We start from the raw sequence: 115,343 nt of genomic DNA on the forward strand, positions 1-115,343 counted from the left end.
AGGCCCCATTAATCCCAATTCTGGGGATCAAGAAAATATCCAAAACCACGGTTACCACTCCGGATACAAGTGACGAGTAGATATTTTTCTCAACCAGGCCAACCCCGGCGAGATAGTTCGCTAAAATATTCGAAACGGAAAAAATACTAATCCCTGGGAGCAACCAGATTAAAGCATTGGCTGCTGTTGCAAACTCCGAACCAAACCAAATGATAACCAAGGGTTTCGAGAGGAGTGCCAGCACAAATGAGAAGCTGATAATTAGTGTCAGGCTAACCCGGGTAATCTGATTTGTAAACCGCGTCATTTCCTTTTTATCTGTTGAAGCGGAAGCTATGGGAAACATAATCGTAGCGATGCTTCCGGATACCCCCCAAAGAGTCTCCCCTAAAGCAACCGCGATACCATAAATTCCGACCTGTTCGATTGGCAGGTAGTAGTTCACGATGAAGACGTCCAACCGGTAATTGAGTTTTTGCACAATATTCCCGAATTGAGCCTTCATCCCGTAGCCAAACATAGCCTTCATTAAGGAACGATCGAGATGCGGGGCCTGTTTACGCTTAATAATCAGGAGGTAAGCTTGGACTATACAAATAATAAGGGTTCCGACTAAACCAGAAACAATGGCCGCGGTTGGATTCACCGCAATCAGTAGAAATAGAATTAAAAGGCCTAAGCTAAGAATACGGTCTAGAATATTGATTCGATTATATTCAACAATATCCTGCAATCCAAGCAGGACATTAATCATTGCCGCTTTGAAGTTAACCAGCGGAACTGTAATCAGGACCGCGATCATTTGGAGGTTTGTTACGCCTTCTAAAAATTTAAAATGATAATGCTGCTGTAAAATATAAAAGGGAACTAAAAAAATAACACTGAGCAATGCCACAAGAATATTATTGCCAATAACCGCGTTGAGCTTATCCTTTTTCTTCCCTAGAAAATATACATTAGAGGCCGCAAAGCCCATACCTAAAATAAGCGTCGCAAAACTCAAAAAGTTATTTGCGACATCAACGACCCCTTTGCCCTCAGGACCAAGAACCCGGGAAAGAATCGTTGTATTGATAATTGAAAGAAAGAACAAAAGCATGTTACTAAGAAACGTGATCGTCACAGACTTTGTAAAACCCATTCGCTTGAATTCTCCCTTTCTCTTCTCTTTAACGTATTTCTTCTTTAACGTATCTCTTCATAAATCTCGATCAGCATTCTCGCTACAGCCTCTGGACTATAGTGATTCAGGGCGTAGTTACGAATTTTCACTTCATCAAAATCCTGAAGGGAAGCTAGCATATCTTGCATGCCTTTGGCCAACGCTTCTGTGCTTTCCGGTGGAACTAAAAGGCCCGTTTTTTCCTTAATAATATCCTGAGGTCCACCACAGGCTGTCGCTAATACCGGTTTGCCACTCGCCATCGCCTCAATAAGCACACAACCAAAAGTCTCTTTCACCGAGGAAAGCACCAGTAGATCCGCTTTCTGGTAAAATCCAGGCATCTCGCCGGGATTGACCCGTCCATGAAACGTAACAGAGTCTGTTATCCCTAATTTTTGGGCTAACGCTTCATAGTCTTTGCGCTTGGCCCCATCTCCGACTAAATCTAAATGCAGGGGTTGATCTTTACGCTGATTCCTTAGGACTTGGGCAAAAGCAGGTAAAAGATACTGGAGACCCTTCACCTCAGTCGCTTCCATATTTCCTGCAAAGAGAAGATGCACCCCCTCTTTGGAAGCATTCCTATCCAGCTGGAAACGTTCCGTATCAACAACATTGGGAACTACTTTTGTTTTTACGTTCCAGCCCCAAGAGGTAAACTGTTTTTGCAAAGCAGTACTCACAGGGAGAACCCTTTGTGCGTGCTCAAACGTCCTCTTTAAAAGGATACGATGCTGCCATTTAGCGACGTAATCCTGTAAATAAGACATATGCTCCGTAATCAGATAAGGAATCGAGTGGTTGCGCGTAAATAGATAGGCGATAATCCCCGCTGGGTATCCAACATGAACATGCAGAAGATCCGGTTGAACGTCGTTTGTGATCCTTTCTAACATTCGGATCGATCTGAAATAGCTTGCAAATCTTCCCACGAAACGGTTACCCTCGCCTACCGTATTTGCGCGATAGACCTGCAGCCCCTCTTCCCGAGCTTCTTTCATTTCTCCCGACTTTAGCTCTTCGTCAAAAGGATAAAAGACCGCCACCGGAAGGCCCGCTTTATGTAAAGCTAAGGCCTGTTCCCGGATAAACGTCCCTTTCATGGGATTGCTATGATTGGGGTACCATCCCGCTAAAATCAAAACTTTCACAGTGTCACCCATTCTTTACGTTTTCGAGAAACGTTTTGCGACGAATAATGATCGTGGCCGCAAGACCAAATAAGAGCCACATCTGTGGAAAACTAATCACCGAACTCGGGGCAAAGGCGGTTAAAATAAACCCGCCCAAGGCTGCAATCAAGCTTAAGGTTGTATACGAAGTTATTCCAGAGGGGGCAGATTTCAGGCTTTCTCGATAAACCTTCAAAAGATCCCACAGAAGGTTTAGGTAAATAAAGATAAAGTAGAGGAAAATCCCGATTCCAAAATCCCCGAGGACTTCGAACCAAAGACTGTGCGGATTGACAATCCCATGCGTGTTACCCAGTTTCTTGAGGTAACCGCCGGTATTATTGACCCCAAATCCTTGAGGATGCCCCTCCAGAACTACGCCTTTGGTAATATCGATCATCGTCGTCATGCGCTCACTGGTTGAGCCTTCTCCCCCAAATTCAGCAATCGGCTGAATTTTTTTGTTCTTATTTAAACTCAGCATATTGATGATCGGCGTATCATTAAACTTTCCATAATAAACATCAAGTTCTGGCGTGATCGATAAGCCATAAAAGAGAATGATTGTTAACAGTCCCACAGCTAAGGCTTTCCGGAATTTCCGCCATTCCCTTGTCAAAAGGAAGAGTACCATAAACCCACCCAAGGTTACGAGCATGGCAATATAGGCTGTCCGTGAGGTACAAAAGATCAGATTCATGAGTGCTCCTAATTGCAGGAGCCAAAACAAGGCTGTCGTCTTTTTATTGCGGTTATACACAATAAAAGAAACGATAAAGCACATCGCCATAATCAGATAAACCCCATAGTTATTGGGATTATAAAAGAAAACTTCAGGAATCGTTTTAAGATAATCAATTCCTTTATCATACCAGCCCGTATCCGAGAAAATGTTGCGAACAGGCATGATCCGATTTCCTGTCATTTCAATCGTCCCTATAACCAGGACGGATCCGAGGGTATAAGCCAAAACCTTGAGCGTTTCTCTCAGCTTTTCTTGATTCGGATTGAAAATAAAAACAACAAGCATGAAGCAGATCATAATCCCATAATTGATCATTTGCTTGACGGCTGCTCCCTTAGCTTCTGACCAAACAAGAGAAATAACCATATAAACGATAAAAATGGAGAGAAAAAGAAGATATCGATTCTGGGTAAGCTGCTTGGGACTGAGATTCGGTCTCTTTTTTAAGAAAGAAACCATCAGCCAAACGACTAAGACAAATAAGGCAATATGCAGATAATAAATGTTAAAGCGACCCAGCAAGGGGAGATTGAAGGTAAAGTCCATCACGGAAAACAACAAAACAAAGTGATAGAGCAGTTCCTGTCCGCCTTCCCAGCGAATATGGTTGATAATGATCAGCCCTATCCCTAAAGCATACGCATCAACAACGACTAAGCTCGGATCAACGAGCAGATTCCCCAGGATAAAAAGGACATAGATCATATTAATTAATATTCTTTTATTTTTCACTTAACAAATCACGCTCCACCTATAATCGCTTGAGCTGAGCAATTCAGTCTTATTATAGCCTGTCCATTTTGTTTTACAAAATTATTGGTCGACGAGGTTAGCTTTTGATGAATCATAAGGTCGAGGTCGAGGTCGAGATTGAGAATGCGTCTGGGGTGTGGATTTTGTTTACTCCGTTCACTCCAGGCGCTTCGCAGACCGAAGCTAAGGCACTGTCTCCACCTCTGGGTCACGGGACGCCGCCAAAATCGTCTCCTGACTCTGTTGGCGGTTGCTCACGTCCTGTTCGCAACCCTTTGCTTTCAAGCAGGAGCCACTGCCTAAGCTTCGGTAACTGCTTGCTTTAGTCGTTCTCTCCCGTAAATCAAAATCCACGTCCAGGTCTTTCTCGCTTCTTTTTGCATGCATCTGCAGCGCCCGGTGCAGAATGCACCCGCTGCCTCTTGAACAATGCAAGTTGCACATGCAAGAGACCCATGAAGTAGCCAGGTGAGTTGCGAGTACAGATGCGGAGGCCTTAAGCGAGCAGCTAGCAAACTCGGCGAAAACTGGCTTGCATTAGCGGGGCGGGGCACATGGACGTGCCACGCCGACAACAGAGCCAAGGATGGCGATTTTGTCGGGCACCCCGCCCGCTTTCATTAAGCAGTTTGAGCCGTTAGTTTGCTTTGCGAGCGCCTGGCCGGAGCAGCTGTAATCGCAACTTGCCCCATATACATGCCCTAAACTCTCCATGCAAGATCTTACGGGAGCAGTTCCTCCTCTGGCACCTGCCGAACATCGCGAGCAGGGAATCCAATCATAACTCGCTTTTCCGTCGTATCCTTCGTGACTAACGCCCCAGCGGCGACGAAGGTCTCAGGAGCTATCTCAACTCCCGGAAGGAGAATCGATGCTCCACCGATCCTGGCGCCACGGCCAATATGGGCTCCCTTAATAAGCTTGAAGCGTTTTTCCGTACGACCCATGAAGTTATCATTCGTGGTCGAAACCATTGGGGCAATAAAAACGTGATCATCGATTTCCATATAAGCGGTGATATACGAACCGGTTTGAATCTTTGTAAACTCGCCGATCCGGGTATCATTTTCAACTGCCGCGCCACTCCCGATCACAACATTCTGACCAATCGTGCATCTTTCGCGAACAAGTGCTCCATCCCCGATGAAAACCTTATCTCCATAACTTGTCCCAGCATAAAGCACAACCGAGCATCCCGCAGTATAGCCCTTCCCGATTCGAAGAGGGGGTAAATCCGCATGGGCCTTAACCGTACTTGTTGCTGCAGCTTTAGGAAGACGTCCAATCGAAGAGTTACTCCCGATAAAACCGTCTTCTCCTAAATCAACTTGCGGATAAATCGTCGTGTGATCACCGACTTTCGTCCGGGCGCCCACTTTGGCCCAAGTCCCAACGCTCACATGATTTCCGATCTGGCATTCTTCACCTAAGACAGCGCCATGATCCACAGTGACATAGTGACCGAGTACTGTTCCTGCACCAATTGATACTCCGTCCGCGAGAATACACCCTGCGCCCAAAACGACGTGTTCACCCAAAGTCACGCCTTGTCCAATCACGCAGAAAGGTCCAAAAATCGTACTCTCAGGAATTGTCGCTTCAGGCGAGATGAAAAGTCTATTCATATTTTTAGTTGTCATCAATATTACCTCGTTTCTCGCGCGTTGATTTCTTTGTTTATAAGTTTTTATATGTATTCCTATCGGGTTTTTGGAGAATGCGTCTAGGGTGTGGATTTTGTTTACTCCGTTCACTCCAGGCGCTTCTCAGACCGAAGCTAAGGCACTGTTTCCACCTCTGGGTCATCGGGTTCCCGCCAAAATCGTCTCCTGACTCTGTTGGCGGTTGCTCACGTCCTGTTCGCAACCCTTTGCTTTCAAGCAGGAGCCACTGCCTAAGCTTCGGTAACTGCTTGCTTTAGTCGTTCTCTCCCGTAAATCAAAATCCACGTCCATGCTTTCTCGCTTCTTATGCATGCGGCTGTAGCCGGTGGTACATAAAGTACCACGCTACCTCATGGGTCTTATTAGTAATACATGCAAGAGACCCATGAAGCAGCCCGGTGAGTTGCGAGTACAGATGTGGAGGCCTTAAGCGAGCAGCTAGCAAACTCGGCGAAAACTGGCTTGCATTAGCGGGGCGGACACACGGATGTGTCCGGGCGCCAACAGAGCCAGGGAAGGCGATTCTGGCGCCGATCCCCGCCTGCTTTCATCCACCAGTTTGAGCCGTTAGTTTGCTTTGCGAGCGCCTGGCCGGAGCAGCTGTAATCGCAACTCGCTCCAGACACATGCTCGACCTTACATTTAATCTTCGACAAGCGGGAAGACAACAGGTTCCTTCGTCGCTTGACATTTATAAATCGCGAGAATGATCTCCAAAGCCTTGCGGCCTTCTTCGCCCGGGATTGCCGGCAATCGATCTTCCTTAATGGCATGAATCATATCCGTGATGATCTCGCGATGTCCAAATCCATAGACTGTTGGCGGATCATTTTCTTGACTGTCTAAGATTTGCGTTTTCTCCTCTTCGCTTTCAGGAAACTCCCAGGTTTCAACCCGGTTAACAGCGATGCCGCCAATAATGACTGAACCTGTCGTTCCGAAGACATTAAGCGTTTCTTCAATATTTTTCGGATAGATCGTCGAGGCGGCTTCAATCAAACCAATGGCGCCATTCTTAAATTTTATGACGGCTCCTCCGACATCTTCCATCTCGATAGGACGCATCGCAGTTGCGGTATAGCCGAAGACGGATTCTACAGGGCCAAAGGTCCATTGAAGCAAGTCAATATTATGGATCGATTGGTTCATGAGCACGCCGCCATCCTGGAGCTTCGTTCCACGCCAAGAAGCTTGAGCATAGTAGTTTTCATCACGATTCCAACGTACGGTCGCTTGACCATGGGTCAGTTTTCCGAAGCGGCCCTCATCCAAGGCTTTGCGCATCAATTTCACCGACTTGTTAAAGCGGTTTTGGTGAATAACGGCGAGTTTCACGCCACCATCCTTACAGGTCTTGATGAGTTCATCCGCACTTTTTAGGGTCATCGCCATCGGCTTTTCCACCATGACATGTTTACCTGCTTTAGCAGCTGCAATTCCAATCGGAGCATGTAAGTCTGAAGGGGTCGCGATGGTTACCACTTCAAGATCCTCATTTGCCAACATTTCGTCATAGGAGGTATAGGGTTTAGCTCCGTACTTATCAGCAAAGGCTTGCGCCTTCTCCGGAACAATATCGCAAACTGCCACGAGTTCCGCTTCCGGAATCGCCATGATCGATTCCCCATGTTTTTGAGCAATTCGTCCACAACCAATGATAGCAAAACGCATTTTTTTATCCATACTCACTCTTCATCCTTTCAAAATAGTCATTGTCTGAATTAATGATTGTTGAAAGGGGAATCTCCCGATTCCCCTTTCAAACTTATTTATTGGTTCGCCACTGCTTTGGCAGTTTGCTTTCGAAATGTAGGAATGACGGTTTGAAGAAGCTCGACGACCTCATCCTTAGACAGATAGGTACCCTGCTCACGAATGGTATGGATGATTTCTTCGAGTTTCGCGGTCTCAACAGGACTTGGCTTGGCCACGAAAATGCGTTTATGCTTCGTGGCTGAGGTCCCTTCCTCTGCCGTGAGTAACTCTTCATATAGCTTCTCACCCGGACGCATTCCTGTAAATTTAATCGGGATATCAACATCAGGTTCAAACCCGGACAAACGAATGAGGTCACGGGCTAAATCAACAATTTTAACAGGCTTACCCATATCGAGAATGAAAATTTCTCCACCTTGAGCCATCGCGCCAGCCTGAATGACCAGTTGCGAAGCCTCCGGTATGGTCATAAAGAACCGGACCATTTCAGGGTGGGTGACGGTGACGGGTCCACCTTTCTTAATTTGCTTTTTAAAGGTAGGAATCACACTGCCTCGGCTTCCTAAAACATTGCCAAAACGAACGGCCACGAATTTTGTTTTAGAGCGTTTATCCATGGTCTGAATAATCATCTCAGTCACCCGTTTAGTCGCACCCATCACACTGGTAGGATTCACCGCTTTATCTGTGGAAATGAGCACAAAAATTTTAACGCCGACTTTATCAGCAGCCTCGGCTAAGTTAAACGAGCCGACAATGTTATTTTTCAAAGCCTCTTCCGGGTTTTTCTCCATCAGCGGCACATGCTTATGAGCTGCGGCATGGAAAATAACGCCAGGTCGATAACGTTCAAAAACAAGCTGGATCTTCTCACGATCTTTAATATCCACGATCTCAGTCGCGATCTCAATGCCAGGATGTTCAGTGCGAAGTTCTTGTTCAATATCAAAAATACTATTTTCACCATGACCCAAAATCACGATTTTACCGGGGTTAAAGCGCGTGATCTGACGGCAAATCTCCGAACCGATTGAGCCCCCGCCTCCGGTGACGAAAACGGTTTCTCCCGCTAAGTAGCCAGCTACCTGCTCAAGGTCAACGTTAACTTGTTCGCGACCGAGTAAGTCCTCGACTTGAACTTCACGAATTTCTTTAGTATCCACCTTACCACTCAGGAGATCGTAAACGCCCGGCAAAATTTTTAAATCCACGCCAGTTTTTTCCGTAATCTGTACGATCTCGCGAATGACTTCTCCTGAAGCAGAAGGCATCGCAATCACAACTTCATCAATATTATGATTTTTAACCACACGGGCAATATCCTTATGCGTCCCTAAGACGGGAATGCCCATGAGCTGAAGGTGCTGTTTTTTCAGGTCATCATCAATAAATCCGACGGGTCGCCCTTCATGATAATTTCGATTCTTAAGTTCACGAACTGCCACGACACCGGCATCTCCGGCGCCCACAACCAGCACCTGTCTCTGAGAACCCGGAACGTGCGGTGTAAAAACATTCTCTTGTATAATCCTCCAAGCAAAGCGCGAGGCCCCTATGAGAAAGAGGGTGGTAAACCAAAGAAGCGCTGCCACGGAATGGGGAAAACGCATGGGTGCCAAGAAATAAACGACCGTGACTGTGGCTGCAGTACCCACGGTTGCCGCAAAAACAATCAACAAAAGTTCACCGGTACTAGCGTACTGCCAAAGCCTTTTGTAAAGTCCAAAAACATAGAAAACCGCCAAATAAATTAGGGTGGCGGCCCATGCTGAATGGTAATAGGTCAACGTATATTCCGAAGGGATACTCCCTTCAAAACGAATATAAAAGCTTAAAAAAGCAGCAAGATTTACGAGTACGACATCAATCGCCATTAACATTAAAGTTCGCTTACGCCATAACATGAATTTTAAGTCCCTTCTTTAAAATTCCTTTAAAGCTCTTCAATAAATCACCGTTTTACAGTTTACTATAGTTTTTACCGTTTTACAACAGGACATGTACTCCCCTTCACAGCTCAATTCACTGTGCGACTAAGGATTTCAGTTCTTGTTCGATTTTTTGAGGTATAGCGCCTGAACCGCCCATTAAATAGAGCGATAAGGACGAATTTCCATTCGAGGCGACGGGAACCGTCAGCGTTTGAATTTGTCCTTTGAGCCAATTCTGAAGACCAGGATATTCTTCTAGTGAAGTCTTGGGTACAAGTACAATCGTCGAAGATTGATGCGTCGCTAAGGCTGCACCCGCAAGCGCATCGGGAAAATCTTCGCCTGTGGCAAAACTGAGGTTTTGAATATCTCCTTGAAATTCTTGGGCAACAGCAGCCATCGTATCATAACGTGACGCTCCCGCGAGTCGGCGAATTTGGGTGGACGATAAGTTTAAACTGTCTTTAATCTGTTGCTCCACCTGCAAGGAAATACTGCCTTTTCCTCCAATAAGATAGACCTTCGCAGGGTTAAGACGTTTCAAGGTCTCTAAAGTCTCTGTCGGGATTTCCTCTGCTGAAGTCAACAGAATAGGCATCTTCTTCGCTCCGGCTATAGAAGCAATACCTAAAGCATCGGGAAAGTTCTCACCTGTTGCGATGGCTACGGCTGGAATACTCTGTAAAGATGTTCCTTGCGAAATCGTTTGTATCGATATATTTCCCTCTGCCGTGATTGCAGGAAGGGATGTGGCTGCTGTGGCCAAAGCTAAACTGGAAGCCGTGCTGTAACGACTATCTCCACTAATACGAACGATATTTTCTTTGCCCCAGCCCTTTTCCTCAAGGATTGTCGTAATTTTTGTCCCCAGCGCGCCTTCTCCGCCCAGCAGATAAATGGTCTGAGGTTGCAGCGTGTTCAAGGTAACAAGAACCCTGGGATCAAGCTCTTGTGAAGATGTTAATAAAATAGGCGCATCCAAGCGTGCGGCGAGTGGAACCCCTGCTAAAGCATCCGGGAAGTTATCTGCTCGTGCTAAAATAACCGACTTTGAACCTTGGGGCCACCCTTTTTGAGCTTGTTGCAGCGCTGTATCAATCCGGTCGCTCCCTTGTAAACGCATCCATTCGGGAACGACTTTGGTCACTGCACCCGCATTTAAATCTCCTAAGTGATAAGGCAGTGGGGTCGTCCATGGCACCGTTTTTTGAGGAACTCCTTGCGCGGGCAAAGAACTCGCCGGAACTCGCGTAACCTCCACTGCTGGAATATAACGGGCTAACCAAGCAGGGGGATTCGCAATCTTCTTCAGCACATCCTCCTGATAGACTATGACGGGCGTAGTCGGGGAAGTCACTGTAGGGGTTACACTGCCCTGAGATACTCCTATGCTCGTTGTGCTCGTATTAGTCGCTTCATTCGGGTTATTCTTTCCAGACCAAATATTATAGGCCCAGATCGCAAAGTACCAATTCTCTAATTTATTACGATCTCCATCCCCTATTTTAGGGACAAACGACCACTTTTCATTCAGAAGTTCCGCTCCCCGGCGAATATTAAACTCAATATCGGTCTTTAATTTTACAATGTTCTCAGGGCTTTCATATTTAGGTGAAATTTGCATGATGCCAATTGCTCCTGATGTGCTGAGAAGGGGTTGACCCAGACTATCGAATTGACGCCATGAACTTTCTTGAAAGGCAATCGCTTTTAGAATCGTGCTAGGGATCTCTTCTTCGCGGGCCACTTTTTCCAAAAGGGTATTGATCTCCTCTAAAGATGGATTGACTTGGGGTGTAAAATTTGTTGGAGTCGTCGTAGGGGTAGTTAAAGAATTCGTTGCTGCTAAAAGGAGGCTCGGTTCTCCTAAGGTTTGTACGAGTAGAATAGTACTTATTAGGACACTCATCCATTTTTTTCTGTTTTTCACCCAAAACCCTCCTTGGTTGGAGTCCATTCCTCCTATTTCAACATCTTTATTCCAGTTTCCTGCTCAAAAATAAAGAAATAGGCCCTTTCGCCTACTTCACATGGCAAAAAGACCTATTTGTCTTAACCTTATAATAGAGAAGAGTATTCTCTAAAATTTATTATCCCTATTTAAGTCAGTGGAGTTTCTCCCGAAATCATCCAGTGATCATTGGACAGAATCAAGTTGACGCGAACATGAACGAGATGTTCAGTCTTTTCTCCTTGGGGCATTTGTTCCCCCAAGTTATAATCCTGTGCCACATAACGATAAGTGGCTTCAATCGTCCCTGCGGTAGAAGTAGCGGATTCTACCTTAATTTCATCAAAGCGAATATCACTCACTTCTAAACCTATCCCTTGAATGATGAAACTCTCAGCTTTGCGAGCATGCTTTTCATAAAGCTCCCCAACGTAAGCCTTGGCTAGCTGATTACGAAATTTGACCATATCTGTAGATTGCCATGCTCCGAAAAAATAGCCGATATTTTGCTTATAATCATTGATAATTTTCTGATTCAGCCCTTCTACCGTACTCTCGTTTTTGATTTCCTCAGTGAGTACCCCTTCAGAAGGCGTGAGAGGATCCACATTCAAATCGGGGTTGGAATTTCCCAGGACTGAATCGGTTGACTGAACCCCATCGCTGAGCACCTGCGTTTCCTTACCCGCTCCAAACTTGGTTAAAAGTGAGTTTCCCGTTGCAGGTGTCGTCGCCACAGCATAGCCGACAATTCCGATAGCCATCCCAAGTCCCAAAGCGACCGAGCCTACGATCCAATTGATCTTGCGCATAAACCTAAAAATCTCCTTTACCTGTTAATTATCAAGGATAAGTTCCCTTAACCCTAATCTTGCCCGGTAAAAGAGATTTTAGACACAAGCACGGCAGAATCTTAAATTTTTGCTATTGGCTCAGCTTACGGAACTGCACATAGGAATACAGGATAGGCACGCCGACCAGTAAGACCATTGCTGCTGCAAAGAGAGGGCCCACCCATTGCGCGGGTAAAAAGCCTAAGATGCCCAAAAGAATACCTCCGACCATCCAGATCGGTCCGGCAAAGCGGTGCGTGCGATACCAAACTTCTTCACTAGCTAAAGTCCAAGATGTCCGAATGCCAAAGAAATAGTTGAATTTGATTTTTCCGAAATAATTTCCCAGGACGATAAACAAAAGACCGATTCCCGAGAAGTACCAACGAGGGAGGGTTTCTAGATAACCGAGCCCTACACCTAGTGCTCCTACATGGGTCAAACTCATAAAGAAGATCACAGCCAATGCGGTAATCCAATAAACTCTTGACATAGCCGGGTAATTTGCTTTTTTCGGATCAATCTTGGGGATGACCCAAAACAGAAGATAAATTCCCAAGAGAATAAACGGTAACATAAAGGCTCCCCCAAAGCGCGAGGAATAGCCATCGACCTGACCCGCTATATTCCAATGCGAAGGCACCTTCTCCCCTAAGTGCGGATATGCCCAGAACGCAATTGCAAAATCAATAATAACAAGCCCACCCGATAGAATTCTGGCCCAGCCCCCTTGACGGTTTCCAACACTTGGCATGTCTATTCCTCCTTTTTTAAATCACTAAGGTCTTTGCCCAACAGTTCCAAGAACCAGCCCATCACATCTTCAAATACAGAGGTATTCAAAGAATAAATGATGTTTTGCCCTTGTCGCCGATCGCTGATTAAGTCCGCTTGTTTTAAAAGACTAAGATGGTGAGATATGCTGGGTTTTGTCATATCAAAATGGTCTGCGATCTCCCCTGCACTCATTTCTCCATCACGCAAGTCACGGAGAATTTGCCGTCTCGTCTTATCCGAAAGGGCTTTAAACGTTTCATTATAAGGGGACATTCATCTTCACCTCTTTTAATATTAGATATTTAGACAAACTTCTAATTGCTTAATCCCATTATATGTTTGTTTGTGTTAAGTGTCAATTCTTTCAGAATTAATATTCACTTTCATGGCAAAAAAAGAGTAAGGCCTGTCCCTTCGGGCAGGCCTCACTCATGGTGCTCAATCGCGATGAGCTTTTTAATTCTTCCTTATTCAGTTTTTTAAATGATTGCGCGCAATTTACATTTTTAAGGAAAGACCGTGGTTTTAACTTCTGAATATTATCCGTCCATCTTCTTCCCCACCTCTTAGCATTTTTTAATCCTTTCTTAGAGGTTATCTTCCCTACAGATCAATTTCTGTTTTTTCTCCCTAATGGAGAGCCCCTGACAAGGGGTTTTACAATGAACCTGTTTTCCGGTACAGGTCATAACCGTTTTATTCAGTTCAATTCCAGGGATTCATATCTTATCTATATTATATATGTTATGGCTGTCTTCCTCACTCCGGTTTCAAATCCTTACGTTTTTGAACACTAAAGCACAATTTTTTCATAATGATTACTACCTCTTATGCTGGATACCCTTCTTGCGAACGCTAAATACGCTTAGATTCGTTACCGTTTAGTGGCGAAGGGAGTTGCCCCATATATTTTTGCGCTCGTATCATTTCGAAGGATATGAGCGTCAAGATCATGAATCTCTTGATGGAATTGTTCAATACGCACCTTGTCTTTCGCATTGAAAGCATCAATTCCACGATTGAACATGACATCGAGATAATTGCTTAAGGAAGAAGCTTTATTTGCTTCGGCTTCTTTCTTCATTTGATTATCCCAGACCGATTTATGAAAAACAATGTACTTCTTGATATCCTGCTCATTCATCTGCGGGCCCGCATTAGGTCCATACAGATAGCCATCCACATATTGATGGACGTTCCAAGATGCACTGAAAGCTAGATTCAACGCGTCTTGACTGAGGGCACCGTCCCCAAAGTAATCTTGTACAGATGGGGCAAGCGCGAGGTCTTTTGTATCAGGCTCTTTATACTTTTTGGATCCCGAAACATCTCCCTGAGGAGTGACATTGATACCCGGTGGATTCGTTACCGTACTCGCTGGGCTAGCTCCTGTCGCCTTCGGTTGGCCTGAGGTATTGCCTCCCGCGCCAATTGAGGTCGCGCTAGCATCGTCCACAGGAGGTGTCTGCATAACGACTGGATTTTGGTCGCCTGAAATTGACCTATCCATAAAGACTTTCCAGGCACTCGGTCCATAAATCCCGCCGACAACAACAGCACCGGCTAATACGAGGGTCCCTGCCAAAGTGAGTACTTTTCTCTTGTCGAACTCCATGATCTCCCTCCCTTTTAGTTTTGGTTCTATACTTCTTACCTATATTACCAATTTTTGGGAGTAAATCATGTCGCATTTGCTGAATTGTTTGGTCCTTTTTCTGCCCTAAGCTTGTCCAAACTGCCACAGGGCGCCTCAAGGCACCTCATCTTCGCGAAAATAAAACAGCATCCTATTTCCTTTTCTTGCACAAGTTTACTTCTTTTAGCTTTTCTCTTAAAAGGTTGAGGTATTCTCTGGGGATGTGGATTTTGTTTACTCCGTTCACTCCAGGCGCTTCGCAGACCGAGGCTAAGGCACTGTCTCCATCTCTGGGTCATCGGGTGGTCGCGTGTTTTCGCCATCCTTGGCACCCGCGACACTTGACACGTCCTGTGTCATCGCCGCCGAAATCGCCATCCATGGCTCAGTCGGCGGTTCGCACATCCTATGCGCAACCCTTTCCTTTCACGTTGTCTCCACTGCCTAAGCTTCGATAACTGCTTGCTTAAGTCGTTCTCTCCCGTAAATCAAAATCCACGTCCAGGTCTTTCTCGCAACTTTAATGCATGCATATGCAACCGGTGGTACATCTGTACCACGTTGCCTCATGGGTCATTCAGTCTAACATGCAAGAGACCCATGAAGCAGCCAAGTGAGTTGCGAGTACAGATGCGGAGGCCTTAAGCGAGCAGCTAGCCAACTCGGCGAAAACTGACATGCATCAGCGGGGCGGGCACATGAATGTGTCCGGGCGCCAACAGTGGCAGGAGCCGATTCTGGCGCCAACCCCGCCTGCTTCCATCCACCAGTTTGAGCCGTTAGTTTGCTCTGCGAGCGCCCGGCCGAAGCAGCTGTAATCGCAACTCGCCCCAAACACTTTCACGCGAAATCCCGCAAAAAATAGACAGGAGAAACATTCCCCTGTCTACATAGGCTGACTCAGCTCATTCAAACTGCTCAGATTAACTTAATTTTCAGCGACTAAATTCTTAAGATAGCTCATTAAATCCTCAGAAAGATCCTCACGCCGGAGAGCATATTCGATCGTGGCTTGGACAAATCCAAGCTTATCTCCGACATCATAGCGACGTCCTTCAAAGTTATAAGCAAGAATTTCCTGAGTCTTTAATAGTTCTCTAAGTCCGTCCGTCAGTTGGATTTCTCCACCTTTACCCGGCTCGACTCGCTCGAGAATATCAAAGATTTCAGGATTTAAGATATAGCGCCCCATAATCGCTAACCGAGAAGCGGGTGATTCCTCAGGTTGAGGCTTTTCAACAAGGTCAGAGGCACTGTAGAGTCGGTCAGAAATTTCTGTTCCATCCACAATCCCATACTTTGAGGTCTCCTCGAGGGGGACTTGCTGAACCCCAACGATGCTTGCCCCATAACGTTCATAATGGTTCATCATTTGACGAAGGCAAGGAACTTCCGAATGGATGACATCATCCCCGAGGAGAACAGCAAATGGCTCATCACCGATAAATTTTCGAGCACAATAGATAGCATGTCCTAACCCTAAAGCTTCTTTTTGGCGGACATAATAGATATCCACGAGGCGTGCGATATCTTGAACCATATCGAGAAGTTCTAATTTTCCCCCATTTTTCAAGAAAGATTCCAATTCCATTGAGCGATCAAAATGGTCTTCAATCGCCCGCTTATTCCGACCCGTTACAATGACAATATCTTCGATTCCGGAATTAACGGCCTCTTCCACGATGAACTGAATTGTAGGTTTATCAACAATCGGCAACATTTCTTTAGGTTGGGCTTTTGTCGCCGGTAAAAAACGCGTTCCTAATCCAGCAGCCGGAATAACTGCTTTTCGAATTTTCCTCATCGAAATATCTCCTCACTCATCTCAGGTTTATTTATTTAGGGAATGGATATTCTAAAACCAATATCTTTTTACAAATTCGTAAGCTTAATTATACCATATTATCCCTAGAAAAATTTTATCTCTGGAGAATTTCTATGGCCGATAACTTTCTTTCTTTATCACGTCATCGTTGGGCACGCTTTCTCATCTATGGCTTCCTCGGCTTAACGCTCGAGGTCATTTATACCGGACTTTCCTCCTTACTCAAGGGGGATCTAAGCATGCACGGTTTTACCTTTTTAGTCATGTTTCCGATTTATGGTTTGGCTATTTTTCTCGAGCCTGTTCACAACAAAATCAAGCCCCAGCCGTGGTGGCTCCGGGGCTTAATCTATTTGTTTATCATTTGGGGGATTGAATATTTGAGCGGCTGGTTCCTAAACTTCATTCTAGGCTACTGCCCTTGGTCATACCACGATCCTCTGAATATCAAGGGCTGGATCACACTAAGAATGGCTCCTGAATGGTTTCTGGCAGGCCTCGGTTTTGAGATCATCCATACCGGTCTAGAGCATACTTCTTAAACCTAAATCATAGTTTAAAATGTTGCATAAGTTCTTTAAGTTTTTGTGACAGTTGGTCCAAGGCCTTAGCTGAAGCGAACAATTCTTCGACAGAGGCATTCTGCTCTTCCGCTGCAGCTGCAGTTGCCTGGGTCGTTGCTGAAGTAGAATTGGCTCTATCGACGATCTCTCCGATTGCCGTTTGCATCTGTTCTCCTTCTTTCTGGATTTGCCGCACAGAATTCGCAATTTCTTGAGCCAGCCCTGCACTGTTCTCTACTGAGGATAAAATGACCCCAAAGTGTGTAACAATTTCACGAAGCTGGGTACTCCCTTGATTTACGCTTTCAACACTGGCGGACATTTCCTGGTGGGCTGCTGCAGAGGCTTGCTGCATTTCCTGAACCGGTTGTGTAATATTCAAAAGACTGGATTGCACTTCCTCGGCAAGCTTACGGACTTCTTCCGCAACAACGGCGAAGCCCCGACCCTGTTCCCCAGCTCTTGCCGCTTCGATTGCAGCATTAAGAGCCAAAAGATTGGTTTGCTGCGCAATAGCATCGATGAGTTGAACGGTTTTTGAGATCTCTTCTGATTTTTCATCGACATTGCGAATGACTTGACTCAAATTCTGGACTTGATGTTCGATATCATTCATCTGCTCAACTACCCGTTGCAGGGATTGACTGCCCTCCTTGGCTAGTCCTGCAGATCGTTGAGAGGCTTCATTGACCTTTTCGGCTTGAGCTTCTGCATGACTCATTTCCTCAAGCACGCGAGTCATGCGTATTTGATTTTCACCCATTTCTCTAACCTGGTCCTCTGTATGGTTAGCAATCTCACTCGCCGCAGACGCGACTTGCTCCGAGGCCTGAGCCGATTGTTCCGCCCCCCTATGCATATCCATTGAAGTCCGGGCAAGATCCTCAGCTGTATTGGTCACACTCTGAATCGTCTGTCTCAAAAAGATCGTCATGTCCCGAAAAGCATCCTGAATTTCAACGCCTTCACGGTTCCAAGCGCGCCAAGGCGACTTTTTCTTGCGTTCAATAACTCCATCTGCAATCTCATTGGCATTGCTAACGAGGCTTTGCATCATCCGGGTCAGCGCCCGGCTAAGGAATAGTCCAATTAAGATGCTTAAAAGAACATCTACAACGGAAATAATGAGCGAAAGACGAGACGATTTTTGGAAGATTACCTCCGTATCTTTCGTATTATGGGTATTGAGAAGTTCCATCTTATCTTGAACCATTTTAGCCAGAGTATCATTGGCTTTCTGATTGATCACCGCACCATTGCCCATAATATTATCCATGGCTACTTCTTTTTGCCCTGATTTCGCAGTATTGATCGTAAAATCCGCGGAACCGAGATACAAAGACCAGTAGCTTTTAAAGTCCTGCCAATTTTGTTCTTCCTCTGGAGAACGGGAGGTTGCTGCATAATTCTTCATCAGTTGATCGATCGCGGCCTTGTCTGCTTGGAGTTGCCCTTGAAATTTTTTCTGTTCTTCAGGCGTACGGGAAGAAATCAGCAGTAAAACGTTTGACCGGTAGCTTAAGGAGCGATATTGAAGATCCGAAAGAATATTCATAGGGATAACATCATTCTGATAAGACTCTGAAGTTTTAGCATGCATTTGATTCATTCCAGATATTCCAACTGCACCGACAGCTCCAGCCGCGAGTGCAATAAAAATCATCAGGACTGTCACTTGAATTCCCATCCGAAAACGTTCTCGTTTCATGATCCACCTCTTTTACAATAATAACTCCTTATGATTCTACATTGATTTGTCTTTTCCTTTTTAGAATTTACAGAAAAATAAAATAACTGTCCTAGATCGACATCTAAGACAGTTATTTCTAGTAATTGAACCTTATTTCTTTTCTACAGGAGTTGCAATCTTTTCGAGAACTTCATCGACAAGACCATATTCTTTGGCTTCATCCGCTGTCATATAATGGTCCCGTTCGGTATCTGCTTCGATTTTCTCAACGGTTTGTCCGGTCCGTTCAGCCAAAATTCGATTCATTCTTGCCCTTACTTGAAGTAAGTGCTTAGCATGAATTTCGACTTCGGTGGCTTGACCTGAAATTCCGCCGCCGCCAATCAGGGGTTGGTGAATGAGGATTTCGGCGTTCGGAAGTGCTGTTCTTTTCCCTTTCGCACCTGACGTCAAGAGGAATGCTCCCATACTGGCCGCAAGTCCGACGCAAATCGTATGGACGTCCGGGCGAATATATTGCATCGTATCATAGATGGCCATTCCTGCGCTAATCGATCCGCCAGGACTATTAATATAAAGGAAGATATCTTTCTCCGGATCCTCGGCTTCGAGAAATAAAAGCTGAGCAACAATGAGGTTAGCTACATCATCATCAATCGGCCCTCCGAGGAAAATAATCCTGTCTTTCAGCAGTCTGGAATAAATATCATAAGACCGCTCTCCACGATTCGTTTGCTCAATAACCATTGGTACTAGATAACCCATTCTGAATCCCCCTTAATTCCTTTTATCATTTCGTTATATGTTTTTCTATTTCCTAATAGCCTTTCCCGATAATTCTATTTTAGTACAAAGGTCAGTAAAGGTCAAATAGATTTCATTAATCCACTCTAATTTTTAATTATTCGCGATAAAAACCAAAATTAGACGATAATTATCCTTTTTCTTCTATTTCAAGTAAAAAGAGGATTTTGAGTCTTTTTGTAGAATTAGAATTTACAGTCTGCAAAGCGAGGGGAAATTACGATGCAATTTGTACTAAAACCCGTTTATCATCGATTTGAAGTAGGAGAATTTGCCTCTCAAGATTATTTTGATTCCCGAGGCGCTCTTCTTTTAGGTAAAGCGCAGCAAGTCACTCCCTCACTTGCTTCATTTTTAAATTGCCAAACGGTTAATACTTTGCATTGTGAGTGCGAATTTTCCAACACTATTCCGAGTGATCTACACGCTTCCACTCTTCTGCGCTTTCCTCGTACTGTACCCTGGCTGCAGCGGGTATATTTTGAAACAAATCTGCTTAAGCCCGAGTTGCTTTTCGAGGCGGTCCATTATGTTGATCAACTCGTGGCCCACTTATCCCTTCATCCTTTCATCTCTTCTGACTTGGAATTTTTGCAAACCTCAGATAAGGTGACTTATAAACATTCCGTTAATGTCGCTCTTATTTCTTATATTATCGGAAAATCCATGAACTTTAAAGGAGAAAAACTGCGTCGACTCGTCCTCGGTGCTTTAATGCATGATATCGGCAAATTGGAAATTCCTAATGAAATCCTGAACAAACCAGGAGCTCTCACTGAGGAGGAATACGAAATCATGCAAACCCACCCTGCTAAGGGCGTAGCCAGGTCCTCGGATCTCCTCTTACCTGACAGCGTTCTCTCAGCCATCCTGCAACACCATGAGCGATGGAATGGGAGTGGCTATCCGCAAGGCTTAGTGGGGCAGGAGATTTTACTTTCTGCACAAATTATGGCTGTCGCGGATGTCTTCGATGCTCTCATCACGGATCGTCCTTATCATGCTGCTATTCCACCCTACCATGCGCTCGAAATTCTTTTAAAAAGCTCGGGTACTGAATTCTCACCTGAGGTCCTCCAGGCTCTCCTCTGCATGATTCAGCTCTATCCTGCGGGTTCTGTGGTGACTTTAAATAGTGGAGAAGTCGGAATTGTCCTCCGCTTTTCTTACCGCAATCTCACTCAACCTAAGATTCAAGTTCTTTCGGATGCCTTCGGAAATCCTCTCGAAACAGAACGGATTATTGACCTCTCCGAGGATTCTTCCCATTATATCCAATCCTTTCAACATCGCAGAGTTGGATAATAATGCAACCTAAGTTGCAAAAAAGGTGTAAGTCGTATTATTCGACTTACACCCTTTTTATGCGATTACTTTTTACCGGCTTTATAGGATTCTGCAAGAATCTGGATTGTATGCACGACATCTTCCTGAAGGCCTGCGTTTTCAACACCGCTAGTCAATTGAAGTCGGCATGCTGGGCAACCGGTGACAACTGTATCGGTATGCGTTTGTGCAATATCTGCAATCTTTTGATCTGAAATCTTAGCGGAAAGATCGGGGTGAACAAGCATGAAGGAGCCTGCCATACCACAACAGCGATCCGGTTTTTTCATCTCAATCAGCTCAACACCGGGAATGGCTTTGAGAATCTCACGCGGTTCTTTGTTGATTCCTTGACCCCGGTTTAAGTGACAAGGATCATGGTAGGTTACTTTACGTTCAACACGACCTAACCCTTCGCGTTTAAACGGAACCTGATGAATCAAAAATTCTGAGATATCATACGTCTTAGCTGCCCATTTATCAGCTAGAGGTTTCATCTCTGGATCATCTTCAAAAAGTTCTGGGTAAACATGTTTCCAGGACTCGCCACAAGAGGAGCAGTTGGAGATAATCGCATCAACGCCCGCTTTTTCAAAGGCTAAAATATTGCGCCGTGCCATTACTTTGGCAGATTCAACATCTCCGTTAACCGAAGCAGGAGTACCACAGCATCCTTGATCCTTCGGAACGACAACTTCACAGCCATTTTCCAAGAGGACATCGACGACGGATCGACCCATATCCGTGTAGAAATAGTTCGTTACACAACCGATATAATAGCCTACACGCATTTGAACGCGCATTTTAGGATCGGGAACCGTGATCACTTCGGGTAATTGGTCTTTAAGCGGTTTCTTTGCTAAGTTGGGTAAAACTTTGTCACCCAAACCAATATTAATCCGCAGTCGAGCCCCTTTATCACTTCCATGAATCCGTTTCATCGCGATCCCTTGGAACCGACTCCCGAATTTCATTCCAAAGTCGAAAAGGCGATTCATCTTAAGGGCATTAAAAGCAATCTTTTTGACTGGATGAAGCCCTTGTTTGCGAACCCCTTCGGCGCGGGCGGCAAGAATAATCTTATCAAAACGCACGCCACAGGAGCAGTTTGCGGTACAAGCCATACAGGTCGTACAGAGGGAAAGGCGCTCATTTAAGCCCGCGGTTAAATCCATCTCGCCCGTAAAGAGCGTTTCGATCAACGTAATTTTTCCGCGAGCAGATGCGACTTCCTTGCGCGTTTCTTTATAAATCGGGCAGACTTCTTGGCAGTTCCCGCATTTCATACATTTATAAAGTTCCTCATAAATGGAGTCGAGTGAACTGTAAATGCTCACATTAGTCCCTCCTCACCATTTTACCAGGGTTTAAGATAAAGTTTGGATCTAAGGCTTTTTTGATATCTCTCAGAAGATTGACGCCTTCTTCCCCAAATTCAAGCGGAAGGAATTTCGCTTTGGCCATCCCGATTCCATGCTCTCCGGAAAGGGTTCCTCCCAAGGAGATTGCAACATCAAAAATCTCGGCGACCGCTTTTTCGACGCGCTCCATTTCTTCAGTATCACGCGCGTCCGTAAGAATCGTCGGGTGAAGATTACCATCCCCTGCATGACCAAACGTTCCAATCGTCAAATTATATTTCGTAGCTATTTGACGAATCGCCTTAATCATATCTGGAATCTTACTCCGAGGAACTGTCGCATCTTCGAGAACGGTGGTGGGTTTGAGCTGAGCAAGCGCTGGAAGTGCATTGCGTCGGGCAAACCAGATCTGGTCGCGTTCTTTATCATCCTTGGCGAGTTTTACCTCAGTTGCGCCTTCTTCAGCAAGGATCTTCTCCACAAGCGTTGCTTCACGTTCAACAGCTTCTTTATAGCCATCGACTTCACAAAGAAGAATGGCTTGTGCATCAATGGGTAAACCCGCATGTGCGAAGTTCTCAACCGTCCGAATCGTCATGTTATCCATGATTTCCAAGGTGGCAGGAATAACCTTGTTGCGAATAATCGCGGAAATAGCACTTCCCGCTTTATCAATATCATCAAATACACCAAGAATGCTCTTTTTCGCTTCAGGTGTAGGGGAAAGTTTCACGAGGATCTCGGTTAGAATTCCGAGCGTCCCTTCCGCTCCAGTAAAGAGTGCGGTTAAATCATAGCCAGAGACATTTTTAACCGTCTTGCCGCCCCATTTAATGACATCCCCATTGCCTCGAACGAGTTTCATACCCATGACGTACTGTTTGGTTACACCATATTTTAAACCCCGTAATCCTCCTGAGGACTCCGAAACAGAACCTCCCATGGTTGCTGTGGTTACTGTTCCCGGATCGGGAGGATAGAATAGCCCGTGCTCCATAGCAGCATTGTTCAGATCTTGAATAATTACTCCGGGTTGTACCCATGCTGTTAAGTTTTCAGCATCCACCTCAAGAATCTGGTTCATATTAAGCATGGACATGACAATCCCACTCTCTACCGGAATTGTTCCCCCGCTTAAGTTTGTTCCTGACCCCCGTGGATAGATTGGTGTTTGATATTTATTCGCGATTTTCACAACTTCAGCGACTTGTTCGGTATTGGCTGGAGTAATGACAACGTCTGGAAGCACCCGTTTCATGGCTGCTGTTGCATCATATGCATAAGTCATCAAGTCTTCCTTTTCCATAAGGACGTTGTCTTGACCTAGGACTTGAATCAGTTCCTGTAAAGCTTCTGGTTTTAACATACTCTATGCCCTCCTTTATCCTAATTGGAGTCTTTGTTTTTAGTGGTCTGACCATCCTATGATATGTTCTATTTTTAATATACTCTATTCTTCTTAAATATTCAATTAATTTAGTAGATTGAGAAAAAAAGAACTTTCCATCATTGGCAAAGTTCTTTTTTGGGTAATAGTCAAACCTATTTTTAGTTTTAGGATCTATTCTGCTTGAGGGTTTTCTATATATTTTGCAAGCTCAAGTTCAACTTTTTGAAGATGTTCATACGTTAAGCGGCGTGCCTTTTCGGAATCCTGGGACTGAATCGCATTAAAAATGTCGCAATGCTCTTCAAACAGTCGTTGGGTTGTTCCCGCTGTTGCTGCTAACCACAGTGCCCGTGTGACTTGAAGGGTTTGACCCATCGTTTCTTGAACCGTATTCATCAATCGGTTAAGAAGCGGATTTTTACTTGCTCGTGCCAGGGCAATGTGAAAATCCAGATCAAGTTGTTCACTATGTTTTGCTTCAGGTAAATCCTTTTGCATTTGCTCGACTAAAATTTTAAGATGAACCCAATCTTCTTCGTCACGGCGTTCTGCTGCAAGGCCTGCGGCTTCAACTTCTAGGGCCTTTCGTACTTCAAGGATATTTTGCAGTTGATTTTTCTCTAACAAAAAAATAAAGCTTAAAGGTTCAATTATCGAATTAGGTGAGGCTGATTTTACATAAATTCCTTCACCTTGCCTTATTTCAAGAATTCCTGTCAAGCTTAAAGCGGCTAAAGCTTCTCGAACTGAGGTCCGAGACACTTGAAAGCGCTCTGTAAGTTCGCCTTCAGTTAAAAATCGATCTCCAGGGAGTAACTGGCCATCGATGATTAGATTCTTGATCTGTTCTAAGATAATTTCCGTTGTTCGTTTACTTTTAATCGGTTTAATGTCCATGGAGTTTACCTTACCTCTCAATGCCTTAGTATCTTCTTACTGTTATAACTGGATGAAATTTGAAGAACATATAAATTATATCATAGGAACTCTTTGATGCGCATGAAAAAATGCCCTATAGAATAGACTTTTTAAGCGGCCTACTCTATAGGGTACCCTTATCTTATCTCTATCTTACTCAATCAATCCCGTAAGAATCACTTTTGCGATACCCTCATGATCAATTTCGTCAGGATTATATCCATCGACAAATAACTTCTTCATCGCATAGCTTTGGACTCCCCCTAAGATACACGAGGCTGCAATCTCAATATCGATATCGGCTTTAAGTTCTAACGTTTGAATCCCAACTTGGATCATGTCTTCGACCGCTTTAAAAGTCGTTGACATTTCCTTGAGCATTCGCGACCGCATATCCTCAGAAAGGGTCTGCCCTGTCATGATAGAACCAAAAATATCGAGATGTTCCTTCAAAAACTTCGCATAGAATTGGGAGATCAGCCTGATTTTTTCCATCATCGTGTCTCCCTGCTCGATCACAGAAACCAAATCGTCTCGGAAACGTTGCCCACTATAACGAATCATCTCTTGGAATAAGGTATTTTTACTGTCAAAATAATCATAAACCGTCCCTTTGCCAATCCCTGCTTCCTTGGCGATTCCTTCAATGGTAGCGCCTTCAATTCCGGCTTCAGAAAACACCTTAATAGCGGCATTGAGTATTTCGACCCGTTTTTCTTCCTTTGCTGTCAACGATAATCCTCCCTCTGTCATTCATAGCTGTTGGGTCTTAATTAGAAGCCTGCACCATTAGATGCTCCGGCAGCTCCCGTACTTTGTGAAGTAGCGGAAGCTGTCGACGAAATCGTTAATCCTTGTTTCATCCAATCATAATCGGTATAGGATTTAAGAAGATCCTGTTCAGCTGTATCCACTGCATTAACCTGTGTAGTGTACTTTGAGCGTTCTCCTTCAAATTCCAGATTTGACAGAAGCCCTAAAGAATTCTTCAATACGGCCTGATCATATTTTGTTTTTGTATTCGTGAGTTTATCCCGTTCTAGGTCGAGAGCTTTCTTCTTATCCTGAACATCTTGATAAGCGTTATGGAAAGCTAGCGTGAAGCTACGTTCCGCGTCCTTCCGCTTATCACTATCCTCTTCAAGTCTAACGCTATAGCTTTGAACAAGTGCATCCGCTAAATCTACCTCATAGTCCATCGCATTAATTTTGCTTTGGGATAAAGTTGAGGGCTCTTTCAGTTGAAGCGTGGTATCAAAATCCTGACCAAGGAAAACGTTCAGTTGCCCTTTGATCCCATCAAGACCTTTATTAAGTTGATCGAGAGCCATATTCAAATCTTTGATCTGGGACTCAACCTCAATGACTTGGAGATGAGTTCCCAAACCCAGGGATTCCATTAATTGAAATGAGGAAAGTTGCTTTTGGAGAAGGGATAAGTTCACGCTCAGGTTATCCTTCTTATTGTTCAGATCCGAATAGGATAGATAAAGTTGCTGTGCACCCCTGATGGTTTGGTCTTTTCCTTGTTCGACTTGGAGCCAAGATTTCCATAAGTCACCTTGATTATTCTCGAGGCTATCAATTTGAGCTTGAAGAGATGTTATCTGATTAACATAATTAAATAAGTTTATATAATTCACTTCGGCATAAACATAATCTAATCGTTCTTGCTCAGACCCAAATACATTTTTCGGTCCTGGATCTTTCGCCAAAACCTCTCCCATCGTCATTCCTACAACATAATCTAGCGGTTTATTAGGAGAGTTTAGTAACCCATTTAAAGTTTTCTTCAGTCCATCTATGCCATCACTTAAATCAGATGAAGCATTCGCTACAGAATCCCCCATATTCAAAATCAAAGGACTATGGGCATTCATTTCTTCATCTAGCTTATCAAAACTGAGCGAATGGATTGTATCCGTATCCTCTGTAGCCAACGCGGGTATTGGGAACATAAGCATACTCCCGACTAACAAAGCCGATAGCGTTTTCTTCATAATTTTATCCCCCTATTTTAGCCCTAGTCGATTTTATGTATTTTCTGAACTGACTGTTCGGTCGATAGCTTCTAGTTTATATATACACCGTTGAATTCACTCTAGTCAATGATAATTTTTCCACTATTTTAAAACCATCAACAGCGGCTGATAGGCGAAATTCAAAATCATAAATAGAACAAATCCTAGAATCCCCCCGACGATTGAACCGTTGATACGAATCCACTGAAGGTCATTGCCTGCCTTATCCTCGATAAACTGGTTCAGTTCGTCATCGGATAAATCCTCTAATGTCTCTTCTACGATCTCACCAATCAAATTGTGTTCCTTCTGGGCAATTTTCAGGAGCGTGTCGCGGAAATAGGTATCAAGGGTCTCTTGCAGGTTTTTATCCTCTTGAACTGTCTTCCAAAAGTGGGTGGTTAAAGGCTTAACAGAGGAAACCAAGCTCTCTCCCCTCAGAGATTTCCCTTCTTGCCAGGTGGTTAAAACCTTTTCAATCCCTGTCTCCAAGTAGGACTCGAGCGATAATTCAGCAAGAATTTGCTGAAACCATTCCTCGATTTGCGCTTCAGTTACTCCGTCATTTTCCCAATTTTGAAGTCTCTGCTCGAGCTGAAATTTCAAGCGCATTCGCAACTCATTCTCAGGGGATTTTAAGCGTCGAATGCTTAGAATGAGATGAGTTTGCAAGGCGTCAGCAGCGTCTTCGAGATTCACTCCGTCTGAAGCCTGAAAGATTCCAAAAAAGGTTTTTTGCAAAAATCCCCCGCTCGCCAATTGCTGTTCTTTCATATTTTCAAGATAGATTAAAATCCGAGCATATACTCGCGTCCCTGAAACATAAACGAGTAAATCCTCAATCCCATCATCCAGCCATCGATCAAATTCTTGGCGGTGAAGCATCGTTTGGGAATACGCTAAAATTTTCTGAGCTATATCTAACTCGCTTACTTTATCGCGGATCAGCGCACTAAAATCTACGGCAACTTTAGTCCCATTGACCTGCATCTTTAGTCCAGATAAGAAACGAGCCAGCTTTTCTGCCAGAAAATCTGATCCTCCCTGTTTTTCAAGCACATTTAAGATTTTACCTGTCAACTGCAAGCCCTCAATCTTCTGCCGGATCATGGCTGCGCTGAGCAATTCTTGCTCAACCATCGCCCGGATTGCTCCAATCATTTTCGTCCGATTTCGGGGAATCAAGGCGGTATGATAAGGCCATCCTAAGGGTTTCCGAAAGAGTGCCGTGATAGCAAACCAATCCGCGATTCCACCCACTAAGGATGCTTCAAGCACAAACTGGCAAAGACGTATCATAAAATTATCCGGCCAAACCCGTTTGGCCCCAGAAACAAAAACAAACAAGATGAAAACTATACTCAAGACCGCATTCGCACGGCGACGGTAGTTCATAAATTATCGATCCTTTCTATTAAATGTAGATTCTCGCACATCCGTTCACTTAGCGCTCCATGGCTTGCTTACTCGCTTCTGTACCAGCTTCGCCAAACCTCCAGGTAATACCTGAAGTGCGTCGCTTCTGTGCGTCCATGCACCCGCGACATCAGTCCATCCTTGGACAAGTCCAAGTGGCTACGCTATGATACAAAAGCCTCGTTCGCTGTACCGCCCCTCCGCGAAATCATTCTCTCCTGTGCGATATAGGAGACTGGCTTAAAGTTGAGGTACGAAACTCAAGCTTTAGTCGACTTATCCTCGGAGGGGAGAATCTACGTTTAAAAAGCTATAGACTTCTCAGATAAGAAAATTCACCAGATAGAAAAGTACTCCCGCGAGTCCACCAACAACTGAGCCGTTGATGCGGATCATTTGCAGGTCAGCTCCGGCCTTTTCTTCAATCAAGTTAACTAACATTTCATCTGAGTACTTCTCAAGTCCGTCCCTGACAAACCGTCCAATTCGATCATGTAATCCGGCGACGACTTGGGAAAGGAGCGTTTGCACCTTTTGATTGAACCCAACTCGTTTTTCGGCATTCTCTTCTAATTCTAAGTGATATTTCGCAATATAGTGAAGCAGAAACGAAGTCAGCATCTGAGCATTTTCAGGCTGATTCGCCCTAGTTTGGATGAAGGAGCGAACCTTGGGGAGAAGCTGCTCGACTAAATCATCAAAGCGGGGGCCTGCAACAAATTCCTCTAGCCATTCTTGAGCAGTCCGGACAGCTTGTCCTCCTGTTAATTCATTAGATACCTGCATTTGAATCTTCGTCGCAAGCGTTGAACTGTCGGGCAAAAACATCTGCACAATTTTTCGTGAGGAATTTTCGCTGACATAAGCTTCTAATGAATCATCTATCCATTTCTCTAAGGTATGATGCATTTCAGGACTTTGGCCCCAGAGGCTAAGCTCATGAGCCAACACTTCGAGCACTTTGTTCACGGTTCCCTTATCACAAGAAAGCTTAAACGCTTCACGCAAGATCTCACTGATCACATTATTTAAAGCGAAAGTCTCTTCTCCAAGCTGATTCATGCTTTCTAAGAGGCTATTTACTAACGATTTTACGCTCGGCTCAAGCTTCTCAAGTCCTTGCGCATCGGTTAGTTTTCCAAAGAGGTCTGCGAAATCCAACCCTGCTATTTTTTGGGTTAACGCTTCTTGCGAGAGTAACTCGTCTTGAACCATGTGCGTCAGTTCCTGAAATATCCGTTCCCGATTACGCGGAATAATTTCCGTTCGAAAGACCCGTCCTGGACGTATCCCTAAGGGCTTGCGGAAAAGTGCCGTGACCGCAAACCAGTCTGCCAGTCCTCCGACTAAACCTGCACTACAGCCACTGGTTACAAGTCCGCCCCAAAACTGCGTTTGAAAAGGGAACGCTGCTACAAGCCCCAAAGCCGTTACCCCTAATGCCCAGTTTGCTTTACGATATGTATTTAAAGGATTTATCTGTTTAATCATATTCCTGACCTCATCTAAAACGAAGTAAGACACCTACCCACAAAATCAGTAGCTGTCTTACGATAATATACCATATTTTAGAGCAAAAAACACTTAAGACTCTAATCTACTCGCTTGCAGTGAATTTGCTTTTGATCAAAGGATAAATATTGGGGTCCTCGTCCCCAAGATGCCAGAACACGATACCATAGATATTATACCGGTTGACTAAATCCAGCAGCGTCCCCGTCGAGAGGGCATCACTAAACCATACTTCATGGTCAATATTATCCTCCGTATACGTATAATGCGGCCCGTTAAGCGGATCGTGGGTGATATCTACCCCTTGTTGCTGGGCAATTTCGCTAGCCCGTTTATAGGTCACTCCCTGTCCCTTGCCTGCTGACCAGTTATAGCCATACGTCGGAAGTCCAAGGACAACTTTTTGAAGAGGGATTCTCGACACGGCATAAGCAAGAACTTCCTCCACCCATACGGCGGGAGCAATCGACCCTGGATCGCTACCACTCCAGGAGTAATCATAAGCCATCACCCGAACGAAATCAGCGGCTTGACCTATCGCCTGATAATCATGGGCTGCCGCTCCGTACCAACTTCCCTCATCTGTCGTTTTCGCATGTACGGTTACGACAAGCCTCTTCTGAATCGCTCGGAACGCTTGGGAGGCTTCCCTAATGAATGAGGAAAAAACATCACGATCTTCTCGGGGTAAATTTTCATAGTTGAGATCGATCCCGTCATAATTTTTGCTTTGAACGAGATGGACTAAATTCTGAATATGTTGAGTTCTCAGCTCTGGAGAATTAATCAGGTTGAAAATCAGCTCCTGGTTAAATTCGTTGGAGATTAAAGGAATAAGACGAATTCCTTTGTTTCGTACAAACGCGATGATTTCCGGGTCTTCCGCGAAGGGGAATTTTCCAACTGCACCATTGCTTTCTAAGCGGTACCAATAGGGGGAAAGCTGGTCAAAAACTTCAGCGTTGGCCTTAACTGATGCAAATCCACTGGCCTGGTACCAGTACGGCAACCATCCTGCGACTGAGCGAGATATCGGTGCAGGCGCCTGTGATCGTAAAGTTTGAACCTCGAGCACGTCACTTCCGCGGGAACCGATGCGCAAATTTCTTGCCACCGCCCCATCACCTCTTATCCGTTTTCCTCTAGTATATTAACGGATTTAGAAAGTTGTTCATTAACTTGCTTCCAACCATAGACTTGATGAAGTTGGGTAAAAAGAGCGACCGGGTTTGCTTTTCCCTGTCTTAGACGAAGTGCGCCTTCGTACACTGAGATATGAGGGTCATACTTCTGCACTTGGTGTAAGATTTGAGCTCGTGATTCTTGACATCGCTCATTGGTATTGACTTGAGGTTCGCCATGAGCCGGAAAATACTGAAGTGCATTAAGCTTCTCTAGTGTATCTAAACTTTTGAGTTGACTCGGTAATCCACTCGTAACCTTACCCTCTTCAAGCCAAATCCCAGGATAGGCTACTTGATCCGGTAACAATATATCTCCTGAAAAGAGCATTTTCTGTTGTTCTTCAAAAAAAGCGAGATGTCCCATCGTGTGACCCGGTGTCGGAATCGCTTTTAAAGCATAATTTCCTGCATGTAACGTTTGAAAGGGGGCAATCTGCTCAACCTGATCTGGCCAGGAGGTCATGTGACGTAGTTTTTCATAGGTCTTAACCATACCTTCAATAACTAGCCCGTCAGGTATCTCCCATTCATCCCTTGCCCATTCGCGAAAAATCCCAAAACTCTCACCTGTAGCAAAGGTCTTCCATTCCCCGTAATCCTTCGCCCCAATTAATATTCGAGCACCTTTTTTGGCAAACTGGTGTGCTGCTCCTGCATGGTCTACATGCCAATGCGTAGCTATCACTTGTTCAAGACGCTTAATGCCTAATCGTTGAAGTGCTGTTTGAATCATCTCAAAAACACCAGGCGTATTTGTCCCCGTGTCCATTAATGTAGGTGTTTCCCCCCGAAAAATATAGACATTGATAAAGGGCTCGCTTAACTTCAAGGGTACTTTAAGTTGATAAATATTCGGGGCAATCTCTCTCATCTCTGGCATATCATCTTCCCCCAATGTATTTAAAATCGAACGAATATTCAGTTTATTATTTTGAATAACATTGTATATTATAATCCGAAATAAGACAAGAATATACCTGTAGATTATATAACAGACATAAAGGAGGCTCTTTCTATGATTACAAATTTAACCCCTGAGAAAGTCGCTTATCCCTATCAGGTTATTTGCGAACGTTGCCAAAAAACCGTCTTCTTTTCCGGTGAAAAGGGCGAGGTCTTCACTGTAATCTGTGACCCGTGTTCGGGTTTATAAAAATAGAATTTAGTTTAAACTAAATTGAATTAAATATAAAAGAGAATTGAAGTCAAAAGACGACCATCAATGGACATGGCCGTCTTTTTGACATTCCATACTTATCCCCTTTAACGTTTGTTACTTCTACGCCAAACCTTAAGCTTTTGCGCCTCTTGAATCAGCTCTTCACGAAAATCAGGATGCGCAATACTAATGAGTTTTTCGGCGCGTTGCCAAGTCGTTTGCCCTTTGAGATTCACTATTCCGTATTCAGTGACCACATATTGAACCATCGGCCGAGTATCTGTAACAACCGCTCCTACCGTCAAAAGAGGATTGATCCGTGAATATTTCGTCCCCTCATGATCCGTATACGTCGATTCCATACAGATGAAGCTCCGTCCTCCCTTGGAATTATAGGCTGCATCCACGAAATCGAGTTGGCCCCCCGCTCCGCTGATCATCTTGGGACCCACGGTTTCAGAGCACACCTGACCGGAGAGATCAATTTCCAGTGCATTATTGATTGAAACGAGGTTATCATTCATGCTGGCAATGGAGCGATCATTGGTATATTCGACCGGATAGCCTGCGACTTGAGGGTTATTATCGATAAAGTCATAAAGTTTCTGGGTTCCACCCGCGAAGGTATAAACCATCCGCCCGCGATCAATTTGTTTCTTCCGTCCGGTAATCCTTCCCGTTTCAAACATCTCAACATAACTATCGACAAGCATTTCCGTGTGAACACCCAAATCCTTTAAATCCGATTTGGCAATCTGGGAGCCTAAAGCATTCGGCATTGTTCCAATTCCGAGTTGAATACAATCTCCATTCCTTAATTCCTGGAGCACATATTGGGCAATTTGCTGATCAACTTCTGCGGGTTCAAGGGAAGGAATCTGGGGCATACCCGTATGTCCCGCTTCCACGATGTAATCGATTTCCGAAACATGCAGCGTATGACCATAGCCACCATGCGCAATCGGCATATCTTCATTCACTTCGACAATAATGACTTTCGCCTTATCAGCAGAAGCCCGATAATGAGAAATCGTAGGGCCTAAGTTAAAGTTTCCATGTCTATCCATCGGGCTCACTTGAACCATAAGCACATCTACCCGGGATATATTTTCTAAGATATAACGCGGAACTTCAGAATAACGAAGTGGGATATAAAAAGCCCTTCCCATTTCATAATATTTCCGATCAATCACGCTAAAATGGACACAATCCCAGGTGAAATGCTCCCCCCTTGGATCAGCTTTAATAATGGCATGAGGACGCATAGAAACTCCCGCTAAGAGCTGAATATCTTGAAGTTCTGGTGTTCGACGAGCTAAAGCCGCATCAAGTACGGGCAGAGTGTTGGCCGCATAGGAGTAAATAATCCAGTCTCCACTTTTGACAACACTCACCGCTTGATCCGCAGATACGACCTTTTTTCGGTATTCCTCAGTCCAAGTCGACATCTCTTCTTCCCCCTCACTTCTTCAAGCTAAAACAATCCTCTATAAACAATCCTCTACCCTTTAATCGCATCTTTCTATCTCTGTTATATTCCCTTTAAATGTTCTGCTTCTCTTTTAACGGATTGGATATTTTTCTTTCGCAATCACTGCATTGGCGATGTCTTGACGAAGTTCAATCATATCGACATTTGGACGGCGAACCAGTTTGCGCAAACCTGCCAACACCGTGCTCAGTGAATCTCCTTTTTCGACAGCACAGAGAACCTCTTTCCCCTGTTGCTCGAGTACATTCATCGCCTCAAATGCTCCTAAGGTTGCCGCTTTTTCAACAAAACGTTTATGCTCCTCTGAAACGTTTAATTCTTGAACCTTCAGCGCTCTGAGAATTCCACTTTCCATGGTATAGATTTGGAGAACCATTTCCGCCAGGCCGAGAAGGACATATTGGTTATCCTTAAGTTCATTCCCTAGGTTTTGAGTGGCCAACCCTGCAGCCAAAAGGAAGACTTTTTTCGCTTTTTGCGTCATTTGAAGCAGTCCCGCAAGACCTTCTCCTTCTGAGCTCAACCCCCCTGATAGGAGATCTTTACTGACGGCTTTAGCTGCTGCTAAGAGAGGCAATTCACCAGTAAGGGCACGTTTCAAAAGGGTTCCTGGAACAAGCAAACGGTTGATTTCATTCGTCCCTTCAAAGAGCCGATTGATGCGGGAATCTCGGTACATTCTTTCGATTGGATACTCTTGAATGAAACCATAGCCGCCATGAATTTGGACACCTTCATCAACGGAAAGATCCAGCACTTCTGAGGCAAGGACTTTATTTAAAGAACATTCAATCGCATATTCTTCTAAGGCCTTACCTGCCTCTTTACGGCAATCCCCGGTTAAATCCAGCCCGTAGAAACCTTCTTCCATCAGCCCTGCGGTTCGGTAGACGACACTTTCGGCAAGATAGGACTGAGTCGCGACCTCAGCGAGCTTTGTTTGGATCGCGCCAAAACGACTTAAGGGCGTTCCAAATTGTTTGCGCTCACCTGCATATTTCACCGAGACTTCTAAGGCGAGTTGGGCACTGCCGATCGCTGCAGCAGCAAGCTTAAAGCGGCCCACATTGAGAATATTAAAGGCGACAACATGCCCACGTCCGACTTCCCCGACCACATTTTCCACCGGAACTTTCACGTCTTCCAAAATCACCTGTCGCGTCGAAGAACCTTTAATCCCCATCTTTTTCTCTTCTGGTCCAAAGGAGACCCCAGGGTATTCCCGTTCCACGATGAAGTTCGTCAATTTGCCGTCCACTTTAGCATAGATGAGAAAAATATCAGCAAAACCCGCATTAGTGATAAATTGTTTGGTTCCATTCAAGATATAATGCGTTCCTTCAGGATTCAGAACGGCAGTTGATTTTGCCCCCAAAGCATCTGAGCCTGAACCCGGTTCAGTTAAGCAATATGCTGCAATTTTCTCTCCACTCGCTAGGCTAGGCAGGTATTTTGCCTTCTGTTCAGGAGTTCCGAAATAGACAATCGGCAACGTTCCAATTCCAGTATGTGCCGCAAAGGAGACAGCAAAGGAGGCGCCCCGAGGGACTTCTTCCCCGACCACGACCGTCGAGAATTTATCCATACCTGATCCCCCGAATTCTTCAGGGACTTCTAAACCGAGGAGACCTAATTCTCCCGCTTGATGCAGGAATTCCTTCATCAGTCCATCTTCCTGCTCTTCGATTTTTTCAATCTTCGGAGCGATTTCTTTCTCCACAAAGTTATGTGCCATCGTCTTTAGCTGGAGATGATCTTCATTTAATTCCTCTGGGACAAATACTTGATCAGGCGTCACTTCAGCTAGCAAAAATCCGCCACCTTTTAAAGCTAATTCCATCGTTTTCTCCCCCTTAATTTTTAATTTTATAGAAGCTCATACACTCCCGCGGCCCCCATGCCGCCCCCGATGCACATGGTAACCATTCCATATTTGAGACCTCGGCGTTTTAACTCATGAAGAAGTGTCGCAGTCAACTTCGCACCCGTACACCCCAGAGGATGACCGAAAGCTATGGCTCCCCCGTTGGGATTCACTTTGGCTGGGTCGATACCGAGCGTTTTAATCACCGCTAAACCTTGAGCTGCAAAAGCTTCATTAAGTTCAAATAGATCAATCTGATCTAGGGTAAGCCCGACTTGTTTTAACACTTTGGGGATCGCTTTAAGGGGACCGATCCCCATGAGCTCCGGTTCAACACCAGCTACGGCAAAGCCACGCCAGACAGCCAGAGGCTTAAGTTCGAGTTCCTTGACTTTTTGCTCGGACATGAGCAAGGTTGCTGCTGCCCCATCACTGGTCTGAGACGAGTTCCCAGCCGTGACCGTTCCGCCGCTTAAGAAGGCAGGTTTAAGCTTAGCGAGTGAGGATAGGCTCGTTTCTGGACGAATTCCTTCATCCTGTGAGAACTCCCTTTCTCCGAATAGAGGAACAGGTACGATTTCTTCCGTAAACCGTCCACTCATTTGAGCTGCATAAGCTTTTTGATGACTCGCTACCGCGAATTCGTCTTGCTGTTCCCGAGTTACTTCATATTTACGAGCCACATTTTCTGCGGTAAGTCCCATTGAAAGGTAGACTTCCGGCGCATGCTGCATCATATAGGGATTCGGTGCGGGTTTCAATCCGCCTAACGGGACCATGGACATGCTCTCCGCTCCGCCGCTAAGAATGACATCGGCTTCCCCGAGGCGGATCCGATCTGCCCCTAAGGAAATCGCTTGTAATCCAGAAGAACAGAACCGATTGATCGTCATGCCTGGGACTTCGATAGGTAACCCTGCCCTTAAAGCCATGACTCGTCCCATATTCATCCCTTGCTCTCCTTCTGGAAAAGAACATCCGATGATACAATCATCAATCTCCGCTGGATTTAATTGAGGAATACGTTTTAGAATATCTTGAAGAACATAAGCTCCCAGATCATCCGGACGCACCTGAGCTAATGAACCTTTAACTGCTTTTCCTATCGCTGTCCGTCTGCTATCAACAATTAATGCTTCTCTCATTCCTCTTCACCTCCTAATTCCGTAAGGGTTTATTCTTAGTCAGCATATAACGAATCCGATCCTGAGTCTTTTGCTCACCGGCTAAACTCAAGAAACCTTCACGCTCCTGATCGAGCAAGTATTGCTCGTCGACATAACTGCCTGCTGGCTTATCTCCACCGGTCATCACATAGGCCAATTTTTTGGCAAGATGTTCATCATATTCTGAGATGTAACATCCTTCCTTCATCCCATAGAGGGCGAGTTCCAGCGTAGCACGTACTCCTGAGCCTGCTGTTTTTACCTTCTTGGGAAGGAGTGGTCGGAAGTTGCGCGCGAGATCGATCACGCGTGCTTTCGCGTCGAGAAGAATATGCTCTGCATTCATGCTGTAGCGATCATGGTCGCGAAGAAAGCCAAGATTTCTAGCCATTTCTGCACTCGTCGAGACCTGCGCCAGCGCAACCGTTTCAAATCGTTTCGCAAAGAAGAAATCGGGGGATACTTGAACGCCCGGCAAAATCCCTTCCATTGCGCGAACAGCCATTTCTTTCGTTCCACCGCCACCAGGGAGGAGACCCACTCCGAGTTCAACGAGTCCCATATATGTCTCAGCCGATGCTTGGATGCCATGAGAATGGAGACAAACTTCAGTTCCACCGCCTAAAGTCATTCCAAACGGCGCGGCAACCACAGGTCTTTTCGCATATTTCAAAGCCATTGTTCCTCTTTGGAATTCACGAACCATAAAGTCGAGCTCATCCCAATTTTCATCTTCAGCTTCCATTAAAATGAGCATCAGGTTCGCACCGACACAGAAATTCTTACCTTGACTGCCGATAACGAGGCCAAGATAGTTCTTTTCGACTTCGTCCAGAGATTTATGAATCATTGTCATAATATCCGCACCAATAGAGTTATTCGGAGAATGAAACTCCAAGCAAGCTACTCCGTCGCCAAGGTCAACCAAGCTTGCTCCCGCATTTCCAAAAATCACTTTGCCCTGTTGATGGGCTTGTTTTAAGGAGAAGGAATACGGGCTGATCCGTTGAGCTTGGTATTCCCCGTCAGCATAAAAGGCGATATTCCCGTCTACTGCTTTTTCATAGAAGCGTGTTTTTCCTTCGGCAAGAAGTTTTTCCACGATCGGCGGAAGCAAATCTCCTTCAGCAACAATGCGCTCCGCTGTCGCTTTGACACCCAAGGCATCCCAGGTCTCAAACGGGCCCATTTCCCAATTAAACCCAAGACGCATTCCCTCGTCAACTGCCGTAATATCGTCGGCAACTTGTGGAGCGACCTTCGCTGCATAGAGCAAAACAGGTTTCAGGACACTCCAAGCAAATTGTGAACCCACATCTTTGCCACTGATCAAGGTCCGAATTTTGTCTTTGAGCGATCCCGCGTTTTTGGCCTTATCTAAGGATGGGAATTTTACCTTTTTTTTCGGGACATAGGTCAGAGTCTTCGGCTCTAAAACTTCAACCGCTTTGCCTTCCGCCGTTTTGACTTTCTTATAAAATCCTTGTTTTGATTTGTCTCCAAGCCACCCCTTGTCAAGCATCGATTGAACAAAATCGGGAAGAACAAAAAGTGCTTTTTCCTCAGGTACTCCTTCAGCAACATTAGCTGCAACATGGACGAACGTATCCAGCCCGACCATATCCACCGTGCGGAAAGAAGCCGATTTAGGGCGCCCCATTACAGGACCGGTTAAGGCATCTACCTCGTCAATCGTAAGACCATAGCGCATCATTTCTTGAAGAGTCACGGTCAAACCATAAACACCGATGCGGTTAGCGATAAAATTCGGGGTATCTTTACCCAAAACAACGCCCTTACCCAAAACCCGTTCCCCAAAATCAGCCATAAACTTCAAAATTTCCGGATCTGTATTGGGTCCAGGGATAATTTCTAAAAGTTTCATATAGCGGGGTGGATTAAAAAAGTGCGTCCCTAAGAAAAAGCGTGTAAACTCAAGCGGGAGCCCCTCGACCATAGACTTTAAGGATATCCCTGAAGTATTCGAGCTAACAATCGTCCCTGGTCGGATATGAGCTGCGACTTTTGCAAACAAGTCAACTTTAACCTCAAGCCGCTCCACTACGACCTCAATGACCCAGTCAACTTCCTTTAAACGCTCGAGATCATCCGTTAAATTACCCACCTCAATGCGCTCCGCAAATTCAGAAACAAAGAGCGGAGCTGGATTCACTTTTAAGAGTTTTGCCTTACTTGAGGTCGCAATACGATTCCGTACCTTACTACTCTCGAGGGTAAGTCCAGCAGCTTCCTCCTCTGGGAGTAAAGCAGTGGGGATAATATCCAACAGTAAGCTAGGAATCCCTGCATTCGCTAAATGAGCTGCAATTGTGCTGCCCATCACTCCTGAGCCAAGAACAGCCACTTTGTTGATTTGCATATTTCTCCTCCTCTCTCGATTTGACTCTTTTCTACTCTTGATTTAGCTCTTCGTATTCTCTTTATTCTGATTTTTCTGACTTTTTTGATTGTAAAAAGCCATGTGAGTGACCATTCAGTCATTTTGTGTCGAACAGGAGGAAATCCTCCTTTATTCCTTTTCAGGTAAGCATAAAGCCCGAGCCAATAATTCGAGGATAGGGTCAACTTCATCAAGTAAGTTACGCTCGGTTCGAGCCAAAAGCCAATCGGTCGTTGCTTCATCAAGCGTCCCAAAAATCATCTGGCGAGCGACCTTAATATTGATCGGAGTAACCTCTTGACACTCAATTCCTTCTTGAATCACCTCCTCAATCAATCGAAAATAATCGCGCAGGGGGCCGGAAATTGCTGCCCGCAAACTGGGATCGGATTGCCTTAACTCAAGCTGGGTGACTACCGCTAAAGATCGGTCATTCACCATGTTAGAAAAGTGCGTTTGAATTATCGTTCTGAGTCGCATTCTCGTCGTCTCGCAAGACTCCAGTCCGCTACGAATTCGGTCGATAAAATGCCCCATGCGCACTTCGAAAAGCCGGATCAAGATTTCTTCTTTATTTTTAAAATAAAGATAGATTGTGCCATCCGCGACACCGGCTAACCGAGCAATTTTAGACACTTGACATTGATAGTATCCGGACTCAGCAAAAGCCTCAGTCGCTGCATCCAGAATTCTTTGGAATTTTTCTTCACGTGATGCGATCATATTTATGCCATCCCTTTATCTATTTGAATGAATACTCATTCATTTTGTGTCTCTATCTTATCATTTCTTCTTTCAAAAATAAATAGTCTTTTTCAGAATTTTATAAAATATTCTGTTTTCAATGTTTCCCTTTCATGGTATGCTAAAAGAAAAATTGGATGAATGGTCATTCATTTAAGGAGTTATGTTCAAGAAAGGAGCAATAAATGTGAGTTACAGAGATTTTAACCTCGAGTTTAAAAATCAAGTTGCCCTTGTCACCCTCAACCGTCCGGAGAAGGGAAATTCTTGGACGAAAGAAACCTATCTCGAGATGGAGGAACTTCAAACCGAACTCCAGAGAAATGAGGAAGTACGTGCAATTGTCTTCACAGGCGCAGGTGATAAATTTTTCTGTGCTGGCGCAGATTTGGCCCTCCTTTCTGAACTAAACTCACATTGGATTTCCTTAGAACTTTCCCGCTTTCAAGCGATTAACACGCGCTGGGAACGCCACATCAAGCCTGTCATCATGGCTGTCAACGGAATTACCGTCGGGAGCGGTCTCGAGCTTGCCCTTAGCGGAGATATCCGGATCGCTTCGAGTGAAGCCACCTTTTCAATTAACGAAGTGCGTTTAGGCCTCAATCCTGATATGGGTGGAACACAGCGTTTAACCCGAGTTGTCGGTCCCAGCCAAGCTAAGCGCCTCATTCTCACTGCAGAAACCCTCGATGCTCAAGAGGCCGCTCGCATTGGACTCGTCGATTGTGTTGTCCCTGCCAAGAATTTGATAAGCGAAGCGTTAAAGATGGCCGAACGAATTACCTATATGCCCCCGCTCGCCGTCCGCTTTGCTAAAAAGGCCATCAACCTTGCTGTGGATACCCCTCTTGAAATGGGTCTAATGTATGAAGAAGTTGCCTCCACCTTTTGCATGGGAACGGAGGATAAAAAAGAAGCCGTTCAGTCTGTTTTGGAAAAGCGACAGCCTGAATTCTATGGAAAATAGCTTTTCCTTATACTAAAAGGGGCTGTTTTGCGACAGCCCCTTTTTTTCTCCTATTAGCCTTTACGACGCGCCAGGAAATTACTAATTAAGGCTTTAATCCCTCCCCCTTTGGCAAAAGTCTGCGGTGATTGTTGCTGTAAAGTTTGGGCTTGAGGTTGGACTTGGGCTTGAGATAGAGGTTGATACGAGGGTTGAACATTCAGGGTATTATTTAGGTTTCCGCCGTACCCACCTGCCCCCATCCCTTTCATGAGAAAATTAACCACGGGTGGTATAGGAACCCCTGCTTGGGATAGATAGGGCATAACCTGTTGTATACCCCTCAGAACAGTCTTGCCCGTATTCAACCAGTTGGGTTGCCCAAAGGAGTTCATATTCTGGCGGTTAGGAGGGGGATTACCTCCTCTGAAATGACTAAGTGGCATAATTTCTCCTCCCTATTATTGGTATTATATGGTATGTTGTAGAATATTCTTCCTCTTGTACTTTGGACACCCTGTTTCCAACTTCAATCCATTTAAATTTCTTTAAGACAATCCTGTTTTTAGTAAATATTGGAACCCTTTTTCCACACTGACATAAGTTATATCAAGCCCGGAAAACCAGATTATGGAAGGAGGAAAACATTATGGCATTCGGAGGAGCAGCAGTTGCAGGGGGTCCTGGATTTGGAGCCGGAATTGCGATCGTTGTCGTTATCATTCTTTTGCTCATCGCATTAGGTATCGTTTTCTAAAAAATCTAAGAAACACAAAAAACACATTTCGTTTCTATAAATGAATTATTCTTGATTAACTCTAATGGAGGTGAATCTTATGTACGGAGTTGGCGGATATGGCGTTGGATATGGCGCTGGATGTGGAGTTCCTGTTGCTCCTGTTGGTGGAGTAGGCGTTGGCGTTGGTGCTGGCATCATCGCAATCGCAATTTTGATCTTAATCGCTCTTGCTGTTATCTTCTAATTAAAGCAAAGTTCCCGGGCTTCAGCCCGGGAACTTCTGATTTACCTATAATCCACTTTCATTGATCTATTTCATCAAAAAACGAATGGCTTGTAACGCATACTTAAAAGAGGGATAGCGAACCGGCAAATCGAACTGGGTACTCTGGCTTAAGATACTTTTTTGATGAGAAAACGCTTCAAAACTGCTTTTTCCATGATAAGCCCCATTCCCACTGTTTCCCACTCCGCCAAAGGGAAGGTAGGGTGTGACAATGTGCATCACGGTGTCATTAAAGCATCCTCCTCCAAAGGAGATTCCCTGAAGGATTCTATCTTGCAAGCCCTTATTCTCTGAGAAAAAATAGAGAGCCAAGGGCTTTTCGTGTTCGTTGACCTGCGCAATGACCTCCTCCAAGTCTTCATACTCGAGCACCGGTAGGATAGGTCCAAAAATCTCCTCCTGCATCACCGGATGATTCCAATCGACTTGGTCCAGAATTGTCGGCTCGATAAACCTCCGTTTTTCGTCATAACCCCCGCCGGCTAAAACATGAGCCCTCTCCAAATAAGTGATTAGTCTCTGAAAATGTCTATCATTAACAATGACCGTCAAATCATTATTTTGAAGCATCGTCTGGCTGTCTTGACCATAAAAATTTCGAATATAGCCTTGCATGTGCTCAACCAGTTCTTCTTTGACGTCTTTGTGAACGAAGAGATAATCTGGGGCAATACACGTTTGTCCCGCATTTAAGAATTTTCCCCAAACAATGCGTTTCGCCGCTAAATCCAACTTCGCATCCTTATGTACAATACAGGGACTCTTTCCTCCAAGCTCCAAGGTTACCGGAGTTAGATATTGGGCAGCCGCTTGTGCTACAATTTTTCCGACCACGACACTCCCTGTAAAAAAGATTTTATCAAACTTAAGGTTCAAAAGTTCTGTACTTGCTTCTGCTCCCCCCTCGATAACGGCTATATATTCGCTTGGAAACTGCGAACTCATCATCTCAGCTATAACTCGAGAAACATGGGGACTTAGCTCGGAGGGTTTAAGAATCGCACAGTTGCCCGCAGCCATCGCACCGAGAAGGGGAGCAAGGGTTAACTGAAAGGGATAATTCCAAGGTGAGATAATCAATGCAACGCCGTAAGGTTCAGGGTAAATAAAACTTCTTGAGCCGATATGCGTCAGGGGAGTCTTGACCCGCTTTGCTTTCATCCAAGAAACAAGATTCTTTGTGAGGTAGTTAATTTCCGAAAGGACCATCCCCAGCTCGGTCGAATAAGTATCAAGTTCTGATTTATTTAAGTCATGATGAAGCGCTTCCAAGATTGCAGGTTCAAAACGCTGAATCACCTGTTTCAATTTGTTAAGTTGCTCCAGACGAAAGCTCGCCTCTTGCGTGACCCCTGTGGCAAAAAAATCCCTTTGTTTTTTCAGGATCTTTTCAGATTGATTCATTCTGCCCCTCCCGATTACACTTTGTTCACGGATAACAAGTAAATAGGCTCAATTTTGTAGTTTGCACCAATTGGCATGACCAACTGACCGGTGTACAATAGTCATATTATAAAAATCAAAGGGGCGTGTCAGTTCCGATGGAACAACTGCAAGTTAGAATCGAAAAAGTACGCTTATCCTTATATAAAATTGCGGAAGAGAGATCCCTCACGGATCCAGAAGTTGTTCGAATAAGTCAGTGCTTGGATAATTTACTGAATGAATATCAACAGATAGCAAGTTAAGGGAATTATAGCATTCTTCCCTATTGCAAACAAATAATCAGTTCCTTGGTAGCAAACCAAGAAACTGATTATTTTTGTAATATAAGATTTCTAATAAAAACTGAGGAATAGATTATTCTCCCAAGAAGATTTTCAGGTCATCTTCCACATTCGTAATTCCGGCAATACCGAAGTTCTTGACGAGAACGTTGGCTACATTTGCGGAAAGGAAGCCGGGCAAAGTCGGTCCAAGGTGGATGTTCTTCACGCCGAGGTAGAGAAGAGCTAAGAGCACGATAACTGCCTTTTGCTCATACCAAGCAATGTTGTAGGAGATGGGAAGCTCATTAACATCGTCTAAGCCAAAGATCTCTTTCAACTTGAGGGCTGTAACCGCTAAAGAGTATGAATCGTTACATTGTCCAGCATCGATGACTCTGGGAATTCCACCGATATCCCCTAGATTGAGTTTGTTATATTTATATTTCGCACAACCCGCGGTCAGGATCACAGTGTCTTGAGGAATGGCTTGCGCAAAATCAGCATAGTATTCGCGGCTCTTCATCCGTCCGTCACAACCTGCCATGACGAAGAAGTGTTTAATCGCGCCACTCTTCACCGCATCAACGATTTTATCGGCTACAGCAAAGATTTGGTCATGTGCAAAACCGCCCACGATTTCACCAGTTTCGATTTCGGTTGGAGCTGGGCATTTTTTAGCCAGTTCAATAATGGCAGAGAAATCTTTCGCTTGGCCCTCTTCACGAGCAGAGATGTGTTTTACCCCTTCGTAACCCACGACACTTGTCGTAAAGAGACGATCTTTATAGCTATCCTTCGGAGGAACTAAGCAGTTTGTGGTCAGAAGAATCGGACCATTGAAGGAATCAAATTCTTTGTCTTGTTTCCACCAAGCGTTTCCATAGTTACCGGCGAAGTGAGCATATTTCTTAAAGGCGGGATAGTAGTGCGCAGGAAGCATTTCACCATGGGTATAGATATCAATGCCTGTCCCTTCGGTTTGGATCAAAATTTCCTCAAGGTCTTTCAAATCATGACCACTGACCAAGATACCTGGGTTGTGACGAACGCCAATGTTTACTTTGGTCACTTCAGGGCTGCCATAAGTTGAGGTGTTCGCTTTGTCCAACAGGGCCATGACATCAACGCCATATTTTCCTGCTTCAAGCACTAAACCGACGAGTTCATCCACAGACAGATTATCATTCGTGACTGCTGCTAGTCCTTTGACGATAAATCCAAAAATACTGGGATCATTGTAACCTAACGTAAATGCATGCTCAGCATAAGCAGCCATTCCTTTGAGTCCGTAAGTCAAGAGCTCACGCAAAGAACGAATATCTTCGTTTTCCGTAGCGAGAACACCGACTTGGGCTGCTTTTTGTTCAAATACTTCAACCGAATCAGCTGTCCACGTTGCAGAATCATGGAGTTGGGCTGGAATTACACCGCCAGCTTTCACGATTTCTTGTTTCAGTTCTTCGCGAAGTTTCAACCCTTCACGAACCATTTCGACGAAACGGTCTTTATCAAAATTTGCATTCGTGATGGTCGCAAATAAACCTTCCATAATGAATTTATCAATGTCTTGACGAATGATTCCAAGCTCACGAGCTTGAACCGCGTAGATGGAGATCCCTTTCAGAACAAAGATTAAAAGGTCTTGCAAATTAGCAACGTTTTCAGTTTTTCCGCAGACGCCTCGCAATGTACAACCGGTTCCTTTTGATGTTTCTTGGCATTGATAGCAGAACATACTCATAATTTGAAACCCTCCTAATTATTATTTAATATTTTTATAACTTTGAGTAGCGTGATGTTTAACTCCGACTGACAGGTTCATTATATCGAGGTTCACTTTCTTATTCCGTGACCACAGCGTTGGTTTCAGTGTGATAATAAGCACACTGATTTTTTCTTCTTTAAAAATTATCATGCGCGTTGATACAAAAGAAAAAGACGCAGTCGTTTTCCTTATTGAAAATGAAACGACTGCGTCCTTAATGCCTTTGTCAAAAAGAGTAAGACGCAATCCTAGAGAACACGTCTTGCCCCTGCATAATGTTGCCACCAATAGGAGCTAAACTTCGAAATGGTAACTCCTTTACTCGAGGTTGCATTGATAAATCGGCCGTCGCCGATATAAATCCCGACATGACTTACTTGATGATTTGAAGTGAAACTAAAGAATACGAGATCTCCCGGTTTAAGGTCTTTAGCCGCAACAGAACTTCCAACATTATATTGATCCCGGCTCACCCGCGGAAGATTAATTCCCGCTGCCTGGAATGCTTTCTGTGTTAAAGCTGAGCAATCAATACCCGTAGATGTTGTACCACCCCATAAATAAGGTGTACCCATATATGTTTCAGCCGATGCGATAACATTTTGAGCCTGCTGTCCACTTGTCAGCGTTGACGCTTCAGCTACAGGCGCGAAATAAAGAGTCCCCATTAACGCCACTGATGAAAGCATTGATGTAAAAAGGAAAAATTTCTTTTTCATATAGACCAACTCCTCTATAACGATGATTTTGTTTCATTTTTCCTTTGGAGCTAGTCCTAGTATAGCATCTCACAACCCGATAACCAATGGTGGGTTGTTGGTTTACTAACCTGTTTTTTCCTGAGTTAATGCAATTAGAAAATCCCGGGTAATTTCCAAAAGGAAATAGCCCGGGATTTCGCTGTGGATAATGTATTTGTCAAAGCTTAATTTTTCTTCTGCAACATCCCCATAAACACCTTCTCTGGTGTAATTGGAAGATGCGTGACCCTTACGCCTACAGCATTATAGACCGCTTCCGTAATCGCAGGAGCAGGGGTATTCGCCACAACTTCCCCTACGGATTTGGCGCCAAATGGGCCTGTTGGCTCATAACTCTCTTCAAAAGCAACCCGAATCTTTCCAACATCTCTCCGTGTGGGGATTTTATATTGCATAAAGGAATCGCTTTGCATTCTTCCTTGCTCATCGTATTTTACATCTTCATAGAGAGCCATGCCAATTCCCTGCGCAATTCCTCCCTCCACTTGGATGCGAGCAAGATTTGGATTAATCACTGTCCCACAGTCGGCCACTGCAACAAATTGAAGAAGATCGACCTTGCCTGTCTCTTGATCAACTTCGACTTCAGCAAAACCCGCAACATAGGGTGGCGGAGAAACTGGACTGCCAAAGGTAGCCTGACCGACGAGTTGACTTTTCCCTATACCCAAAACGGACTGTTCGGCTAACTCCGATAAACTCACTTCTTTTCGCTCTGAGTTCCTGACTGTTTTAGATTTCTCAATCGTTCCTGATTCTTGCTTCGGGATCCACCGCACAGCTTTGCTTGTGAGCTCAACTTCCTCGATCGGAACCTCTAGATATTTAGCCCCAAACTCAAGGATTTTTGCTTTCAAATCCTCAGCCGCTTTCATAACCGCTGAACCACTGACATACGTTCCGCTGGAGGCGTAAGCGCCTGGATCAAAGGGTGAAAGATCCGTATCCACTGAATGCACAATGATATTGTCTACCTCTGTCTCAAGAACCTCAGCTGCCATTTGGGCGAGAATCGTATCAGCACCCATCCCATTATCGGTTGCACCATGCATGAGAACATAGCCACCGACATCGTTTAAGCGAACCTCGGCAGAAGCTGTGTCAATATGGGCAATTCCTGAACCCTGCATCGTGACTGCCATACCCAAAGCGCGTACCTTATGCGGTCCTGCCTGGCGGCGAAGTCCCTTCTCGTCCCAGCCAATCATTTCTTTTCCTTTGAGGATGCAGCGGTCAAGTGCGCTACTTCCCAAACGCTGGCCATCCTCCCAATGGAGGGCCTTTTCGCCCTCACGGATAATATTCTTAAGCCTCAATTCTGTCGGATCCATTCCTAATTTGCGGGCCAATTTGTTTACCGTTGATTCGACGGCAAACGTTCCTTGCGTCGCTCCGTAGCCACGAAATGCTCCTGCTGGCATCTTGTTTGTATAAACGGCATGACCCACGAACCGAATCGCCCGGGTCTTATTATAGAGAGGCAAAGTATAATGCCCAACACACCCTAAAACGGTGGAGGAATGTTCTCCATAGGCTCCAGTATCAGATAAGACTTCTAAATCGAGTGCCCGGATGATCCCTTCACAGTTAGCTCCCATGCGAACTTTTAAGCGCATGGCATGCCGGCTAGTGGTACAAGCAAAGGTTTCCTGGCGAGTATAAATAATCTTGGCGGATTTTCCAGTCTTTAAGGTTACAAAAGCCGCAAAGATATCACCTGCGCTCGTTTGTTTACCGCCAAAGCCTCCCCCGATTCTCGGCTTAACCACGCGGACTTTGCTTGCTGGCAATTCCAGCGCACGTGCCACGTGCCGACGAACATGGAAAGGAACCTGTGTCGAGCTGACCACCACTATTCTTCCATGCGGATCCATATAGGTATATGCCCGATAGGTTTCCATCATGGCATGGGCTTGAGCTTGCGGATAATAAACGCCTTCGACAACAACGTCACATTCACTCAATTCTTTTTCAATATCGCCAACAACCTGAATATCGGTAGCCACGATATTTTTCGACTTCTCCATACCAATCTCAAAATTTAAATGAAGATCTTCTTCCGGATGAACTACCGAAGGATTGTCTATCGCTTCTTCAAAGTTAAGCACCGGTTTTAAGATTTCATACTCAACCTTGATCAAGTTCATCGCTTTAACGGCTGTCTTTTCATCGACAGCAGCAATAATTGCAACTTCATCCCCGACATAGCGGACGAGATCTTCCAAAATCAAATGATCATAGGGGGAGGGTTCAGGATTCGATTGCCCGGCTAATGTAAAACGCGCTTTCGGAACATCCTTATAAGTAAAGACGCCCTCGACCCCTTCAACCTTTTCCGCGCGTGAGGTATCGATGGATTTAATCCGCGCAAAGGCATGCGGACTGCGCAGGATTTTAACGACGAGCGCGTTTGAGTCTGCGAGATCATCAGTGTAAGCGGGCTTTCCCGTTGCTAAAGCCATGCCATCAATTTTTGCGATTTTTTGACCAATCATTTTCTTCATCATTGTTCCGAATTCACCCCCAGATAGGTCTTAACCGCCCGCAACTGTCCCATATAGCCTGTACAGCGGCAAAGGTTCCCGATCAGGTAATGGATGATTTCTTCCTCAGTAGGATTTTTGAGTTCATTTTTCATGGCCAAGACATTCATGACAAATCCTGGGCTACAGAAGCCACACTGCTCCGCTCCTTCAGCCGTTAAAACTTGAGCAAATTCTGCTGCTTCTTTTTGAACCCCTTCCAGCGTCGTGATCTTTTTCCCGTTTACCCGCACCGAAAGCATGGAGCAGGAAAGGATGGGTTGACCCTCTACCCAAACGGTACATAGTCCGCAGCAACTCGTATCACACGCTTTTTTTACGCTTAAATAACCATGGGCCCGTAAGGTGTCCGCTAAAAAATCCTCAGCAGCAACCTCCCAGGTCACCTTTTTATCATTGATGGTGAGTTCGATTTGCATTTAAAGTACCTCCATAATGGCTCTTTTAACCAATACTGGACAAAGAGCTTGACGATATTCAGCACTTCCCCGTAGATTCGTTCCAAACGAAAGCTCCTCAGCAGCAAGCTTAGCAATGGTCTCAATCGTCTCCATAGACTTTTCATCACTCGATAAGAGAGCTTCGTTTGTGCTAGCGAGTTCGGACAACTTCTGAGACGCCTTATCCGCAACCCTAGCGCATTGCGGCCTAGCTCCAACGACGATTCGCCATTGACCTTCAAATTCAGAAACTGCGACATTCAGAATCGCATAATCACTGACGGAATTCCGCAAGCTTTGATAGGATGATTTCCGAGCATTCTTTGGAATCCAGACCTTCGTTAAAATATCTTTTGCATAGGGTTGCTCTAAAAAGGTTTGCAACCTCATTCGCCCACCATGATATAACTCTACTTCAGCGTCAAGGGCGAGCAAGGCTGTGATTAAATCTGAAAAGCCGTACTTGGAAAAAACGGAAGCTCCCACCGTCACGCCATTGCGGAACTGCACGCCAATGATACTCCGAACTGCTTGGGGAAGAATACCCTGAAAATATTTCTGGAACGCGGGATAGGTTTCCACTTCTCGAAAGGTTGTCATCGCTCCAATTTCAAAGCTTTCCTCATGCTCACGAATTCCCTTAAGGTCCAAATTAGGGCTCGATAAATCAATTGCTGTTCCAATTCGCTTTGATCCCATCTTTAAGAACGCGCAACCGCCCAAAACCGTATTCGGTTTGCGGTTCATCAGCGTCGTATAAGCTTCTTCAAGTGTTTCTGGTTGAACTAAGTCACGTATTGTGAACACCAAAAATCTCTCCTTTTCGGATTCATTCATTCATATTATCGACGATTCAACTTCAAAAATCAAACAATCGCTCATAATCTTGAATCGTATCCACATCCTCTAAAAATTCCGCTGGAATGGCAAACCTCTGCCAGCGCTCAGGGTAACGATGAAGAACAACCCTACCCCCTTGCTCGCCTTGGAGAGAGCGCAATTCCTCCAAATAGCGGCGATGAAAGAATACAGGAGAACCTTTAATCCCTTCGGAGGACTCCACCCAGGGAATCAAAAAGTCAGGTTGATTCTCTAAAAAACGCTCCATCAACTGAGTAAATTGAATAGGCTCCAAACCCACCTGATCCCCGGGTACGAAACAAATCCCCTGGATTCTTTCCGACAGATCATCCAGTCCTAAACGCAATGTTGTCGAAAGAGGGTGTGGCTGAGGCTCTTTGATCCAGACTCGCTTTACCTGATCTGGGTCCCCCCAGTTTTCACTTAGCTGCGCTGGATTCATATATTGCCTCATCGATTTGCGTGCCACTACCCAAACCTCACAAGGAATATCTAAGCTAAACCCTTTAAGCGTTTGGAAGATAACCTCAAGTACATATCCTAGAACCGTGGTGTTTCTCCAGGGCAAGGCTAATTTATCTTGACCCATCCGCGTTGCTTGCCCTGAGGCCATCACCACAAATCGTACCACTGAAGATTTCCCTCCTTCGCATTCCCTGAAGCGATTCGCAAATGTTGAGGTCGATGTGAATCAGAAAGATGCTCTCGCCCAAGAAATTCTTCTCCCACTTTGATTAGTCCACGAAGTTCGTCATTTCCTAAGTCCTGACTCGATCTTCTTCCTGGGTCACCCCACCTATTAAAGAGAACAGACCAGGAAATCTTCTGGTACTCTGAGTAAAACATCGGGGAGGTCAAAATATATTGCCAAGCCAGCTCTGGCCTCCAAATTTCTCCTATAAGGTGAGGATAAAGTTCAGGACGATGGATCTCCCTCGCCTGGAGCTTTTTACCCCATAATCGTCCATCAATTACGAGTACAGCGCTTTCCGTTAAATGGGGAATTTGGGGTTCGTATGATGCCCAACATTTGAGTTGACGTTCCCGTGCTCCATCCCCTTCAATCACCCAAAAACTCTTACCGAACTCTTTCTGAATGGCCTGGTCGAGAATATCTACAGGGATCCCCATCCATTTTCCACTCTCTGCCTCGAGATTCGCATACCAGAAACAGGGCATACCCGTTTTCGGAGGCGAAAATCCGTCCGCATTTTGCCAAAGCGAAGAAAAAGCGAGGGGATAAACTTTTGTCGTGGTTGTGGCAATCACAGGCTTCTCAGCCTGCGAAATCTCCTCGGTTAAACGGCTTAGGCACGTTGTTTTACCACCTGCTCCGATGAAGGTCACCACCCGCGCCTTACCCACCATGTCCCAAAGACATCTTTCCATGCTAACCTCCGCAACCGCCAAAAAATTCAAGCTAGCTTAATCCTAAGCTAGCTTGATTATCTCAAAGAAATAGGTTATTGACCAGATTACGTTAGATTAATGTTGCATCATTCCTGTATTACCGGATAACTTCTTTTTCATTTCGTCATCGGTGTCATTTTTTCCACTGCCGTTAAAGAATGCATTTAAGATGATAGCGGTTAACGAACCGAGCGTAATTCCACTATGAAGCACGGTTTGGCTCCAGTTCGGGAACAGTTTAAAGAAGTCAGGAGCAACTAAAGGAATAAGGCCGATACCAATACTGATTGCGACAATAAAAAGATTATGAGAATTCTTGTCAAAATCAACTTTGGATAAGGTTTTAATCCCACTTGCCGCAACAATTCCAAACATGGCAATCCCTGCACCCCCAAGGACTGCATTTGGTAGGGAAGCAATAATCGTTGCTAATTTAGGAAACAGCCCCATAGCGACTAAAATAATACCGGACATCGCTACCACAAACCGGCTTTTTACTCCAGTAAGGCCGACTAGCCCTACATTTTGAGCAAAGGCTGTGTACGGGAATGCATTAAATATACCGCCCAGCATTGTGGCAGCGCCATCAGCCCGAAGTCCCCGAGTCAATTCTTCTTCACCAATATGCTTGTCCACCATTTCCCCGATCGCCAAGAAGTCACCTGTTGATTCGACCATAACGACTAACATGACTAAGATCATAGCAATGATAGAACCCATATCAAACACTGGCACTCCAAAATAGAAGGGGGTATCGATCCCCATCCAAGGTGCAGTGCTCACTCCGGAGAAATCCACAAGTCCGAGAGGAATCGCCACAACCATACCCACCAAGAGTCCAATTAAAACCCCAATATTAGCAAGAAAACCTTTAAGATACTTATTGATTAGAAGAATCGTCACCAACACAATACCCGCAACTGCTAAAAACGTTAATGACCCATAATTCTTATTACCGACTCCCCCAGCTGCCCAGTTCACACCGACAGGAAGAAGCGAAACTCCAATAACTGTGATGACACTTCCCGTGACGACGGGAGGGAAAAATCGAAGGAGTTTACTAAAAAATGGAGCTAGTAAAAACGTCACTAAACCCGCTATGATGACTGAACCAAAAATCATGGGCATACCCCCTGCTTTTGCCATCATCACCATCGGTGTCACTGCCGCAAAGGTAACGCCTTGAATAACTGGGAGTCGAATTCCTAATTTCCAGATTCCTAACGTTTGAAGAAGAGTTGCAATACCACATGTAAATAAGTCCGCATTGATTAGAAAAGCAGTTTGTTCTTTGGTGAGACCTGCTGCTGCTGCAATAATTAAAGGAACAGCGACTGCTCCAGCGTACATCGCTAGAACATGTTGTAATCCATACAGGAAGAGTCTCCCTGCAGGCAGCATCTCATCAACTGGATGTTTACCCGTTACATTAGCCATTTTAATATTTTCCTCCTCTTGTTCTTCGTCTTTTCCATATTTATAAAATAAAAAACCCCAGGCGGTAGATTTCGACTCATCTCATCAAAAATGTGAGAGAAACCTACCCGCCTGGGTTTTTATCCCTTCGGTGTAATTCAGATCGACTCTGAATCTGTACCACTTGGATTAGGCTTGACCTCAACCCTAGGTACACTTTCGCTCATAGTCAGGCCATTTACGGCAGCCCGGTAGAAACTTACAGACCCTATCTCTGCTATTATATGAACACTCTATTCCATTAAAAAACGATTTTTCGTTCAACGACGTATTTTATATTACATTATCCTCCTCAGATGGTCAACCCTTTTTCGAACAATATTTTATTATAGGCCATAATTGTTCGGTATTTTTCAAGATACTCACTCCTATGAACGAGAAACTGACCAAGAAATTGTGAATTTCGTTCCTACCCCTTTTTTACTCTGAACTGAAATCTTTCCTTTGTGGTTTTGGATAATCCGGTAGGTAATCGTCAACCCTAGACCTGTCCCTTTTTCTTTCGTCGAAAAGAACGGAGTACCTAATTTTTTGATAACATCTTTATCCATTCCTGGACCCGTATCCTCAACTGTGATTATGACTTCCTCCCCTTGTCGCCTCGCCTGAATCGTAACCGTCCCCTTATTTTCGATAGCCTCAATCGCATTCTTAATCAAGTTAATAAAAACTTGCTTTAATTGTCCAACAACACCTTCAATGTAAAGCGTCCCCGGTTCAACGTTTAAGACTAATTGAACTTCTTTCAGGTTAGCTTGATAACTCATCAAATTTACCGAATCCTGCAATACTTTATCGAGATCAACCTTCCTTTTCGTTTCCGGGGCGGGTTTCGCGAGAACCACCATTTCTCCCACGATGAGATCGATACGATCCAGTTCCTCAAGAATGGTCTCATAATAAAAAGGAGGAAGATCTTGTCCTCTTTTTTCATAGATCAATTGTGCGAATCCTTTTATAGACGTCAAAGGATTACGAATTTCGTGAGCAATTCCCGCAGCGAGTTCACCAACAAGTGCCAATTTCTCCGTTTGCTTATTTTTCTCAGCATTCTCCATATCTCTAAGGATAAGAAGATAGTGAGTGATGATCACCAAAAAGAGGATCAATAAAATGAGTATCGTGAAATTCCGTTCCCTCTGCTGGTTTATTGCAAAATTAAACTCTTCAAGAGGCTGTACAAGAATAACCACCCAGGGCGCTTCCTTTAAGGTGATAAAGGAATGCACATTCTGTTCCTGATCATTTTCGAAATAACCGTTTGTTAATTTCTTAACCCTAATTTCCTGATAAAGCGGTGAATCTTCAAATGAGTAGGTTTTACGATATTGTTCCAGCTCCGGATGGCTTAAGACTTGTCCATCTTCGTAATTGACCAAAGCTGCATAACCGGGTTGATCCTCCATAACGTTATCCAATATATTCTGGAGCTCACTCAAGGGAACTGACATTCCAACAAGCCCTACTACTTTGTTATCTCGATAATAGGGCACTGTGATTATAATAACCTCTTTTCCCGTAATCCGTCCTTTATAAGGCCCACTTACAGTGGTCTTTCCTTTCATGGCTTCCTTAAAATAATCACGATCTAGAATGTTTTGATCCGCTTTAGTATCAGGATATTTACCCACCACTGTTCCCTTTTCATTAGCAACCCAGAACAGAGTCGCTTTCGATTGAGCGAGCGCGATATCCTGCAAAGTCTGCGTAATCTCCGTTCGCCGTTCCTGTTTGACGGAATCAAGTGAAGCCAGTCTCTGAAGCACAACCTTATGACTTATCAAAAAGTCATCCACAGAAGTGGCTGCCATGTCTGTGAAATGTTCTTTCTTATCAATTTCAGCCTGATGCTCCTGTTTGAGTTGCTGAAAAAGGAGAATATAGCTCATGATGAAAACAAAGCTGATAATTAGAAGAATACTGATCACTCTAACTCGTATATGATGGTTTACGAATAAATGTGCTTTCAAATAGCGATCTCTCCTAATCCACACCTTGTTATATTATAACCTCTTTAATTCGACCTATTTTTCACAAATCCTTCCTAAAAAAAGAGTAGCTATAAGTTCTTACCTATCACTACTCATTAATTACTCTAATATTTACTTATTTCGCCACAACATTTAAGAAAGACTGTGTTCTTTGTTGTGAAGGCTTTTCAAAAATTTCTTCAGGGGTACCTTCTTCGAGAATCTCCCCTTTGTCCATAAATATGACGCGATTTGCGACTTCCCGAGCAAAGCCCATTTCGTGAGTCACCACAATCATCGTCATATGCTCTTCCGCTAATTGTCGCATGGCTTTTAGCACTTCACCGGTCAACTCTGGATCTAAGGCTGAGGTTGGCTCATCAAAAAGCATGATATCTGGTTTCATGGCCAGAGCCCGAGCAATCGCCACCCGTTGTTTCTGCCCGCCGGATAAGCGGGAAGGATAATTGTTCATTTTATCCTCCAGCCCGACTTTGCGCAAGAGTTCTTGAGCCACAGGCAATATCTCGGGATATTTAACCCCTTTGACGGTCATCGGCGCTTCGACCACGTTCTGAAGGACCGTTAAGTGAGGGAAGAGATTAAATTGCTGAAATACCATACCCATTTTCCGACAGATCAGTCGTGCCTCAGGTTCGTTCGCATACTGAATTTTCCCCTCAGCATTTGTCGTTACGAGTTCTTCTCCTTCAATAACGATGGAGCCTTCATCAATCATCTCCAACCGATTTAAGCAGCGTAAAAAAGTGCTTTTTCCTGAACCTGAGGGTCCAATGATCGCCACAACTTCGCCTTTGGCAACCTCGAGCGAAATGCCTTTCAGCGCTTCAAACTGCTTGAACCGTTTATGAATATTCGTGGCTTGTATCATGATTTCTTTATTTTCCATCTTTGATCACCTTTCCCCTACTCGTCGTATGCACTATAGCGCTGTTCAAGCTTTTGGAAAACTTTAGTCAGGACAAGCGTCATTGCCAGATAAAAAATGGCAGCTACAACAAACGGCATCATACTGAAATCCCGCTGCACGAGGGCACGAGTCGTCCTTAGCAAATCATTCATCGCTAAAACGTAAATCAAGGAGGTATCTTTAACGAGCGTGATCGTTTCATTACTGACTGGAGGTAAAACATTCTTAATGACTTGAGGCAAAACGATCCGGCGCATCGTTTGACCATATGTCATTCCTAGCACCTTCGCGCCTTCAAACTGCCCTCGGTCTATCGACTGGATTCCCGCACGGAAAATCTCAGCAAAATATGCCCCATAATTTAAGACAAACGCAAGTAACGCAGCTTGAAAGTCAGTCAGTGTAATGCTAACGCCTGGGATGAACGGTAACGCGTAATAGACGAATAAAAGTTGCAACATCAACGGCGTTCCTCGGAACAACCAAATATAAAATCCAATGAAGGACTTTAACGGCTTGAAGCGAGAAATTCGTCCTAAGGCAACGAACAATCCTAAGGGCAAAGAAAGAATAATTGTTGCGAAAAACATTTGTAGCGTGACAGTTGTGCCTTCAAGCATAGGCCCAATTATAGCTGATAGATATTCCATCGTTTCTCCCCAACTCTCTGATTTACTAAAAGAAGGCCAATGGTGTATTAACCATCGGCCAGCCTAATGAACTTAATCCTTTTACAATACCTTATTTTACAATATTTTTGCCAAACCATTTCTCGGAAATTTTAGCAGCAGAACCATCTGCTTTCATATCCTTAAGCGTTTTTTGGACTTTGTTCAGAAGTTCTGTATCATCCTTCCGGAATCCTACTCCATAATCTTCAGTCCCAAAGGTTTCAGTTAAAACTGTATATACCCCTGGTTTTTTAGCGGTGTAGTACCGTCCGAAAACTTCATCAATAACAACCGCATCTAAACGGCTTGTTTGTAAATCCATTAACGCTTGCGAAAAATCGCCATAAAGCTTGAGTTCCTTAAACGATTTTTGAACGTCAGGTTCATTCGCAATTGCATCAACACTCGTACTTCCGTCCTGAGTTCCTACAACTTTACCCTTAAGATCGGCTTTCGTCTTAATTGAAGAATTTGCGGGTACAATGATAATTTGTTGGTTTGCCATATAAGGCTCAGTGAAAGCGATATTTTTCTTTCTTTCCTCTGTAATCGTTAAACCATTCCAAAGGGCATCCACTTTCTTACTGTTCAACTCGACTTCCTTACTGTTCCAATCAATCGGTTTGAATTCCACTTCCATATTTAAGCGTGAGGCCGCTTCTTTAGCCATGTCAACATCAAAACCGACGAGATTATTCTGCTCATCCCGGAAGCCCATCGGCGCAAAGGTATCATCCAAGCCGATTACGATTTTTTGCGGAGTTGCAGGAGCGGCAGGTTCCGTGGTCTTAGCCGAATCCTTCGTATTTCCACAACCTGTTAATAATAAGCCACTCATGACAACAAAAGCAATTGCACTTACTAACTTTTTCATTCGCCTATCCCCTATTCTCAATATATATCCTCAACGCTTATTATTTTACTTTAGCATACTAAAGAGGTAAAGAGATGAAATGGCGCATTATTAACGATCTTCATTAACCTGTCCCTAAATCCTCCGATTTACTCTCCTTTTCTTGAATTCTAAAAATCCTTCAAGTTAACGTTTCTTTAACACTCAACTTCTATCTTTCTTAGAATTCCATCGGTATAAACCTTACCCGATATGATTGCATCCACTAACTCCCGATTTTTTAAGGAAACGCTTGTATGGATGGCCTGTCCCGAGGGCTGTAAAACTTCTAACGTCTGATATGCGCTTTGATTTAGGCTCTTCAAAATTCCTAAAGCAACGGTTCCACTTCCGCACGCCGTTTCATAAAACAAGGTGTCAATGGATCTTACCCAAACTATGGGATGTATTTTCAACTGTCGATCCATCTCCTCCAAGAATATCACTCCAACCGCTTCTGCTTCATCAATCTGAACTTGCCTTATTAGTTTCATCCCCGACTCTTTCAGTTTCTTTTTATCTTCCAGATATCTTTTGGCCGGTTCCGCTTCCACAATGATATGAATAATTCCTTTCATCTTGACCTTATAAATTCCGGGTTCAAGAACGGTAACAACATCATCTCCTGAATAAATCGGCATTTGAGACCACGCGTTCCCTTCCTCATCTACCCCAGCCTTTAAGATTTCCTCTGCTCCAGAGACCTCAATTTGAATTTCACCCGTTTTACCTTTTAGGTAATAATAGGCTGCACTTCGTGTGGCATTACCGCAAAACTCACCCCCAGCCATAACTAACTTAGGGGTTCCCTCGTTCTCAACAAAGCCAACCTGCTCAATATTTGTATCTACTTTCATTATTTCGTCATTGATTCTCTTTTTTAATTCACGACTATATCCTACCCCTTGCACTAATGCCGTATCATTACCACCAGGGCTGTAAATTTGATATTTAATTTTTCGTGTCATATTAAGACTCCCTTTAAGACTCCCTGCTCTGAAGTGAGGAATGACCATACACCTCAAGATGAGGTATCGGCGTCCCCGTGAACAGCTTACCGTTTATCGCACCTAACAGGGTTTGGCTAAAGGTATAGAGCCAAAGAAGAACTAAAAGCACAATTAAGAAAGCGGTGTAGCCAAAGATCAGCGGGCTCTCAAAGATGGCCACAATCTTTTGACTAGCAAGAGTATACGCTGCCAAGGGAAAGATGAAGGCCCACCACGCCATACTGAACGGAATCCCCCCTCTGCGAATCTGGTATAAACAAATGAGGATAATCATCCCCAAAATCCAAATTCCAAATCCCCAAATCGCAACAGCTATAAGATCCGAAAGCTGGGTAGAGGCTAAGAGGCCCATTGAGTGGGCATTTTTCGAAGCATCAATAATCGCGCTAACCGCAAGCCCGACTGCACTCAAAAAGATCCCGAAAGAGGGTGTTGTTCCTGCGGAAGGGAGCGGATGGATAGCCAAGCGTACAAAAACAAGAGCACTGATGAAGATAAAGAGAAAAAAACCAATCCCAAATAAGGCTGTATTCACGATCAGAACGGATAAACTCCAGTTAGGGTGAAATTCTATCGTGAGTGTAAGCAAAGGATTTCCAATCAAAGAAACTGCCATGTTCGCTATGGGAGCCATAATCCAGGAAAAGTTAATCATTTCTGGTTCAGGTGTTTTCTCCAGCCTCATCATTTGAAATGTCGTGTAAAAGGTGAAAAAGGTTACTCCGACAATCGCAATGATCCAAAGCGCAAAAATCAGCGTATAGGTAAGGGCTTCCCCTAAATACTGACTCCAGATGAGGTAAATATTTGTTCCAAAAATGGCGGTCCCCACAGCCATCGTGACAAAGAAATTACCCGTAAGCGGGTGTAGCAAGTCACGGCGAGCATATTCATAGTACTTGAACCAACGAAAGGTCCAAGGAATTAAGACGATAAAATAGAGAAGATCCGCCAGAGCCGCGATAGACATTCCAAAAAAATGACCCAAGGGTAAGGAATTTTGCCAGAGATATAAGATGTTAGCTAGCCCGCCTGTGCCCATAATCACAGCGAACCAGGCTGGAGCTAAATATTTAATGTAATGACGTTCTTGCACTGCGAGTAACCACCTTTCGAAGTGATGAAACATATATGACCCAATATCATCCGGCCGTTATCTTTCGCACTGCTTCGAGAAAGCGATCCATCTCGATATCGCTGCCAATACTGACTCGGAGGTAATTATCGATTCTCGGTTGTTTAAAATATCGGACAAGGATCGCTTCTTCTTTTAACTTCAAGAATAGTTCTTCTGCCTTGACGGTAGGATGACTTATGAAAATAAAGTTCGTCTTCGAGGGGATCACCTTAAAGCCCATTTTACCCAGTTCGTCTGATACCCTTTCTCGGGTCCGGATGATTTTATTTCTCGTCGCTTGAAAATATGCTTCATCCTTAATGGCCTCAACTGCCCCAGCGAGAGCTAAGCGATCTAAGGTATAGGAATTGATCGAATTCTTGATTCTCTCTAAGCCCTGAATTAGCTCCTCCTGCCCTAGCGCAAAACCAACTCTTAAGCCGGCTAAAGATCGCGACTTAGAAAAAGTCTGAACGACCAAAAGATTAGGATATTGATCAATTAAGCTCTGTGCTGACTCACCGCCAAAATCAACATACGCTTCATCAACGATGACGACATGGTCCTGATTATGGTGCAATATTTCCTCAATCGCTTCAACCGTTATATATTCACCCGTAGGCGCATTGGGATTAGGAAAGATAATGCCGCCGTTAGGCTTAAAAAACTGCTCAACAGGGAGAGTAAAATCATCCTTTAACGGAATCAACTCATAATCAATTTTGAACAAGTTTGCGTACACAGGATAAAAGCTATAGGTTATGTCAGGGAATAAGACGGGAACCTCAGGATCAAAAAAAGCCATAAAAGCAAAGGCTAAGACTTCATCGGAACCATTGCCGAAGAAAATTTGCTCCTTCTTTAACCCACAATAATTGGCTAAGGTGCGCTTTAATTCCTCGCCATTAGGGTCAGGGTATAACTTTAAACTTTCATTCGCTGTAGCTTTGATCGCCTCAAGTACTTGAGTAGAGGGGGGATATGGGTTTTCATTCGTATTCAGTTTGACATAATTTCTATCTTTAGGCTGTTCTCCTGGCACATAAGGTTCAACACTAGCCACTAGTTTACTCCAATATTTGCTCATGATTGTCTGGTCTCCTTCACGAACTTAATCTTTCTTACCATGTATTTCTAGAATATCAGATTCGCTCAAATATTGTCTAGGAATTTCACCTACACTCCCCCTAATGTATACAACATACTTTTTTTCATTCAATAACGAAAACCCCCTAAAGTCAAAGTCTTCTTCTCAGAAGATTCCTCTTTAGGGGGTTCTCTCATGCACTCTAATTCGTCGCTATTTCTTAAAAGTTTGCAGGCCGTGAGCTTGCAAAACCCTGCCTCTGCATTTCCATATGAAAGGTAAGAACCTCAAGGTTAACTGCTAAATCAACTTCGCGAAGTTCAATCGTTTCAGGCACCGACAAGTGAACCGGAGCAAAGTTCAAGATCGCTTGAACGCCAGCTCTCACCAAAGAATCAGCTATGGCTTGAGCCGAATCAGCTGGAGTCGTGATTATACCAATACGAGTATGATTTTGAGCTACAACTTTTTCAAGCTGTTCCATGGGTAAAATTTCGATGTCTTTCACCTTTGTCCCTATTTTCTCAGGATCTCTATCAAAAATACTGGTAAAATTAAAGCCCCGCTCTTTAAAGACGCGATGCATTGCTACCGCATGACCTAGATGGCCAAACCCTACCAATGCGACACTCCATTCTTCGTCTAAGGAAAGAATTTTTAAAACATCCCAATTTAATTGTTCGACATTATAACCTACGCCCCGTGTTCCAAATTCTCCGAAGAAGGATAGGTCTTTCCTGACTTGAGCAGGATTTACCCCAGCTCCTTGCGCAATATCGGGGGAAGAGGTCGTTATTTTCCCCTGACGTTTCATTTTCATTAAATAACGTGAATACACCGAAAGACGTGTTATTGTTGCTTCTGGAATTTTAGGTGCTCTCATTGAAAATCCCGCTCTCTCATTAAATTTTTCTATATTTCGACATTTCTAAAGTTTACGCTTTTAAAATGTGTTTAAATTGTCTTCATTGTATAACAAAAGGACATTTTTTATCAAGTAGATACTGTAAAGTTCCTTAGTTTCAAAAAGGTATCTAGTATCTAAATCTAGCATTATGGTTACTTTAATCCCAAATGTGCTATACTTTAAAGATAGCAGTCGTAAATTCACTGTTTATACTTGCTAAATTGGTACTATGGGGATGATTCAATTATGAGTGCACCGATGCAAATCACAAATCACCATGAGCAATGTCATATGAATGAACAATGTCTCCGATACGAAAAGTGCCCGATGGTTTTAGTCCAAGAACTTCTCGCCGGTAAGTGGAAAATCCTCATCTTATGGTATTTAAGTTACAACACGCTCCGCTTTAGCGATATCAAAAGGTTGCTCCCTCAAGTGACTCAAAAAATGCTGACGCAACAATTACGAAGCTTAGAGGAAGACAAGCTAATCTATCGAAAAGTCTATCCTGTTGTCCCCCCCAAAGTAGAATATGGACTAACCGAAGTCGGTAAGGGTATCCTGCCTATTCTTAAACTCATGCACGGTTTTGGTTCTTCCTACTTAAAAGCTGGTCTGGATAAATAAGTTGTATAATGGTAGAAATTATCATTACAAAGGAAGGTAATCTATGTCTGAAGAAAACGAATACTTGACGCGAATCTTTTTAGAGGGTAAGGAAATTATTCTTATTGGAACAGCGCACGTATCCAAGCAGAGCGCGGAACAAGTCAGGGAAGTTATCGAAGCCGAACAACCTGACTCTGTCTGTATCGAGTTAGATGAACCGCGATATCAATCGCTCATGGACGAAAATAAGTGGAAAGAGACTGATATCTTTAAGGTGATTAAAGAAAAGAAAGCCACCTTGCTTTTAATCAATCTTGCTCTTTCTTCCTTTCAAAAACGTATGGCCAAACAATTGGGTACAAATCCGGGGCAAGAAATGGTTGAAGGGATTAAATCTGCTCAAGAAGTCGGGGCTGATCTTGTACTTGCAGATCGAGATATTCAAATCACCTTTTCTCGGGTTTGGCATAATGTTGGATTCTGGGGTAAAGTAAAACTTCTGATGGAAATTATCGTAAGTATTTTCGATGATGAAAGTATTTCCGATGAAGAACTGGAAAAAATGAAATCTCAGGATATGCTAAACTCGATGCTTCAAGATTTCTCAGTCAACTTTCCTAAATTAAAAGCTCCTTTGATTGATGAACGAAATGAATATTTAGCTCAAAAAATTAAAGAAGCGCCTGGAAATAAGATTGTTGCCGTCTTAGGAGCTGCTCATGTCCCAGGAATTAAAGAAGAGCTCCCTAAAGAGCATGATTTAGACCGTCTATCCCAGCTCCCTCCTAAATCGAAGATTACTCCCATTTTAGGTTGGACGATTCCCCTTCTTATTGTTGCCCTTATTGCCTACACCTTTTATATGAATCCTTCAGCTGGAGTCCAGCAAACCTTAAGCTGGGTGCTATGGACGGGATCTCTTTCCGCTATCGGAACTGCGCTTGCTTTTGGCCATCCGCTGGCCATTATTACGGCCTTTATCGCAGCGCCGATATCTGCTTTACATCCACTCATCGCAGCAGGTTGGTTTGCCGGATTTGTTCAGGCCTATTTCCGTCGACCCAATGTTGGCGACTTTGAAACGCTTTCCGAGGATGTGTTAAGCGTCAAAGGGTTTTGGAATAATAAAGTGACACGTGTTCTCCTGATCGTCGTTTTCGCCAACATAGGAAGCGCCACCGGCTCTATTATTGGGGGAGCTGATATCGCCCGTTTATTCCTTCAAAATTTGTAAAAGAGAGTTGGATAACGCCTCACTTAAAGCCTTCATTCTTAACATGGAAACAGCCGATTTCTAGCAATGCTAAAATCGGCTGTTTCTTGTAAAATCTATTTTGTATTTTCTCATAACAAGAAGCCAGTTTTAATAACAGCTTATCACCACTGATTTTCTTTTTTCTCCGTTAATCGTCCTAGAATACTTAAAATAACGAATCCCAAAATAAAAATCCCAGCGAGGAATCCACTAATTATAGGCGCTTTTATTGCAGAACTTCCGGCCCTACCATAAATAGCAATCCCGAATATTACTGTACCCACAAGTGAAAATATAGCGCTATATTTTAAATTGCTTTGTATTGATGGTCTACTGTTATCGTAATTCCATAGGCCACTATTTGCATATCCCCAAATAACCCAAATACCTCCACATAAAAGTATGACGTTTTCTCCAATTAATTGCTGAAAAGTTGCTTTCATGAATAAGAGTTGAATTAAAATCATAATCACCGATACAGAGAACATTATTTGAAACCCCGCATGGTCGCGTTTTAATAACTCTTGTTCTTGACGCTCATCAATCTTATTTTTCATAATCATCATCCTCCCAAAAAATATCATTTAGTGTTTTACCTAACGCTTTACATATAGCTATACATAACTTTAGAGATGGGTTGAATTTTCCGGCTTCAATCATTCCGATGGTTTTCCTTGTTACGCCAACTGCTTCTGCTAACTGCTCTTGAGACATATCTAATATAGCTCTTGCTGATTTCATTTTGAGATTCTTCAAATTATCTGCCCTCCTTGCATTACATATTATACTTTATAATACTCAATATGGGAAGTATATATCCCATTTATTTTGTAATTATAGCCTGCTTGTAGCAAAATGGTGGCATAAAATAGTAATAGCCCATTCCTGTTTCCAGCAGGAAGGGCTATCTACAAAATTTACGAAGTCAATAATTTAACCGTCCATTCTGACGTATAGTTGTGCAGGCGCTTTATGCGCCTTTTTTCTACTACAATTACACTGAAATGATTTTAAGAGACAAGAAAATTTACACCAATTTCTATTTGAAATAAAGTATATCCGCAATTTCCAATCATTGCTGGAGTTAAGACCCGTACTTTTATTGCGCTAAAAACTTTGTGAAAAATCTATCTGATTTTGATTTTTGCACCCTCATTATCCCAAAAGCATCCGATCATTATCCATTTCTGAGCCACTTCGTTGTTCAAATTGCTCGATGAGCTTATCGATAGTCATATTGTTCCGCTCTTCGCCCTGAAGATCCAGGATAATTCGTCCTTCATGCATCATGATCGTACGTGTTCCGAATTCTAGAGAAGCCTTCATATTATGAGTAATCATAAGCGTACAAAGGTTTTCTTCGGTGACGAACTTCTGAGTTAAGCTCATTACCTTTTTAGCCGTTGCGGGATCAAGCGCTGCAGTGTGCTCATCAAGAAGGAGAAGTTTAGGCTTAACAATCGTCGCCATAAGCAAAGTTAACGCCTGTCGTTGCCCTCCGGAAAGCAATCCAACCTTCGACTTCAGTCGATTTTCCAGTCCCATATCCAAAAGTTCAAGACGCTCCTGTAATCGGTGGCTGTCCTTTTTGCGAAGTCCAGGTCTTAGACTTAAAGGTTCACCTTTAGCAAGAGCAATAGCCAAATTTTCCTCGATCGTCATATCAAAGGCAGTTCCTTTGAGGGGATCTTGAAAAACCCGACCAATCAGACGAGACCGTTTATATTCCGAGTCAAACGTGACATCGTCTGCATCGAGCAAAATTTTGCCCTCATCAATCGAAAAAACCCCGGCAATACCGTTGAAAAGCGTCGACTTACCGGCACCATTGCCACCGATGACGGTCACAAACTCCCCTTCTTTTAGTGAAAGGTTAACCTTCTGAAGTGCTCGTTTCTCATTGATGCTTCCTTGAGCAAACGTTTTGCTGATGGATTTAATTTCTAGCATAAGGCTCTTTCCTCCCTTTCACTATTGATGGTTATATTTGCGTCTCAACATAGAATAGCTATTTTTAAGCACAGGCATGGATAATGCAAGTGCGACAATTATAGCCGAGACAAGCTTGAGGTCCGTCGGAGGCATTCCTAGTTCCAAGGCAAAGGCAATAATCAGGCGGTAGAGAATTGAACCGAGGATAACAGCGACTAATCGGCGAAACAGCGTATTCACTCCGAAAACGGCTTCTCCAATAATCACCGATGCTAGACCGATAACCACCATGCCGATTCCCATGCCCACATCGACAAAGGATTGTTCCTGAGCAATCAAGGCACCTGAAAGAGAAACAAGTGCATTTGAAAGGGCCATTCCAATCAAGATAATTAAATCCGTATTTACCCCTTGGGAACGAACCATTTGGTCATTGTCCCCTGTCGCCCTCAGGGCAAAGCCGAGACGAGTTTTCAAGAAAAGATAGAATAAGAAGAGTACCCCAAGTAGAATGATCACATCGAAGATGAGACGAGCATAATTACCCGGTATGAGCTCTTCCACAAAGCTATACACCGTCGGTTTATTGAGAAGCGGAATATTGGCTTTGCCACCCATTACCTTAAGGTTAATGGAGTAGAGTCCCAGCATCGTTAAAATTCCCGCGAGCAGCGGTTGAATTTTGAGTTTCGTATGAAGAAGACCCGTGACACACCCTGCGCCTCCGCCTGCAATAAAGGCGAGAAGCAGACCCAAAAAGGGATGACCGCTGACACTCATAATCACGGAAACTGCCGCACCCAGGGTAAAACCGCTATCCACCGTTAAATCTGGCATATTAAGCGAACGGAAGGAGAGAAAAACCCCCAGCGCTAAGATTGCATAGATAATTCCCAGTTCTAAAGATCCCTGGAAAGCAGTGAGTGTCATCAGTCTAATCCCCTTTACTTACTTGATTGATTTCTTATTTTCCAAAAATTTGAGCCGCTTGCTTTAGTACATCCTCTGGAAGCTTAATCCCGATCGTATCCGCTGTTTTTTGATTTACATAGATATCCATATCTGTCATAGTCTTCACAGGAATGTCTCCTGCTTTTTTACCCTTTAAGACCTCAACAGCCATTTTTGCCGTTTCTTTACCCAGAACCGTGTAGTTAATACCATAGGTTGCAAGTCCGCCATCCTTAACCATGGAATCCGCTCCGACATAGACAGGAATTTTAGCTGCATTTGCGGTTTGCGCAACAAGGGGCATCGCTGAGGCAATGGTGTTATCAATTGGCGAGAAAATCGCATCTACTTTACCGACTAGAGAATTCATCGCTTGCTGAACTTCAGAGGAGTTCGTAACCGTCGCATTAACAACGGTTATATTGTTTTTCTGAGCATATTCCTTTAAATTGTCGATTACTGATACGGAATTCGTTTCACTGGTATTATACAAAGCGCCAACAGTCTTAACATTAGGTGTAATCCGCTTCGCAAGCTCCATAATCTCTTCAGCAGAGACGCGATCTGAAGTACCCGTAACATTACCGCCGGGGTTATTCATATCCTTCACCAAACCTGAACCGACTGGATCGGTTGCAGCGGAAAAGATAATCGGAATGTTCTTGGTTTCGCTGACAACAGCTTGAGCAGACGGCGTTGCAATGGCGATAATTAAATCATATTTATTATTTACAAACTTTTGAGAAATAGTTTTTAAATTAGATTGATCACCTTGAGCATTTTGATAGTCAATGGTAATATTTTCACCATCTTTGTATCCTTGTGCTGCTAATTCGTTGATAATTGATTCGCGAATCTGATTTAACGAAGGATGTTCAACGATTTGGATGATCCCTATTTTCTTAGGTGCTGAAGAATTCGCTGTATTACTGGATTTTGATTGAGACTGAGTTGTTCCACAGCCTGCCACTGATAATACCAAAGCAAGCATTAAAATCACAGATACCATAGCCGTTAATTTCTTTTTCATTTGAAAAAACCTCCTCTTTCCATTTCAATTCGACGATTCAATGGATTCGGGTCTTCTCTGCAGTTTCGCTCCATCCGCGGAAATGGGCGGAACAGGTTTGTACCAAACTAAAAAATGCCTGTCCTTAAACCTAAATTTAAGGACAGGCATTATAACCTGCGGTACCACCTTAATTGATGCATATCATTTCAATTCGACATATGCATCCTCTTGTGCAGAGTGCCATCACACCCTTAGCCCAATAACGCTGGCTATGCGTCGGTAGCTACTTAAGCATCTTGTACTTTTTCGCTCCGCCCTCAAAGGCCCATTTACCCGCTCCGTTACCTGTCAGGCTCCCACCTACCCTGACTCTCTAAGAAGTTGGTCTTGCGGTTTTACTTCCTCATCAACGGTTTTATATATCATAACATTTTAAAATATGGAATTCAAGGGTTTATGCTATTTTAGTTCACGCTGATTTGTAAACCCTATTCTTGATACTCTTAGCTTCATACATCGCCTTATCCGCCATACCAATCAATTTATCGATAGGCTCCTCGATTCCGGGATGAGAAGTTGCCACTCCGAAGCTTCCGGTAATTTTGATTTGCGAGTCTTCATATACCATAACCAATTCTTCCACACTCTGTCTCATCCGCTCAGCAATCTGATAAGCATCCTGAATTTCTGTATCAGGAAGGCAAATCATAAACTCTTCTCCTCCAAAGCGGCCGATAAAATCATAGGTACGTATTCCTCGGTTCAAGCATTTTGAAAACTGTCGTAAGACGTAATCGCCGGCTAAATGGCCATAAAAATCATTGATTGATTTAAAGTCATCGATATCGACGAGTATCATTGAAAGGTTGGACTGATTCCGCATAGCCCTCGCCAATTCTTCCTCCAGCCGGATCATAAAAGCTCTTCGATTAAGGCAGCCTGTAAGATAGTCAATGCTTGCTAAGGTTTCTGCCTCAATTTTTGCCTTTTTCAACGCTTCTTCCGCTCGCTTCGTTTGGGTAATATCTTGGATCTGAGTGACGAAAAACTTCGGATTTTGACCTTCGTCCCGTACCAACGTAACTGTAGCTTTCGCCCAAACAATGTGCCCTTGTTTATGAATGTAGCGCTTAATGGATTGGAAAGTATCGTACCTACCCAGAAACAAATCACGGATATAGGGCGTATCATTTTCACGATCTTCGGGATAAATGAAGTCTTTATGGATCATATTCATGAGCTCATCTTTAGAATAGCCCACAAGATTGCAATATGAGGGATTAATATCAATATACGATAAGTCAGGTCGTGCAATACACATTCCTAAGGCCGTCTTGTCAAAAGCGATCTCGGTGATCACTGCTTCATCTTGAGCATCCTTAAGAATTTGATTATATCTTCTCTTGAGGATAAAGATATAAGCTATTACGAGAATAATGGTTAAGATTAAAACACCATCTAAAAAGGCATCCCATAAATTCACTTCAACTTCACCTGTTTCTTAAATTTTCCATGAATTAGGTATAATGCCTATATTCTATAATCGTCTGTCAAATCCTTCTATTTTCTATATTTAATTTTTTTCTTTGTTCCTTCATAAAAGCAAACCCAAATACGAAATCGTTTGGGTTTGCTTTACGAGGTGATTTTGCTTGATCCTTGCTCTATTTAATATTTTTAATCGCCATCTCGCCAAACGTTGTCGTTATAATTTTATCATAGGGAGCCGTTTTATTGATAACCCCCGCATCCTGCAAGGCTTTTTGCAAGGTATCTAAGTCTTTCTCTAAGAGAATCGGATCTGTCTTCCACGTATTTTGTTCCTTATAACGTTTGACCACTGCCGTGAGAATTTCGTCATTTGCATCGGGAAATTGAGATTTAATCGCTTTGGCAATTTCTTCAGGAGTATGGCTATCTACCCAAAGCTGCCCTTTATAAATGGCATTCGTAAATTTTTGCACGGTCTGTGGATTCTTCTCGAGATAACTTTTCTTCGCAAAATAAGCAGTATAGGGAACCGGGCCACTTGACTTACCCATCGATGCGACGATGAAGGCCTTTCCTTCCTTTTCCATCTCAGACGCTGTCGGTTCATAAACGATGACATAATCGCCTTGGCCTCCCATAAAAGCACCTGGCATCGCAGCAAACTGCATGGTCGTGTCAATAAATACATCTTTGCCAGGATTCAGACCATTTTTACGTAAAACGTATTGCAGAATAATTTCCGGCATGCCGCCTTTGCGTCCGCCGATGATGGTTTTTCCTTTAAGGTCGCTCCACTTAAAATTGGGATTCGGTTGGCGTGCCAACAGGAAGGTTCCATCCCCATTCGTCAATTGGGCAAATACTACAGAGTGATCTTCTTTTCCTTCGTTATAGACATAGATACTTGCTTCCGGTCCGGCAAAGCCGATGTCCACTTGATCTGTCAGAACAGCCGTCATCACCTTGTCGGCCCCTTGACCGTTTGAGAGCTCAACCTCTAATCCTTCTTCTTTAAAGAACCCTTGAGTCAAGGCTACATATTGCGGAGCATAGAAAATAGAATGGGTTACCTCAGAAAGTTGTACTTTAGTTAGGTTCGTTTGCTTCCCGCATCCGCTTAATACGAGTGACATCCCTAATAGAGCCACGCTAAGTAAGAGTATAAACCGTTTCATGTTAATCCTCCCTTTTAATTTAACTCTAACTCAAAGGCAAAGTCTTTCCCTTTAGCCCCTGTGTTTCACCAGCCACTTTTCCAAGATAACCACACCTTGATACATCAGAGCTGCCGCTACTCCAAGAATGATGACACTGGCCATGACTAAGTCCAACTTAAAGACTTGCCCGCCATAAACGATGAGGTAACCCAACCCCGACTTCGAAACTAAGAACTCACCCACGATGACACCAACCCAGGATAGGCCAACGTTAATCTTTAAAGCATTGATAATGGTCGGTAACGATGCCGGGAGTAAAACTTTAGTGAGGACCTGATATTTTGTGCCGCCGAAGGTCTGAACCAACTTAATCTTTTCTTGGTCAATCGCCAAGAATCCATTGAGTACTTCCATAATCGTCACAATCAAGGAAATAGCTAGAGTCATGACGATGATCGCCGCTGGACCTGCTCCGATCCAGACAATAAACACGGGACCCAGTGCAATTTTGGGCAGGCTATTTAGGATGACAAGATAAGGCTCCGAAACTTTAGATAAAAATTTCGACCACCACAAGATGATAGCGATAATCGTGCCCAAAAAAGTACCCAGCCCAAATCCGACGATCGTTTCCCAACATGTTACGGCAATATGCCCAAATAACGCTCCTTCTTGATAAAGTTGGACGATTGTTTTAATGACTCGGGAGGGTTGGCTTGTAATAAAAGGGTCAATAATCCGCGCATTGGCGAGAATTTCCCATAAAGCAAACGCTACAAAAAGGATGATCAGTTGCGTTAATCGGACCTCCATTTTCTCTCTACGAACGCTCTTTAAAAAATCCAGATGTTCTTTTGATGAGCTCAATCCATTGAGATCAAACATGGACATCCAACTCCTTCCAAATATCCTGGAAGTAATGTCTGAATTCTGGAGCTTCTCTTGAGGCTAAAGGCGTCCTGGGTTCACAACTTAAGTCAATCGAATAAATCTTTTTTACAGTTCCCGGCCGCTTGGATAAAACAACGATACGGTCTGCCATACTGATACTTTCCGAAATATCATGAGTGACTAAAATAGCAGTCTTTTTTTCCTTCCTAATAATGGAATGAATATCCTCATTTACAGCAAGCCGCGTCTGATAATCTAGCGCGGAAAATGCTTCATCTAAAAGTAGAATTTTCGGATCGGTTACTAACGTCCTAATTAGTGCGACTCTTTGTCTCATCCCCCCAGAAAGCTGACTGGGATAAGCGTTACGAAATTCATAGAGCCCATAGGTCTTAAGTAGAGCTATGGCATATTCTTTCGTTTCCGTCGATACATTCTTCTGAATTTCTAGCCCAAGGAGGACATTTTGATAAATGGTCCGCCACTCAAATAGATGATCCTTTTGGAGCATATACCCAATCTGCCGCGAGGCTCCATTGATCTTCTCACCATTAAGCAAGACCCTTCCCGTAGTTGCGGGGAGCAATCCGGAGATTATCGATAAAAGCGTGGATTTGCCACACCCGCTCGGACCAACAATACTTAAAAACTCCCCATCCTGAACAGAGAAATTGATATTTTCAAGAGCTGTTATTTCCTCATCAAGGGATTGATACTTCATTCCGATGTTATGTATCTCTAAAACATCATTCATTCGCACACCCCCCTGTCCCTGCTTCAGAGCGCTTTGTCTGTATTAGTGTATTGAGGCAGGGCCAAATCGGTGAGCCAATTGGAACTGGTTATCTCTGCCAATAGACAGAAAGAGACCCTACGTTCACTTTTCGCGAATGTAGGGTCTCATCTTACTGGCTTTATAAAAGAGTCTAGGGTCGTGTAGCTTTTCCCCTTCGAGGATAAGTCGACTAGGGCTTGAGTTTCGTTCCTCACCTCTAAGCCAAGTCTCCTATATCGCACATCCGTTCACTCAACGCTCTAGGGCTGGCAGCGCCTTTTCCTATCCATGGAGGCGCTTGCACTAGGCACGTCCATGCGCCCGCGACATCAGTCCATCCATGGACAAGTCCTGTGGCGCCGCTAACCCACGGAAGCGTCGTGCGCGATAGCGCCCTTCCGCGAAATCGTTCACTCCTATACGAGAAGCTACGCTTTTGGGTCTTTCATAGCCATTGGTAATCAATTTGCTTAGGATTTACATTTTCGTTTTAATTCGTTCGATGGCTCTTACTGTGTTTTCACGGGTACCAAAAGCGGTAAGGCGGAAGTAGCCTTCGCCATTTGCTCCAAAACCTGCACCCGGAGTTCCCACGATATTGACTTCTTTCATGAGTTTATCGAAGAACTCCCAAGATCCCATATTATCTGGTGTTTTCATCCAGATATAGGGTGCGTTGATTCCGCCAAAGACTTTATAGCCTGCTTGCTCTAAGCCTTCACGAATAATTCGAGCATTTTCCATGTAATAATCGATCGTTTCTTTAACCTGCTTTTGGCCTTCTTCAGTATAGACAGCTGCCGCCGCGACCTGCACAGGATAAGAAACACCGTTAAATTTAGTCGTCTGACGTCTCAACCACAAGGAATTCAAGCTATGGTCTTCCCCTTTAGCATCATATACCTTCACTTCTTTAGGAACAACAGTATAACCACAACGTGTTCCCGTAAATCCGGCTGTTTTCGAGAAGCTTCTGAATTCAACCGCAACTTCCCGCGCACCTTCGATTTCGAAGATACTATGAGGAACATTTTCTTCACGGATAAATGATTCGTAGGCGGCATCAAATAAAATGATCGATTGATTTTCTCGAGCATAATCAACCCATTGTTTCAGTTCCTCTTTGGAAAGGGTCACGCCGCTTGGATTATTGGGGAAACATAAATAGATCATATCGACATGAGTCTGAGGAAGAATCGGTTTCATCCCATTTTCTTCTGTACAAGGGAGATAAACCAGCTTTTCAAATTGTCCCAGCTCATTCGGAAAACCTGTACGTCCAGCCATTACATTCGTATCGACATAAACGGGATAAACCGGATCAGTGACCGCAATTGTGTTATTAACGCCGAAAAGTTCCTGAAAATTAGCCGTATCACTCTTCGCTCCATCACTGATAAATACTTCGTCAGGAGACAGTTTCACTCCGCGCGGGGTAAAGTCATTATCAATAATCGTTTGACTTAAAAACTCATACCCTTGTTCTGGACCATATCCGCGAAAAGTCTCAGCTTGACCCATCTCATCAACAGCTTTTTTCATTGCTTCTACAACTGCCGTGGGTAGAGGCCGGGTCACGTCTCCAATTCCGAGACGGATAATATCTGCCATAGGGTTTTCTTCTTTAAATTGGTTAACCCGACGCGCAATTTCAGAAAACAAATAACTTCCCGGCAACTTTAAATAGTCTTCGTTAACTTGTGCCATAGTCTATGTAACCCCTTTCTTTACCCACGATTTCACTAATATTAAAATTATATTTTTTCGAAGCGTATTTTGCAACTTTTTAGGCGGAGTATACAATATCCCTACTTCACAATATGAACAGGTACTTTTAATTGTTTAATATTACGCTATTAATTCAGCAAAAGGACGCCGAAATGACTGACGGCGTCCTAAGTTCTGCACTTTTAATTTTTCAATCCATTTTATTTGAAATATCGATTGAGTAATCCTAAGAAGGCCTTGCCATGGCGGGCTTCGTCTTTACACATTTCATGGACGGTGTCATGAATTGCATCATAGTTGAGCTTTTTCGCAAGTGTTGCCAGATCTTTCTTTCCTTGAGTAGCGCCATATTCAGCTTCGACTCTTAACTCAAGATTCTTTTTCGTGTCAGCATTAACGACTTCACCTAAGAGTTCAGCAAATTTAGCAGCATGCTCTGCTTCTTCAAATGCAATCCGTTTGTAAGCTTCAGCGACTTCCGGAAAACCTTCACGATCCGCTTGACGGCTCATAGCCAAGTACATTCCAACTTCAGTGCACTCGCCTGTGAAATTCGCTCTTAAACCTTCGAGAACTTCAGGATCAACACCTTGAGCCACTCCGATTTTATGCTCATCAGCCCATTGGCGAGTTCCTTCGACTAATTCAGAAAACTTTTCCTTAGGAGCATGGCATTGAGGGCATTGTTCTGGAGCCTCGTTTCCTTCATAAATGTAACCGCATACTGCACAAACAAATTTTTTCATTAGAAATCCTCTCCTTTTTTTACTTTATTGTTTTTATCTTTGAGGTAAATATAAACGTTGTTTACATGTTTTATTATATTATAATTATTCTAAATGTCAAGCGCCTTTTTAAACTTTTTCATTAATCTTTTCTAAACTGCGGATCGTATTTACTCATTTTAGCCTAATTCTCGCCTAAATCTTCGATAAATCAAGTATAAACTAAATTAAGCATATGAATCAATAGGACGCCGAAATTATATTCAGCGTCCTTAAAATCACCTAATTTAGGTTATCTCCGTCTTATTGAATTATTTGAAGTAACGGTTGAGTAATCCTAAGAAGGCCTTACCATGACGGGCTTCATCTTTACACATTTCATGGACGGTGTCATGAATCGCATCATAGTTGAGTTTTTTCGCAAGTGTTGCCAGATCTTTCTTTCCTTGGGTAGCGCCATATTCAGCTTCGACTCTTAACTCAAGATTCTTTTTCGTGTCAGCATTAACGACTTCACCTAAGAGTTCAGCAAATTTAGCAGCATGCTCTGCTTCTTCAAATGCAATCCGTTTGTAAGCTTCAGCGACTTCCGGGAAACCTTCACGATCCGCTTGACGGCTCATAGCCAAGTACATTCCAACTTCAGTGCACTCGCCTGTGAAATTCGCTCTTAAACCTTCGAGAACTTCAGGATCAACACCTTGAGCCACTCCGATTTTATGCTCATCAGCCCATTGGCGAGTTCCTTCGACTAATTCAGAAAACTTTTCCTTAGGAGCATGGCATTGAGGGCATTGTTCTGGAGCCTCGTTTCCTTCATAAATGTAACCGCATACTGCACAAACAAATTTTTTCATTAGAAATCCTCTCCTTTTTTTACTTTATTGTTTTTATCTTCGAGGTAAATATAAACGTTGTTTACATGTTTTATTATATTATAATTATTCTAAATGTCAAGCGCCTATTTAAACTTTTTCAAATAACTCTCTCAACCTGTAAACTCATAGTACACACAAGGTTATGATAATAAAAGGGCTGCCCTAGAACTTCTAGAGCAGCCTTCTCATAGAACGAAAGTGGAAGGAGAAACCTGTCCCCTCGTTCCACTTTGCTGAATCTCAAGCTCTATTTTTTCTCAAAAGGTAGGCATGTATCTCAATCGCGATTCTTCGTCCTTCTCCCATGGCCATAACCACTGTTGCTGGTCCATGAACAACATCTCCGGCGGCAAAAACGCCTTCGCGGGTCGTCATTCCGTGCTCATCGCTGATCAAGAGCCCTCCCTTATTTACTTCGAAGCCTTCAGAAGTTGAGACAATTCGAGCAAAAGGACGCTGCCCGATCGCTATATAGACTATGTCTGCAGGAAGGATAAAGCTTTCCTCTTCTATAAGCCTTAGTTGTCCATTCTCCATTACTTCAGTAGGTGCGCACTTCACTCCAGTGATGTCTTCCTCACCCAAAATCTCCAGAGGTGCAATGAAGGGGATAATCTTAACCCCTTCAGCAACTGCCTCATCCCGCTCCTTATCGCGAGCCGTCATTTGGTCAATCCCTCGACGCGCAAGAACCGTAACCTCAGCCCCCAACCGGCAGGAAGTTCGAGCTGCATCCATTGCTACATTACCTGCACCAATCACGATTACTTTATCGCCCTGTTTAACCGGTAATTCATTTTCAGGCAATTGCCCTAGCTTATAGAGATTGATCATTTGCAACGCATAAATCGCAGACATAACTCCATTCGCATCTTCCCCTGGTATGTTGAGCTTTCGGGGTAGACCCGCACCGGTTCCTATAAAGACGGCTTGAAAACCCATCGTGAAAAGATCATCTAAGAGTAAGTCTACACCGATTAAGGTATTTAATCGGAACTCAACACCAAGATTTTTGATCTTTTCGATCTCATGCCTGACGACTTCCTTAGGTAAACGATATTCTGGTATTCCGTAAAGAAGAACGCCACCCGGTTCTGATTCTCCTTCAAAGACCGTTACAGCATATCCTAACTGAGCTAACTGAACTGCCGCTGCTAGCCCGGCAGGACCAGAACCGATAACGGCGACGGCGCCCATCGTTGAGACCACTTTTGTAAACTCAACATCTTTCCCCTGCTCGGCGATAAACTGTTCGAGCTTACCGATGCGAAGAGCCTTCCCTTTCCGAGCTAAGATGCAACCTGCTTCACATTGCTTTTCTTGAGGACAAACTCGTCCGCAAACAGCAGGTAAATAACTATGACGATAAATGGCATCAAGGCCTGTCTCATAACTTTCTTCTTTGATCGCTTTTATAAATTGTGGAATAGCATTATTCACAGGACAACCCTTGCGACACGTCGGCTTTTTGCATTGAAGGCAACGTGAGGCCTCAGCTAAAGCTTCTTCTTTGCTAAACCCTGGTTCAAATTCAAGTTGATTTTCCACAAGTATCCCCTCTATTTCTATTTTTGATCTTATTATTTATTTAGATTCTTATTATATATAGAATTCTAAAATCTATAAATTCTCTATGATTATAGCATACTTGTTTCAAAATTGGCGTGTATACATGCAGTCAAGTTTCTCCAAGTGAAACAGCAAGACATTTTACCTTACAAAAAACGGAATGTAACACAGACCATACCCATAAAAATAGGAGCTGCCATCTTTGATGACAACTCCTATTTTTTAAAACGGATTTACTTCTCCTCTTATCCTCCAATGATCGGCGAAATACCACAGGCGTAGAAGAGATAACGACCCATAAATTCTCCAGCTATAACTAGGACTAGCGCCAGGATAATTGCACTCACAGGAAAGCTTTGCGCCTTGTTCCCCTGTTTTCTCAGCAGATAAACCAGCAATACTGCACCAAGCACCGAGAGAAGGGCTCTCAAGATCAGCATCCCCATATTTCCTGTTAGGATCTGGGCTGATGCTTCAGCTGTTACGCCACCCGCCTTTAGACTGGATAGGTAAATAGGAAAATAAGCAAGAGGTAAAGCAACTGCTGCAATACCAATATAGCTTACTGTCGATAGGGCCTTGGTCACGGATTCGGAAAGACTCCCCTTCATCCCCAACCCAAAGGCACTAACAGCTCCTAAAACGCCCATTGCAAAGGTTGCTCCGAAAAAAGCGATATACGTGTTCGTATTGTCCCAAGCCGGACGAACTGACGAACTATAGATATGAGCCATACTAAAAATCGCCGCTAATCCTACAAGGGCTGTGACCCAGCCCAAGGCCTTACTTTCTTTCCCTTTACGTGATAGCCACCAAGAGACAATCCAAAGGGCGAAGAAACCGCCCGTCGTTAAAATCTCACGGCTCAACCAGGAAGATGCGAGATTCAAGATGGAACGCGGAGCCCCTAAGGGATCCCCCAAGTGAAATACGGAAAAAATTAAGGCTAACACCGTAACTGGGCCCACTACCGTAAAGCCAAAGCTCAGTGCTTTTGAAGCTTGAGAATCTTGATTCCCGATGAACGTTTTAAGAACCATGAGAATAATAAACGTACCGATACTTAGCTGTGCTAAGAGTGTAAACGTCATTAAGGGCCACTCTTCGGCAAATATCATTTTTCCTTACCTCCTTACACTTAATGAGGATACGATCTAGTGTTTCTTAACATTAATAATAAGATTGGGATGAGTCGTTGCAGAGCTAGGTAGACCAGGCGCATCCGCATTTGTGCCATATTTCTGACGAAGTTCAACGATATCGCCAAATTCTAAACACCGCATCACACACGCATCAACGCAGGCCGGATTTTCCCCTTTAGCGACTAAGTCTGAACACCCATCACATTTGCCCACTTTACCTTCATCCTCTTTATATTGAGGAGCTCCATAGGGGCAAGACCAAGTGCAAAGACGGCAACCAATACACTTAGCATGGTCATGGATTACAATGCCATCTTCTTTCCGCTTTTGGAGAGCACCTGTAGGACAGTTTTCAACACACTTCGGATTTTCGCAATGATTACAGCTAATCGAAAAATGCGCGCGGTGAGGGTTGGGGAATTTGCCGATTTCGATATCATAAACTCGGCGATAGCGCGGTCCCACTTTCAAATTGTTTTTATCCTTACAGGCCACCTGACATGCCTTACACCCGATACAACTGGTTTGATCATAATAAAAGCCTTTTTGTGCCAATGTCATTCACTCCTTTCTAGAGAACAATCCGCAGCGGCCATTTGCTATCTTCTTCAAGGGGGGTTCCCGTCCATTTTTCAATTTGACAAAGGGTGGAGTTCCAGCCTCCGATCCCTTGCCCTGTTGTGATTGGACCGGTCAGCATGTTATCTGATCCCGCTTTATCAACTTGATTTTTCTCATCCATTTCAACCCAGGCGCCATGAGGAAGACCTACAACGCCCGGCATAAAGCATTCCGTTACATGAGCAGGACGTAAGGTTTGACCATGACTACTCTTCAGAAGGACTGTGTCCCCTTCTTTAATTCCCCGTTCTTCAGCATCTTTCGTAGATATGAACACAGGGTTCGGCCAAGCTTCCCGCAACCAGGGGATATTATTAAGAATACTGTGGGAACGTCTCAGATAGTGCGGATTGATAACTTGGAGAGGGTAATCACCTTTAACTTGACCCTTGAAATCTTTAAAGGTCGCTTCGTAACCCTCAACTGCCGGACTATACGTGGGGATAGGTTTAATCTCGGTAAATCCTTTGCTTTTCACAAAATCAGCTAAAGCTTGACAATGAATCTCTAGTTTACCACTCGCTGTTTTCAATGGATTAGCCACAGGATCTTTGACGAAGTTTTCGTAGGCGATAAACCCTAGATTGTCACCTGGTTTACGTTCGACTGTGTAAACTCCTTTTTGTTTTAATTCTTGATACGTCATCCGACCTTGTTGGGGTTTACCCGTTGCTCCGATTTCTTGAATATCCGCCTCAGTCAGCGTGACTAAAGGCTCCATCGTTTTACCATCCGAAGCTACAACTTTAGCACCTGCAATTTGATTAAAGAATTGCTGTTTTTCATTAACGGGTAAAATCTTAGAGGCATCAAGGCCAAGGCGCTTCGCCAGCTCTTGTGCAATCCACATTTCACTCTTAGCTTCATATAGGGGTTCAGTCACTTTGCGCCAGAACACAAGACTCTCGCGATTGATAAACGATCCAAACCCACCTACTTTTTCCCACTCGGTGATAATTGGGAGGACGACATCAGAATATTTACTATTGGTCGTCAAAAAGTGGCTGACGGAAAGTACAAATTCAACTTTGCGATGCGCTTCAATCCCTAAAGATTGCGCCGATCGTGTCTGAAGGTGAGATTCATAGCCATGATAGATCATCTGAATATTAACATCTTGAATTTTTTGATAGCCTGCGGTGTATTTACCCTCTAAAGTGGCCTTCCACATTTCAATATCATTGATTGTTTCTTTAATTGGATTAGCAATAGGCGGTAATCCTGCTGCTCCCGGAGTAACAAGGCTAGGTCCGCCATTCGCTGTTGAATAATGACAGCTGACCCCTGTCATGCAGCCTGATTTACCTATGTTCCCTGTCATTGCGCCAAAGGTCATGAACATTTGCGGCCAAGAATCCGAATTTTGAATACGTGCAGCTCCCCATGCTGTGAGTAAGGCGACACGCTCTGTTTTCGCAATTTGAAGCGCCAATTCACGAATTGTAGCAGCTGACACACCACTAATTTGTTCAGCCCATTCAGGAGTTTTCGGTGTATTATCATTGACCCCTAAAACATAGTCCTTAAAGTTATCTTTCGGATCAGCTCCAGCCGGCATATGATCCATATCGAAGCCCACTGTGTACTTATTAAGAAAATCCCAGTCAATCAGCGGATTGGTTGTTGGGTTATCTTCCTTCAGCAGCGCATACGCCATACCCAAAAACATAGCATGGTCCGTTCCCGGATGAATCGGTACCCACTGGGCATCTAAGATTTCAACGGTATCTGAGAAGGAAGGATCGATGACTACAAATTTGGCACCGGCTTTTTTCGCTTGCAAGTAATGGTACGTCGGATTGCCAGGAGCACTCCAGGCTGCATTACCTCCCACAATCACGATCAGTTGTGAATTACGCAGATCCATTCGGTCGTTGATGCTTTGTATAAAAAATCCTTCAGCCATACCGAATTTTTCAGGTCCCCAACGCCAAGACCCCCAAGAAGAAGTTCCCCAGGAACCAATATAGCCACCGGCCAAAGAAAAGGCACGACCAAGATCACCTGCATTCGAAGCAAAAATTCCCCGATTGGTGTATTTCTCCTGAATACGTTTGAACTCACTAGCGACAATATCTAAAGCCTCATCCCAGGAAATACGGACCCACTCATCCTTGCCTCGTAATTCCTTTTTACCGCCGCCTGGCTCCCAATTTTTCCGCTTCATAGGATATTTCAAACGATCGACACCAAAGACTTGCATCCGTTGTGAACGGCCTCGGTTACAACCGCGTTGTTGCGGATAATCCGGAGAATCCGGATGAGTGTCATCTGTCTTTTGACGAACAACCACACCTTCCACCACATAAGCCTTGTTTGAACAACGTCCACCGCAATTATGCCAACAGGCTGCAGGGATCCATTCCCCTTCTTTATTGGCCAAATTTGCCGCTGCCGTAGTCGAATCTACTTTGGTCAGTCCGCAGCCCGGAAGTGTAATTGCTGCTGCCGCACCGGCCGATAAACCGAGAAAAGACCTTCTGTTCATCGAGTAACTTTTTGCCTTCTCAATGAGATTTGCCACGTAAATTCACCTCCAGTTATTTTGAGACACTTTCATAATCCATATCTAAAAGCTCTACTAGAGCTTCAAGATCTAAAGTGAGATAACCGTTAAGAATCTTAGCCATTCCTGGATAGAAACTCAGGTTTGAACTATCCAAAATTTTTGCAGTCAGCTCAGGAACCCACTTCAATAAATGCTCTTGCAAAAAGGTTTTTTGATCGGTCAGGACTTTCCTTAGTCCCATGAAATCCTGATGTTGCAAATAATTCAAAGAGAGTTCGCTGAGTTGGTACATAAAATCCAGTTCTAAGCCTAAATGGTCATCAGCTTCTTGTCGGAAATACTTAGGCAAGAATTGATATTCTAAATAAGCGTGTCTAACCTTAAGCGTTTGTTCTTGAAAAAGGAGCCGTTCTTTGTTCAAATAAGCTGATTCCCAAAGGGGAGCAGGCAACTTATCCGGCCCAATAAACAGGCGTGTATAATCCCAGAGCAAGTCATTGTATTCTTTTTCACTTTTTAGATCATGCTCTTGCAAAAATACAGCGATTTGGGCAATTCCCTCATGAATCTCTTCATTTTCCTCCGCAAAGGGAAACTCTTCTGTAAATTCTTTGTCCATAATGAGGTTCAAAAACTCTTTCGTGGGTTCTTCTAAGAAGGTTCTCCTCAATATGTCATAAACAAGAACTCGCATTTCTAACAAAGGTTGAGCTTTTGAGCCGTTTTCTTGGTTCATTGGTAACACCCCCTTTTCATGTCCATTATTGCACAAAGCACTTTGTACACAGATACAAAAATAATGTCGTTTTTTTGTATAAAAAAGCACCTCGCTGAGCGAAGTGCGTTTAACTATTCTTTAACCAATATCTTTTCTTCGGCCTAGCTGGATAAAAACGAATCGAGGGCTTCGTCAAACGAATGTCTGGAAACCCGTCCACCGTAGCTACAGTATCCGCCTTTAAATCTATGCTGAGATCCAACACTTGAAGAGCACCTGTCGGGCAAGCAGTGACACAAGCAGGGAGTAAACCGGCTTTTTGGCGCGCAATACAGTAGTTGCATTTACTGGTTCTATTCTGAACTGGATCAAACTGAGGAGCATGATAAGGACAAGCTGAAACACAAGTCTTACATCCCGCACAGCGGTTGGGATCAATGAGGACTATGCCATCCCGTCTTTTCGTATACGCATGTTGAGGGCAAACCCTGAAGCACTCTGGGCTAGCACAATGATTACAGGAAATGGACAAATACGTTCCATCTCTGTTCTCTGTAACTTTCCGCCACTGCACCCCACTCGCTGTCTTATTTTCATTCTTGCAGGCCAATTCACAGGAATGACAGCCGATACAACGATCCACATTGAAAAGAAATCCTTTCGTACTTAACATGGCTTATCCTCACATCCCCTCTCTCTTAAAACCCCTTTCGACTTCGACCCAAGCATCATAATAAGCTGCACCCCTTGACCCCGCGTATTGAGTACCCATATCTGCAGATTGCTTTGCTAATAGTTGATTGACTGAGTCTTTACCACTTTGGGCAATCACAATAACCCCTTGTGGAATGCGATCATTCAACTTCACTTTCCGTTGACAATTTCCCCAGTCATTAAAAACAGATACACTCTCTTTCTCCTTTATACCTCTAATCTCCGCATCATAAGGATTCATTTCCACGACTTCCGCCCCTTGATCCTGGCTCAACCAAGAAACAGTTCGATATTGGGAATGAATTCGAAACAAGCTCTGCGGAGTAAGAAGACGTAAAGAATATAACGAATTCTTTCCCTGCTCTAGAAATCTAGCCAAAGCAGGAAGTTGATGTTCCTTTGCTTCTGGAGAATAGAGTTTCAATTTCCCCATCTCCGTCTGAAAACCTTGATCATACCCAATCCCTTCCGAAATCTTAAGTTTGCGCGGACCCTGAAGGAGTTCTTGCCACTCAGCTATCCCTAGCCTTTCAAGAATTTCTGGTGTGAATTCAGCAGCGATCCAATCTAAAGCTGTGAGTTGATCAGGAAAGCTCGAGAAATTAGGCTGGAGCTTATTTAACACCTTCGTCAAACTTCGAGCGATCTCCAAGTCACTTTTGGCTTCAAAAAAAGGAGGAATTGCTTTCTGATTGATCGCAATCCATTGATGCCAGTAACTTTGGTGTAGATCATACTCTTCAAAGGGGCTCGCCGCGGGTAGAACAATATCCGCTTGGGCTGTCGTTTCATTCATAAATAAATCCACCGCCACGACGAGTTCTAATTGATTCAAGAGTTTCTGCCAATTCTGCTGATCTTGATCCTGACTAAGCGGATTTCGACCCGCAATCCATAAGAATTTTAACGGAGGATCGGTTAAAGCTAAGGCCTCTTGTGCAAAGGAATTAATATCGATGCTCCGCTCGATGATCACTTCTTGATTCATCGGTCTCGGGAAATTCAAAAGGCCATTCTTAAAGACGTCATCCATTAGATTATTATAGTAAAGCCCGCCGCCCTTTAGCTCATGGTTACCACTGAGGGCCACTAAAGCATCGATGCAGCGTATATTTTGCCCTCCATTTGAATACCGTTGGAGACCAAATCCTACCCATGTGGCACAGGGTTTTTCCTTATAAAAAGACGATAAATCATAAATTCCCTCTTGGGGTACCCCCGTTACCTTACTCGCCTCTTCAAGGGTCACCTTTTCTTGAAGATAACTCTGAAAAGACTCCCAGCCGTAGATGTTTCCACCGAAATACTCTGGGTTAAGCTTTCCTTCTTCGAGAAGAATCTTAAGCACTGCCATAGCGAGTAACCCATCTGTTCCCGGGTTAATTTGAAGATAGATATCCGCTTGGGCAGCTGAAGGAGTGTACAAGGGATCAATAACCAGAATCTGAGCACCTTTGTCCCGGGCTTGATTAATAAAATTCCATTGATGAACTGCCGTTCGTGCGGGATTAACCCCCCAGAGAACGATTGCTTTCGATTTCGCCATGTCTTCAGGATCATGGAAAATGAGCTGTCCGCGATTGTAAGCTACAGCATCACTCCCCGCAGCTAAGCAAGCATTGCCAGAGAGCTTGGTATGGGAGCCTAAGCCTCTAAACATGCCCTCTGTCGCATTATGAAGTACTCCTAAATTTCCTGAAAATTTATTATAAGCACAAGCCAAGGAAGATCCATAGCGGTGATGAAGCTCGAGAATCTTATTTGCAATATCCTCCAAAGCTTCTTCCCAACTTATGCGATACCAATTTCCTGACCCTCTTGGGACTTGTCTTAACGGATGACGTAAACGCTGGGGACTATAAACATATTCTGTATAGGCATACCCTTTAGCACACAGCTTACCTTGAGTATAGCCATGATGAGGATCTCCTTCTACTTTAATTAAACGTCCATTCTGCACATGCGATATTAATCCACACGTCTCATAGCAATTGCGCGGGCAGATACTCAAAAACATCTCATTCTCTTTCTTGATATCGTCTTTATCCATTGACTGCTCCTCTTAGATCCTCATAAATAGCAACCTAAAGCTTTTGTAAATATTTTATCTTAAAGGCAACCATGAAAGACAAAATCGTATCAAAGTCCTTAATGTCAATCTCTAAGACTTCTTCAATTCGCTTTAGCCGGTAGCGAAGAGTATTCGGATGCAAGAAAAGGGCTTCAGCCGTTTCCTTCAGGTCACAACGATTCGCAATATATTTTTCCAAAGTCTCCATCAACTCATTCTTCTGGGACTTATCGTATTGTTCTAAAGCCTCAAGCGTCTCCCCATAAAACGCTTCTAATTCCTGCCGATCATGATTATAAAGAATTCGCGCTATGCCCAAGTCCCTAAAAAAAGAAGTATGATTTTGATCGTTAAGCAAACTGCCTAATTTTGAAGCGACTTTTGCTTCTTGATAGCTCCGAAATAGCTCTGTTGGGTTGGTATACTTCTTTCCTATTCCCACTCGAACCTCGCGTGAGTTTAGGTGTTCTTCGCTCAAAGCCCTCATTTTATTAATGATCATCTTGAAAATTGCTTTTCCCTCATGATAATCTTTATTCTCCAGGGGTAGAGCAAGAACAACCTCTTCATTCTTCTGAAAAAGGATAGCCTTCATATCCAAAGCTTCGATCACCGTTTGGACTATTTCACAAAGTATTTTAAGAAGATGTCGATCTGTAGAATAGAGTTCAAAGTCTTCTAGCTCAAATACAGCCACAACCTGGGGTAACTGGAGGTCCCACCCCCAAAATTTACCCCGGGTAATGATCTCTGCAGGATCATCCATGTTACCATAGAGCAAATCAAAAAGGAAAGCATCTCTGTATTGTCGGTTGCTCTCGAGCAGCTCCTCTTGTTTTTGGAGTTCTAAGACACAAGCGACTCGGGCTTGATGAGCCACCGTCTTGATCTGACTATTCTCATCCAATCCCGGCTCGCAAACCAAAAGAAAACCCCATCTTTTCTCCGCATTACTGAGTTCACAAACAAGAACTTCAACCTCCTGCTCCCCTATGAAGATTTTAGTTCGATCTGGAATGGGTACAACCATCGCCATTTTGAGCAGTTTCCCTTGGCTAAAATCCTCGTTAGAGATTGTGGAGACAAGCACACGATGAGAGGGATTAATAATGAGTACTTCTTTTTTCAAAAACGTTGATATGTGTTGAGCTAGTTCCCTTAGTCCACCACCCGATACGAGCTTATCTAATAGTTCATTCTGAAAATTTAGCAGCTCATCCATTATCCTAAATCTCCTCTTCTTTATTAGAAAGAATATTTGAGCCATCTCACTAAGATTAACTCTATTATACTCATGAAAATGGAAATAGCCAGTACTTAAGAGTACTGGCTATTGCTCTAAGGATATCTGATTATTTTGCGACTTCAACATTCCCCTCAAGTCCTATTTCTGAAGCGACCTTTTTCATTCCTTCGATGGTCTGCTCAATAACATAATCCAACTCCATATTCAGCATGGAAGCTCCATTTTCGATGACCTCACGGTTAACCCCTTCGGCGAAGCTCTTCTGCTTCCATTTCTTTTTAACGGATTTTACGGTTAAATCAAAAAGGCTCTTGCTCGGTCTAAGCAACGCCGTTGCTGAAATAAGCCCGGTCAGTTCATCAATCGTATAAAGAACTTTTTCTTGAGGTGTAATCGGTTCAACATCACTGCAAAGCTTATAGCCATGACTTTCAATTGCCCGAATGAAGGACTCTGGCCACTTTCTCGGTTCAAGAATAGTCCTCGTTTTATGACAATGCTCTTCCGGATACATCTCGAAATCGATATCATGTAATAAGCCGATGATTCCCCACTCTTCAACGTCTTCCTTAAGCAAAGCTGCAAAATGACGCATAACGGCTTCAACGGTCATCGCATGTTTGATGAGACTCTCACTTTTGACATATTCGTGGAGAAGCTGTTCTGCAGCTACTCGGTCATGCCCCTGCTCTAGTGGCATTAAAATTCCTTCTTTCTTTTATTGCTTATATTATTTGACCTTACTCGATTTCGTTGACATTGTATGGTGTTTCCTGATAGACATAATAATTGAGCCAGTTGGCAAAGAGTAGATTGGAGTGGCTTCGCCATTTGACGATCGGAGGTTGTTTCGGATCATCATCAGGAAAGTAATTCTGCGGGATATTAATAGGAAGACCGCCGGCGACATCCCGGTCATACTCAGCTTTCAAGGTAAGAGGATCGTATTCTGAGTGTCCTGTCACAAAAATTTGACGACCGCCTTTCGTCGCGATCAGATAAACTCCAGACCCCTCAGATTCTGATAAAATCTCTAGCTCTGGAACCTTTTCGATGTCTTCCCTGCGAACTTCTGTATGCCTGGAATGAGGAACATAGAAAATATCATCAAAGCCCCTCATAAGTCTAACATGCTTATGATTAAGCGTATGCGGAAAAACGCCAAACATTTTTGCGTTTAGCGGATACTTCGGCACCCCAAAATGATGGTAGAGCCCTGCCTGCGCCCCCCAACAGATATAGAGGGTTGAATAAACATTGTGTTGGCTCCAGTCCATAATCTTCACGAGTTCAGACCAGAAATCAACCTCTTCAAAGTCCATTTTCTCAATTGGCGCGCCCGTAATAATCATGCCGTCAAATTTTCGATTCTTAATATGATCATAGGTTTCGTAGTATTTAACCAGATATTCTTCCTGTGTATTCTTAAAATTATGGGTTTCAGGATAAAGCAGAGTAATATCAACTTGTAAAGGAGAATTACTCAAAAGCCTTAAAATCTGCGTTTCCGTCACAATTTTATCGGGCATGAGATTTAAAATAACAATGCTGAGCGGACGAATATCTTGGTGAGCTGCTCGCCCCTCATTCATTGCAAAAATGTTTTCTTGGTTTAAGATCCCTAGTGCTGGCAGTCCATCGGGTATATTAATCGGCACAAAACTATCCCCTTTCATTAGTCGAAAAAAATAAAACCTCTTTCATAAGAAAGAGGTTTATTCGCAATACTTCCTCTCTCATCTATCAATGTTTCCATCGCAGGAATTGGCACCGCTGTATTACAAAATACCGGTTGCCGGGTTTCATCGGGCCAGTCCCTCCACCACTCTTGATAAGAAGTTGAATTCATGATTCATATTCAGTTAACCAACGAAACTATACTATAACATTTATAAGTTTTAGTCAACTATTACCCGATAGATCTGCCGTTAGTTTAACTCATGAATGAATAAGCCGCTTCTCAGCTTCGGTTCGAACCAAGTCGACTTGGGTGGCATCAAGAGCCCTGCATCGGAAACGTCAAACAGCTCAACAATTGAAGTGGGATACATCGAAAAAGCCAGCTTCATATCCGTATTCGCTCTTTTTTCGAGTTCTTTAAGTCCTCTGATGCCGCCCACAAAATCTATTCTCTTATCCGTTCGGATGTCTTTTATATTAAGAATAGACGTTAAAACATGATTCTGAAGCAAGGAGACATCGAGTCCTTCAACGGGATCGTTAGACCGGATCTCTTCCTTGGCGGTTAACTTATACCAGGCACCTTCTAAGTATAAACCGAAGGTTGCTTTAGCAGTCGGCTTATAAGGCTCTTGCCCTATTTTCTCAACAGCAAAGGCTTTGGCGACCTCATTTAAGAATTCGTCGGGAGTATACCCATTTAAATCTTTAACCACCCGATTATAATCTAAAATCATCAATTGATCATGAGGGAAAAGCACCGACAGGAAGAAATTGAATTCCTCATCTCCCGTATATCCCGGATTAGCCTCTCTTCGTTTTAAGCCCACCTTCACTGCTGATGCAGCCCGGTGATGGCCATCAGCAATATAGATATTTTGGATATTTTTAAAACCCGTCTCGATGGTTACGATCTCTTTTTCTTGATCGATCTTCCAGACCGCATGTCGAATTCCATCAGGAGCGACAAAATTGTATAAAGGAGTCCCCTGCTTCACCTTATCCACAACATCGTTGATGATTTGTTGAGAGCGATAGGCCAAAAAAATCGGTCCGGTTTGTGCATTACATATATCCACATGGTTGATGCGATCGACTTCTTTATCCTCTCTCGTTTTCTCATGCTTTTTGATGACATTATTAAGGTAATCATCAATTGCTGAACAACCGACTAAACCCGTCTGAGAACGGCCGTTCATCGTTAATTCATAGACATAATAACAATTCTTGCCTTCTTGAACCAAGATTCCTTCTTCTCTCATTTGCTGAAGGATATCTCTTGCTTTTTCATAGACCAATGCATCATAAGGGTTGAAATCCGGAGTAAACTGAGTCTCTGCTCGGTCCACTTTCAAAAAGGATAAGGGCTCTTTTAAAACTTCTGCTAACGCTTCTTCACGATTATAAACATCATAGGGAAGTGCTGCCACTTTACTGGCAACATCCTCGCGCGGTCTTACGGCATTAAAAGGTCTGAACGTAGCCAAAATAACTCCTCCATTTACTTATCTAGCACATCTTACTTAATAACTCTTACCTTCAAAACGCCATCAATTGCTTCCAGTTTTTTAATCATTTGATCCGCGGTCGGGGATTCAATATCGATCATGGTATAGGCCCATTCTCCTCGACTCTTATTGATCATATCGGAAATATTGAAGTTTTCTTTAGCCAATGTCGCGGTAAATTGACCCAGCATATTCGGCGTATTTTTGTGGTTTATAGCAATCCGTCCTGCTTGAGCACATACTCCCATGTCACAAGCCGGATAGTTGACTGAGTTCTTGATATTCCCATTTTCGAGGTAGTCCCTTAACTGGTTCACAGCCATGATTGCACAGTTATCTTCAGATTCATTGGTCGAGGCGCCTAGATGAGGAATCGCGATGACCCCTTCCACATCCACCATCTTAGGAGTGGGGAAATCGGTGATGTAACGACCGACCTTTCCGGTTTTTAAGGCTTCAATCATATCCTCCTCATTAACCAAAGAATCTCTGGAGAAGTTGAGGATTTTAATTCCCTCTTTCATGATATCAAAAGCTTCTTGATTGAACATTCCTTTAGTCGAATCAATTGAAGGTACATGAACCGTAATATAATCACATTCTCTAAAGATCTCGTCGAGAGACTGGGTATGCTTAATATATTTGGAAAGTTTCCAAGCCGCATCCACGGAAATGAAAGGATCATATCCGTAAACTTCCATCTCAAGCTTGTTCGCTGCATTAGCGACTAGAACCCCAATTGCGCCAAGACCAATGACTCCCAGCTTTTTCCCTTTGATTTCCGTTCCAGCAAACTTCGATTTTTTCTTTTCAACAAGTTTAGCAACCTCTGGGTCATCTTTAACCGAAGTTACCCAATTCACGCCCCCGATAATGTCGCGAGAAGCTAAGATTAGGGCTGCCATGATGATTTCTTTTACTCCATTGGCATTCGCGCCAGGTGTATTAAAGACAACAATCCCATTTTCTGCACATTTATCAAGCGGGATATTATTCACCCCTGCCCCAGCGCGTGCAATCGCGGCTAAGGACTGAGGTAACTCTAAATCATGAATACTGGCACTTCTAACGAGTACAGCATCTGCGTCATTGAACTCATCGACCAGCTGATAGTTATCCGAAAATAAGTCTAATCCTACATTGGCGATATTATTTAAACAATTGACCTTAAACATTTGCATCTTCTCCTCTTTTCATCATTGAGCTTCTTATTCTCTTATTGATTTTCCACTTCAAACTTCTTCATAAATTCGACTAAGGCCTTAACCCCATCCATTGGCATTGCATTGTAGATACTTGCTCTCATCCCGCCAACTGTTCTGTGTCCCTTTAGGTTTTCAAAGCCAGCCGCTTTCGCTTCTTTAACAAATTTAGCATCCAATTCTTCCGAGCCCGTGACAAAAGGTACATTCATTAAAGAGCGATCCTTTTTAACTACAGTCCCTTTAAACATTTTACTGGCATCAAGATAATCATAAAGAATTGCTGCTTTTTCTTCATTTCTCTTTTTCATGGCTTCGAGGCCGCCTAGCTTCTTAACCCACTTAAATACCTTGCCGCAAATATAAATGCCGTAAGCTGGCGGAGTATTATAAAGCGAATCATTATCAGCATGAGTTTTATATTTCAGCATCGTTGGGGTTCCGGGCAAAACGTCATCGGTAATGAGATCTTCGCGAATGATAACAACAACCACTCCTGCTGGTCCAATATTCTTTTGAGCACCTGCGAAAATAAGACCGTATTTAGTCACATCAACAGGTTCAGATAAAATATCGGAAGACATATCGGCCACTAAGATTTTATCCCCTGTCTCAGGCAACTCATTATATTTTGTGCCATAAATTGTATTATTGTGACAGATGTAAACGTAGTCAGCATCCTCAGAGATTTTCAAATTTTTCAGGTCGGGAATATAAGTAAAGGTCTTATCTTCCGAAGAAGCAATGACATTGACCTTACCATAGATTTTCCCTTCAGCGATTGCTTTTTTGGCCCACTGTCCTGTTTTTATATAATCAGCAACCTTATTTTTCATTAAGTTCATAGGAATCATCGCGAACTGCTGAGAGCCGCCTCCTTGAAGAAACAAGACTCTGTAATTATCGGGAATATTCATCAAATCTCTTAAATCTTTTTCAGCATCCTGAATGATTTGTTCGAATGCTTTAGAACGATGACTCATCTCCATCACAGACATCCCTGTATCCTTGTAATCTAACATTTCCTCTCCTGCTTCTCTAAGCACCTCTTCGGGTAATACCGCTGGTCCTGCTGCAAAATTAAATACTCTTTTCATTTAAATAGCCTCCCTATTCCTTTTTATGTGAAAAAAAAGCAAAACCCACCCCAGTATTGGGGCGGGAATTTTCCGCGGTGCCACCCAAGTTCTGACCAATTATAGGTACATGTATAGGGACGCCTGAAAATAAACAAACCCCTCATCCCAAATAGGGACGAGAGGTATTCCCGCGTTGCCACCCATGTTGCCGTAACGGCCAACTCTTGTCCGCGCTATCGGGCGGAACCCGTCACAATTCATCATTGGCCACTCCAGGATGGAATTCTTCAGCCTGTTAGACTGACTTGCACCGACCGTCAGCTCTCTAACTAACAAAAACTTTGAACTTCCCTTCATCGTGTTAAAGTTTAAAGCATTTCCTGTTGTTGAAATTGATTCTAATCCTTAATCAGAGAGATGTCAAGCATCTGTTATAATATTTTTTCAAAAAGTTAATCTTTATTATTACACATTTTACATTAACGGAGCAAAAGCTCGTAAAACAATACGACCTAACCGGGTATACCATTTGACTGACCGGCAATCCTCAAGCGTAATGACTTGGCTTTGTTCTAAGGTTTTTAAGAAATCTTCCTTTACTTCAAAGATACTTTTCGTCTGATAGAGCCAAACTCCGCATTCAAAATGCAAAAATAAACTTCGGTAATCAAGATTGATCGTTCCAACGACTCCTAGCTCATCATCTACAGCAAACGATTTGGCATGATTGAAGCCTGGCGTATACTCATAGATTTTTACACCGCTTTCCACAAGGATCTCATAGTTTGCCCGAGTTACAGCATGAACGTACCATTTATCCGGGATATGAGGAGTCACAATGCGGACATCGACACTTCGCTTGGCCGCTGAGCTCAGTGCGGTAATCATCTCTGTGTCCAAAATAAGATAAGGCGTGTTGATATAGACATAACGCTTCGCATTATTGATCAGATTGAGATAGATGGTTTCACCTATGGATTCATCATCTAAAGGACTATCCGTAAACGGCTGAACATATCCATCAGAAGAAAATTCTTCATCTTGCTGGGTCAAGGGCCGAAATCGTTCATAATCCTCCTCTGTTTTTCTATGGTAATTCCAGAGTGACAAGAACATCACGGTAAAACTCCAGACACCCTCTCCTTGGATGATAATAGAAGAATCTTTCCAATGTCCATACTTCTCATAGACATTGATGTATTCATCCGCAAGGTTGATTCCCCCGGTAAACGCAGTACAGCCGTCAATCACGGCAATTTTACGATGATCCCGATTATTCAAGTGGGCGGACAAGATCGGAACAAATCGATTAAATACACAACACTGAATTCCCATTTTCTCAAGATGCTTATCATAGTCATACGGCAAGGTGAAAAGACACCCCACATCATCATAAATGACACGAACATCCACGCCTTGCTTGACCTTTTCGACAAGTATCTCAAGAATTGAATTCCACATTACCCCTTTTTCAATAATAAAATACTCTAGGAAAATATAGTGTTTCGCTTTCTTTAGTTTCTCAAGGAAACGTTCATACATTTGTTCTCCGGGTGACAAATATTCTGACGTGGTATTTTTATAAACCGGACAGAATGAATAGTTTTCAATATAGCGTGACTGATTGGCCGCACTTCGATCCTGAACTTGAATTTCCTGAATAACTATCCCGTTTTGGCCTAATGACTGAGTCATTTTTTCCTGAATCTCATGCATTTTCTGTTTCGTACGCTTACTTGATTTGTTACCGCCAAACAATAAATAAATGAGTCCTCCAAAGATAGGAAAAAGCATGATCGGAATAATCCAGGCAATCTTATAAGCGGGATTACTTCTTCCCGTTAAGACTTTTAAGACAGCGATAACACTAAGCAGCGTACAGATCGCATAAAAATATACAAAATAACTACTAAATTTCCAGATGAACATAACCAAAGCAAAAGCCTGGAGTAGGATCGGTACCCCGAATAACGCGACTCTGCTGGAGAGAAGTCTTACTAACTTATTCATATCTACACTCCCAGTCTAACCCCAATTCTCAAGCTATTGACAAAATTAATTGTATCATATAGCATCTATAGTGTAAATATATTATAAACTATACGCTATATTCAGCGGAGGACATATATGAAAAGCATAGTTTTTGAAAATGAACTCTGGGATTTCTTACGCACGGTTTCAGACTGTTTAGTCACTGATTTCCGTCCCATTGCAGAGGAACATGGTCTAACCCTAATGCAAACACGAATACTCATGGAAGTCAAAGAATGCGGACATCACACCGTAGGGAGTTTGGGAAACATCATCGGTCTTACAAGTGGTAATGCTTCCTCCATGTGTAAGAAGTTAGAAAAAGGAGGTTTTTTAAAACGCCTTCGCAACCCCGAAGATGAACGTTATGTCCAACTCGCTCTTACCGAAGCCGGTCAGGAAACCCTTCAAAAAATCGGAGATGCTCTTGAATTCAAGTACGGCGTTTTTTTAGATAATACAAACGATGAAGAATTTCAAACCGTTTTTGAATGTATGAAAAAATTAAGATCTTTCATTCAAGAAATGAGTGGAGTGAATATATGATGAATGACCCGATCAAACCTAAAAAGCCTCAAAAACCTAAAAAGCCCTTGATTGTTTATTACGCAATCACAATGCTAATTCTCTTTGCACTCAATGCTTTTGTTTTCCCCTCATTTTTAAAGCAACAGATCACTAAAGTAGATTATAGTACCTTTCTATCGCAAGTCGAAAAGGGTGCGGTCAGTCAGGTAGAAATCAATGATAATCAGATCAATTTCTTTGCCAATGACGAATCCGGAACGAAAAAGGCCTATACGACAGGTAAGGTTAGCGACCCAGAGCTGGTCAATCGTTTACTTGACAAAGGGGTGCAGTTTTCTCAGGTCTTTCCTCAAGAGACTTCCCCCATCATGAGTTTTTTCTTAACTTGGATTTTGCCTATTGTGATCTTTTTCGGAATCGGGCAATTACTCACGAGTCAGATCCAAAAGAAAATGGGGGGCGGCATGTCTCCGATGTCCTTCGGCAAGAGTAAAGCCAAAATCTACGTTGAGGCGCAAACGGGTAAAACCTTTGCAGACGTTGCCGGACAAGATGAAGCGAAAGAAGCCCTGATGGAGATTGTCGATTTTCTGCATAATCCTGCCAAATACACTGCGATTGGCGCTAATCTGCCTAAGGGTGCTCTGCTCGTTGGGCCTCCAGGAACAGGGAAAACCTTACTCGCAAAATCTGTAGCGGGAGAAGCGAAGGTTCCCTTCTTCTCCATCTCAGGCTCTGAATTTGTCGAGATGTTTGTTGGAATGGGCGCCGCTAAAGTCCGCGATTTATTTCAACAAGCCAATGAAAAGGCTCCCTGTATTGTCTTCATTGATGAAATTGATACAATTGGGAAAAAGCGGGGTAATGGCAATTTCGGCGGTAACGATGAACGTGAGCAGACCCTTAATCAGTTGCTCACTGAAATGGATGGTTTTGACGGAAGAAAGGGAGTTGTTATCCTTGCTGCTACAAACCGACCTGAATCCTTGGATGCGGCGCTCCTACGCCCAGGCCGATTTGACCGCCGGATCCCCGTTGAACTTCCAGACTTAGCTGGCCGGGAGGCTATTTTAAAAGTACATGCCAAGATCGTTAAGATGGAAGAAACGATTGATTACAACGCTATCGCACGAGCAACCTCGGGGGCTTCAGGTGCAGATTTAGCTAACATTATCAACGAAGGCGCTCTGCGCGCTGTCAAATTGGGCAGGACTCGTGTCAACCAAAGTGATTTAGAAGAATCGGTTGAAGTGGTTATCGCGGGTTACCAACGCAAAGGGGCTGTGATTTCCCAAAAAGAAAAGGAAATTATTGCCTATCACGAAATTGGGCATGCCTTAGTTGCAGCTAAGCAGACCGATTCAGCTCCCGTCCATAAAATTACGATTATCCCAAGAACCTCAGGCGCACTTGGCTATACCATGCAAGTGGATGAAAGCGAACGTGTCCTGATGAGCAAGGAAGAAGCGTTTAATAAAATCACGACCTTTACAGGGGGACGCGCGGCAGAGGAATTGATCTTCAATACCTTTACCTCAGGCGCTTCCAATGACATCGAACAAGCAACGAAGATTGCACGATCGATGGTCACTCGTCTCGGCATGAGCAAAAACTTTGATATGATGGCACTGGAGACAGTAAACAATCCCTATCTTGGTGGAGATACTTCTCTCAACTGTTCCTCAGAAACGGCAACCAAGATTGATGATGAGGTTCTATCCCTTATTAAGTATGCCCACGAGAAAGCCATCGGTATCCTGAACGCTAATATGGATAAGCTGCACGAGCTTGCACGCTATTTGTTGGAAAAAGAGACGATAACCGGAGAAGAATTTATGACTATTCTTTCGCGTTAGGAGTAGGTGAATCATGAAAGCGATTATTATTACGACTCCGCTGGGAAACGGACATAATTCGGTTGCGCAAGCGCTATCCACCTATTTAACAAAGCAGCATGTTGAAAATATCGTTCTCGATTTATATGAAAATATTCAGCCTATGCTCAAGGATATTATTTCCAAGGGCTACTATCTTTCCATGAAATCAATGACTCTCGTAAAAGACTTTGCCTCAGATATTTACGACCTGAATGAAAAACGCGATATGACCTCGGAGTACTCACTGAACCGCGTTCAAAACATCATGCTCGCTTCCAAACTGAATAAAGTCATTGATGAGTACAATCCTGATCTGATCATTTGTACCCAAGTTTATGCGGCTCAAGTTGTCGACGTCTTGAAGGAAAAAGGGAAAGTGTCAGCTACCGCAGTGGGCATCATCACTGACTTTACAGTTCAATCCTATTGGGAGGATGTCGAGCACTTTGAATATATCGTAGTTGGAAGTGAGCTATTAAGCTTCCAGCTCAAAAAGCGCAACATTCAACCAGAGCGAGTTTTGCCCTTCGGAATCCCGATCGCCGACAAATTCGCACTTCAAAGGAGCAAAACGCAAGCTTGCTCCCTGCTCAATCTCAGTGATCACACTAAGAATGTCCTAATTATGGGCGGCGGTATGGGCTTTGGCAATATCGATAAATATATTGAGGAAATCGATAAAAGCGTTTTGGACCTGCAGATGATCGTCGTCTGCGGAAGCAATAAAAGCTTATATAAAAAGCTTCAAGGAAAATCCACCCGTAAAAAGATGGTCGTCCTTGGTTACATCAATTATGTAGATATCCTCATGGATGCCAGCGATTGTATTCTGTCCAAACCGGGCGGGATTACAACCTCTGAAACATTAGCCAAAGGGTTACCAATGATTATGATTGACCAGCTTCCCGGCGTGGAAGATCGCAACGTTGAATTCTTGCTTAACAATGGAGCCGCTCTTTTCGTGACGAAGACTTTTTCGATCGATGAGGCATTGCATGTTCTGTTGGAATCCTCACAGCGGCAACGAACGATTAAAGCCACTATAAAAACCTTAGCTAAACCCGATTCTACCCAGCATTTATGTGATTTCTTGATTGATAAAATATCCTATCAGCAACATGCCAAATTGGCCAAAGGAGACCTCCAATGAATTGGTTTAAACAATTTATGGCAGGGAGATATGGAGTAGACCCATTATCTATTGCCTTACTGATTGCTTATCTACCCGTAACTTTAATCGCACAACTTTCAAATCTAAAGATACTTAATCTGCTTGCATTAGCTATTCTCTTCGTAAGCTACTTTAGAATCTTCTCACGCAATATTCCAAAACGCAGCCAAGAAAACCAGAAATTTTTACTCAAGTGGTATCCGGTAAAAAATTGGCTCACTCTCAAAATTTACCGAATTAAGGACAGAAAAATACATCGCTATTTCAAATGTCCAAACTGTGAACAAAACGTACGTGTGCCTAAAGGTAAAGGAAAAATCCGCATTACCTGTCCCAAATGCAAAAAGAGCTTTGTCAAAAGGACTTAGACACTATACAGCCAGCCTAGTCTATACGCAAACACCCGCTTGCTCCTTTTGTAATTTCTTCAACCCAATGGAGTAATTCTAACAAATACCCTTTATTAGAGCCTGAATAACTGGGATCGGTTTCAATACGATTATGAATCAATGTGATATGTTCCGTCGTCTCAAGATAAATCGAGGGGGCTACTGAAGCCTTGGGATCCATAATTAACGAGAGTAAATAAAAGCTTTCCGACAAGAGCTTTGTCAGATCGCGCTCCAGTTCAGCTGAAAAAGGCCTTATCCATCCTTTACGAAGCGCTAGGATTTGCTCAACCGCAAAGCTCATTCGTTCTAACCGCTTCAACGGCTCGACATAAGATAATCGAAACGTTTCATCCGTTTTTCCCCGTAGATTCTCTTTTCCAGAAAGAGTCACCAGCTTTTTCGCATGGCTTATCGTATCGTTTAAATTTTGGATAGACTCTTTTCTCACCGTTTTTTCGGAATCGAGCACTGCTCGGAAAACATGTCTATATATTTTTATCACCTGATCCCGTGCCTCATCAAAGGTGTTTTCCACCTGTTCTTTGTACTTTGGAGGGAAAATGAGCCAATTCACCATAAAGGCAATCGAAATACCGAGAGCGGTATCGATGAAGCGATTGAAAGCGTAATTCAAAGGTTCTCCCATGATGTTAAGCGTAATGGCAATAAAAACAACACTTGCGATTTGCATGGATGCATTCCAGCGCATATAGTTGAGCACCGCAAAGGTGACGATAATTCCAAGCCCTATCCATAACGGATTATTTATCGCCACTAAAGCAAAAAGATAGCCAAACACTGCTCCCACGAAAGTCCCTTTTAATCGATTCACACCCTGCTTAAACGAATCCGCCATCGTGGCTTGTAAAGCAATCACTGTTGCAATTGCTGAGTAGAAGGGATATTCCATATGCAGAAGTTGGGCTATAAAAACACATAAACAGACTGCTACTCCCGTTTTTACAATGCGCCAGCCAAATTTCATATTTTTCCTCCCTCTCCTTCAAAAGCAGTGATATCAGGTACATAGTGATACTCGATACATTATTTATAAAAGCGGACCCTCTAGAATAGACTTTTGCATGTTCTGTTCAAGAGGGTCCCGTTATTCTACAATCATCTCACATTCAGAAATTTATGCAATTGTATTCCCAACCGTAGCCGACGTTCTGGAAAACGCTGAATTAAATCATAAGCTTTTTGAGCGGACTCAGGTCGTCCACTTTCGACCTGAAGGAAGATCCTTCCCTCAATCATTTCATGATCCGTTATGTACTCGATGCTAAATTCATCATCCACGACATACTTCAATTCATCCGCAGAACACGCTAAGGCGAACCCACTCCCAGGTTTAGGAGATGCCGTAACCCAATCAATTCCCCATTCAACCGGGATTGGGTTGGTGCCGTTGGTTTCAATCGCGACATATTTACCCAACTTATGGAGTTCATAAACTAAGGGCCCGAGATCATAGAGAGTAGGTTCTCCCCCAGTGATCACGATATGCTGATGGGGCATTGGAATTTCGTCCACGATCTCTTGGGCACTCATCAAGCGTGCTTTCGAGGGATCAAAGGAATAAGAGGTATCACACCACCGACAACGCAGATTGCAACCCGCGACCCGAATGAAGGTTGCTCCTTTTCCCATATGCATCCCCTCGCCTTGAATGCTTGTAAAGCTTTCAATGATCGGATATTGTATGCTCATTTCATGCCCGCTCTACTTCCGCATAAGAGTCTGGAGTCTCATATAACTTGATCTTTTCGACTTTAACACCCAGCGGTTGGAATTTATCAGTTAAAACACTAAAAATATGGGCTGCCATATTCTCTGCAGTAGTCCGAAAAGGGAATACTTCATTGAGCAGTTTATGGTCCACTTTATCTATTATTTCAGCTTTTACAATGGCTTTAAGATCGGAAAAATCAATAACCATGCCCTCATCTGAACCACGCTCAATCAATTTCCCATTCTCGCGAAGTACTGTGACTTCCAAGCGATAGGTATGGCCGTGCATGGAAGAACACTTACCCTTGTGATTGGGTAAAAAATGGGCTGCATCAAAGGTAAAGCTCTTGGTTATTTTTATTACTGCGCCTGTCATGTTCGAAGCCTCTTTCTCGTATAATACGAACGGATTGTCAGTATGAACTTAGTTTACTTCAACAAGCGTAGTAACACAAGTCAACCGAAACTAGGGGGAATTCCCTTATTTATTTCTAACCTAGAAAAATAAAAAATTGAATATTGATTGAAGTGAATATCCTGTCAAATATTCCTATCAATAAGAAAAGCGGAAATGGGTAAATTAATCTACGGAGGTGATAAATTTGAATAACAATAATCAAATGTCAGAAGCTCAAAAAATCAAACAAGACATTCAACAAGACTTGCAGTCTGCTAACACACAAGGTCAGCAAGCCGGTATGGGAATGGGCACTGGTACAAGTGCATCAGGATCAGCCATGACCAACGCAGCAGAGATTCAAAAAATTAAGCAAGATATTCAGAATGACCTAAATAGCTGATAATTGCCAATAAAAAGCCCTCCAAAGTTAGTCCATGATGAAGACTAGCCTTGGAGGGTTTTGCCGTGGGAAACTTAATGTTAAATTCAAACCCGTTTATTTCTTGAGATGGTACGGTACCGTAGTGATGACTACATTTCTCCTATAAAGTAAGTAAGCACGAATCAATAGGCTGGATTGGTTATGAAGAATATTGTGCCATCCTTTTTTCGGAATAAATTCCGGAATAAGAACCGTAACTTGATGGTTCGATTCATTCGCTTTATGTTCAATGGTATCAATAAATTTGGTTAGAGGTAAAATAAGGCTTCGGTGAAGTGATAACAACGTGACTAATCGAATACCCGTATTCCAGTTTGCCCATTTTTCGTCAAACCTTTTTTCATCTTCCCTATCGAAAGAGACATAAACAGCAATAATGTTTTTAGCCGATAGCGATTTAGCATAGTTTAAAGAATTTTCAACAACGCGGGTAATCCCCGCAACAGGTATAATGATTACATTTCCTTCGATAGGCATTGTTGGTTCACTCGGTGAAACCCGCAGTTGATCAGCTACCGCTAGGTAGTGCTTGTGAATTCTGTGGAACGTCAAAATAATGAGCGGTAAAAAAATCAAAACAGGCCAAACCTGTGTGAATTTAGTTAAAAAGAAGATACTCATAACGATGAAGCTAATAAGGGCACCCGTTGTATTAATAATAAACTTGGAAAGCCACCCCTGAGGTTTTTCGCGCATCCATTTAACCATCATTCCCGTTTGGGACAAAGTAAAGGGGATAAATACACCCACTGCGTAAAGGGGAATAAGATGCCCTGTTTGTCCTTTGAAAGCAATAATCAAGACTATTGATGCAAATCCAAGGGCCATAATTCCATTCGAGTATCCAAGACGGTCTCCTCGAATGGTAAACATTCTAGGTATAAATTTATCGTTGGCAAGATTAACCGCAAGTAGAGGAAAAGCTGAATATCCCGTATTCGCGGCTAAAGTTAATATAAGTGCTGTCGTTCCTTGAATAAAATAATACATAAAATTCCGTCCGAAGGTCTTCTCAGCGATCTGAGAAACAACGGTTACATCTCCCCTAGGGGAAATACCATAATAATAGGCTAAAAATACGATTCCGGAAAATAACAGGGCAAGTAAAATTCCCATGGCCATTAATGTTTTAGCCGCATTATTAGGGGCAGGATCTTTAAAATTAGGGATTGCATTGGATATCGCTTCTACTCCTGTTAATGCAGAACTCCCCGAAGCAAAAGCTCTTAGAAGTAAAAACAAACTTATTCCTGCCACAGGTGCTCCGATTGGGGTATGTAATTCAGCCGGAACTTGGCCGGTTACAATATTGTACAGCCCTACGCCAATTAATATAAATATGGCAACAACAAATAAATAAACAGGATATGCTAAAATCGAAGCTGACTCTCTTATTCCTCGCAAATTTAGAACTGTAATAAAAAGGACAAACAAAATAGCGATAGCTACCGTATGCGCACGTAAGATCGGAAATGCCGATGTGAGAGCATCTGTGCCTGCAGACACACTAACAGCCACAGTTAAAATGTAGTCCACTAACAGGGATCCCCCAGCTATTAGCCCCGGATTAATACCTAAGTTATTCTTTGATACCACATATGCTCCACCCCCATGTGGATAAGCATAAATAATTTGCTGATAAGATAATATAAGAGCCGCTAAGAGAATTAAAACTCCAATTGCTATTGGAATGGAATACCAAAAAGCTGCTGCACCAATTGTCACAAGGACAATCAAGATTTGCTCTGGACCATAGGCAACAGAGGATAACGCATCCGAAGAAAGAATGGCTAAAGCCTTCTTTTTATTCAGTTTCTGTTCTCCTAGCTCTGTTGACTTTAAAGGATGTCCAATAAAAAAGCGTTTTATTGAAGATATCATGATATTACACCATCCGATTAAATTTAACTATTGAGCTAAACGTATATTACCTCGATTCAGAAATGTCAGTCATATCTCACCACCCTTAAGTAGGTAATTATACTCGTATTAAGGGAATCCATCAATACGATTTTTCATAAAATAGTAAACCGGCATTGTTATCAACAATGCCGGTTTACTACTCAATGTCTAAAGAATTTAGTAAAGGAAAATTTATTTTGCAGTGGCTTTATAAGATCCTTCAGAAGCTTCGTTATTCTTCATTGCTTGATAGATTAAAGCTACAAGGAACATTGCTGTTCCAACAACTACAGTCCCGACCCCAATTACTGCATAAATATGACCTGAAGCTTTGGCAGCTGGGCCACCAAGTGTACCGAGATTGCTTGCTACCATAAGCCAAGAAATAGGATAGGAGATTGCTCCAATACCCATGAAAAGAGATCCAATTTGTTTGTACCACGTTGGAACAGCCTTAATTCCTGATAAAATAACGGACATAGCGAGAGTTGCAGCTCCGAGACCAGCCCAATGTAAGTGTGCCCGCATTAGACAAGTCCAAGATTTATCGATTATTCCTGCAAGTTTGGCAGGGTCATTACCCCACAAGGTCGCCAATGCCGGTTGAGCAGCTGCCGTCCAACCTTCTCGGATTGCATCTTCAGAATTACCCATCCACGCTCCTGTTAAGAAAGCAAGAAGAACTGCAATACCAGATAATGCGAGACCCCATTGAAATTTACTAAGTTTTGACATGATTTTACCTCCTTCGAATTTTTAATACGTATTTTTGATTCCTTGTACATTATTTCATTTATCTAGTTCTCGGAATAGTAAGAAAAATACCAAAAAGGATAGTACAAATGTACTATCCTTTCAATGCACTATTCTTTCAGTGATTAATATCCTTTATGTTTCTGCTCCAAGGCATAAACTGTGGCCTGAGAACGATTCTTAAACCCCAGTTTATGAAGAATACTTGAGACATAATTTCGAACTGTATTTTCACTTAGAAAAGTGCTCCGGGCAATTTCTCTATTGGTAAAACCTTGTCCAATCAAAATGAGAATTTCACATTCTCGTTCCGTCAGGTGCTCTTTCTGAAGTTTAGGAGAGTCGTTATGCTGGAGTTTCTCTAAAACATTTCGGGTCAGAACCGAATCCAAGATCGTTCCCCCTGAGGCTACTGTCATAATGGCTTTGGAAAGGGCGTCACTGCTTACTTCCTTCATAACGAAGCCCTGGGCCCCAGCTAAAATCGAGGCAACAATTGCATCTTCATCAGCATAGGAGGTTAACATAATCACTTTAATATCTGAACGTTCAGCAAGAACCTCTCGGCATGCCTCAATTCCTGAGCGGACGGGCAGCCTGACATCCATGAGAATCACATCGGGTTGAACTTCCCGAGTTTTCTCTATACATTCTTCCGCTGTTCCCGCTTCTCCAACAATCTCTAAATCATTGACATCGGATAAAACTGCACGTAAGCCCATTCGAACAATCTCATGATCATCTACTAATAGCAAGCGAATTGCCATTTTATTGAGATACCTCCTTCGGTATACGCAATGTCACGATGGTTCCTCCAATTGACGGATTAAAATAATCGATTTCTCCCCTTAAGATAGTAACCCTTTCCCGAATGTTACGCAAACCCATTCCGGAACCTTGACAACAACATTGTCCTTCTTGTTTAACCCAAAATTTTTGGAGTGGATTTTCGTTGCTTTGGCCATTGTCCCAAAGACTTAGCACCAAGTCCGTTTCTTCTTCCTCTAGTTTTAAATGAATTTTATTGGCATCAGTATGTTTTTCAATGTTATTTAAGAGTTCTTTTAAAACATAGTAAAGATGATTCTGCCGATTCGGTGTCAGTTGTAAACAAATATCGCCCACAAAACTGAATTCGACCTGAATTCTATTCTTCGCTTTAATTTCCGAAAATATATTTTCGAATACGGTTTTTAAGGGCATACGGGAAATATCTTCACTCTTTAGCCCCATAATATAATGCCGCAAATCAAGAAGTGAAGTATTTAAACTTTTGATACAGAAATTCAGTTGTTCACGAATAGGCGATTCTTGATCCAGCTTACGAACCGTTGCTTCAAGCATCATGCCCGTTGCATAAAGGGTCTGAATCACACCATCATGCAAATCCTGGCTAATTCGTTCGCGTTCTGAAAAACGCATCGCATCTTCCTCAGCTTGTGCGAGTATTCGATCTGTCGTGCTATTGAATTGCCGCAATAGTTTAAGCGTCACAATCATAATCGACGTCCCAACCAGTCCTTGGCTCAGCTCAAAAGGGATATGGGTTGAATTGTAAAAAACCTCAGAATTGATGAGGTTTGCCGGAAAGAATGGCCCCGGATCTACCATTACAAAAGTAAGCACGGCTAAAAACAAAAACACTCCTGATAATTCATTAAGACTCGTGATGATTTTATGAGGCAATCTTTTACCCTGCGCTTTGCCTTCGCGATAAAGGGCCAGCGAAGTCAATATACTCGCGGGAAATAAGAGCATATAATGAGAAGATTCCTGAGAATAGCTTAACACCTCCGCAGGAATAACCCCTTGAGCCAATAATATTCCTACTATCATACACCAAAACAGAAATATCCCTATAGGAATAACTATTGCACGCAAGAACCTCCTAGAAAAGAGTAAACGAAAGCTAAATATATAAAGAAAAATAAACGAAGATGATTCAAGCAAAAGAGGAACCAACTCTAATAGTTGCTGAAGTTGTGGACTGAAATGGCTTGCTTGAAGAGGAATAAATGTATACGACCATTCGGAAGTAGCATGGATAAGAGCGTAAATTCCCATTAACCATAAATCCTTGGCAAAACGGAAAGGATATTTTTTCCGATGTTGAATCATAATCCCTAACCCTGAGGAAAAGTAAATCAGACCGTAAAAAAAATAAAAATTGTTCTGGATTAAGGTATTATAATCAAACAAAATAGTGAGCCTCCTAAATCAAAATTTCTAAACCAATCGGGCAATGATCCGAACCTAAAACATCATTATATATAACTGCATCCTTTAGCTGATCTTTTAACTCTGCAGATACACAGAAGTAATCAATTCGCCATCCCGCGTTATTTGCCCGAGCATTAAACATATAGGACCACCAGGTATACGCTTCAGTCTGCTCAGGATAAAAATAACGAAAGGTGTCGGTAAACCCCTGGTCCATTACCCGAGTCAATTTCCCTCTTTCTTCAGCCGAAAACCCTGCGTTGTTCTTATTCGCCTTAGGATTTTTCAGGTCTATTTCCTTATGGGCAACATTTAAATCTCCGCAAAAAATAACCGGCTTTAATTGCTCCAGATCCCTTAGATAGTGTAAGAAATCATCTTCCCATTTCATCCGATATTCCAGCCGAGCAAGTTCTCTCTGAGAATTGGGAGTATAAACTGTAACCATATAGAACTTCTCAAATTCCAGAGTGATTACTCTTCCTTCTTGATCATGCTCCTCTATTCCTATTCCATAGCGGATATTTAGGGGTTCTTTTTTCGAGAATATGGCTGTCCCAGAATACCCTTTCTTCTGGGCAAAATTCCAGTACTGATAATAACCCTCGAGTTGAAAGGGAATCTGCTCCTCCTGCACTTTAGTTTCTTGAATAGAAAAAATATCCGCGTTTTCTTTATTAAAAAAATCTAAAAAGCCCTTATTTACACAAGCACGAATGCCGTTAACATTCCAAGATATTAATTTCATGAAGATCTCTCCCCTTCACGCTTAAATGATATATCTTTTCATTAACTATTTATTGAATATTTCTCTTCCAATCGTATTATAATATTTTTCTTAAAATAATTCAGAAAAAGATTTCCACTTGATCATTGGCAAAGATAGGATTATTATATGTTAGTTATCTAATATTAGTCGACTAACATTAAGAAGGAGTTAAAGCGATGTTCAAAATACTTAAACACCTGAAGGGCTCAGCATTAGTTATGACAGCGATCATTACGTTGTTATTCTTACAGGCGTTTTGTGATCTTTCACTGCCAGCCTATACCTCCGATATTGTCAATATCGGTATCCAGCAGGGCGGGATTAAGGATGCTGTCCCAACGGACATTCGGCAGAGCGAACTCGAAAAGCTAACGTTCTTTATGACCCCAGAGGATGCAGCTTATGTGCGCCAATCTTATAAACTCGGGGAACCCGTGAAGGGCGAACCCGTCTTACAGCTTGCGAAGATAAGTCAAGAGGAACGAAGTAACCTTAACCGCATTCTCGGAAAAGCGATCTTGGTACGAACTGCTCAAGCTAAAGGGCTTGTTTCCTCCGATTTTCAATTGCAAAGCCAGCTGCCAGATACCCTCATCACTCAAATCGCCGTTTCCTATGTCAAAAGTGAATATCAAGCTTTAGGCAAGGATCTCAATACGCTTCAAGCAAACTATATCTTACTAGCAGGGGCAAAAATGATCGCTCTGGCGTTACTCGCCATGCTGTTTTCGGTGTTAGTGGTCATTCTATCTGGCCGTGTTGCCGCTTCTCTCTCACGAATTCTGAGAGATAAAGTCTTCAAAAAAGTCATTTCCTTTTCTAATACGGAGTTAGACCGATTTTCTACAGCTTCTCTGATTACCCGTAGTACTAACGATATCCAACAAATTCAGATGATGATGACGATGCTATTCCGTTTTGTGATCTATGCTCCAATTCTTGCCATCGGTGGCACGATCATGGCCGTGAAAACTGAAGTATCGATGGCGTGGATTATTGCGTTAGGTGCAGGAACAATTCTCGCCTTGATCGCAATTCTAATGTCTGTAGCTATGCCAAGATTTAAAAGGCTACAAACCCTTATTGATAAACTCAATCTCGTATCCCGTGAGATTTTAACAGGGATTCCCGTTATCCGTGCTTTTGTGACTCAGAAGCATGAGGAAAAACGGTTTGATGAAGCCAATAAAAACCTGACGGAAATCAACCTCTTTGTTAACCGAATCATGACGTTTATGATGCCTACGATGATGCTGATCATGAACGCGATCACCGTTCTGATTATCTATAAAGGGGCTTACGCAATCGACAGTGGAGCCATGCAGGTAGGGGATATGATGGCGTTTATCCAGTATACCATGCAGATTATTATGTCCTTCCTAATGATCTCCATGTTATCCATCATGCTCCCCCGGGCGAGTGTCTCTGCAACTCGGATCAATGAAGTTCTTGAGACCGAGCCGATTATTCATGATCCAGTTCAGCCCCTTTCTCCTGACGCTGTGCAAAAAGGAATCATCGAATTTCGTAACGTTTCCTTCCACTATCCCGATGCCAATGAAGATGTGTTATCTCAAATTTCCTTTACCGCTAAACCAGGAGAAACTACGGCTTTCATTGGTTCTACAGGTAGTGGTAAAAGCACCCTTGTCAACCTGATCCCTCGTTTCTTTGATATCAGTGAGGGAGAAATTCTTGTAGATGGTATGGATATTCGGCAGATGTCCCAGAAGGAACTGCGTCAAAAAATTGGCTATGTTCCTCAAAAGGGCGTGCTGTTTTCTGGCACCATCTCTTCAAACTTGCGCTTTGGTCAACACGATGCCGCCGATGAAGAAATTAAAAAAGCGGCTAGAATCGCACAAGCAACAGAATTTATCGAGCAAAAAGAAGAGCAATATGCGTCACCTATTGCTCAGGGCGGTTCAAATGTCTCCGGTGGGCAAAAGCAAAGATTGTCGATCGCTCGTGCCATTGCCAAAAAACCAGAAATTTATATCTTTGATGATAGTTTCTCTGCCCTTGACTATAAGACGGATGTCTTGCTGCGCCGCGCACTAAAACAGGAAACCGAAAGCAGTACAACCCTCATCGTTGCTCAGCGAGTCAATACCATTCTCCAGGCCGAACAAATTTTAGTCCTGGAAGAAGGCCGCATTGTTGGCAGAGGAACACATAACGAACTGCTTGAATCCTGTGAAATATACCGCCAGATTGCTCTGTCGCAGTTATCCGAGGAAGAACTCAATATCCAATTCAAGGATGCTCTAAAGGAGGATTCAACCAATGCCTAATGAAGAACAAGCAAAACGCGGACCTAGGTTTGGTGGACCTATGCATGGTATGGGCAACGTTGAGAAGGCTAAGGACTTTAAAGGAACCCTAACCAAGCTGGCAAAATACTTAGGGACTTATAAATTACGATTGCTTGGAGTGTTACTTTGCGCCATTGCCAGCACCGTTTTTAATATCGTTGGTCCAAAAATTTTAGGAAATGCGACCAGTCAAATTTTTGAAGGTTTGATCGCCAAAATCGGAGGAACAGGTGGCATCGACTTTGAAAGTATAACCCGCCTCCTTCTCTTCCTGCTCAGTCTCTATCTTATTAGTGCCCTATTCTCCATGATCCAAGGTTGGATCATGACCGCCATCGCCAATGATGTAACGTATCGTTTAAGGAAGGAAATCTCTCAAAAGATTAATCGCATCCCTTTAAAATATTTTGAGAGCCGAACCTTTGGTGAAGTCTTATCTCGCATAACGAATGATATCGATACACTGGGACAAAGCTTAAACCAAAGTTTAACTCAGTTAATCACCTCGGTCATTACCTTGATCGGCGTCATTATTATGATGCTGAGTATCAGTATCCCCATGACACTCGTCACTTTTCTTATTCTGCCCTTATCAGCAGCATTGATTGGTAGCGTCATGAAGTATTCCCAAAAATACTTCCGTGCTCAGCAAAAATATTTAGGTGAAATTAATGGTCAGGTTGAAGAAGTTTACTCCGGACTCAATATTGTCAAGGCTTATAATCAAGAAGAAGTTTTCGTCAAAGAGTTTGAGCAAACCAACGATAAACTCTATGATTCCGGATGGAAAGCCCAAGTTATTTCCGGCATGATGATGCCGATCATGCAATTTATTGGGAATCTAGGGTATGTCGCTGTTGCCATCCTGGGTGGGTACCTCGCCATCAAAAATGCGATTCGCGTCGGAGATATTCAAGCCTTTATCCAGTATGTCAGAAGTTTTACCCAGCCCATACAGCAGCTGGCCCAAGTCACCAATATGCTCCAATCGACCGTCGCTGCCTCGGAGCGTGTCTTTGAGTTTTTAGAGGAAGCTGAAGAACAACAGTTAACGAATAATCCCGCTTCACTTGAACACTTAGTGGGCGACGTCTCCTTTCAGCATGTCGCTTTCGGTTATAATCCAGAGCAGCTCATTATCCACGATTTCTCCACGGATGTAAAAAGTGGACAAAAAGTGGCGATCGTAGGCCCCACCGGCGCAGGTAAAACAACTATAGTCAAGCTGCTTATGCGCTTTTATGATGTCAACAGCGGCTCCATTCAGCTTGACGGTCATGACCTAAGAGATTTTGATCGCAATGAACTCAGAAATATGTTTGGAATGGTCCTTCAAGACACTTGGCTCTTTAATGGCACGATCATGGAGAATATCCGTTATGGCCGGTTAGATGCCAGTGATGAAGAAGTTATCGCAGCCGCCAAAGCCGCTCACGCCCATCACTTCATTATGACTCTGCCCGAAGGCTATAACATGATGCTTAATGAAGAAAGCAGTAACCTCTCTCAAGGTCAAAAACAGTTGCTGACTATTGCCCGAGCGATTCTTGCAGATAATAAGATCCTGATTCTCGATGAAGCGACAAGCTCTGTAGATACCCGAACGGAGATCCTCATTCAAAAGGCGATGGACCATCTGATGAAGGACAGAACGAGCTTTGTCATCGCTCACCGACTCTCGACGATTAAAAATTCCGATTTGATTCTCTGTATGAAAGATGGAGATATCATCGAGCAAGGCACCCATGATGAATTAATATTAAAAGATGGCTTCTATGCGAATCTTTACAACAGCCAGTTTGAAAATGCATCTTAAGTCTAGAGAGGGGTCGCTAAATCATGAAAGCCCATTCTTCTATTGTCATCTTAATCATGCAGGTTTTCCATTCTCATCTTCATTATAATTTCGCTAAGCTAGAAAAAGTCGATATGCATCCCCGGCAATTTCCCATGTTAAAGATAATATCTGAGTACCCTGGACTTAAGCAAAGCGAAATTGCGGAAAAGCTACGCATCAAACCGCCAACCGTTGCAGTGAGTGTCAAACGTTTGGAAAAAGCTGGCTATATCGAAAAAAAGCATGATGACCATAATCAGAGAATCTCCAGGATCTACATTACTGATACAGGAGCTCAAGTGATGGAACTAGGGAGAGCGATTATCTCAGAAGAAGAACAGACGCTGTTACAAGGCTTTTCTCCTGAAGAAATAGCTTTAGTCCGTGAGTATTTACAACGGATAAATCAAAATCTTACAAAACAAAATTCACTTATATAAAGATAAATAGCAAGCAGCTCAATAAAAAAGCTGCTTGCTAATAAGGCCAGGAGGAGTAGGCATGAAGAACCTATGGATTAAATATTCGTACTTATTCACAATCTCGTTTTTTATCTTAGGTATTTTTAATATTATATTTGCCTGGATTGGATTTTTCTGTCTTATTATGCCCTTTGTTTTTATCATCAAAGACAAGGAAAAAACGTGGTGCAAAAGTTACTGTCCTCGATCCAATCTTTTTAACAGGGTATTTGCAAAAATTGGCTTAAAACGCTCAGCTCCAAAGTGGCTGGTAAACGGTATAGGTAAACGAATTATGCTTACCTACTTCTTACTTAATTTCACGATGATAAGTCTATCCACGTTAATGGTTTTTCTGGATAAACGAGATCCTGTAGAAAAAGTCAAATTTCTAATTGCTTTCCAACTTCCTTGGAATATACCCAACCTTCTAGATGTTGGCATTATGCCTGATTGGGTCGTCCATTTGGGATTTAGAGTGTATTCTATGATGTTTACAACAATAATTATAGGTCTCTTGATTGGTTTCTTCTATAAAGCGAGAACCTGGTGTTCAATATGTCCGATGGGTACTTTATCAAGCATGGCGTTAAGGAAGCAGAATCATTCAGTGAACCTAGAAAAAGGAGCCTAAAAATATAGGCTCCCTTTCGCTATACCCATTATTTCGCTTTTATGGAGCAAACCTCAGATTTTTTAGAAACTTATCATCGAAGAGAGCAAGGTTTACAATCTTATCTTCACCATTTTCCTTAGCTACCGTAAAAGTGCTATTCACTAGCATTTTATCTAGGCTATTTTGAACTTTATCCTCTTTCAAGGTGATATTGATCACATTTTCACCCACTTCATCAAGCATGAAATCGTTAACTTCATGCTTATTATACATTGCCATAAAAAGACCGATCTGCCAAAGCCGTAATCCTACATATTTTGTATCATTTTGTGATAAGCCAGGAGTAAGGTCGCTCCCAAGATATTGAGTTATCCCTTTGCTTTTCAAAAACTCATACATTGCTGCAGGATCATCTAAGGAAGAAGAACTGGACACCCTTTTATTGAGATCTATTATTTCCTGTTGTGTCAAAGAATTATCTACGAGTGATTGAACAAATTCTTGTCCAAAAGAACTCGCTTCGGATTGTACTGCCTTAGTTTGACTGGCCAATAAATAGTCTCTGGTCGGCTGATACGAAATTGCTAGAATGAATAAAATCATCATAGCGGCAATAATTTCTGTTAACCTTCTAAAGCTAATAATCCCTTTTAAGAAACCCATTACTATCTCCCCTAACACAGAAAGTCTTTCCATCGATGTAAATCCCGTTTACCTTGAGCATAACCCAATTCATAACTTTTAGATAGCTTTTTAAAATTGATCTCGCGATTAGCAACCGGCATGATTTCAGGGTAAACAAGAAAAGCTTTCCCTTCACTTTCTAATTCTTCAAGTTCCTCAAGCGTTTGATTGTAAAGGACATAACGATTGATCATAGCTTCCACTACTAGGGGATACTTTCGGTAATAGGCTTTAATCGCCCCTTTGAATTTTACGGGACTTTTTCTGTATCCTTTTTCACGGGTAAGCACAACAAAAAACTTCTTCATACCATCTCTTTTGGCAATATCAAGGGCAATCCCCCCGCCCAGACCACCATCTATGTAATAATGTTCTCCATAATAAGTTGGGGGCATGAAGATGGGCATGGAGGATGAGGAACGAACAATTTTCATTAAGTCCTGTATATCATGAATATCATCCTTAGCATAATATTTTATTTCTCCGCTATCTCGTTCAAAAGTCCCAATGCGCAGCTGGGCAGGATTGGCCATAAAGGTTTTAAAATCAAAAGGCAGTGAAGCATCAGGGTAAGATGTTTCTTCGTAAATATACTGAGAGTTAAAAAAACCTTCCCCTCTAAAAAATGATTTCCATCCGCCAAAGCTGGGATCTAAAACCAAATCAACAAAGGATCGTTTAGTGCGTTGAACATCCCTTGATAAATAATTAACACTATGGGTCGAACCTGCAGAAATACCTGCTACATAATCGAAGTATATCTCGTTTTCCAATAAATTGTTTAAAAAGCCTGCAGTGTAACTTGCCCGCATTCCCCCGCCTTCCAAAATCAGAGCAGTATCTTTGATATTGTTAATAATCTCCATCGGTTACTTATCTCCTCTATGCCTTTAAAGCGATTTCTTATTATATTCTATAACACATAATCAGATTTTTACAAACTTTGTTGCTATATGCTCACTGAATGTTCTGTCATGCTCTACAAACAGAATAGTCGGTTGGTATTTAAGCAATAGCTCTTCGATTTGTATACGAGAAATTAAATCAATATAGTTAAGGGGTTCATCCCAAATATAGAGATGTGCATGTTCGCATAGACTTTTGGCAATCAACACTTTTTTCTTTTGGCCACCGCTAAAAGTTGACATATCCTTTTCAAATTGAACTCTAGAAAAACCAAGCTTTCTTAAAATGGATTTAAAAAGGCTTTCATCAATTTCGTGATTTGTAGCATAGTTAGTTAATTTACCCTGAAGATGCGATGTGTCCTGTGAAACATAGGATATTTCAAGCTGACTTCCTTTCCTGAACGTGCCTGTATAGCTTATGTTCTCACCACAAATCAGTTTGATAATACTTGATTTTCCCGATCCGTTTTTACCCATAAGCGCAATTCGGTCACCTTGCTCAATAGTAAAGTCCATATCTTTACAAACCATCTTATCATCGTAAAAAATCGAAACATGATCAAGTTCAACAAGCCGATCTTTATGATAAGCAAGGTGAGAAATCTTCAGGCTATCGGAGTCCTCAATGTTTTTGAGAAGTTTAGACTTCTCATCAAGAGCCGATTGCTGTCTATTTTCGATTGACTTGGAGCGTTTCATCATTTTAGCTGCTTTATGGCCAACATAACCTTTATCCAGCTTGGAACCCGAATTTTTTGTTCCGTTTTTTGTTTTCTCCACTTCATGTGACCAGCTGCTCGTTCGTTTGGCCGAATCTGACAAGCGATTAATATCTTTTCTCAGCTTTTCGTTTTCTGCAAGCTCAAAGCTATCCTGCCTTTTTTTATTTTCCCACCAACAGGAAAAATTGCCTTTTTGGATTTCTATATTGGTCTTATTGATTGAAAGAATATGGTCAACGCAGTTATCCAGAAATACTCTGTCGTGCGATATCAGAATAAAACCGCTTTTCGTATTAAGATAGTCACTAACCAGTTTTCTTGCAGTCATATCAAGATGATTGGTTGGCTCATCGATCAATAGAAAACTATTTTCCTTAAGAAACAAAGTAGCAAGCAACACTTTCGTTTGTTCTCCGTAGGATAATGAATCAAAAGGACGATATAAAACATCCTCAGAAACTTCTAGCAATGAAAGTTCACGCATCAATTTCCAGTGAAGAAAGTCTGGGAAAATGTCGCTGATTACATCAAGCGTATTATTTTCCTTGTTTACTCCGCTAAAAGGAAAATATTCGAAGCTGACATTTGCAGAAATATTACCGCTGTATTCATATTTGCCAAGCAATAAATTGAGAAATGTCGTCTTTCCTCTACCATTTCTCCCCGTAAATCCCAATTTCCAATCGGTATCGATTTGGAAACTTACGTTTTCAAAGAGGGTATCATAACTACCCTCATAACCAAACGTCAGATTTGTAACATTTATTAGAGACATAATTTGTCCTCCTGTGTAAAATATAATGAGCTGCAAGAAAGCGAATTCTTGCAGCTCGCAAATACACAGCAAAGCCAGCCCCATAAAGGGTAGGTAAGGATGTATTATTTGAGTGAAAAGAGATTGTATCTTTCTTGCATTAAGCACAATAAAACAAGCGGTTTCTGCTCCCGTTTCTATTATTTCATTATGCTTTATAAAATTAGCAAGAAAAATTACGCATCTTTTCATCTCCGTTCTTTTTTTATAATTGTATCATACTATATAAGCTAAAAAAAGAGATCAATCTTCGCGCTTGTCACCTAAAAAGAAAAGTGCGACAGTCCCAGGTCCCGTATGCGAACCGATTACGGTGCCCACACTGTTAATCATGACTGGGCCGTTAAGATGGGGAAATTTTTTCTCAATGAGATCGGCCACCTTGCGTGCATCGTCATAGCATGCTGAATTGGAGATAAAGCACTTGCCCGAATAATTAGTACCCTTTTGCGCATGCGCTTCCATCATGTGTACAATCTCGGCGATGACGTGCCTTTTTCCGTGAATCTTTGCGCGAGGAATGAGCTTCCCGTCATAGCTCATATTCATTAAAGGACATATGTTCAGCAAAGTTCCCACAACTGCAGAAGCCGCTGATATACGGCCACCGCGTTTATAGTGCGTCAGGTCAGTAGAAAAGAACCAATGATGCACATTAAGTTTGTTTTCCTCTACCCAATTGTACACCTCTTCAAGGGTTGTGCCATTGTCCCGCATGTCGGCAGCCGTATCAGTGAGTAGGCCATAACCCGATGATGCCCCCAGCGAATCCACAATCAGGATTCTTCGATCCGGATATTTTTGTAAAATTTCCTCTCTCGCAATACAAGCTGAGTTGTATGCTCCTGACAACCCTGAGGAAAAAGAAATGTGCAAGATATCCTTACCCTCCTTTAAATACGGTTCAAAAAAGCGGATAAACTGCCCTACGTTCACCTGTGAGGTAGTCGGCATCGATCCTGCTGCAATTCTCGCATAAAATTCCTCAAAAGACATGGTTTGCCCCAAATCATCTAGGTATTCTTCCCCATTCATAGTGTAATGAAAACAGACCAATGGGATATTTCTCTTTTCGAAGTACTCAAATGGCATATCTGCTGTGGAACAACACGTTAGCACATAATCAGACATATTCAACGCCCCTTTATATCACAGTCGAAGAGCCACGTCGCTCCGATCATAATATTATATTATCACACTTCTTGTTTTTGCTTGAAATAATTTTAAAAGCACTTTTTAACAGCAAAAAAGCCTTGAATCATCATTCCTTCAAGGCTTTCGTTATATATTTCTACCTCATTCAAAGATTTGTTTGGGGAAAGTGAAACACACTTACCCAAACTATTATTTACTTTTTGGGGTTAATTTTTTTAACCCTAGCGCTGAAAAAAGAATTAAAGGAACTCCAAAATCTATGGGTACAGCAAAATACTTCCACAAATGTTCTCTTAAATTTAAAAACAAGACATCATCTTTACCTATAAGATAAGTAAGAATCATTATCATCAAACCAAAGGGAATAACAATATATGGGCTTTTCTTCTTTATTCCGGTGGTTTGCATGAAAGCTTTATAAGAACAATAAGAATAAATTCCTGCTTGAATCATTATGCTCCAATACCACAGCGCCACCATAAAGGATTCAAAACGGTGGAGATATTGAGTAATTTGAATAGACCTGACAAAATCCATACTGGGAATACGCATTATTGCGACGACCTGAGGTCCCATGACCATCAATTCTGCAACAAAATAGAAGATGAAGAAAAATCCCCCGATAAACAAACCTGAAGAGGCTGAAGCAAACGCTTTTTTGGGATTAGATACCATGGGTAGAATCATGGCTACGAGTAAGGGTGTTATCCCCACAAAAGTATCCGCCTCTATACTTGATTTAAGGACTGGCATTACCCCTAAGTCAAAAAAAGGCATAATCCTGTCCATGTTTATTTCAGCCAAAGAAGCCATAAAAACAAGGATAAAAAAGATTATACCAAATCCAAAAGCAAAAATGGCTGTTCTCGCAATGACTTCAGGTCCGTTCCATACTAAATAGAAAATGACAAAAACATGTAATGCTGCCACGACTAGAAAAGGTGTTTTCGGCAGCAAGAAACCCGTAAGATGTTGGATGTACATGGATATTGAACTTGAGGCATTCAAAAAAAAATACAGTGTAAGTATTAATCCTAAGACCTTTCCCAATAATCGACCCAGCAACTCAGAGCTATATTCCACGATTGTTTTATCCGGAAAATTTCGTCCGATATAAATCATTAAAAAAAGAAAGGGAAGTACAGTTAAAACACTGACAATACCACTGATCCACATATCATGGCCGACTTTCCTCGCCAAAATACCACTCGCATAATTAATGGTTGAAGGCCACATCGTGCATATCAAAAGATCTCTGAACTGATTGTTATTAATGACTTCCTTTCCTTTGATCAATGACTTCCTGCTCCTTTACTGCACCTGAATAGGTTCCATTGGCTTTGCCAAGGATACATGATTGATATCAACGTTTACATCAACATCGACCTTCGTCTTTTCAATACGTTGATTCCAATTTGAAGATATCTGATGCCATTCTTCCTTATGCTG

Annotated in this window: 104 protein-coding genes, 2 riboswitches and 1 other annotated feature (2 of these 107 cut by a window edge); of the genes, 17 read left to right on the plus strand and 87 right to left on the minus strand. The window is 43.0% G+C overall.

What is annotated here, in order from left to right:
- The 13 genes from DESME_RS13900 to galU form a co-directional block, all read right to left on the minus strand.
- Nucleotides 1–1,141, minus strand: partial view of a flippase gene (locus DESME_RS13900; protein ID WP_006718002.1) — the 5' portion only. 155 nt of this gene lie to the left of the window's left edge; 1,141 of the gene's 1,296 nt are visible here — the first part of the coding sequence; it begins with the start codon at nt 1,139–1,141; the stop codon falls past the left edge of the window.
- A 44-nt stretch (nt 1,142–1,185) separates the two neighbouring features.
- The gene (locus tag DESME_RS13905; protein WP_006718000.1) at nt 1,186–2,328 is read right to left on the minus strand and encodes a glycosyltransferase; all 1,143 of its coding nucleotides are present in this window, start codon (nt 2,326–2,328) and stop codon (nt 1,186–1,188) included.
- Nucleotides 2,321–3,787 carry an O-antigen ligase family protein gene (locus DESME_RS13910; RefSeq protein WP_167998849.1) on the minus strand — a complete coding sequence of 489 codons (1,467 nt, stop codon included), beginning with the start codon at nt 3,785–3,787 and terminating at the stop codon, nt 2,321–2,323. The genes DESME_RS13905 and DESME_RS13910 overlap by 8 nt, the downstream gene beginning before the upstream one ends.
- A 770-nt stretch (nt 3,788–4,557) precedes the next feature.
- A complete protein-coding gene (locus DESME_RS13920) occupies nt 4,558–5,475 on the minus strand; it encodes an N-acetyltransferase (protein WP_006719174.1) in 918 nt (305 codons plus the stop codon).
- Between the two features lie 162 nt (nt 5,476–5,637).
- Nucleotides 5,638–5,811 (minus strand): hypothetical protein, encoded by a 174-nt coding sequence (locus tag DESME_RS15940; protein ID WP_167998850.1) that lies wholly within the window; start codon nt 5,809–5,811, stop codon nt 5,638–5,640.
- 330 nt (nt 5,812–6,141) lie between these two features.
- On the minus strand, nt 6,142–7,182 hold the full coding sequence (locus DESME_RS13925; RefSeq protein ID WP_006718427.1) for a Gfo/Idh/MocA family protein: 1,041 nt from the start codon (nt 7,180–7,182) through the stop codon (nt 6,142–6,144).
- 86 nt (nt 7,183–7,268) lie between these two features.
- Nucleotides 7,269–9,119 (minus strand): polysaccharide biosynthesis protein, encoded by a 1,851-nt coding sequence (locus DESME_RS13930; RefSeq protein ID WP_006718428.1) that lies wholly within the window; start codon nt 9,117–9,119, stop codon nt 7,269–7,271.
- A gap of 118 nt (nt 9,120–9,237) precedes the next feature.
- On the minus strand, nt 9,238–11,076 hold the full coding sequence (locus DESME_RS13935) for a cell wall-binding repeat-containing protein (RefSeq protein ID WP_006718430.1): 1,839 nt from the start codon (nt 11,074–11,076) through the stop codon (nt 9,238–9,240).
- Nucleotides 11,077–11,246: 170 nt separating this feature from the next.
- Nucleotides 11,247–11,909 (minus strand): hypothetical protein, encoded by a 663-nt coding sequence (locus DESME_RS13940; protein WP_006718432.1) that lies wholly within the window; start codon nt 11,907–11,909, stop codon nt 11,247–11,249.
- Between the two features lie 112 nt (nt 11,910–12,021).
- Nucleotides 12,022–12,684 (minus strand): SdpI family protein, encoded by a 663-nt coding sequence (locus DESME_RS13945; RefSeq protein ID WP_006718434.1) that lies wholly within the window; start codon nt 12,682–12,684, stop codon nt 12,022–12,024.
- A 2-nt stretch (nt 12,685–12,686) separates the two neighbouring features.
- Nucleotides 12,687–12,980: an autorepressor SdpR family transcription factor gene (locus tag DESME_RS13950; protein ID WP_006718436.1), complete on the minus strand. Its 294-nt coding sequence runs from the start codon at nt 12,978–12,980 to the stop codon at nt 12,687–12,689.
- A 601-nt stretch (nt 12,981–13,581) separates the two neighbouring features.
- Nucleotides 13,582–14,322, minus strand: a complete 741-nt coding sequence (locus DESME_RS13955; RefSeq protein ID WP_006718437.1) for a hypothetical protein — start codon at nt 14,320–14,322, stop codon at nt 13,582–13,584.
- Between the two features lie 949 nt (nt 14,323–15,271).
- Nucleotides 15,272–16,147, minus strand: a complete 876-nt coding sequence (galU, locus tag DESME_RS13960) for a UTP--glucose-1-phosphate uridylyltransferase GalU (RefSeq protein ID WP_006718440.1) — start codon at nt 16,145–16,147, stop codon at nt 15,272–15,274.
- A gap of 134 nt (nt 16,148–16,281) precedes the next feature.
- Here galU and DESME_RS13965 point away from each other — a divergent pair, with 134 nt between their 5' ends.
- The gene (locus DESME_RS13965) at nt 16,282–16,710 is read left to right on the plus strand and encodes a putative ABC transporter permease (RefSeq protein ID WP_006718443.1); all 429 of its coding nucleotides are present in this window, start codon (nt 16,282–16,284) and stop codon (nt 16,708–16,710) included.
- 7 nt (nt 16,711–16,717) lie between these two features.
- Here DESME_RS13965 and DESME_RS13970 read toward each other — a convergent pair whose 3' ends face one another.
- Together DESME_RS13970 and clpP are read right to left on the minus strand one after the other, a co-directional pair.
- Nucleotides 16,718–18,439 carry a methyl-accepting chemotaxis protein gene (locus DESME_RS13970; protein ID WP_006718445.1) on the minus strand — a complete coding sequence of 574 codons (1,722 nt, stop codon included), beginning with the start codon at nt 18,437–18,439 and terminating at the stop codon, nt 16,718–16,720.
- Nucleotides 18,440–18,571: 132 nt separating this feature from the next.
- On the minus strand, nt 18,572–19,186 hold the full coding sequence (clpP, locus tag DESME_RS13975) for an ATP-dependent Clp endopeptidase proteolytic subunit ClpP (RefSeq protein WP_006718447.1): 615 nt from the start codon (nt 19,184–19,186) through the stop codon (nt 18,572–18,574).
- 261 nt (nt 19,187–19,447) lie between these two features.
- On the opposite strand from clpP, the gene DESME_RS13980 reads away from it, so the two are divergent.
- A complete protein-coding gene (locus DESME_RS13980) occupies nt 19,448–20,530 on the plus strand; it encodes an HD-GYP domain-containing protein (RefSeq protein ID WP_006718450.1) in 1,083 nt (360 codons plus the stop codon).
- Nucleotides 20,531–20,595: 65 nt separating this feature from the next.
- Here the strand turns inward: DESME_RS13980 and DESME_RS13985 are convergent, their stop codons facing one another.
- The 9 genes from DESME_RS13985 to DESME_RS14025 form a co-directional block, all read right to left on the minus strand.
- On the minus strand, nt 20,596–21,888 hold the full coding sequence (locus DESME_RS13985; protein ID WP_006718452.1) for a (Fe-S)-binding protein: 1,293 nt from the start codon (nt 21,886–21,888) through the stop codon (nt 20,596–20,598).
- A gap of 1 nt (nt 21,889) precedes the next feature.
- Nucleotides 21,890–23,278, minus strand: a complete 1,389-nt coding sequence (locus DESME_RS13990) for an FAD-binding oxidoreductase (RefSeq protein ID WP_006718454.1) — start codon at nt 23,276–23,278, stop codon at nt 21,890–21,892.
- Between the two features lie 195 nt (nt 23,279–23,473).
- Nucleotides 23,474–24,199, minus strand: a complete 726-nt coding sequence (locus tag DESME_RS13995; protein ID WP_006718456.1) for a FadR/GntR family transcriptional regulator — start codon at nt 24,197–24,199, stop codon at nt 23,474–23,476.
- A 174-nt stretch (nt 24,200–24,373) separates the two neighbouring features.
- The gene (locus tag DESME_RS14000; protein WP_006718459.1) at nt 24,374–24,952 is read right to left on the minus strand and encodes a TetR/AcrR family transcriptional regulator; all 579 of its coding nucleotides are present in this window, start codon (nt 24,950–24,952) and stop codon (nt 24,374–24,376) included.
- 41 nt (nt 24,953–24,993) lie between these two features.
- Nucleotides 24,994–26,220 carry a TolC family protein gene (locus DESME_RS14005; RefSeq protein ID WP_006718462.1) on the minus strand — a complete coding sequence of 409 codons (1,227 nt, stop codon included), beginning with the start codon at nt 26,218–26,220 and terminating at the stop codon, nt 24,994–24,996.
- A 123-nt stretch (nt 26,221–26,343) separates the two neighbouring features.
- Nucleotides 26,344–27,636 carry a DUF445 domain-containing protein gene (locus DESME_RS14010; RefSeq protein WP_006718464.1) on the minus strand — a complete coding sequence of 431 codons (1,293 nt, stop codon included), beginning with the start codon at nt 27,634–27,636 and terminating at the stop codon, nt 26,344–26,346.
- A 342-nt stretch (nt 27,637–27,978) separates the two neighbouring features.
- Complete coding sequence (locus DESME_RS14015) at nt 27,979–29,148, minus strand: DUF445 domain-containing protein (RefSeq protein ID WP_006718466.1); 1,170 nt, start codon at nt 29,146–29,148, stop codon at nt 27,979–27,981.
- Nucleotides 29,149–29,254: 106 nt separating this feature from the next.
- The gene (locus DESME_RS14020; protein ID WP_006718468.1) at nt 29,255–30,283 is read right to left on the minus strand and encodes a glycosyl hydrolase family 18 protein; all 1,029 of its coding nucleotides are present in this window, start codon (nt 30,281–30,283) and stop codon (nt 29,255–29,257) included.
- 14 nt (nt 30,284–30,297) lie between these two features.
- Nucleotides 30,298–31,233 (minus strand): MBL fold metallo-hydrolase, encoded by a 936-nt coding sequence (locus tag DESME_RS14025; RefSeq protein ID WP_006718470.1) that lies wholly within the window; start codon nt 31,231–31,233, stop codon nt 30,298–30,300.
- A 135-nt stretch (nt 31,234–31,368) separates the two neighbouring features.
- Between DESME_RS14025 and DESME_RS16135 the strand changes: the two genes are divergently transcribed.
- The gene (locus tag DESME_RS16135) at nt 31,369–31,506 is read left to right on the plus strand and encodes a hypothetical protein (protein ID WP_006718471.1); all 138 of its coding nucleotides are present in this window, start codon (nt 31,369–31,371) and stop codon (nt 31,504–31,506) included.
- Nucleotides 31,507–31,616: 110 nt separating this feature from the next.
- Here the strand turns inward: DESME_RS16135 and DESME_RS14030 are convergent, their stop codons facing one another.
- The 5 genes from DESME_RS14030 to fadR all read right to left on the minus strand — a co-directional run bounded on the left by DESME_RS14030 (nt 31,617) and on the right by fadR (nt 39,158).
- Nucleotides 31,617–32,960, minus strand: coding sequence for an acetyl-CoA hydrolase/transferase family protein (locus DESME_RS14030; protein ID WP_006718473.1), 1,344 nt, complete (start codon nt 32,958–32,960; stop codon nt 31,617–31,619).
- A gap of 114 nt (nt 32,961–33,074) precedes the next feature.
- Nucleotides 33,075–34,844 carry an acyl-CoA dehydrogenase family protein gene (locus tag DESME_RS14035; protein ID WP_006718475.1) on the minus strand — a complete coding sequence of 590 codons (1,770 nt, stop codon included), beginning with the start codon at nt 34,842–34,844 and terminating at the stop codon, nt 33,075–33,077.
- A 26-nt stretch (nt 34,845–34,870) separates the two neighbouring features.
- Entirely contained in the window at nt 34,871–36,013 is a 1,143-nt protein-coding gene (locus tag DESME_RS14040) for a thiolase family protein (protein ID WP_006718478.1), read from the minus strand.
- A gap of 13 nt (nt 36,014–36,026) precedes the next feature.
- Nucleotides 36,027–38,414, minus strand: coding sequence for a 3-hydroxyacyl-CoA dehydrogenase/enoyl-CoA hydratase family protein (locus tag DESME_RS14045; protein WP_006718480.1), 2,388 nt, complete (start codon nt 38,412–38,414; stop codon nt 36,027–36,029).
- A gap of 150 nt (nt 38,415–38,564) precedes the next feature.
- A complete protein-coding gene (fadR, locus tag DESME_RS14050) occupies nt 38,565–39,158 on the minus strand; it encodes a fatty acid metabolism transcriptional regulator FadR (RefSeq protein ID WP_006718482.1) in 594 nt (197 codons plus the stop codon).
- 184 nt (nt 39,159–39,342) lie between these two features.
- Here fadR and DESME_RS14055 point away from each other — a divergent pair, with 184 nt between their 5' ends.
- Complete coding sequence (locus tag DESME_RS14055) at nt 39,343–40,149, plus strand: enoyl-CoA hydratase/isomerase family protein (protein ID WP_041484000.1); 807 nt, start codon at nt 39,343–39,345, stop codon at nt 40,147–40,149.
- Between the two features lie 53 nt (nt 40,150–40,202).
- Here DESME_RS14055 and DESME_RS14060 read toward each other — a convergent pair whose 3' ends face one another.
- Entirely contained in the window at nt 40,203–40,574 is a 372-nt protein-coding gene (locus DESME_RS14060) for a hypothetical protein (RefSeq protein WP_006718487.1), read from the minus strand.
- 390 nt (nt 40,575–40,964) lie between these two features.
- On the opposite strand from DESME_RS14060, the gene DESME_RS16140 reads away from it, so the two are divergent.
- Entirely contained in the window at nt 40,965–41,111 is a 147-nt protein-coding gene (locus DESME_RS16140) for a hypothetical protein (protein ID WP_006718491.1), read from the plus strand.
- A gap of 66 nt (nt 41,112–41,177) precedes the next feature.
- Here the strand turns inward: DESME_RS16140 and DESME_RS14070 are convergent, their stop codons facing one another.
- Nucleotides 41,178–42,557, minus strand: a complete 1,380-nt coding sequence (locus tag DESME_RS14070; protein WP_006718493.1) for an aldehyde dehydrogenase — start codon at nt 42,555–42,557, stop codon at nt 41,178–41,180.
- Nucleotides 42,558–42,694: 137 nt separating this feature from the next.
- Here DESME_RS14070 and DESME_RS15765 point away from each other — a divergent pair, with 137 nt between their 5' ends.
- Nucleotides 42,695–42,841: an aspartyl-phosphate phosphatase Spo0E family protein gene (locus DESME_RS15765; RefSeq protein ID WP_084553199.1), complete on the plus strand. Its 147-nt coding sequence runs from the start codon at nt 42,695–42,697 to the stop codon at nt 42,839–42,841.
- Nucleotides 42,842–42,953: 112 nt separating this feature from the next.
- On the opposite strand, the gene hcp is transcribed toward DESME_RS15765, so the two are convergent.
- The 16 genes from hcp to DESME_RS14155 form a co-directional block, all read right to left on the minus strand.
- Nucleotides 42,954–44,603: a hydroxylamine reductase gene (hcp, locus tag DESME_RS14075; RefSeq protein ID WP_006718495.1), complete on the minus strand. Its 1,650-nt coding sequence runs from the start codon at nt 44,601–44,603 to the stop codon at nt 42,954–42,956.
- A gap of 272 nt (nt 44,604–44,875) precedes the next feature.
- Nucleotides 44,876–45,346: a C40 family peptidase gene (locus tag DESME_RS14085; RefSeq protein WP_006718497.1), complete on the minus strand. Its 471-nt coding sequence runs from the start codon at nt 45,344–45,346 to the stop codon at nt 44,876–44,878.
- Between the two features lie 206 nt (nt 45,347–45,552).
- Complete coding sequence (locus DESME_RS14090) at nt 45,553–47,895, minus strand: xanthine dehydrogenase family protein molybdopterin-binding subunit (protein ID WP_006718498.1); 2,343 nt, start codon at nt 47,893–47,895, stop codon at nt 45,553–45,555.
- Nucleotides 47,892–48,350 (minus strand): (2Fe-2S)-binding protein, encoded by a 459-nt coding sequence (locus DESME_RS14095; protein WP_006718500.1) that lies wholly within the window; start codon nt 48,348–48,350, stop codon nt 47,892–47,894. The genes DESME_RS14090 and DESME_RS14095 overlap by 4 nt, the downstream gene beginning before the upstream one ends.
- Nucleotides 48,351–49,178, minus strand: coding sequence for an FAD binding domain-containing protein (locus DESME_RS14100; protein WP_006718502.1), 828 nt, complete (start codon nt 49,176–49,178; stop codon nt 48,351–48,353). It lies immediately after the preceding gene.
- A gap of 52 nt (nt 49,179–49,230) precedes the next feature.
- Nucleotides 49,231–49,863, minus strand: coding sequence for a nucleotidyltransferase family protein (locus DESME_RS14105; protein WP_006718504.1), 633 nt, complete (start codon nt 49,861–49,863; stop codon nt 49,231–49,233).
- Complete coding sequence (gene yqeC, locus DESME_RS14110) at nt 49,845–50,621, minus strand: selenium cofactor biosynthesis protein YqeC (RefSeq protein WP_006718505.1); 777 nt, start codon at nt 50,619–50,621, stop codon at nt 49,845–49,847. The genes DESME_RS14105 and yqeC overlap by 19 nt, the downstream gene beginning before the upstream one ends.
- A gap of 96 nt (nt 50,622–50,717) precedes the next feature.
- The gene (locus DESME_RS14115; RefSeq protein WP_006718507.1) at nt 50,718–52,079 is read right to left on the minus strand and encodes a nucleobase:cation symporter-2 family protein; all 1,362 of its coding nucleotides are present in this window, start codon (nt 52,077–52,079) and stop codon (nt 50,718–50,720) included.
- Nucleotides 52,080–52,264: 185 nt separating this feature from the next.
- Nucleotides 52,265–52,366, minus strand: a riboswitch (purine riboswitch).
- A 120-nt stretch (nt 52,367–52,486) separates the two neighbouring features.
- On the minus strand, nt 52,487–54,088 hold the full coding sequence (locus tag DESME_RS15490) for an ATP-binding protein (RefSeq protein ID WP_006718510.1): 1,602 nt from the start codon (nt 54,086–54,088) through the stop codon (nt 52,487–52,489).
- Between the two features lie 136 nt (nt 54,089–54,224).
- Entirely contained in the window at nt 54,225–54,998 is a 774-nt protein-coding gene (locus DESME_RS14125; protein ID WP_006718512.1) for an amino acid ABC transporter ATP-binding protein, read from the minus strand.
- A 17-nt stretch (nt 54,999–55,015) separates the two neighbouring features.
- The gene (locus DESME_RS14130; RefSeq protein ID WP_006718513.1) at nt 55,016–55,669 is read right to left on the minus strand and encodes an amino acid ABC transporter permease; all 654 of its coding nucleotides are present in this window, start codon (nt 55,667–55,669) and stop codon (nt 55,016–55,018) included.
- A gap of 91 nt (nt 55,670–55,760) precedes the next feature.
- Nucleotides 55,761–56,564 carry an amino acid ABC transporter substrate-binding protein gene (locus DESME_RS14135; protein WP_006718515.1) on the minus strand — a complete coding sequence of 268 codons (804 nt, stop codon included), beginning with the start codon at nt 56,562–56,564 and terminating at the stop codon, nt 55,761–55,763.
- Nucleotides 56,565–56,740: 176 nt separating this feature from the next.
- Nucleotides 56,741–57,550 (minus strand): histidine racemase CntK family protein, encoded by an 810-nt coding sequence (locus DESME_RS14140; RefSeq protein ID WP_006718517.1) that lies wholly within the window; start codon nt 57,548–57,550, stop codon nt 56,741–56,743.
- A gap of 13 nt (nt 57,551–57,563) precedes the next feature.
- Complete coding sequence (locus tag DESME_RS14145) at nt 57,564–58,688, minus strand: TDT family transporter (RefSeq protein ID WP_006718518.1); 1,125 nt, start codon at nt 58,686–58,688, stop codon at nt 57,564–57,566.
- A 46-nt stretch (nt 58,689–58,734) separates the two neighbouring features.
- Entirely contained in the window at nt 58,735–59,796 is a 1,062-nt protein-coding gene (gene hisC / locus DESME_RS14150) for a histidinol-phosphate transaminase (protein ID WP_006718520.1), read from the minus strand.
- 220 nt (nt 59,797–60,016) lie between these two features.
- Nucleotides 60,017–60,679 carry a redox-sensing transcriptional repressor Rex gene (locus DESME_RS14155; RefSeq protein ID WP_006718522.1) on the minus strand — a complete coding sequence of 221 codons (663 nt, stop codon included), beginning with the start codon at nt 60,677–60,679 and terminating at the stop codon, nt 60,017–60,019.
- A 270-nt stretch (nt 60,680–60,949) separates the two neighbouring features.
- Between DESME_RS14155 and DESME_RS14160 the strand changes: the two genes are divergently transcribed.
- Together DESME_RS14160 and DESME_RS14165 are read left to right on the plus strand one after the other, a co-directional pair.
- Nucleotides 60,950–61,330: a winged helix-turn-helix transcriptional regulator gene (locus DESME_RS14160; protein WP_006718524.1), complete on the plus strand. Its 381-nt coding sequence runs from the start codon at nt 60,950–60,952 to the stop codon at nt 61,328–61,330.
- 43 nt (nt 61,331–61,373) lie between these two features.
- Nucleotides 61,374–62,546 carry a TraB/GumN family protein gene (locus DESME_RS14165; RefSeq protein WP_006718526.1) on the plus strand — a complete coding sequence of 391 codons (1,173 nt, stop codon included), beginning with the start codon at nt 61,374–61,376 and terminating at the stop codon, nt 62,544–62,546.
- 143 nt (nt 62,547–62,689) lie between these two features.
- Here the strand turns inward: DESME_RS14165 and DESME_RS14170 are convergent, their stop codons facing one another.
- From DESME_RS14170 to cls, 26 genes are all read right to left on the minus strand, one after another.
- Entirely contained in the window at nt 62,690–63,124 is a 435-nt protein-coding gene (locus DESME_RS14170; protein ID WP_006718528.1) for a DUF6773 family protein, read from the minus strand.
- A complete protein-coding gene (locus tag DESME_RS14175) occupies nt 63,114–63,323 on the minus strand; it encodes a helix-turn-helix transcriptional regulator (protein ID WP_006718530.1) in 210 nt (69 codons plus the stop codon). Before DESME_RS14175 ends, DESME_RS14170 begins: the two co-directional genes overlap by 11 nt.
- Before the next feature lie 399 nt (nt 63,324–63,722).
- A complete protein-coding gene (locus DESME_RS14180) occupies nt 63,723–64,517 on the minus strand; it encodes an ABC transporter ATP-binding protein (protein WP_006718532.1) in 795 nt (264 codons plus the stop codon).
- A 21-nt stretch (nt 64,518–64,538) separates the two neighbouring features.
- On the minus strand, nt 64,539–65,429 hold the full coding sequence (locus tag DESME_RS14185) for an ABC transporter permease (protein ID WP_006718534.1): 891 nt from the start codon (nt 65,427–65,429) through the stop codon (nt 64,539–64,541).
- 34 nt (nt 65,430–65,463) lie between these two features.
- Nucleotides 65,464–66,480 carry an ABC transporter substrate-binding protein gene (locus tag DESME_RS14190; RefSeq protein ID WP_006718536.1) on the minus strand — a complete coding sequence of 339 codons (1,017 nt, stop codon included), beginning with the start codon at nt 66,478–66,480 and terminating at the stop codon, nt 65,464–65,466.
- 135 nt (nt 66,481–66,615) lie between these two features.
- Nucleotides 66,616–66,881: a binding site (T-box leader), on the minus strand.
- A gap of 50 nt (nt 66,882–66,931) precedes the next feature.
- Nucleotides 66,932–67,945: a GGDEF domain-containing protein gene (locus tag DESME_RS14195; protein WP_006718538.1), complete on the minus strand. Its 1,014-nt coding sequence runs from the start codon at nt 67,943–67,945 to the stop codon at nt 66,932–66,934.
- Between the two features lie 181 nt (nt 67,946–68,126).
- Nucleotides 68,127–69,128 (minus strand): ABC transporter substrate-binding protein, encoded by a 1,002-nt coding sequence (locus tag DESME_RS14200; RefSeq protein ID WP_006718540.1) that lies wholly within the window; start codon nt 69,126–69,128, stop codon nt 68,127–68,129.
- A gap of 51 nt (nt 69,129–69,179) precedes the next feature.
- Nucleotides 69,180–69,995, minus strand: coding sequence for an ABC transporter permease (locus tag DESME_RS14205; protein WP_006718543.1), 816 nt, complete (start codon nt 69,993–69,995; stop codon nt 69,180–69,182).
- Complete coding sequence (locus DESME_RS14210) at nt 69,988–70,755, minus strand: ABC transporter ATP-binding protein (protein ID WP_006718545.1); 768 nt, start codon at nt 70,753–70,755, stop codon at nt 69,988–69,990. The genes DESME_RS14205 and DESME_RS14210 overlap by 8 nt, the downstream gene beginning before the upstream one ends.
- Nucleotides 70,756–71,253: 498 nt before the next feature.
- The gene (locus DESME_RS14215; RefSeq protein ID WP_006718547.1) at nt 71,254–72,483 is read right to left on the minus strand and encodes an LL-diaminopimelate aminotransferase; all 1,230 of its coding nucleotides are present in this window, start codon (nt 72,481–72,483) and stop codon (nt 71,254–71,256) included.
- Between the two features lie 221 nt (nt 72,484–72,704).
- Nucleotides 72,705–73,250, minus strand: a complete 546-nt coding sequence (locus DESME_RS14220; protein ID WP_006719183.1) for an NADH peroxidase — start codon at nt 73,248–73,250, stop codon at nt 72,705–72,707.
- Nucleotides 73,251–73,540: 290 nt separating this feature from the next.
- On the minus strand, nt 73,541–74,086 hold the full coding sequence (locus DESME_RS14225) for an NADH peroxidase (RefSeq protein WP_006719183.1): 546 nt from the start codon (nt 74,084–74,086) through the stop codon (nt 73,541–73,543).
- A gap of 261 nt (nt 74,087–74,347) precedes the next feature.
- A complete protein-coding gene (locus DESME_RS14230) occupies nt 74,348–75,655 on the minus strand; it encodes an NAD(P)-dependent oxidoreductase (RefSeq protein ID WP_006716989.1) in 1,308 nt (435 codons plus the stop codon).
- 266 nt (nt 75,656–75,921) lie between these two features.
- Nucleotides 75,922–76,794: a dimethyl sulfoxide reductase anchor subunit family protein gene (locus tag DESME_RS14235; RefSeq protein ID WP_006716988.1), complete on the minus strand. Its 873-nt coding sequence runs from the start codon at nt 76,792–76,794 to the stop codon at nt 75,922–75,924.
- Nucleotides 76,795–76,830: 36 nt separating this feature from the next.
- Complete coding sequence (locus DESME_RS14240) at nt 76,831–77,373, minus strand: DMSO/selenate family reductase complex B subunit (protein ID WP_006716987.1); 543 nt, start codon at nt 77,371–77,373, stop codon at nt 76,831–76,833.
- Nucleotides 77,374–77,389: 16 nt separating this feature from the next.
- Nucleotides 77,390–79,963, minus strand: a complete 2,574-nt coding sequence (locus tag DESME_RS14245) for a molybdopterin-dependent oxidoreductase (protein ID WP_006716986.1) — start codon at nt 79,961–79,963, stop codon at nt 77,390–77,392.
- A 16-nt stretch (nt 79,964–79,979) separates the two neighbouring features.
- Nucleotides 79,980–80,684 (minus strand): TorD/DmsD family molecular chaperone, encoded by a 705-nt coding sequence (locus tag DESME_RS14250; protein WP_006716985.1) that lies wholly within the window; start codon nt 80,682–80,684, stop codon nt 79,980–79,982.
- 109 nt (nt 80,685–80,793) lie between these two features.
- Complete coding sequence (locus tag DESME_RS14255; RefSeq protein WP_006716984.1) at nt 80,794–81,339, minus strand: 4Fe-4S dicluster domain-containing protein; 546 nt, start codon at nt 81,337–81,339, stop codon at nt 80,794–80,796.
- 9 nt (nt 81,340–81,348) lie between these two features.
- Entirely contained in the window at nt 81,349–83,430 is a 2,082-nt protein-coding gene (locus tag DESME_RS14260) for a molybdopterin-dependent oxidoreductase (protein WP_006716983.1), read from the minus strand.
- 34 nt (nt 83,431–83,464) lie between these two features.
- A complete protein-coding gene (locus tag DESME_RS14265; RefSeq protein ID WP_006716982.1) occupies nt 83,465–84,673 on the minus strand; it encodes a PucR family transcriptional regulator in 1,209 nt (402 codons plus the stop codon).
- 130 nt (nt 84,674–84,803) lie between these two features.
- Nucleotides 84,804–85,397: an HDIG domain-containing metalloprotein gene (locus tag DESME_RS14270; RefSeq protein ID WP_006716981.1), complete on the minus strand. Its 594-nt coding sequence runs from the start codon at nt 85,395–85,397 to the stop codon at nt 84,804–84,806.
- 40 nt (nt 85,398–85,437) lie between these two features.
- On the minus strand, nt 85,438–86,355 hold the full coding sequence (gene metA / locus DESME_RS14275) for a homoserine O-acetyltransferase MetA (protein WP_006716980.1): 918 nt from the start codon (nt 86,353–86,355) through the stop codon (nt 85,438–85,440).
- Nucleotides 86,356–86,430: 75 nt separating this feature from the next.
- A riboswitch (SAM riboswitch) is annotated at nt 86,431–86,535 on the minus strand.
- Nucleotides 86,536–86,625: 90 nt separating this feature from the next.
- On the minus strand, nt 86,626–87,864 hold the full coding sequence (locus DESME_RS14280) for a DUF1015 domain-containing protein (protein WP_006716979.1): 1,239 nt from the start codon (nt 87,862–87,864) through the stop codon (nt 86,626–86,628).
- Between the two features lie 32 nt (nt 87,865–87,896).
- A complete protein-coding gene (locus tag DESME_RS14285; RefSeq protein WP_006716978.1) occupies nt 87,897–89,060 on the minus strand; it encodes a phosphoglycerate dehydrogenase in 1,164 nt (387 codons plus the stop codon).
- Between the two features lie 41 nt (nt 89,061–89,101).
- Entirely contained in the window at nt 89,102–90,184 is a 1,083-nt protein-coding gene (gene serC / locus DESME_RS14290) for a 3-phosphoserine/phosphohydroxythreonine transaminase (RefSeq protein ID WP_006716977.1), read from the minus strand.
- A gap of 456 nt (nt 90,185–90,640) precedes the next feature.
- Nucleotides 90,641–92,176 (minus strand): cardiolipin synthase, encoded by a 1,536-nt coding sequence (cls, locus tag DESME_RS14300; RefSeq protein ID WP_006716976.1) that lies wholly within the window; start codon nt 92,174–92,176, stop codon nt 90,641–90,643.
- A 117-nt stretch (nt 92,177–92,293) separates the two neighbouring features.
- On the opposite strand from cls, the gene DESME_RS14305 reads away from it, so the two are divergent.
- Genes DESME_RS14305 through DESME_RS14320 form a run of 4 tightly spaced genes read left to right on the plus strand, consistent with a single transcriptional unit; the run spans nt 92,294 to nt 96,141 of the window.
- A complete protein-coding gene (locus DESME_RS14305; protein WP_006716975.1) occupies nt 92,294–92,743 on the plus strand; it encodes a MarR family winged helix-turn-helix transcriptional regulator in 450 nt (149 codons plus the stop codon).
- Nucleotides 92,740–94,581 carry an ATP-dependent zinc metalloprotease FtsH gene (gene ftsH, locus DESME_RS14310; protein WP_006716974.1) on the plus strand — a complete coding sequence of 614 codons (1,842 nt, stop codon included), beginning with the start codon at nt 92,740–92,742 and terminating at the stop codon, nt 94,579–94,581. The genes DESME_RS14305 and ftsH overlap by 4 nt, the downstream gene beginning before the upstream one ends.
- 13 nt (nt 94,582–94,594) lie before the next feature.
- Nucleotides 94,595–95,752: an MGDG synthase family glycosyltransferase gene (locus DESME_RS14315; RefSeq protein ID WP_006716973.1), complete on the plus strand. Its 1,158-nt coding sequence runs from the start codon at nt 94,595–94,597 to the stop codon at nt 95,750–95,752.
- Nucleotides 95,749–96,141, plus strand: coding sequence for a BRcat domain-containing protein (locus tag DESME_RS14320; protein WP_006716972.1), 393 nt, complete (start codon nt 95,749–95,751; stop codon nt 96,139–96,141). Before DESME_RS14315 ends, DESME_RS14320 begins: the two co-directional genes overlap by 4 nt.
- A gap of 16 nt (nt 96,142–96,157) precedes the next feature.
- On the opposite strand, the gene DESME_RS14325 is transcribed toward DESME_RS14320, so the two are convergent.
- The 3 genes from DESME_RS14325 to queD all read right to left on the minus strand — a co-directional run bounded on the left by DESME_RS14325 (nt 96,158) and on the right by queD (nt 98,272).
- Nucleotides 96,158–97,150 carry an FUSC family protein gene (locus DESME_RS14325; RefSeq protein WP_006716971.1) on the minus strand — a complete coding sequence of 331 codons (993 nt, stop codon included), beginning with the start codon at nt 97,148–97,150 and terminating at the stop codon, nt 96,158–96,160.
- 131 nt (nt 97,151–97,281) lie between these two features.
- Nucleotides 97,282–97,875, minus strand: coding sequence for a 7-carboxy-7-deazaguanine synthase QueE (locus tag DESME_RS14330; RefSeq protein WP_006716970.1), 594 nt, complete (start codon nt 97,873–97,875; stop codon nt 97,282–97,284).
- Between the two features lies 1 nt (nt 97,876).
- A complete protein-coding gene (queD, locus tag DESME_RS14335; RefSeq protein ID WP_006716969.1) occupies nt 97,877–98,272 on the minus strand; it encodes a 6-carboxytetrahydropterin synthase QueD in 396 nt (131 codons plus the stop codon).
- Nucleotides 98,273–98,498: 226 nt separating this feature from the next.
- On the opposite strand from queD, the gene DESME_RS14340 reads away from it, so the two are divergent.
- Nucleotides 98,499–98,696 carry a hypothetical protein gene (locus DESME_RS14340; RefSeq protein ID WP_006716968.1) on the plus strand — a complete coding sequence of 66 codons (198 nt, stop codon included), beginning with the start codon at nt 98,499–98,501 and terminating at the stop codon, nt 98,694–98,696.
- A 96-nt stretch (nt 98,697–98,792) separates the two neighbouring features.
- On the opposite strand, the gene DESME_RS14345 is transcribed toward DESME_RS14340, so the two are convergent.
- The 5 genes from DESME_RS14345 to DESME_RS14365 all read right to left on the minus strand — a co-directional run bounded on the left by DESME_RS14345 (nt 98,793) and on the right by DESME_RS14365 (nt 104,361).
- A complete protein-coding gene (locus DESME_RS14345) occupies nt 98,793–100,619 on the minus strand; it encodes an APC family permease (RefSeq protein WP_006716967.1) in 1,827 nt (608 codons plus the stop codon).
- Nucleotides 100,620–100,832: 213 nt separating this feature from the next.
- Nucleotides 100,833–101,375: a hypothetical protein gene (locus tag DESME_RS14350; protein WP_006716966.1), complete on the minus strand. Its 543-nt coding sequence runs from the start codon at nt 101,373–101,375 to the stop codon at nt 100,833–100,835.
- A gap of 143 nt (nt 101,376–101,518) precedes the next feature.
- The gene (locus DESME_RS14355; protein ID WP_006716965.1) at nt 101,519–102,160 is read right to left on the minus strand and encodes a response regulator; all 642 of its coding nucleotides are present in this window, start codon (nt 102,158–102,160) and stop codon (nt 101,519–101,521) included.
- A 1-nt stretch (nt 102,161) separates the two neighbouring features.
- Nucleotides 102,162–103,592 carry a sensor histidine kinase gene (locus DESME_RS14360; protein WP_006716964.1) on the minus strand — a complete coding sequence of 477 codons (1,431 nt, stop codon included), beginning with the start codon at nt 103,590–103,592 and terminating at the stop codon, nt 102,162–102,164.
- Nucleotides 103,593–103,605: 13 nt separating this feature from the next.
- Nucleotides 103,606–104,361 (minus strand): exodeoxyribonuclease III, encoded by a 756-nt coding sequence (locus tag DESME_RS14365; protein WP_006716963.1) that lies wholly within the window; start codon nt 104,359–104,361, stop codon nt 103,606–103,608.
- Nucleotides 104,362–104,558: 197 nt separating this feature from the next.
- Here DESME_RS14365 and DESME_RS14370 point away from each other — a divergent pair, with 197 nt between their 5' ends.
- The 4 genes from DESME_RS14370 to DESME_RS15495 all read left to right on the plus strand — a co-directional run bounded on the left by DESME_RS14370 (nt 104,559) and on the right by DESME_RS15495 (nt 109,629).
- Nucleotides 104,559–106,676 carry an ABC transporter ATP-binding protein gene (locus DESME_RS14370; RefSeq protein WP_006716962.1) on the plus strand — a complete coding sequence of 706 codons (2,118 nt, stop codon included), beginning with the start codon at nt 104,559–104,561 and terminating at the stop codon, nt 106,674–106,676.
- On the plus strand, nt 106,669–108,513 hold the full coding sequence (locus DESME_RS14375) for an ABC transporter ATP-binding protein (protein WP_006716961.1): 1,845 nt from the start codon (nt 106,669–106,671) through the stop codon (nt 108,511–108,513). Before DESME_RS14370 ends, DESME_RS14375 begins: the two co-directional genes overlap by 8 nt.
- A gap of 23 nt (nt 108,514–108,536) precedes the next feature.
- The gene (locus DESME_RS14380; protein ID WP_006716960.1) at nt 108,537–108,974 is read left to right on the plus strand and encodes a MarR family winged helix-turn-helix transcriptional regulator; all 438 of its coding nucleotides are present in this window, start codon (nt 108,537–108,539) and stop codon (nt 108,972–108,974) included.
- A 61-nt stretch (nt 108,975–109,035) separates the two neighbouring features.
- Nucleotides 109,036–109,629, plus strand: a complete 594-nt coding sequence (locus DESME_RS15495) for a 4Fe-4S binding protein (RefSeq protein WP_006716959.1) — start codon at nt 109,036–109,038, stop codon at nt 109,627–109,629.
- 39 nt (nt 109,630–109,668) lie between these two features.
- On the opposite strand, the gene DESME_RS14390 is transcribed toward DESME_RS15495, so the two are convergent.
- The 6 genes from DESME_RS14390 to DESME_RS14415 all read right to left on the minus strand — a co-directional run.
- Nucleotides 109,669–110,274 (minus strand): hypothetical protein, encoded by a 606-nt coding sequence (locus DESME_RS14390; protein ID WP_006716958.1) that lies wholly within the window; start codon nt 110,272–110,274, stop codon nt 109,669–109,671.
- An 11-nt stretch (nt 110,275–110,285) separates the two neighbouring features.
- Nucleotides 110,286–111,161 (minus strand): patatin-like phospholipase family protein, encoded by an 876-nt coding sequence (locus tag DESME_RS14395; protein WP_006716957.1) that lies wholly within the window; start codon nt 111,159–111,161, stop codon nt 110,286–110,288.
- Between the two features lie 60 nt (nt 111,162–111,221).
- Nucleotides 111,222–112,700 carry an Lsa family ABC-F type ribosomal protection protein gene (locus DESME_RS14400; protein ID WP_006716956.1) on the minus strand — a complete coding sequence of 493 codons (1,479 nt, stop codon included), beginning with the start codon at nt 112,698–112,700 and terminating at the stop codon, nt 111,222–111,224.
- 282 nt (nt 112,701–112,982) lie between these two features.
- A complete protein-coding gene (locus DESME_RS14405) occupies nt 112,983–113,870 on the minus strand; it encodes a DegV family protein (protein ID WP_006716955.1) in 888 nt (295 codons plus the stop codon).
- A gap of 213 nt (nt 113,871–114,083) precedes the next feature.
- On the minus strand, nt 114,084–115,190 hold the full coding sequence (locus DESME_RS14410; protein WP_006716954.1) for a GerAB/ArcD/ProY family transporter: 1,107 nt from the start codon (nt 115,188–115,190) through the stop codon (nt 114,084–114,086).
- A gap of 15 nt (nt 115,191–115,205) precedes the next feature.
- Nucleotides 115,206–115,343, minus strand: the 3' end of a protein-coding gene (locus tag DESME_RS14415) for a Ger(x)C family spore germination protein (RefSeq protein WP_006716953.1). 1,011 nt of this gene lie beyond the right edge of the window; 138 of the gene's 1,149 nt are visible here — the last part of the coding sequence; its start codon lies beyond the right edge, outside the window — the gene reads right to left on this strand; it ends in the stop codon at nt 115,206–115,208.

The organism is Desulfitobacterium metallireducens DSM 15288 (assembly GCF_000231405.2).
GTDB classification, from domain to species: Bacteria; Bacillota; Desulfitobacteriia; order Desulfitobacteriales; family Desulfitobacteriaceae; genus Desulfitobacterium_A; species Desulfitobacterium_A metallireducens.

Coding starts and splice junctions, on each gene's coding strand:
- DESME_RS14010 (WP_006718464.1), bottom strand. CDS start 27,636: ATGAACTACCGTCGCCGTGCGAATGCGGTCTTGAGTATAGTTTTCATC.
- DESME_RS14185 (WP_006718534.1), bottom strand. CDS start 65,429: ATGACACTCACTGCTTTCCAGGGATCTTTAGAACTGGGAATTATCTAT.
- DESME_RS13925 (WP_006718427.1), bottom strand. CDS start 7,182: ATGGATAAAAAAATGCGTTTTGCTATCATTGGTTGTGGACGAATTGCT.
- DESME_RS13970 (WP_006718445.1), bottom strand. CDS start 18,439: ATGAAACGAGAACGTTTTCGGATGGGAATTCAAGTGACAGTCCTGATG.
- DESME_RS14015 (WP_006718466.1), bottom strand. CDS start 29,148: ATGATTAAACAGATAAATCCTTTAAATACATATCGTAAAGCAAACTGG.
- DESME_RS13950 (WP_006718436.1), bottom strand. CDS start 12,980: ATGTCCCCTTATAATGAAACGTTTAAAGCCCTTTCGGATAAGACGAGA.
- fadR (WP_006718482.1), bottom strand. CDS start 39,158: ATGATCGCATCACGTGAAGAAAAATTCCAAAGAATTCTGGATGCAGCG.
- hcp (WP_006718495.1), bottom strand. CDS start 44,603: ATGAGTATGTTCTGCTATCAATGCCAAGAAACATCAAAAGGAACCGGT.
- DESME_RS14305 (WP_006716975.1), top strand. CDS start 92,294: ATGAAAAGCATAGTTTTTGAAAATGAACTCTGGGATTTCTTACGCACG.
- DESME_RS14090 (WP_006718498.1), bottom strand. CDS start 47,895: ATGATGAAGAAAATGATTGGTCAAAAAATCGCAAAAATTGATGGCATG.
- DESME_RS13965 (WP_006718443.1), top strand. CDS start 16,282: ATGGCCGATAACTTTCTTTCTTTATCACGTCATCGTTGGGCACGCTTT.
- ftsH (WP_006716974.1), top strand. CDS start 92,740: ATGATGAATGACCCGATCAAACCTAAAAAGCCTCAAAAACCTAAAAAG.
- DESME_RS14170 (WP_006718528.1), bottom strand. CDS start 63,124: ATGAAAAATAAGATTGATGAGCGTCAAGAACAAGAGTTATTAAAACGC.
- DESME_RS14315 (WP_006716973.1), top strand. CDS start 94,595: ATGAAAGCGATTATTATTACGACTCCGCTGGGAAACGGACATAATTCG.
- DESME_RS15765 (WP_084553199.1), top strand. CDS start 42,695: ATGGAACAACTGCAAGTTAGAATCGAAAAAGTACGCTTATCCTTATAT.
- DESME_RS14115 (WP_006718507.1), bottom strand. CDS start 52,079: ATGGCTAATGTAACGGGTAAACATCCAGTTGATGAGATGCTGCCTGCA.
- DESME_RS15940 (WP_167998850.1), bottom strand. CDS start 5,811: ATGCATAAGAAGCGAGAAAGCATGGACGTGGATTTTGATTTACGGGAG.
- DESME_RS14350 (WP_006716966.1), bottom strand. CDS start 101,375: ATGTCAAAACTTAGTAAATTTCAATGGGGTCTCGCATTATCTGGTATT.
- DESME_RS15495 (WP_006716959.1), top strand. CDS start 109,036: ATGAAGAACCTATGGATTAAATATTCGTACTTATTCACAATCTCGTTT.
- DESME_RS14370 (WP_006716962.1), top strand. CDS start 104,559: ATGTTCAAAATACTTAAACACCTGAAGGGCTCAGCATTAGTTATGACA.
- DESME_RS14235 (WP_006716988.1), bottom strand. CDS start 76,794: ATGATATTTGCCGAAGAGTGGCCCTTAATGACGTTTACACTCTTAGCA.
- DESME_RS14345 (WP_006716967.1), bottom strand. CDS start 100,619: ATGATATCTTCAATAAAACGCTTTTTTATTGGACATCCTTTAAAGTCA.
- DESME_RS14260 (WP_006716983.1), bottom strand. CDS start 83,430: ATGGATAAAGACGATATCAAGAAAGAGAATGAGATGTTTTTGAGTATC.
- DESME_RS14060 (WP_006718487.1), bottom strand. CDS start 40,574: ATGCCACTTAGTCATTTCAGAGGAGGTAATCCCCCTCCTAACCGCCAG.
- galU (WP_006718440.1), bottom strand. CDS start 16,147: ATGAGGAAAATTCGAAAAGCAGTTATTCCGGCTGCTGGATTAGGAACG.
- DESME_RS14005 (WP_006718462.1), bottom strand. CDS start 26,220: ATGAAGAAAACGCTATCGGCTTTGTTAGTCGGGAGTATGCTTATGTTC.
- DESME_RS14055 (WP_041484000.1), top strand. CDS start 39,343: ATGTTCAAGAAAGGAGCAATAAATGTGAGTTACAGAGATTTTAACCTC.
- DESME_RS14405 (WP_006716955.1), bottom strand. CDS start 113,870: ATGTCTGATTATGTGCTAACGTGTTGTTCCACAGCAGATATGCCATTT.
- DESME_RS14320 (WP_006716972.1), top strand. CDS start 95,749: ATGAATTGGTTTAAACAATTTATGGCAGGGAGATATGGAGTAGACCCA.
- DESME_RS16135 (WP_006718471.1), top strand. CDS start 31,369: ATGATTACAAATTTAACCCCTGAGAAAGTCGCTTATCCCTATCAGGTT.
- DESME_RS14085 (WP_006718497.1), bottom strand. CDS start 45,346: ATGAAAAAGAAATTTTTCCTTTTTACATCAATGCTTTCATCAGTGGCG.
- DESME_RS14355 (WP_006716965.1), bottom strand. CDS start 102,160: ATGGCAATTCGCTTGCTATTAGTAGATGATCATGAGATTGTTCGAATG.
- DESME_RS14160 (WP_006718524.1), top strand. CDS start 60,950: ATGAGTGCACCGATGCAAATCACAAATCACCATGAGCAATGTCATATG.
- DESME_RS14375 (WP_006716961.1), top strand. CDS start 106,669: ATGCCTAATGAAGAACAAGCAAAACGCGGACCTAGGTTTGGTGGACCT.
- DESME_RS14125 (WP_006718512.1), bottom strand. CDS start 54,998: ATGGAAAATAAAGAAATCATGATACAAGCCACGAATATTCATAAACGG.
- DESME_RS14395 (WP_006716957.1), bottom strand. CDS start 111,161: ATGGAGATTATTAACAATATCAAAGATACTGCTCTGATTTTGGAAGGC.
- DESME_RS14400 (WP_006716956.1), bottom strand. CDS start 112,700: ATGTCTCTAATAAATGTTACAAATCTGACGTTTGGTTATGAGGGTAGT.
- DESME_RS14030 (WP_006718473.1), bottom strand. CDS start 32,960: ATGTCGACTTGGACTGAGGAATACCGAAAAAAGGTCGTATCTGCGGAT.
- serC (WP_006716977.1), bottom strand. CDS start 90,184: ATGAAAAGAGTATTTAATTTTGCAGCAGGACCAGCGGTATTACCCGAA.
- queD (WP_006716969.1), bottom strand. CDS start 98,272: ATGACAGGCGCAGTAATAAAAATAACCAAGAGCTTTACCTTTGATGCA.
- DESME_RS14225 (WP_006719183.1), bottom strand. CDS start 74,086: ATGAAAAAATTTGTTTGTGCAGTATGCGGTTACATTTATGAAGGAAAC.
- DESME_RS14140 (WP_006718517.1), bottom strand. CDS start 57,550: ATGACACGAAAAATTAAATATCAAATTTACAGCCCTGGTGGTAATGAT.
- DESME_RS14255 (WP_006716984.1), bottom strand. CDS start 81,339: ATGTTAAGTACGAAAGGATTTCTTTTCAATGTGGATCGTTGTATCGGC.
- DESME_RS14380 (WP_006716960.1), top strand. CDS start 108,537: ATGAAAGCCCATTCTTCTATTGTCATCTTAATCATGCAGGTTTTCCAT.
- DESME_RS14215 (WP_006718547.1), bottom strand. CDS start 72,483: ATGGCACAAGTTAACGAAGACTATTTAAAGTTGCCGGGAAGTTATTTG.
- DESME_RS13980 (WP_006718450.1), top strand. CDS start 19,448: ATGCAATTTGTACTAAAACCCGTTTATCATCGATTTGAAGTAGGAGAA.
- DESME_RS14210 (WP_006718545.1), bottom strand. CDS start 70,755: ATGAATGATGTTTTAGAGATACATAACATCGGAATGAAGTATCAATCC.
- DESME_RS14025 (WP_006718470.1), bottom strand. CDS start 31,233: ATGCCAGAGATGAGAGAGATTGCCCCGAATATTTATCAACTTAAAGTA.
- DESME_RS14365 (WP_006716963.1), bottom strand. CDS start 104,361: ATGAAATTAATATCTTGGAATGTTAACGGCATTCGTGCTTGTGTAAAT.
- DESME_RS13910 (WP_167998849.1), bottom strand. CDS start 3,787: ATGATCTATGTCCTTTTTATCCTGGGGAATCTGCTCGTTGATCCGAGC.
- hisC (WP_006718520.1), bottom strand. CDS start 59,796: ATGAGCAAATATTGGAGTAAACTAGTGGCTAGTGTTGAACCTTATGTG.
- DESME_RS14190 (WP_006718536.1), bottom strand. CDS start 66,480: ATGAAAAAGAAATTAACGGCTATGGTATCTGTGATTTTAATGCTTGCT.
- DESME_RS13920 (WP_006719174.1), bottom strand. CDS start 5,475: ATGACAACTAAAAATATGAATAGACTTTTCATCTCGCCTGAAGCGACA.
- DESME_RS14045 (WP_006718480.1), bottom strand. CDS start 38,414: ATGCAAATCAACAAAGTGGCTGTTCTTGGCTCAGGAGTGATGGGCAGC.
- DESME_RS14270 (WP_006716981.1), bottom strand. CDS start 85,397: ATGCCACTAGAGCAGGGGCATGACCGAGTAGCTGCAGAACAGCTTCTC.
- DESME_RS13995 (WP_006718456.1), bottom strand. CDS start 24,199: ATGGACATTAAACCGATTAAAAGTAAACGAACAACGGAAATTATCTTA.
- DESME_RS14285 (WP_006716978.1), bottom strand. CDS start 89,060: ATGTTTAAGGTCAATTGTTTAAATAATATCGCCAATGTAGGATTAGAC.
- DESME_RS14155 (WP_006718522.1), bottom strand. CDS start 60,679: ATGAGAGCACCTAAAATTCCAGAAGCAACAATAACACGTCTTTCGGTG.
- DESME_RS14035 (WP_006718475.1), bottom strand. CDS start 34,844: ATGGAATTAGCTTTAAAAGGTGGCGGATTTTTGCTAGCTGAAGTGACG.
- DESME_RS14250 (WP_006716985.1), bottom strand. CDS start 80,684: ATGAACCAAGAAAACGGCTCAAAAGCTCAACCTTTGTTAGAAATGCGA.
- DESME_RS14390 (WP_006716958.1), bottom strand. CDS start 110,274: ATGGGTTTCTTAAAAGGGATTATTAGCTTTAGAAGGTTAACAGAAATT.
- DESME_RS14330 (WP_006716970.1), bottom strand. CDS start 97,875: ATGAGCATACAATATCCGATCATTGAAAGCTTTACAAGCATTCAAGGC.
- DESME_RS13990 (WP_006718454.1), bottom strand. CDS start 23,278: ATGTTAAAACCAGAAGCTTTACAGGAACTGATTCAAGTCCTAGGTCAA.
- DESME_RS14220 (WP_006719183.1), bottom strand. CDS start 73,250: ATGAAAAAATTTGTTTGTGCAGTATGCGGTTACATTTATGAAGGAAAC.
- clpP (WP_006718447.1), bottom strand. CDS start 19,186: ATGGGTTATCTAGTACCAATGGTTATTGAGCAAACGAATCGTGGAGAG.
- DESME_RS14205 (WP_006718543.1), bottom strand. CDS start 69,995: ATGTTTGATCTCAATGGATTGAGCTCATCAAAAGAACATCTGGATTTT.
- DESME_RS14200 (WP_006718540.1), bottom strand. CDS start 69,128: ATGAAACGGTTTATACTCTTACTTAGCGTGGCTCTATTAGGGATGTCA.
- DESME_RS14040 (WP_006718478.1), bottom strand. CDS start 36,013: ATGAGAGAAGCATTAATTGTTGATAGCAGACGGACAGCGATAGGAAAA.
- DESME_RS14135 (WP_006718515.1), bottom strand. CDS start 56,564: ATGAAAAAGTTAGTAAGTGCAATTGCTTTTGTTGTCATGAGTGGCTTA.
- DESME_RS13905 (WP_006718000.1), bottom strand. CDS start 2,328: ATGGGTGACACTGTGAAAGTTTTGATTTTAGCGGGATGGTACCCCAAT.
- DESME_RS14095 (WP_006718500.1), bottom strand. CDS start 48,350: ATGCAAATCGAACTCACCATCAATGATAAAAAGGTGACCTGGGAGGTT.
- DESME_RS13945 (WP_006718434.1), bottom strand. CDS start 12,684: ATGCCAAGTGTTGGAAACCGTCAAGGGGGCTGGGCCAGAATTCTATCG.
- DESME_RS14165 (WP_006718526.1), top strand. CDS start 61,374: ATGTCTGAAGAAAACGAATACTTGACGCGAATCTTTTTAGAGGGTAAG.
- DESME_RS14325 (WP_006716971.1), bottom strand. CDS start 97,150: ATGAAATTTGGCTGGCGCATTGTAAAAACGGGAGTAGCAGTCTGTTTA.
- cls (WP_006716976.1), bottom strand. CDS start 92,176: ATGAATAAGTTAGTAAGACTTCTCTCCAGCAGAGTCGCGTTATTCGGG.
- DESME_RS13955 (WP_006718437.1), bottom strand. CDS start 14,322: ATGGAGTTCGACAAGAGAAAAGTACTCACTTTGGCAGGGACCCTCGTA.
- DESME_RS14070 (WP_006718493.1), bottom strand. CDS start 42,557: ATGAATCAATCTGAAAAGATCCTGAAAAAACAAAGGGATTTTTTTGCC.
- DESME_RS14265 (WP_006716982.1), bottom strand. CDS start 84,673: ATGGATGAGCTGCTAAATTTTCAGAATGAACTATTAGATAAGCTCGTA.
- DESME_RS14130 (WP_006718513.1), bottom strand. CDS start 55,669: ATGGAATATCTATCAGCTATAATTGGGCCTATGCTTGAAGGCACAACT.
- DESME_RS13930 (WP_006718428.1), bottom strand. CDS start 9,119: ATGTTATGGCGTAAGCGAACTTTAATGTTAATGGCGATTGATGTCGTA.
- DESME_RS13940 (WP_006718432.1), bottom strand. CDS start 11,909: ATGCGCAAGATCAATTGGATCGTAGGCTCGGTCGCTTTGGGACTTGGG.
- DESME_RS16140 (WP_006718491.1), top strand. CDS start 40,965: ATGTACGGAGTTGGCGGATATGGCGTTGGATATGGCGCTGGATGTGGA.
- DESME_RS14180 (WP_006718532.1), bottom strand. CDS start 64,517: ATGCTAGAAATTAAATCCATCAGCAAAACGTTTGCTCAAGGAAGCATC.
- yqeC (WP_006718505.1), bottom strand. CDS start 50,621: ATGGAAAGATGTCTTTGGGACATGGTGGGTAAGGCGCGGGTGGTGACC.